The sequence below is a fragment of the Pseudomonas sp. IT-P258 genome (genome assembly GCF_949767825.1).
GTDB lineage: Bacteria > Pseudomonadota > Gammaproteobacteria > Pseudomonadales > Pseudomonadaceae > Aquipseudomonas > Aquipseudomonas monachiensis.
In genome coordinates this window covers 112108-225070 of sequence record NZ_CATKPU010000032.1, presented here as the reverse complement: position 1 = coordinate 225070, position 112963 = coordinate 112108, and the positions used below count along the sequence as shown (strand labels likewise).

The window sequence follows — 112963 nt, the reverse complement described above, 5'->3', positions numbered from 1 at the left end:
CTGGCACCGCAACCGCCTGCCCAACGTGACCGTTCGCGCCGACATCTATGGCAAAGAACAACCGGCGACGCTGGTGCAGCAGATCATGCCGACCCTCGATCCGATCCGCGCTGAATTGCCCGATGGCTACTTGCTGGATGTCGGCGGTACGGTAGAGGACTCGGCGCGCGGACAGAACTCGGTGAAGGCCGGGGTGCCGCTGTTCATCGTGGTGGTGTTGACCTTGCTGATGCTGCAGCTGCGAAGTTTTTCGCGCACGGCGATGGTGTTCCTGACGGCGCCGCTGGGGTTGATCGGGGTGACGCTGTTTTTGTTGGTGTTCCGTCAGCCGTTCGGTTTCGTGGCCATGCTGGGGACTATCGCGTTGTCGGGGATGATCATGCGTAACTCGGTGATTCTGGTGGATCAGATCGAGCAGGATATCGCGGCGGGGCTCAAGCCTTGGGAGGCGATCATCGAGGCGACGGTGCGGCGGTTCCGGCCGATTGTGCTGACGGCGCTGGCGGCGGTATTGGCGATGATTCCGTTGTCGCGCAGTGTGTTTTTCGGGCCGATGGCAGTGGCGATCATGGGGGGGTTGATTGTGGCCACGGCGTTGACTTTGTTGTTTTTGCCTGCCCTTTATGCCGCCTGGTTTCGGGTTCGCAAAGAGTCGGTTTGAGGGTTTGATCTTGGCGGCCTTCGGGCCGACCAGGTTCATGGTTTTTTGTTGGTTGAGAGGGTAATACGGTTGTCGTTGGCACCCGGGGACAGGCGGCGCCAACGACAACTTCAGCAAAACTGCCGGTTATGCGCCTGGCGAAACACTAACGATGCTCACCACCACATCTTTGACCCACATCATATCCGCGCTCAAATCCACTGGTACAGGTTTCGTGGAGGTGAAGACCACTTGGTCTTCATAGAGGATGTTTGCACTGATGGAGTAGGTGTTCCCGTACTGCAGTTTTGCAAGGTCGTAACTCAATGTGTATTCCATGATGTCGTTATTCACATTGGAATAGATCTCTGTAGCCAGCGTTTTCAGAGCATTTGACTGAGTGGTATCCACTAAGCTGACATGGAGGGACGAGCCAGGTCGAAGGTCAACTTTTTCGAAATAAACCACGTTGCCGGTAACTTCTTTTTCCCTATTCATTTTGATTTCCCTTTCAAAGAATCGTCGGTATTGACGAGTGCTAACCATAGAGTCGACACCACGAATTTTATGTAGGGCAATTCCTGCAATCTGTGACGAAGAGTGTGTCTGATATAGCAGAAACGTTCTCACTTCTACTAAGTCCTCGAGGGGCGGTCACGGTCCGCGGTAATAGAAAACAACGGAAGACGAAAAAGCCCGCTGACCTTCACAGATTCAGGGGGCTTCTTTGGTGTTGCGGACAGATAATAATTACAAGGTTCCAAACACCTATTTCGCCAAACTGGTTGCCGCAGCCGCCGGGTTCTGGCGGATGGTTTCTTCCTGTTTGCCGATCATCTCGAACAAGCCATTCAACGCCTGCTCGGTGACGTAGTTTTCGACGTTGGCATTCGTCGTATCCACTACGCCTGTGGCATGAAATAAGTGGATCTTGCGTCAAGTGTCGATCCGCAGGCTTTCAGGTAGAGGCACCGAAATCTGCAAGATGAACAACATCATTAGGCTTCAGTATCAGTTTCGCTGGATGAAGCCCCAGCGACAGTCGGCGCTGGCCATAGGTCTCAAATGAGCCGACCAGCGTGTAAAGTCGGCCCGGTTTGATCATGGACGGGTCATATTTCAGATAGAAATTAGGCTCCCCGGTCAAGCCGACCCCTTCACACACGAGGGTCTCGTCGTTCTCATCGCTAACGGGTTCAATCAGCTTTACATACAGTTTCGAGTCGGCAGGGTAACCGATTCTCGGCATCCAGGTCTTTTCCACGGCGATGTAGCCCACGGGGCTCAAATAAATGTCTGCGTCGTGATCCCCTCCTGCCCAGTGGAATTCTCGCTCTATATCCAGCAAGAGCGCGGTGTTCTGGTGGGAAATTTTTACGTTGATGACATAGCGACTTCCGACGGCATTCAGGTTTGAATCGACACTGACACCGAAATTGATGGGACGTGCCGAGGGTAGTGTGTTACTGCCCCATATGCCGTGAAGGATCGGCACAGTTCTGTTGGTAATGTTTTGTACTCTGATATTGATGTCGCAGCCTTCCGGTACTTCGTAGTCCGGAGGAAAGTGCAGGAGCGCGTTGATTCTATGTTGCGTCATAATGATTTCCTTATCCGTTGGTTCGTCGAAATGACGAGCGCTGAGCGTATCCCCAAAGCAATCAAGCCTTGCGTAGGAAAAACTCTCTGTGAGAAGGCGAATCGCAGACGGATTTGATCAGAAACGTCCTTGTTTCCGGGAAAGGTGAAGGTCAGTTGCGCTCGACAAACCCCGCCTCATCTTCACTGCTATGCAGCGCACCAGTTCAGGCTTGCTACCACAGCGGTTTCTCGGGGCTTAGAGCGTGCCAAACACCTTCTTCGCCAAACTGGTTGCCGCAGCCGCCGGGTTCTGGCGGATGGTTTCTTCCTGTTTGCCGATCATCTCGAACAAGCCATTCAACGCCTGCTCGGTGACGTAGTTTTCGACGTTGGCATTCTTCGCATCCACAACGCCCATTGTCGCTGCTTGCCCGGCGAACGAGTTGTACTGCTGGGCCAGGCCAACCTTGTCGGTGGCTTGCTTGACGATGGGCAGGAACTTGGTGCGGATTTGTTCGCGGCTGGTTTTGCTCAGGTATTGGGTGGCTGAATCGTTGCCGCCGCTGAGGATGCCCTTGGCGTCTTCCACGGTCATTTTCTTCACGGCATCCACAAGGATCGGCTGGGCCTGGATCACGGCGCTTTCCGCCGCTTTGTTCATGCTGGCTTCCAGTTCGTCGACCTGGTCACCCATGCCGAACTGTTTCATCTTGCTCGCGACTTTGCCCAGCTTGCCCGGCAGTTCGATTTTTACGTCGGGGTTGTTGCTGAAGCCACCCGGGGTGCCGAGTTGTTTGACGGCCAGTTGCGCACCTTGGGTCAGTGCGTCCTTTAGCCCGCCGGTGGCGTCTTTCTGTGACAGGTCGGTGAGGGACAGCGCCAGGGCGTTGGCACAGATCATCAAGCCAGCGCACAGGCCGGCGAAGCGAAGGGTAGGGCGGAGCATGGCAGCTTCCTTGTTCAAAAAAGAGAATTAGCGAACGGCGTCGACGCGGATTTTCAGCGGTTGCGGGTCCTTGCCATCAAGCTGCACGGCATGGTTTTCGGTGGTGATGAACATCAGCTTGCCGTCGACTTCGATGTGCGCGCTGACCGAGTAGCGATGACCTGGTTTGACCTGTGCCGGATCGTAACTCAGATGAAACGGTAGTGGCACCTGGCCTTTGACCTGACCTTTCTGTTCGTCGAGGACAATGGCCGGTGCGTCGGCCAGGGACACGTCCTGCAAGCTCACGCTCAGCGTGGCGGTGGGCGGCAGGGCGCTGCGTTGCAGGTAAAAGATTTCGCCGTCGAGGCTGGCTTTCGGGGCAGATTGCATGGATTGGCAGGCGCCGAGCAAAACCGTAAGCCCGAGGAGAGAGAGCGTTTTCATGAAGCGGATCCTTGTCATTGGCACCCGAAGTAGACCGGCGCCAATGACAATTTAACGGATTTTACCGGGGATATCGCCCAACTTGCCTCGGGAGTGTTCTCAGACGCGGTTGACCAGCACTTCCTGCCCCTTCACATAATCGACACCCAATTCCACCCGGTGCTGTTGAGTGGTGGTGAAGATCAGACGGTCTTCGTGGGAGATGCTCGCGTTGATTGCATAGGTATGGCCGGGCAGGACATCGGCAAGCTTGTACGTCAGGTTGAAGTTCAGCCCGACATTTTCTGCATTGGGAGTGATCTGTACGGCCAGTTCCTTGGCGGCGACATCTTGCAGGCTGACATCCAGCAGGCGGACATGAAGAGTCGAGTTAAGTGGCAGCCCAATCTTTTCGAGATAATTTACTTTGCCATCAATGGTCTTTACGGGTTCGTCGCCCATATTGATTTCCTTATCGATTGATCGTCGGTATTGACGAGCGCCCAGCATAGGCTCGAGGCAGCGACTTCTGTGTAGGGTAATTCCTGCAAGCAGGGCGAAGAGGGCGCGGCATGAGTCAGAAGCGTCCTTGCTTTCAGCCATAAAACCCACGCACGGTGATCCGGGTGATTCAGGCTGGCGTTACCAACTCCGCCGCATCTTCACTGCGATGCAACGCCACCTGCCGAATCGACAAACGAATCTCCGCCGGCAACACCCGTTTGGCCGCGCCTTCGGCCAGTTCACCGAGCAGTTCGTGATAGCTCAGTTTGCCTGCCTCATCGCGCTTGAGCACGTCGAGGTCGAGCATGGTCTGGATGAAGTGGCGGAACAGGCTCTTGTCGAAGAACTCCGGGGCGTTCAGGCCATGCAGGATCGACAGGCGCTGGGCCATGACCGTGCACAGGTCTTCCAGTTCTTCGGCGCTGATGCTGTTCTGGCCGCTGTTGAGCAGCAGGGACACGGTCATGTAGAAGCGTTGCAAGGTCTGGGCGATGCTTTTCGACAGCAGCGTCAGCAGCACGAAATGCCGCGAGCTTGGCGCCGGGCGCAGGTACAGGTCATTCTCGAAGCGCAGCAGGCCTTGTTCGACGAAGGCCGCCAGCCATTGATCGATTACGGTATCCAGTTCGTCCAGCGACCAGCGAATGAACAACTCCGCTTGCAGGTAGGGATACAGCGCGCGGGTGTAGCGCAGGATCTGTTCACGGCTCATGCGCGAAGCGCTCTGGAAAAAGCTCGCCAGTAGCGCAGGCAGGGCGAAGATGTGCAAAACGTTGTTGCGGTAGTAGGTCATCAGGACGGCGTTCTGCTCGTCCAGATAGAGAATCTTGCCCAGGGCATCGCTCTGCTCGGACAGCAGGTCCATGTCCTTCACATGCTCGATCAGCGCCCGGCCATCGCCTTCCGGCAAGGTGGTGTGCGGCGAGTACGGGACCTTGCGCAGCAGCGCCAGGTACAGGTCCAGCACTCGCGCCATGGCCCGGTCATCCAGCGCCAGCCGGGTGGTCGACAGCAGCGCCAGTGCCACCAGATTGACCGGGTTGATCGCCGCCGCTTCGTTCAAGTGCCGGGCGACTTTTTCGCCGAGGCGGTTGGTGGTTTCGTTGAGCCAGGCGGGTCTGAACTGCGGGCCGAGCTCCTGTTGGCGCCAGTCCGGCTGTTCGCCGTCGAGGAATTCCGCCAGCTTGATCGGCTCGCCGAAGTTCACCGCCACCTGGCCGAAGCGCTGCTTGAGCGCACCAATCACTTTGAAGATATCGAAGATCGACTCTTTCTTCTTGGCCGCACCGCGCAACTCGCCAAGATAGGTTCGACCTTCCAGTACGCGCTCGTAGCCGATGTACACCGGCACGAAGACGATGGGCATGCGCGACGAACGCAGGAAGCTGCGCAGCGTGATCGCCAGCATCCCGGTCTTCGGTTGCAGCATGCGCCCGGTGCGCGAACGGCCGCCCTCGACGAAGTACTCCACCGGGAAGCCCTTGGTGAACAGAGTGTGCAGGTATTCGTTGAACACCGAGGTGTACAGCGGGTTGCCCTTGAACGTGCGGCGCATGAAAAACGCGCCGCCGCGACGCAGCAGGCCGCCGATCACCGGCATGTTCAGGTTGATGCCGGCGGCAATGTGCGGCGGGGTCAGGCCGTTGCGAAACAGCAGATAGGACAGCAGCAGATAGTCGATGTGGCTGCGGTGGCACGGCACATAGATCACTTCGTGACCCGGGGCGACCTTCTGCACACCTTCGATGTGATTGACCTTGATGCCGTCGTAGATCTTGTTCCAGAACCAGCTCAGCACCACTTCCATAAAACGGATCGCCGTGTAGGTGTAGTCCGAGGCGATTTCGTTGCCGTAGCGCAGCGCCTGGGCTTTGGCTTTCTCAGGCGAGATGTTCTCGCGCTCGGCTTCGTCGAGGATCGCTTGTTTGACCTGTGGCTGGTTCAGCAGGCCTTTGACCAGGTTGCGGCGGTGGGAAATGTCCGGGCCGATCACCGCGGCCTTCAGGTTGCGAAAGTGCACCCGCAGGATGCGCTGGACCATGCGCACGGTGCGCTCGTGGCCCTTGTCGTGCTCGATCAGTTCGCGCAGGTGAATCGGCGCGGAGAATTGCACGCGGGTCTTGCGTCCCAGCACGATGACGCTCAGCAAGCGACGCAGGCGCCCGGTAACGGCCCAGCTGTCGGCGAACAGGAGTTTCCAAGGGCTGTTTTCGCTGTCTGGCGACTGGCCCCAGAACACACTGACCGGAATGATCTGCGCATCTTCTGCGGCGTTCTGGCTCAGGGCGCTGACCAGGCGGGTCAGTGTCGGCGGCGCGCCGCGCTTGTCCTGACGGCCGAGCCAGTCGGGGTCCGGTGTCAGGTAGAAGAACGCGGCAGGTTCCAGCAGGTTGCCCACCGATACCGGCAATACCGGACGTGGCAGGCCGGCCTTGCTGCATTCGGTGTCGACCACGGCGAGGTCGGTCAGCGAAGGGTTTTGCAGGACGTAGAACACCGGACGACTGCGGTCGAGGTTGAGGGTGAACGACGACTGGTTGATCGTCTCGGAGCGAACCCAGAGGTACAACAGTCGGCGCAGGGTGCCAAACACAAGACGGCGGAACGGGGAGCGGGTCATACGGCTTCTGCGTGAGTGAATAAAACCAAGCGTTTGCTCGGGAGGGCGATAGTGTGCCGGATTCGCTTAAAATCGGCAAAAAAGCGGCGAAGTAAACTCCTGTTGAGAGTTTTAACGTCTGTCATATACTCGACGCTCTGTCGCCGTTGCCCTCATGGGACCGGTATGCGCAGGCTGACGTTCCCGAGGCTTTCCTGCGAAAAGCCCGATCAATAATAAAAAGGGAGTATGAACAAATGGCAATACGCGAAACCGGCAATGTGAAGTGGTTCAACGACGCCAAGGGCTACGGCTTCATTCAGCGCGAGGACGGGGTGGACGTGTTCGTGCACTACCGCGCGATTCGCGGTGAAGGCCACCGTTCGCTGACCGAAGGCCAGCAGGTTGAATACGCGGTGGTGGAAGGGCAGAAGGGGTTGCAGGCTGAGGATGTGGTGGGGTTGTAACTTTCAAGATCAAAAGATCGCAGCCTGCGGCAGCTCCTACAGGTGTACACATAACCTTGTAGGAGCTGCCGCAGGCTGCGATCTTTTTGCTTTTATGCGGTTTTCCAGGTGATTTCTTCTTCACCATCGACACTGATGCGAATCCAGCGGTCCGCTGTCTCTTCACCTTCTTCCTCGACCCAGGTGCCCGGTGCGCAACGCACTTCCACGTTCAGCGCGGCAAACGCAGCGCGAGCGCAGGCGATGTCGTCGTCCCACGGGGTCTGGTCGCTTTCCAGGTACAGGCTGTTCCACTTGCCGACGGCTTTTGGCAGCCAGGTCACTGGCACGTTGCCAGCCGTGCACTTGTAGGTCTGGCCCTTCTGGACCCAATCGGTGCACGGGCCCAATGCCGCACCCAGCCAGGCGGAAATGGCCTTGTGGTCGACGTCGGCGTCTTTCAGGTAAATCTCGATATCGGGTTGGCGCATGGATGTCCTCACTGCGGGTCTGAAAAATCCATTCGCGGATTTAGCCGGTCTTGAGCATTTGCCCGAGACCAAAAGATAGAAAGTTATTGAAGAACGAAATAATCGTAGCGCATCGACACGGTGACCTCGAACGGCTCGGCCTGTTCGATAACGGCAGCACGACGCTCGGCACTGGCGCGCCAGCCGTGGGGCGTCATGGCCAGCAGGTTGGCGCGGTCCTGACTGCTGACCAGCGTCAGCTTGAACGTCAGCGTCTCGCTGTGCGCCAATGCCATGCCTTCCGGCACCAGGTCCAGGTGCTTGTCGTCAATGTACTCGCGCACTTCGTCGTACAGCCGCTCACGCAGTTCCATCAGGTGGCCGCTGGTTGGCCCGACTTTCATCAGGCCGCCGCCAACACTGAGCAGGCGCTTGGCTTCTTCCCAGTCCAGCGGGCTGAAGACACTGGCCAGGAACTGGCAACTGCCGGAAGCCAGCGGCACCCGCGCCATGCTGGCGATCAACCAGGTCAGCTTCGGGTTGCGTTTGCAGGCGCGTTTGACCGCTTCCCGGGAGATGTCCAGGGCATAACCTTCGGCATATGGCAGTGCCTCGGCGATTTGCGCGGTGTAGTAACCCTCGCCACAACCGATGTCCAGCCAGTGCTGCGGTGCATAACCAGCAGCCAGTTCCGCCAGACGCTTGGCCACCGGGGCGTAGTGCCCGGCGTTCAGGAAGTCGCGGCGGGCTTCGACCATCGCCTGGTTATCCCCAGGGTCGCGGCTGTTTTTGTGCTGCACCGGCAACAGGTTCAAGTAACCCTGGCGAGCGCGGTCGAAACGATGCCCGGCGGGGCAGGCCACGCCGTTGTCCACCGCATTGAGCGGCTCACTGCAGATCGGGCACGCAAGCATCAGGCGAGCAACTTGATCAGGGTCTGGTAGTAGATCTCGGTCAGCACGTCGAGATCGGCGGCCAGTACGCGCTCGTTGACCTGGTGGATGGTCGCGTTGACCGGGCCCAGTTCAACCACTTGGGTGCCCATGGTCGCGATGAAGCGGCCATCGGAGGTACCACCGCTGGTGGACGCCTTGGTTTCACGACCGGTGATGTCCTTGATGCTCGCCGACACCGCGTCGAGCAGCGCGCCCGGTTCGGTGAGGAACGGCAGGCCAGACAGCGCCCAGTCGATGTGCCAGTCCAGGCCATGCTTGTCGAGGATGTCGGCGACGCGCTTTTGCAGGCCTTCGACTGTCGACTCGGTAGAAAAGCGGAAGTTGAACACCGCCACCAGGTCACCCGGGATCACGTTGGTCGCGCCGGTACCGGCGTTGACGTTGGAGATCTGGAAACTGGTTGGCGGGAAGAAGTCGTTGCCGTGGTCCCAATGCTCGGCAGCCAGTTCCGCCAGGGCCGGGGCTGCGAGGTGGATCGGGTTCTTCGCCAGGTGCGGGTAGGCCACGTGGCCCTGCACACCGCGCACGGTCAGCTTGGCGCCGAGGGAGCCGCGACGGCCGTTCTTGACCACGTCACCCACCAGGGTGGTGCTCGACGGTTCGCCGACGATGCACCAGTCCAGGCGTTCCTTGCGCGCGGCCAGGCGCTCAACAACGGCCTTGGTGCCGTGGTGCGCCGGGCCTTCTTCGTCGCTGGTGATCAGGAAGGCGACTTTGCCCTTGTGATTCGGGTAGTCGGTGACAAAGCGCTCGGAGGCGACGGTCATGGCGGCGAGGCTGCCTTTCATGTCGGCGGCGCCACGGCCACAGAGCATGCCGTGTTCGTCGATCAGCGCGTTGAACGGCTCGATCTGCCAGGCCGCCACCGGGCCGGTCGGGACCACGTCGGTGTGGCCGGCGAAGCACAGCACCGGACCGTCGTCCTGGCCGTGGGTGGCCCAGAAGTTATCCACATCTTCGATGCGCATCGGTTCCAGGGTGAAACCGGCATCGCCCAGGCGCTGCATCATCTGCTTCTGGCAATCGGCGTCGATCGGCGTCACGGACGGACGGCGGATCAGGTCGATGGCGAGTTGGAGGGTCGGCGAAAGGTCGGCGTGGGCCGTCATGGAAAACTCCGGAAATCATTAGATATGGGCTTTGGCTTTTAATATGGGGGCGGCGGTTCGACGCTTCGACTTGCTCGCGAATGCGGTGTGTCAGTCAACATACTCCTGGACTGTTACAACGCATTCGCGAGCAAGCCCGCTCCCACAGGAATTGTGTGCGGTCAGTACGACCTGTATCACGCCAAGCCCCGCAAAATGGCGCTTATCTTAAAGCAAAACGGCGACCATTGGCCGCCGTTTAGTGCATCCGCAGAGATTTAGACGACGGGTGCCGTTTCAGGTTCGGCGGTCGGTTTCGGCAGCGACGACAGGAACGCCATGATCAGCGCCGCGACGTACGGCAGCGACTGCACCAGCAGCATGGTGACCCAGAAGCGCATGTCGTTGCTCGGCAGGCCCTGCACCAGGAAGATCCCCAGCGCCGCGCCCCACAACAACAGCATGATGAACATCTCTTCCCGTGCTTCGGAAATCGCCACCCAGAAGCCGTGGTTGTCGGCATTCTTCGGCGTACGGAAGAACGGAATGCTGCTGGTGAAGAAGCCGTACAGCACCGCTTTGGCGATGGTGTGGGACAACGCCAGACCGGCCAGCGCCGCGCAGAAGGCATCCTTCAAATTCACTCCGACCGCACGACGGTAGAGGAAGATGATTTTGGCGACTTTGAACACGAACAGCGCCAATGGCGGGATTGCGAAGATCAGCAGCGGCGGATCGACCCGTTGCGGCACGATGATCATCGCCGCCGACCACAACAGCGCGCCGACGGTGAAGAAGATGTTCATGCCGTCCGCCACCCACGGCAACCAGCCTGCGAGGAAGTGGTAGCGTTGGCCACGGGTCAGCTCGGTGTCTTTGCCGCGCAGCAGGCTGGCGGTGTGACGCTTGATGATCTGGATCGCTCCGTAGGCCCAGCGGAAACGCTGTTTCTTGAAGTCGATGAAGGTATCGGGCATCAGGCCCTTGCCGTAGCTGGTGTGGTAATACGCCGCCGACAGGCCTTTTTCGAATACCCGCAGGCCCAGTTCGGCGTCTTCACAGATGCACCAGTCGGCCCAGCCCAGTTCTTCGAGCACCGAGCGACGGGTCATGGTCATGGTGCCGTGCTGGATGATCGCGTCACGGTCGTTGCGGGTGACCATGCCGATGTGGAAGAAGCCTTTGTATTCCGCGTAGCAGAGCTTCTTGAAGGTGCTTTCGTTCTGGTCGCGGTAATCCTGCGGCGACTGCACCACGGCGATTTTCGGGTCGGCGAAGTGCGGCACCATGTGCTTGAGCCAGTTCGGGTGCACGCAGTAATCGGAGTCGATCACCGCGATCACTTCGGCATCCTTGGCGGTGTGCGGGATCAGGTAGTTCAGCGCGCCGCCCTTGAAGCCGGCCAGCGGTGCGACGTGGAAGAACTTGAAGCGCGGGCCGAGGGTTTCGCAGTAATCGCGCACCGGTTCCCAGACCGCCGGGTCCTTGGTGTTGTTGTCGATGATCAGGACTTCGAAGTCCGGATAGTCGAGGTTGGCCAGGGCGTTGAGGGTCTGTTTGACCATCTCCGGCGGTTCGTTGTAGCAGGGCACGTGAATCGACACTTTCGGGCGGTAGCTGGAGTCGCCTTCCACCGGCAGGAACTCGCGCCGGCGCTTGTGCACCCACACCGCTTCGGCCAGTTCATGGGCTTCGGTCAGCAGCACGATAAACACCCCGAGCGCACCGAGGGCGAGCAAGAAGCCCACGGTCAGGCTGAACCAGGTGCTGTATTGCTGGCTGTAGTCGTAACCGATCCACACCAGCACCGAACCGCACAGGAACGCAATGAAGGTCAGGAACGTGCGACCGCGCTGGCGCAAGGCCGATCCGTCGATCATCAGCAGGGTCAGCGACAACAGCGCCAATACCACCGAGCCAATGGCCAATACGCGCCATTGCGGAATCGCTACCACCGGGCCTTCGAAGTTGAATTTCTGCTGGCGCGCGGCGTTGAACACGCCCCAGTAGGCGCCGACGGAACCTTCGTCGCTGACTTTCCACGGCTGGTCAAACGCTTCGATCACGAAGTAGTTGAAGCCCTGGCGGTTGAGCTTGTTGACCAGGGTTCTCAGGTAGATCGCCTGGTCCGCCGGTGAGGCATCGGCGCCGCCGCGCATGCGGCCGTTGCTCGGCCAGCCCACCTCGGACAGCAGCAGTGGTTTTTTCGGGAACATCTTTTTCAAGTCGCGGGCGCGATCCAGGACGAACTGCCCGGCCTTGTCCATCGGGACGAACTCCCAGTAAGGCAGGATGTGCGCGGCGATCAGGTCGACGTGCCTGGCCAGTTCCGGATGTTCTTCCCACACGTGCCACTGTTCGGACGTGGTCACCGGCACTTTCACGGCAGCGCGCACGCGATCGAGCATGACGCTGAGTGCCTGGGCGGTGATTTCCTTGCGGTAAATGGCCTCGTTGCCGACCACCACGCGAACCACGCTGCGCGAGGAATTGGCGATTTCAATGGCGCGGGTGATTTCCCGTTCGTTGCGTTCCTGGTCCGGGCTGATCCAGATCCCCAAGGTCACCCGCAAGCCGAACTCTTCCGCCAGTTTCGGGATGTTTTGCAGGGTGCCATCGACCGAGTAGATGCGGATGTTGTCCGTCAGCTTGCTCATGATCTCCAGGTCGCGACGCATTTGATCGTCGGTCGGGAACTGGTCCTTCTGCGGGAACTGGCCCTGCTGGAAGGGCGAGTACGAGAAACCGGAGATCTGTTCAGGCCAGTTGGGGGCGGTGACCGGGCGATTGATCAGCGCCCAGAAGCCGGTAAACAAGGCAGCGATGGCGAGCACCACGACCAGGTTGAGTCCAAATTTACGCGATGACATAGTTATTTCGGGTTCCAAAGACTGTGGAACGAAGGAACGGTTGGCGGTCGCCAAGGGGCGCGCATCCTACACCGGGCATTCTCTAGTCGTACAGCGGACACGGAATTGCCGGACATTGGGCAATCCAAGTCGGTTTAAGTTCTTTCGTTAGAGCGTGTAGGGCGAATCTTTGTTCGATGTAGTTTTCGTGGATGTTGCCCGTTCATAGCGCAATGATGCTCTTGGGCGCCGACGGCCCTATAATGCGCGCCGGTTTTTGGGGTAATGGTCATGAGTACAGAAGATCCGCGGTTTGCTGGCATCGCCCGTTTGTATGGCATCGAAGGCCTTGAGCGCCTGCGCGCGGCCCATGTGGCGATCGTCGGCGTCGGTGGTGTCGGTTCCTGGGCGGCGGAAGCCATGGCCCGTTGTGGCGTGGGCGAGATTTCGCTGTTCGACCTCGACGACGTCTGCGTCAGCAACGCCAATCGCCAGTTGCACGCGCTGGACAGCACTGTGGGCAAGCCCAAGGTCGAGGTGATGGCCGAGCGTCTGCGCGGGATCAACCCGGACTGCACGGTGCACGCGGTGCCTGACTTCGTGACCCGCGACACCATGGCCGAGTACATCACGCCGAACATCGACTGCGTAATCGACTGCATCGACAGCGTCAACGCCAAGGCCGCGCTGATCGCCTGGTGCAAGCGGCGCAAGATCCAGATCATCACCACCGGCGGCGCGGGCGGGCAGATTGACCCGACGTTGATCCAGGTCTGCGACCTCAATCGCACGTTCAATGATCCATTGGCTTCAAAAGTACGTTCCACGCTGCGCCGCGACTACGGCTTCTCACGCACGGTGACCCGCCATTACAGCGTGCCGTGCGTGTTTTCCACCGAGCAACTGCGCTACCCAAAACCGGACGGCAGCATTTGCCTGCAGAAAAGTTTTGTCGGTGATGGGGTCAAGCTCGACTGTGCCGGCGGGTTTGGCGCGGTGATGATGGTGACGGCGACGTTTGGCATGGTCGCGGCGACCAAGGCTGTGGACAAGATTGTCGCGGGTGTGCGGCGGCCGGCGGAGCGGGTCAAGCCGTAGGAGCTGCCGAAGGCTGCGATCTTTTGATCTTCAAGAGCTGTTGTGCCCAAAGGCGCCAAGGATCGCAGCCTTCGGCAGCTCCTACGCGTCGCTTAGGCTACGCATTCGCTGCAGCACCGCATTCAAACCATTGCTGCGGGACTCGGACAACTGCCGCCCCAGCCCCAACTGATTGAACCAGTCCGGCAAATCCACCTGCTGCAACTCGGCCGCCGACAAGCCGTTGACCCGCGCCAGCAGCAACGCCACCAACCCGCGAATCAACCGTGCATCGCTGTTGGCGCTGAATTGCCAGTGGCCATCGCGCAATTCGCCCACCAGCCACACCTGGCTTTCACAGCCGTGCACCCGGTTGGCATCACACATCTGCGCCTCACTCAACGCCGGCAGGCGCTCGCCCCATTGCATCAGCAGGCGTGCGCGTTGTTCCCAGCCGGCCGCTTTCTGAAAGGTGTCCAGTGCCGTCACGGCATCGGCGGGCAGGTTCATCGCAATAGCTCCAGTGCCTGATCCAGGGCTTCGAAGAACCGCTCCAGGTCTTCGGAATCGTTGTACAACGCCAGCGACACCCGAATCGCTCCGGCCAGTTCGAAGCGTTTGAGCAGCGGCATCGCACAGTGATGGCCAGCACGCACCGCGATCCCTTGTTCGGTCAGCAAATGCGCGAGATCGGAGTTATGCACACCCTCGACGGTGAAACTGGCCAGCGCCACTTGTGGCTTGCCCAGCAGGCGGATGCCGTTGCGCGCCTCCAGGCCCTTGAGCAGGCAGGCATGTAGCGCAGCTTCATGGGCGGACACGGCGTCCTGATCGAGTCCGGCGAGGTAATCCAGGGTCGCGCCAAGGCCGATCACGCTGGCAATCGGCGGCGTCCCGGCCTCGAAACCCAGCGGTGCCGGGCGAAAGCGTGCGTCTTGATAATTGGCATCGAGCACCATTTCACCGCCGAACTGCCAGGGACGCAGTTGTTGCAGCGCCGTATTGCGCCCGAACAGCACACCCAACCCATCGGGGCCGTAGAGCTTGTGGCTGGAGAACACATAAAAGTCGCAGCCCAGCGCTTGCACGTCGTGGCGACCATGAACCACGCCCTGGGCGCCGTCGATCACGGTCAGGACGTTGTGCGCCTTGGCCAGTGCCAGTAATTCAGGCAGCGGCTGCCACGCGCCAATCACGTTGGAAAGTTGACTGACCGCCAGCAGACGCGTGCGTGGACCGATCAAACCGGCCGCGGCTTCAAGGTCGATCACGCCCTCGGCATCCAGCGGCAGGATCACCAGTTTCAGCTCGCGACGGTGCGCCAGTTGCTGCCACGGCAGCAGGTTGGCGTGATGCTCCAGGGCGCTGATGACAATCTCGTCGCCCGGATTGAAAAGATGTTCCAGGCCATAGGCCAGTAGATTCAGCGCGGACGTCGCGCCGTGGGTAAAAATGATCTGCCCGCAATCGCCAGTATTGAGCCATTGCGCAACCTTGCGGCGGCTGTCCTCGAACGCCTGGGTGGCGTGGGCGCCGGGCAAATGCTGCGCCCGATGCACGTTGGCCGCGCCATTGGCGTAGTAGTGCGCCAGGGCATCGAGCAGGGCTTGAGGTTTTTGCGTGGTGGCGGCGTTGTCCAGATAGGTCTGGTCTTGCCGTTGCAGGGCGGCGATAGCCGGAAAATCGGCACGCCAGGGAGAGAGAATCATCATGTGTTCAGCCCTGTGAACTTGGGCGGATGTACACCGGACCTTGTGGGAGCGACGCACCGTCGTTCCCACAGGTGCCTGCGGCACTTAGTTGTGAGCGTGCAGCGCTTCGTTCAGTTCGATGGCCGATTTGTGGGTTTTGCATTCCACGGCACCGGTCTCCGAATTGCGACGGAACAGCAGGTCCGGCTGGCCAGCCAGTTCACGGGCCTTGACCACTTTGACCAGTTGATTGTTCTCGTCCAGCAGCGCCACCTTGGTGCCGGCGGTCACATACAGGCCCGATTCGACGGTGTTGCGGTCGCCCAACGGGATACCGATACCGGCGTTGGCGCCAATCAGGCAGCCTTCGCCGACCTTGATCACGATGTTGCCGCCGCCCGACAGGGTGCCCATGGTCGAGCAACCGCCGCCCAGGTCCGAACCCTTGCCGACGAATACGCCAGCGGATACGCGGCCTTCGATCATGCCCGGGCCTTCGGTGCCGGCGTTGAAGTTGATGAAGCCTTCGTGCATCACGGTGGTGCCTTCGCCCACGTAAGCGCCCAGGCGCAGACGCGCCGCGTCAGCGATACGCACGCCGGCCGGAACCACGTAGTCGGTCATTTTCGGGAACTTGTCCACCGAGAACACTTCCAGCAGCTCGCCGCGCAGGCGGGCTTCGAGTTGCAGTTCGGCCAGCTCGCTCAGGTCGACCGCGCCCTGGCTGGTCCAGGCCACGTTTGGCAGCAACGGGAAAATCCCGGTCAGGTTCAGGCCGTGCGGCTTGACCAGGCGATGGCTCAGCAGGTGCAGCTTGAGGTAGGCCTCGGGGGTGGACGACAGCTGGGCGTCTTCAGCCAGCAGGGTGGCAACCAGCGGCTTGTGGCTCTCGGCCAGGCGGGTCAGCAGGGCCGCCTGGGCAGCGTCGACGCTTTTCAGGGCTTCAGCCAGTTGCGAGGCCTGTGCGGTACTGAACGCGATGGCCTGATTGCCTTCGGTGTAGCCCAGGATCGGTGCGATAGCGGCGAGGACTTCAGCCGATGGCTTGAGTACCGGGGCGGCGTAGAACACTTCCAGCCATGCGCCTTGACGGTTTTGAGTGCCGACGCCGAAGGCCAGGCTGAACAGGGTAGTGGACATGTGTATACCTCTAACAAAATTGAACGGGCTGCTTACTTGAGCGCGGCCGCGTAGATATCTGGCTTGAAGCCAATCAGGGTTCGGTCACCGAGATCGAGCACCGGGCGCTTGATCATCGAGGGTTGTGCGAGCATCAGTTCGATGGCTTTCGTCTGGTCGAGATCGGCTTTGCGTTCGTCGTCGAGCTTGCGAAAGGTCGTGCCTGCACGGTTCAACACCACTTCCCAACCGTGCTCGCTGCACCATTGGGTCAGGTGTTCACGGTCGATACCGACCGCCTTGTAATCATGAAAGTCATAGCTGACAGCGTGTTCATCGAGCCAGGTGCGCGCCTTTTTCATGGTGTCGCAGGCTTTGATGCCGAAAAGGTGCAACGTTTTGCTTGAAACGGTCAAGGAATTGCCCCCTTTGCAGGTGCTGGAAATAATTGGTCCGGGATTATGCCATGGCCTTTCAGTTAAAACGCAAAACCTGTGGGAGCGAACCTGCTCGCGATTGGGCCATGACATCCAGCATCATGGTTGGCTGATGCGCAGCCATCGCGAGCAGGCTCGCTCCCACAGGGGTTGCGGTGTTTCAGGGCACTCTGTACCTGTGCGACGTAGGTGCAAGGGACACCCGTAGTCTAAGCGGCCAATATGGCACTTCAATGCTGTCGATTTTCCGGGAACCACTGTTTATGCAAACCGCCGCCGGGGCCTTACTCGCCTGGCGACGCTGGGTTTGCATGTGGCAATCGACCCTGAACTGTTTCTGTTTCTGCCGCCGCTGTTGTTCTTCGACGGCCGCAGAGCTCAAGGCGCGAATGATGTCCGAGTATCGCCATCAATTGGAGTTGTACAGCCTCAGCCGTCATCACCAGATGGGTGATGACGTGTTGCGCGAGGTGTTGGGGGGAATTGGACCGAAGTGAGGCCAGGCTTGGAGCGGTAAAGTGAGTTGGTAGGTAATGTCTTGAATCCGGCTGCATTATTGTTTTGGGTAAATCTTGCGCATCAGACGACGATCATTTTGACTAAGTATCGTATTTTTTTGTACCGACCAATCGCCCGTCGTAAGTTCGTTGGATATGGGGTAGTGCATGATTGAAGTTGGATCGTAGACCGTCGTGCGGGTGAGTTTGTCTTCAAGTAATTTGAATAAGTTGTGATCGACCTCTTCTTTGCTCCACTGATAGGCGGATAAGTAAAAATCATAGACGGCGGGTTTGTTCCATGGAATATCGGCTTTTGGATGTTGATGTTCATGTTGCATCCCCAGCGCATGGCCAAATTCATGTAGAACAGTGGCTTCGAATCCGGGGTGCTCTGGATCCGTGCCGATGTTCATTGTGTTTTCATCAGGACCGCGCAACATGGCATCAGTGCCAATGGCGGAGTAGTTAAGGGGCGGCTCCATGGTGATACGGATATCGCCCTCTGTGCCGTTGACAAAATCCAGTTTGAGATTGATGGAGGGTTGCCATACTTTGATGGCCTTTATCGCTGCCTCACGGTGTGTGCTGGATGGCGGGTTGAGGAAAGCAATTTTCAGCGTTCTGTGGCTAGCCCAGAACTTGGAATGAATGGCGACGCCGCGTTTGTTTCGACCACCTGGTGATGCGGTGGGGGCATTGCTGGGGTTTTCATTGATGGCCGTCTCGTATGAATCTTGCTCATTTAATGGGCCGATAATTTTGCAGGGCTGTTCATTCAGCATTGACTATCTCCTTGTCGATAACTTCCTAAGGTTAAAAAAACGCTTGGGTTCGGCGTGGAGATTAGTTTTTTGGTTATTCGAAGGTAAAGTTTCTGACTATTAGAGAGTGTTGCGCTAGTTGAAGGTCGCCCGCACTGCATTGCACAGTGCGGGTGGTTTTTGGATTATCGATTACGAGTGACAAAATCACGAATGCGCTCGGCAGCCTCGACACACTCCGCCAACGGCGCAACCAGCGCCATGCGCACGCGTCCGGCCCCCGGGTTGACGCCATCGACATCCCGCGACAGATAAGATCCCGGTACCACCGTCACGTGCTCCTCCTCGAACAGGTCGCGGCAGAACGCTGAGTCGTCACCGGCCACATTCGGCCACAGATAGAAGCTGCCATCCGGCCGCTGTACGTCCATGACCGGGCTGAGGATTTCCAGCACCGCATCGAACTTCTCGCGATACAGCGCCCGGTTGGCACGCACGTGCACTTCGTCATTCCATGCGGCAACGCTGGCCAGTTGGGTTTGAACCGGCATCGCGCAGCCGTGGTAGGTGCGGTAGAGCAGGAATCCCTTGAGGACGTCGGCATCACCGGCCACAAAACCCGAACGCAGGCCTGGCAGGTTTGAACGCTTGGACAGGCTGTGGAACACCACGCAGCGTTTGAAGTCCTTGCGGCCCAATTCCGCGCAAGCGCTGAGCAGGCCTGGTGGTGGAGTCTGTTCGTCGAAATACAGTTCGCTGTAGCACTCGTCCGCGGCGATTACGAAATCGTGTTCATCGGCCAGGGCGATCAGTTTTTTCAGGGTGTCGACCGGGATCAAGGCGCCGGTCGGGTTGCCTGGCGAGCACAGGAACAGGATCTGGCAGCGCTTCCAGATGTCCGGCGACACGGCGTCGAAATCCGGGTTGAAGCCGTTTTCGTCCAGGCACGGCAGGTAATGCGGCTTGGCCCCGGCGAGGAACGCCGCGCCTTCGTAGATCTGGTAGAAGGGGTTCGGGCTGACTACCAGCGCGTCATCGCCACGGTTGACTACGGTCTGGGTGAAGGCAAACAAGGCCTCGCGGGTACCGTTGACCGGCAGCACGTTGCGCGCCGGGTCGATCCAGCCTTTGGGGACATCGAAGCGCCGCTCGCACCATGCAGCGATGGCTTCACGCAGCTCCGGGATACCGAGTGTGGTCGGGTACACGGCCATTTTTTCAAGATTGCTGGCCAAAGCCTCTGCGACAAAGCTTGGCGAACGGTGTTTCGGCTCGCCGATGGACAGCGCGATCGGACGCTTGTCCGGGTTTGGCGTCACGCTGCCGAGCAGTGCGCGGAGTTTCTCGAACGGGTAGGGCTGGAGCTGGGACAGAGCGTTGTTCATCGGGGGCCTCTTTCAGTGTGGGAGCGAGCTTGTGGCGAGGGGGCTCCCACAGGGGAAATGTGTTGATTCAGATGCTGATGCGCGACAGTTTGATATCAGGTTCCTGGTTGACGCTCAGTTGTTCGACGATCGCATCCTGCAGGCGGCTGCACAGCAGCGGGTCGGACAGCGGCTGATTGTTGGCGTCGGTGATGAAGAACACGTCTTCCACGCGCTCGCCGAGGGTGGCGATCTTGGCGTTCTGCAACGACAGGTCGAACTCCAGGAAGATCGTGCCAATGCGCGCCAGCAGGCCCGGGCGGTCGGGCGCCGTGAGTTCCAGCACTGTCACCGGGCGCTGGGCGTCGTTGTGGATCGTCACCTGTGGCGCAAAGGCGAAATGCTTGAGCTGGCGCGGTACCCGGCGCTGGATGATGGTCGGGTAGTTGTCCGGGTTGCGCAGGGCTTCGGTCAGGCCCTCGCGGATCTGTTTGACCCGCGCCGGGTTATCGCCAATCGAGTCGCCGTCGGTGTCGAGCACGATATAGGTGTCGAGGGTGAACTGGCTGCTGGAGGTGATGACCCGGGCGTCGTGGATGTTCAGGTTGAGCTGGTCCATCGCGGCCACGGTCACGGCAAAGAAGTCGTGCTGGTCAGGGGCGTAGATGAAGATCTGCGTGCCACCTTCGAACTCGCGCTGGGTGGTTTCCTTGATCAGCACCAGTGGTCCGCCGTCGGCCGGTTGCTGGAGGATCGCGTCACTGTGCCAGGCGACGTCGCCGGCGGTGTGGCGCAGGAAATAGTCGTCACCCAGCTGCGCCCACAACTGCTCGACGTCGTCCGGGTCGGTGCCGCCGCGCACCAGGATATCCAGGGCGGCGCTCTGGGTCTGGCGGATCTGCTCTTCGCGATCCACCGGGTTCTCCAGGCCGCGACGCAGGGCGCGCTTGGTCTCGGTGTAGAGCTGGCGCAGCAGGCTGGCGCGCCAGGAGTTCCACAGGGTCGGGTTGGTGGCGTTGATGTCGGAGACGGTGAGCACATACAGGTAGTCGAGGCGGGTTTCGTCGCCGACGATCTGGGCGAAATCGTGGATCACCTGCGGGTCGGACAAGTCCTTGCGCTGGGCGGTGGTCGACATCACCAGGTGGTTCTGCACCAGCCACACGATCAGGCGGCTGTCCCACACTGGCAGCTGATGGCGCTGGCAAAACGCCTCGGCATCGACCGCTCCGATGTCCGAGTGGTCGCCATGTCGGCCTTTGCCGATGTCGTGGTACAGGCCGGCCATGTAGATCAGCTCGGGTTTGGGCAGTTTTCCCATGAGCTTGCTGGCCAGCGGGAATTTTTCCGACACCTGGGTGTACTGCAACTTACGCAGGTGCTTGATCAGGTTCAGGGTGTGGGCATCGACTGTATAGATGTGAAACAGGTCGTGTTGCATCTGCCCGACGATGAAACCGAATTCGGGCAGGTAACGCCCCAGGATGCCGTAACGATTCATGCGCCGCAGGTTGCGGTGGATGCCGATCTTGCATTTGAACAATTCGATAAACAGGCTGGTGTTGCGAATATCGTTGCGGAAGTCGTCGTCGATCAGGTGGCGGTGTTCCCGCAGCAGGCGAATGGTGTCGGCGCGCACGCCCTTGATTTCCGGCTGCTGGGCCATCAGCACGAAGATTTCGAGCATGGCGAACGGCGTGCGGCGGAAAACGTTGTCGTTGCGTGCCTCGATGTAGCCGTCATGCAACTGGAACCGCGAGTTGATCGGCTGCGGTGGTGATTCGTCTTCCGGTGCGAGGATGACTTCCTCGAAGTGCTGGATGATCAGGTCGCTGAGCTGGGCGATGCTCATGACCACCCGGTAATACTGCTGCATGAAGTTTTCGATGGCTTGCTTGGCGTCGTCGCCTTTGAAGCCCAGCAGCCCGGCAATGGTGCGCTGGTGATCGAACAGCAGGCGGTCTTCGGAGCGGCCAGCCAACATGTGCAGGGCATAGCGAACCTTCCACAGGAACTCCTGGGAGGAGGCGAGCAGGGCGTTTTCACTCTCCACCAGGAACCCTTCCCCAGCCAGTGCCCGCAGGTTCAGGGTGCCGTACTCGCGACGGGCTACCCACAGAATCGTCTGGATATCCCGCAGGCCGCCGGGTGAGCCTTTGACGTTGGGTTCCAGGTTGTATTCGGTGTCGTTGTACTTGTGGTGGCGAGCCTTTTGTTCGGCACGCTTGGCCAGGAAGAAGTCCTTGCTCGGCCACATGTGCCCGGTACCGGTGACGTCCAGCATGCGCTGGCGCAAATGCTCGGGGCCGGCGATGGTGCGGCTTTCCATCAGGTTGGTGACGACCGTCAGGTCGGCGCGGGCCTCGACGGCGCACTCGTCGACCGAACGAACGCTCTGACCGACTTCCAGGCCGATGTCCCACAACAGCGTCAGAAAACGCTCGATGGAATCGCGGAAAACCTCGTGGTCGGCGCTGTCCAGCAGGATCAGCAAATCGATGTCGGAATAGGGGTGCAATTCGCCACGGCCGTAGCCGCCGACCGCGACCAGTGCGATGTCGGCGTCCTCGCTCCAGCTGAACTGCTCCCAGGCCTTTTGCAGGATGTTGTCGACGAACCAGGCGCGATCCTCGATCAGCCGGCGAATGTCCCGGCCGTTGCGAAAGCGCGTGTCGAGCACTTCGCGGGCCTGGCGGATCGCCTTCTTGAAGGCCGAGATCGGGCTTGCCTTCAGGGCCAGTTCAGCCTGGAACTGGCCGCGGTCGAAGAGTTCGGGATCCACCTGCGGCATCGATTGGCTTTCCTTTCTATAGGCGATGTACGGTAACGGGATCAGGCCGAAACGCGAGGGATGGTGTCATCGCTGCGCAAGGTGAAGATCTCGTAACCGGTTTCGGTCACCAGCAGGGTGTGTTCCCACTGTGCCGAGAGCTTGCGGTCCTTGGTGATTGCGGTCCAGCCATCGCCCAGTACCTTGGTGTCGGCACGGCCCTGGTTGATCATCGGCTCGATGGTGAAAGTCATGCCAGCCTTGAGTTCCATTCCGGTGCCGGCTCGGCCGTAGTGCAGGATCTGCGGCTCTTCGTGGAACACCTTGCCGATACCATGGCCGCAGAATTCACGAACCACCGAGAAGCCGTTCTTTTCCGCGTGCTTCTGGATGATTTCGCCGATGTCGCCCAGGCGGCAGCCGGGCTTGACGATCTCGATCGCCTTGTACATGCATTCCTGGGTCACCTGGGACAGGCGCTCGGCCCAGACCGGCACGGTGCCGACGTGGAACATGCGGCTGGTATCGCCGTGGTAACCGTCCTTGATGACGGTGACGTCGATGTTCAGGGTGTCGCCATCCTTGAGCGGCTTGTCGTTCGGGATGCCATGGCAGACCACATGGTTGATCGACGTGCAGATCGACTTTGGATAGCCCTTGTAGTTGAGCGGGGCAGGGATGGCTTTCTGCTCATTGACGATGTAGTCGTGGCAGATCTGGTTCAGTTGGTCGGTGGTAACGCCCGGCTTGACGTATTCGGCAATCATTTCCAGCACATCGGCGGCCAGTTTGCCGGCGATACGCATTTTGGCGATATCCTCGGGGGTTTTGAGGGTGACGGTCATACAGGCTCTCTCTGCGCCAGGCGGCGCTTTCTAAACGGAAAGGGCATTGCGCGATCGAACTTCGCGGCCCTGAAAAATGCGATTCTACCAGACGAGCAGCGCAAATCTGCGCCTGTGTGCATCGCTTCTCTCTATAGAATGGTGCATTCTTGGCGGATTCCAAGGGATTGAGCAAAACGCTCGCCAGGATTTCAGAATCCGGGTTCCGTTTTGCCCTGCCTTATGGTATAAAATGCGCCGCTTTCCGGGGATGTCCCGTAAAGCCTAAATCCACACACGTGTCGACACGATGACCTGGGTGCCTTCAGCTGATGCTGCTGGTTGGTCATTGGGATACGTGGAGGCCAAACCCGACTTATTAAGGAACTATCATGTCCCAAGTCAACATGCGCGATATGCTGAAGGCCGGTGTGCACTTCGGTCACCAGACCCGTTACTGGAACCCGAAAATGGGCAAGTACATTTTCGGCGCGCGTAACAAGATCCACATCATCAACCTTGAAAAAACCCTGCCAATGTTCAACGAAGCTCTGACTTTCGTAGAGCGTCTGGCCCAGGGCAAAAACAAGATTCTGTTCGTCGGCACCAAGCGTTCCGCTGGCAAGATCGTTGCTGAAGAAGCAGCACGTTGCGGTTCGCCGTACGTCGATCACCGCTGGTTGGGCGGCATGCTGACCAACTTCAAGACCATCCGTGCTTCCATCAAGCGTCTGCGTGACCTTGAAGTTCAAGCCGAAGACGGTACTTTCGCCAAGCTGACCAAGAAAGAAGCGCTGATGCGCACTCGTGACCTGGAAAAGCTGGATCGTTCCCTGGGTGGTATCAAGGACATGGGCGGTCTGCCAGACGCTCTGTTCGTTATCGACGTTGATCACGAGCGCATCGCTATCACCGAAGCCAACAAGCTGGGCATCCCGGTTATCGGCGTAGTCGATACCAACAGCAGCCCGGAAGGCGTTGACTACATCATCCCAGGCAACGATGACGCAATCCGCGCTATCCAGCTGTACATGGGTTCGATGGCTGACGCTGTCATCCGCGGTCGCAACAATGTTGCCGGCGGCACCGTTGAGTTCGCAGCTGAAGAAACTCAGGCTGCAGCTGAGTAATTGACGCCCTGGCGTTGACTCAGTAAGCAAAAAGGGGGCTTGGCCCCCTTTTTGCCACCTCGAAAACCATTTGTCGGCGCCCACTGCTCTATCTGTAACGTGCGGCAGCTAACAAGGGTGGTTCGGGAAGAATTGATCGCCCGTTCGATCGGGTGGAATGGTTGAAAACCTATCCAAGAGGATTTTGAAATGGCAGAGATTACTGCAGCGTTGGTCAAAGAACTGCGCGAGCGTACTGGCGAAGGCATGATGGACTGCAAAAAGGCCTTGACCAAGGCTGGCGGCGACATCGAGAAAGCCATTGATGACATGCGCGCTTCGGGCGCCATCAAGGCTGCCAAGAAAGCCGGCAACGTTGCCGCTGAAGGCGCTATCGCTCTGAAGGAAGACGGTAAATCCGCCGTTCTGCTGGAAGTGAACTCGCAGACCGACTTCCTGGCCCTGCAGGACGACTTCAAGGAATTTGTTGCAGCAAGCGTTGAAAAAGCGTTCGCCGACAAGCTGACTGATGTTGCTCCGCTGATCGAAGCTCAAGAAACTGCTCGCCTGGTACTGGTCGGCAAGGTTGGCGAAAACGTCAACATCCGTCGTCTGACACGCGTTGAAGGTGACGTTGTCGGTGGCTACCTGCACGGCAACAAGATCGGTGTTGCAGTTGTCCTGAAAGGCGGCAGTGTTGAGCTGGCCAAGGACATCGCTATGCACGTAGCGGCTACCAATCCTGAATTCCTGCTGCCATCGGAAGTTTCCGCTGAAGCGATCGAGCGCGAGAAAGGCGTGTTCCTGACGCTGAACGCTGACAAGATCGCCGGCAAGCCGGAAAACATCGTTGAAAACATGGTCAAAGGCCGTATCAGCAAGTTCCTGGCCGAAGCCAGCCTGGTTGAGCAGGCTTTCGTCAAGAACCCTGAAATCAAGGTCGGCGAACTGGCCAAGAAAGCTGGCGCTGAAATCGTTTCCTTCACTTACTTCAAAGTAGGCGAAGGCATCGAGAAGCCAGTGGACAACTTCGCAGAAGAAGTTGCTGCCCAGCTGGCTGCCGCCAAGCAATAAGACGGTTTTTTAACTGTCGCCCAGAAGAGGCTGCCCGCTCACGCGCGCAGCCTCTTTTCAGATGGGGTATCAATTTTTATTTGGTTTCCCTTTGGAACTGGCTTACAAAGCCATGTTCCGATGGCGCTGAAGCAGCGCCAAGCTAGATTGAACGCCAGCTGTAAACAGCTCGCAAAGAATTTTTAAAATACGCCGCAGGAGAGATTCGCAATGGCTCAGCAGGGCAGTGGTTATCAGGCTCGCTATAAACGCATTCTACTCAAGCTTAGCGGCGAGGCCCTGATGGGCTCGGAAGAGTTCGGGATCGATCCGAAAGTTCTGGATCGCATGGCATTGGAAGTTGGCCAACTGGTCGGCATCGGTGTTCAGGTCGGTCTGGTTATCGGTGGTGGCAACCTGTTCCGCGGTGAAGCGCTGAGCAAGGCTGGCATGGACCGTGTCACCGGCGACCACATGGGCATGCTGGCCACTGTGATGAACGCCCTGGCCATGCGCGACGCTCTCGAGCGCGCCAACATCTCGGCCATCGTGATGTCCGCTATTTCCATGGTTGGCGTGACCGATCACTACGATCGTCGCAAGGCCATGCGCCACCTGAACTCCAAGGACGTGGTGATTTTCGCGGCCGGTACCGGCAACCCGTTCTTTACGACGGATTCGGCAGCCTGTCTGCGTGCAATCGAAATCGATGCCGACGTCGTGCTCAAGGCGACCAAGGTCGATGGCGTCTACACCGCTGACCCGTTCAAAGACCCGCATGCCGAGAAGTTCGATCATCTGACTTATGATGAAGTGCTGGATCGCAAGCTGGGTGTGATGGATCTGACGGCCATTTGCTTGTGCCGCGACCACAAGATGCCACTACGCGTATTTAACATGAACAAGCCCGGCGCCCTGCTGAATATCGTACACGGCGGCGCTGAAGGGACCCTGATCGAGGAAGGCGCACAATGATCAACGAAATCAAGAAAGACGCTCAAGAGCGCATGCAGAAATCCGTGGAGTCGCTGGCGCACAACTTCGGCCGCATTCGTACCGGCCAGGCGCACCCGAGCATCCTGGAAGGCGTGATGGTGCCGTACTACGGCTCCGACACCCCGATCAAGCAAGTGGCCAACATCACCGTCAAGGACGCCCGTACCCTGCAAGTCGTTGCTTTCGAGCGCAACATGCTGGGTGCCGTCGACAAGGCGATCGGTAGCGCGGGTCTGAACCTGAACCCGACCAACCTCGGCGAACTGCTGCTGATCTCCATGCCTGCCCTGACCGAAGAAACCCGCAAGGGCTTCACCAAGCAGGCTCGTGACGTCGCTGAAGATGCCCGTGTTGCCGTGCGCAACATCCGTCGCGATGCCAACAGCCAGCTCAAGGATCTGGTCAAGGAAAAAGAGATCAGCGAAGACGAGGAGCGTCGTGCGACTGGCGAGATCGATGATCTGACCAAGAAGTTCGTGGCTAAAATCGACGCGGACCTGGCGCAGAAAGAAAAAGACCTGATGGCCGTATAAGGGTCGCGTTTTCATGGAAAAGACCAAGCAGTCTGCACCGTCCGCGGTGCCGCGCCATGTCGCGATCATCATGGATGGTAACAATCGCTGGGCGAAAAAACGCTTTATGCCGGGTGTCGCCGGGCATAAAGCGGGCGTGGATGCGGTGCGTGCCGTCATTGAAGTTTGTGCCGAGGCCAAGGTCGAAGTGCTGACCCTGTTCGCCTTTTCCAGCGAGAACTGGCAGCGTCCGGCCGATGAGGTCAGCGCTTTGATGGATCTGTTCTTCAAGGCGCTGCGTCGAGAGGCCAAGCGCCTCAACGACAACAACATCAGCCTGCGCATCATTGGCGATCGCTCGCGTTTTCATCCAGAGCTGCAGGCTGCCATGCGTGAAGCCGAGGCAATGACGGCCGGCGCCAATCGATTTGTCCTGCAGATAGCCGCCAATTACGGCGGTCAGTGGGATATCGCGCAAGCAGCGCAACGACTGGCGCGAGAGGTCCAGGCCGGACACCTGCGTCCGGAAGACATCACGCCCGATCTGCTGCAGACCTGCCTGGCCACGGGCGACCTGCCGCTGCCGGACCTGTGTATCCGTACCGGCGGCGAGCACCGCATCAGCAACTTCCTGCTCTGGCAGCTGGCCTATGCCGAGCTGTATTTCTCCGACCTGTTCTGGCCGGACTTCAAACACGATGCCATGCGCAATGCGCTGGCCGATTACGCTTCCCGCCAGCGCCGCTTCGGTAAAACGAGCGAGCAGGTCGAGGCTGGAGCCCGGGTTTAATGCTTAAACAACGAATCATCACCGCGCTGATCCTGCTACCGATTGCCCTGTGCGGGTTTTTCCTGCTTGAAGGTTCCGGTTTTGCACTGTTCATCGGGCTGGTCGTGACCCTTGGTGCCTGGGAATGGGCGCGTCTGGCGGGTTTTGCCGCTCAAGCGTTCCGCGTCGGCTATGCCGCTGTGGTCGCTTTGGCGCTGTTCCTCATGTACATCCTGCCCGGTCTTGCGCCTTGGGTATTGGGCGCTTCGGTGCTGTGGTGGGCAGTGGCGACGTATCTGGTGCTGACCTATCCGCGTTCGAGCGAGCATTGGTCCAATGCGGCGACCAAGTTGGTGATCGGCCTGCTGATTCTCCTGCCGGCCTGGCAAGGCCTGGTGCAGATCAAGCAATACCCGCTGGGTAACTGGCTGATCATGGCAGTGATGGTGTTGGTTTGGGGGGCCGATATTGGCGCCTACTTCTCCGGTCGTGCTTTCGGCAAGCGCAAGCTCGCACCGCAGGTCAGTCCGGGCAAAAGCTGGGAAGGCGTGTACGGTGGTCTGGCGTTGAGCCTGGTGATTACCACAATCGTTGCTTTGGTGCGCGACTGGACGGTGGCCGAACTGTTCAAGGGGTTGATCGGTGCCGCGCTGATCGTGTTCATTTCGGTGGTGGGTGATCTCACTGAAAGCATGTTCAAGCGTCAATCCGGGATCAAGGACAGCAGCAATCTGCTTCCGGGTCACGGCGGCGTGCTGGATCGTATCGATAGCCTGACGGCAGCGATTCCGCTGTTTGCGGTGCTGCTGTGGATGGCCGCCCCGTGAGCCGCCCGCAACAGATTACCGTTCTGGGCGCGACCGGCTCGATTGGCCTGAGTACGCTCGACGTCATCGCTCGTCACCCGGATCGATATCAGGTCTTTGCCTTGACTGGCTTCACCCGCTTGAGTGAGCTGCTGGCGCTTTGCGTGCGCCATGTCCCGCGATTTGCCGTGGTACCTGAAGTCGCAGCTGCCCGTACCCTGCAGGATGATTTGCGCGCGGCGGGTCTTTCGACCCGTGTCCTGGTGGGCGAGGAGGGTTTGTGCCAGGTCGCTTCCGATCCGGAAGTCGATACGGTCATGGCGGCCATCGTCGGCGCGGCGGGATTGCGTCCGACACTGGCGGCGGTCGAGGCTGGCAAGAAGATCCTCCTGGCTAATAAAGAAGCGCTGGTCATGTCCGGCGCGCTGTTCATGCAGGCCGTGCGCAAGAGCGGTTCGGTGTTGCTGCCGATCGATAGCGAGCACAACGCCATTTTCCAGTGCATGCCGCTGGATTATGCCCGTGGCCTTGAGTCGGTCGGTGTGCGCCGGATTTTGCTGACGGCTTCAGGCGGTCCGTTCCGGCAGACGCCAATGGCTGAGCTGGCGCATGTTTCTCCCGATCAGGCGTGTGCTCATCCGAACTGGTCCATGGGGCGAAAAATCTCCGTGGACTCGGCCAGCATGATGAACAAGGGGCTTGAGTTGATCGAAGCCTGCTGGCTGTTCGATGCCAGGCCATCCCAGGTCGAGGTGGTGATTCACCCACAAAGTGTGATCCATTCGCTGGTCGACTACGTCGATGGTTCCGTTCTGGCACAGCTGGGTAATCCGGACATGCGCACGCCTATCGCCAATGCCCTGGCCTGGCCGGAGCGGATCGATTCGGGTGTGGCGCCGCTGGATCTGTTTGCCATTGCGCGGCTGGACTTCCAGGCGCCCGATGAAGAGCGTTTCCCTTGCCTGCGTCTGGCCCGTCAGGCGGCCGAAGCGGGTAACAGCGCGCCGGCCATGCTCAATGCGGCGAACGAAGTGGCGGTGGCGGCATTTCTCGACGAACGGGTTCGTTACCCGGAAATCGCGAGTATCATCGAGGAAGTACTGAATCTGGAGCCCGTAGTGGCTGTGGATGATCTCGATGCAGTGTTCACGGCAGACGCGAAGGCGCGATTGCTGGCCGGACAATGGTTGAGCCGTCACGGGCGGTAAATGCTGTGGATAGTTGGCCCACGCAGCAGCGGATAGGAATGCGGAGAAAGTAGATGAGCGCGCTCTATATGATTGTCGGCACCCTGGTCGCTCTGGGTGTGCTGGTTACCTTCCACGAGTTCGGCCATTTTTGGGTCGCGCGTCGCTGTGGGGTCAAGGTGCTGCGCTTCTCCGTAGGTTTCGGCATGCCTTTGCTGCGCTGGCATGACAAGCAGGGCACCGAATTTGTCGTCGCCGCCATCCCGTTGGGTGGCTACGTCAAGATGCTCGACGAGCGCGAGGGTGAAGTGCCGCTCGACCAGATCGACCAGTCCTTCAATCGCAAATCCGTTCGTCAGCGCATAGCCATCGTAGCGGCGGGGCCGATAGCCAACTTCCTGTTGGCATTGGTGTTCTTCTGGGCGTTGGCGATGCTCGGCAGCGAGCAGGTGCGTCCGGTCATCGGCGCTGTCGAGTCCGGCAGTATTGCAGCCAAGGCGGGTTTGAGCCCCGGCCAGGAAATCGTGGCCATTGATGGCGAGGCGACTTCCGGCTGGGCGGCGGTGAATCTGCAACTGGTGCGTCGCCTGGGCGAGAGCGGTTCATTGCAGGTATTGGTGCGCGAACAAGGCTCCACGACCGATTCTCCTCGTGAACTTGCGCTGGACAAATGGCTCAAAGGGGCTGATGAGCCCGATCCTATCCATTCATTGGGGATTCGTCCGTGGCGTCCGGCATTGCCGCCTGTCCTGGCCGAATTCGATCCAAAGGGGCCGGCTCAGGCTGCCGGCCTGAAGACCGGTGATCGGTTGCTGGCGCTTGATGGCCGTGCTCTGGATGACTGGCAGCAGGTTGTCGATACCGTCCGTAAGCATCCCGATACCAAAATCATGCTGCGGGTTGAGCGCGACGGTGCTCAAATCGACGTCCCTGTGACGCTTGCCGCTCGCGGCGAGAGCAAATCGCCCAGCGGTTATTTGGGGGCAGGGGTGAAAGCGATCGACTGGCCGCCGGAGATGATCCGCGAGGTCAGCTACGGGCCATTGGCAGCAATTGGCGAAGGGGCACGACGCACCTGGACCATGAGCGTGCTGACCCTCGATTCACTGAAGAAAATGTTGTTCGGTGAGCTCTCGGTAAAAAACTTGAGTGGACCGATAACCATTGCTAAAGTGGCGGGCGCTTCGGCCCAGTCGGGTGTTGCTGATTTCCTGAATTTCCTTGCTTATCTGAGTATTAGCTTGGGCGTTCTGAATTTGTTGCCCATTCCGGTACTGGATGGGGGGCATTTGTTGTTTTATCTGATCGAGTGGGTGCGTGGTCGTCCCTTGTCAGATCGGGTGCAAGGTTGGGGGATACAGATCGGCATCAGTTTGGTGATTGGGGTGATGTTGCTTGCTCTTGTCAATGATCTGGGTCGACTGTAACGCTTCGCTGAATTGCGAATCTGCCGCATTTTGCGGCAGTTTGTTTATTGCCAGTTGGAATAAGAAAGGACTTCATGAAACGTCTGCTGCTAACTGCGGTTCTCACCGTATTGATGATCGCCGAAGTTCACGCCGAGTCCTTCACTATCTCTGATATTCGCGTCAATGGCCTCCAGCGGGTCTCCGCGGGTAGCGTCTTTGGTGCTTTGCCGTTGAACGTCGGTGAACAGGCGGATGATCGTCGCCTGGTGGAATCCACTCGTGCGTTGTTCAAAACCGGTTTCTTTCAAGATATCCAGCTGGGCCGCGATGGCAACGTCCTGGTCATCACGGTAGTCGAGCGTCCGTCGGTCGCCAGTATCGAGATCGAAGGTAACAAGGCGATCTCTACCGAAGACTTGATGAAAGGCCTCAAACAATCCGGTCTGGCCGAAGGCGAGATCTTCCAGCGTGCCACCCTTGAAGGTGTGCGTAACGAACTGCAACGCCAGTACGTCGCCCAGGGTCGCTACTCGGCTACCGTCGACACCGAAGTGGTGCCACAGCCGCGTAACCGCGTCGGCCTGAAGGTCAACATCAACGAAGGCACCGTTGCGGCTATCCAGCACATCAACGTTGTGGGCAACACGGTTTTCCCTGATGAAGACCTGATCGACCTGTTCGAACTCAAGACCACCAACTGGTTGTCGTTCTTCAAGAACGACGACAAGTACGCCCGTGAGAAACTGTCCGGTGACCTGGAGCGCCTGCGTTCCTACTACCTGGACCGTGGCTATATCAACATGGATATCGCTTCGACCCAGGTCTCCATTACGCCGGACAAGAAGCACGTCTACATCACCGTCAACGTCAACGAAGGTGACAAGTACACCGTTCGTGACGTCAAGCTCAGCGGTGACCTGAAAGTCCCTGAAGACCAGGTCAAGTCCCTGCTGCTGGTGCAAAAAGGCCAGGTGTTCTCGCGCAAGCTGATGACCACCACCTCCGAACTGATCACCCGTCGCCTGGGGAACGAGGGTTACACCTTCGCCAACGTCAACGGCGTGCCTCAACCGCACGAAGAAGATCACACCGTAGACATCCTGTTCGCGGTCGATCCGGGCAAGCGTGCCTACGTGAACCGCATCAACTTCCGTGGCAACACCAAGTCCGAAGACGAAGTGCTGCGTCGTGAAATGCGCCAGATGGAAGGCGGCTGGGCTTCGACCTACCTGATCGATCAGTCCAAGACCCGTCTGGAACGTCTGGGCTTCTTCAAGGAAGTCAACGTTGAGACTCCGGCCGTGCCGGGTGTCGATGACCAGGTGGACGTCAACTACAGCGTTGAAGAACAAGCCTCCGGTTCGATTACCGCCAGCGTCGGTTTCGCCCAGAGCGCCGGTTTGATCCTCGGTGGTTCGATCACCCAGAACAACTTCCTGGGTACCGGTAACAAGGTCAGCGTCGGCTTGACCAAAAGCGAATACCAGACCCGCTATAACTTCGGTTTTGTCGACCCCTACTGGACCGCCGACGGCGTGAGCCTGGGTTACAACGCGTTCTACCGCACCACTGACTATGACGAACTCGATACCGACGTCGCCAGCTACGCCGTGGACAGCCTGGGTGCCGGTGTGAGTGTCGGTTATCCAATCAGCGAGACTTCGCGTCTGACCTTCGGCCTGAATGCGCAACAGGACACGATCAAGACTGGCGTTTACACCGTCGACGAGATCTTCGACTTCGTTAACCAGGAAGGCGACAAGTACCTGAACTTCAAGGCTTCGGCCGGTTGGTCCGAGTCCACCCTGAACAAAGGCGTTTTGGCGACTCGTGGTCACTCCCAAAGCTTGACGGCGGAAGTCACTGTGCCGGGTAGTGACTTGTCGTTCTTCAAACTCGACTACCGTGGTCAGTTGTTCCAGCCGCTGAGTGAAAACTACACCATGCGCCTGCACACCGAATTGGGTTATGGCGACGGCTACGGTTCGACCGAAGGCTTGCCATTCTATGAAAACTACTATGCTGGTGGTTTCAACTCGGTTCGTGGCTTCAAGGACAGTACACTGGGGCCGCGTAGTACTCCGAGCCGCGGCGCACTCGAAACGGGCAACCCGGGTACTCTTGCTGACCCGGACCAGGATCCACTGCCGTTCGGTGGTAACGTCCTGATCCAGGGTGGTGCAGAGATTCTGTTCCCGCTGCCGTTCGTCAAGGATCAACGATCCCTGCGTACCTCGGTATTCTGGGATGTGGGTAACGTATTCGACTCCAAATGCGAGCAGACGACCAACACCAACCCTGCGTCGAAGTCCAATACGCAGTGTAACGATGTCAGTCTGAGCAACATGGCCAGTTCTGTCGGTGTGGGAGTGACCTGGGTCACCGCACTGGGGCCTCTGAGTTTCGCCCTGGCCATGCCAGTCAAGAAACCGGATGACGCTGAAACTCAAGTGTTCCAATTCTCTCTCGGCCAGACGTTCTAAGCGTCTGACCCAAGATAACGACAATGAATTTTGTAGGAGTGCATCGTGCGTAAGTTGACTCAATTGGTTCTCCTGGCCAGCGTACTGGTCGCTGGTCCGGCGTTCGCCGACATGAAAATTGCTGTTCTGAACTATCAGATGGCTCTGCTGGAGTCCGACGCGGCCAAGAAATACGCCGTGGATGCCGAGAAGAAGTTCGGTCCTCAACTGACCAAGCTCAAGTCGCTGGAAACCAGCGCCAAGGGCATTCAGGATCGTCTGATGGCCGGTGGCGACAAAATGCAGCAGGGCGAGCGTGAGCGTCTGGAGCTTGAATTCAAGCAAAAGGCCCGTGACTTCCAGTTCCAGTCCAAGGAGCTGAACGAAGCCAAAGCCGTTGCCGACCGTGAAATGCTGAAGCAGCTCAAGCCGAAACTGGACAGCGCTGTGGAAGAAGTCATCAAGAAAGGTGCTTTTGACCTGGTCTTCGAGCGTGGCGCAGTGATTGATGTCAAACCTCAGTACGACATCACTCGCCAGGTTATCGAGCGCATGAATCAGCTGAAGTAACCCATGACCGTGACCATTAAGCTCGGCCAACTGGCCGAGTTCCTCGGCGCCACGCTACGTGGCGACCCCGAGAAAGCAATTACTGGGCTAGCCACCTTGCAGGAGGCTGGCCCAGCTCAGTTGAGCTTTCTTGCAAACCCCCAATACCGCAAGTACCTGGCAGGCAGTCAGGCAGCAGCCCTGTTGCTCAAGGCCGCTGACGCCGAAGGTCATGGCGGGGATGTGCTGGTGGTGCCGGATCCGTATGCAGCCTACGCGCGTGTTTCTCACCTGTTCGATCCCAAGCCCAAGGCGGCGGCCGGGATTCATCCGACGGCGGTGATCGCGGCGGATGCGGTTGTCGACCCGGCGGCGAGTATCGGCGCTTTTGTGGTGATCGAAAGCGGTGCGCAGGTGGCAGCCGGTACGACTGTCGGCGCGCATTGCTTCATTGGCGCTCGCAGCGTGGTGGGCGAGGGTGGCTGGCTCGCGCCGCGAGTGACCTTGTATCACGACGTGCGCGTCGGCAAGCGTGTCGTCATTCAGTCCGGTGCGGTGCTCGGCGGCGAAGGCTTCGGTTTTGCCAATGAAAAAGGTATCTGGCAGAAAATCGCCCAGATCGGTGGTGTGCTGATCGGCGATGATGTTGAAATCGGCGTGAACACGGCTATAGATCGCGGTGCGTTGGCCGATACCGTCATCGGTAACGGCGTGAAGCTCGATAACCAGATTCAGATTGCCCACAACGTTCAGGTGGGCGATCACACCGCCATGGCGGCGTGCGTCGGGATCTCCGGCAGCACCAGAATCGGCAAGCATTGCATGCTCGCCGGTGGCGTAGGCCTGGTGGGACACATCGACATTTGCGACAACGTTTTCATTACCGGGATGACCATGGTGACCCACTCGATTACCGAGCCAGGCGCCTATTCTTCCGGTACGGCCATGCAGCCGGCAGCCGAGTGGCGCAAAAGCGCGGCACGTATCCGTCAGCTCGATGACATCGCGCGACGTCTGCGACAGCTGGAAAAGCAGGCAGGGGAAGTGACCCCTGACGGTAATGCTTCATCAGAAGGCTGATACCATTTCCATATCAAGTGCGCGCAGCCGCTAGACTGCGTCCCTGATTTGCTAGTGGGGCGTGCGCCCGTCGCGCGCCCCCAATCTTTACATAGGCTTCCCCCCGAAATGATGGACATCAACGAGATTCGCGAATACCTGCCTCACCGTTACCCGTTCCTGCTGGTGGACCGGGTAGTGGAGCTGGATGTTGAAGGCAAGCGCATTCGTGCCTACAAGAATGTCAGCATCAACGAACCGTTCTTCAATGGTCACTTCCCTGCGCATCCAATCATGCCGGGCGTATTGATCATCGAGGCAATGGCTCAGGCTGCCGGAATCCTTGGTTTCAAAATGCTTGACGTGAAACCGGCCGACGGCACGCTCTATTACTTCGTCGGTTCCGACAAGCTGCGCTTCCGCCAGCCGGTATTGCCGGGTGATCAGTTGATCCTTGAAGCCAAGTTCATCAGCTGCAAGCGTCAGATCTGGAAGTTCGAATGCCAGGCTTCGGTCGATGGCAAGCCTGTCTGCTCGGCTGAGATCATCTGTGCGGAACGCAAGCTATGAGTTTGATTGACCCTCGTGCAATCATCGATCCGACAGCCGTTCTGGCTGACGGCGTCGAGGTCGGCCCGTGGTCGATCGTCGGCGCAGGTGTGGAAATCGGCGAGGGGACAGTCATCGGGCCGCACGTGATTCTCAAGGGCCCGACCCGAATCGGTAAGCACAATCGCATCTACCAGTTTTCCTCGGTGGGCGAAGATACACCTGACCTTAAGTACAAGGGCGAGGAAACCCGCCTGGTGATCGGTGATCACAACGTCATCCGTGAAGGCGTGACGATTCACCGTGGCACCATCCAGGACCGCTCGGAAACGACCCTGGGCGATCACAACCTGATCATGGCCTATGCCCACATCGGCCACGACAGCGTTATCGGCAACCACTGCATCCTGGTCAACAACACCGCACTGGCGGGCCATGTGCATGTGGAAGACTGGGCGATCCTCTCCGGTTTTACCCTGGTTCACCAGTATTGCCACATCGGCGCCCACAGCTTTTCAGGCATGGGTACGGCGATCGGCAAGGATGTTCCTGCCTATGTCACGGTGTTCGGCAACCCGGCTGAAGCCCGGAGCATGAACTTCGAGGGCATGCGCCGTCGGGGCTTCAGCGAAGATGCGATCCACGCGCTGCGTCGTGCCTACAAGATTGTCTACCGCCAGGGCCTGACCGTGGAGCAGGCGCTTGCCGAACTCGCCGAGCCTTCTGCGCAATTCCCGGAAGTAGCGGTGTTCCGCGACTCCATCCAGTCTTCGACTCGCGGCATCACTCGCTAACCATGGCCAATCTGCGTATTGCGCTGGTAGCGGGTGAAGCTTCCGGTGACATTCTGGGTGCGGGCCTCATGCGTGCGCTCAAGGCTCGTCACACTGCCGTCGAATTCATTGGTGTTGGCGGTCCGTTGATGCAGGCAGAAGGCCTGACCTCGTATTTTCCGATGGAACGTCTGTCCGTCATGGGCCTGGTGGAAGTGCTGGGCCGGTTGCGCGAGCTGCTTGCAAGGCGCAAGAAGCTGGTCGCCGACCTGATCGACGCGAAACCCGATGTGTTCATCGGTATCGACGCGCCCGACTTCAACCTCAATATCGAACTCAAGTTGCGCCAGGCCGGGATCAAGACCGTGCATTACGTCAGCCCGTCGGTCTGGGCCTGGCGGCAGAAACGCGTGCTGAAGATTCGCGAAGGCTGCGACCTGATGCTCACGCTGTTCCCGTTTGAAGCCAGATTCTACGAAGAGAAAGGCGTGCCGGTGCGGTTCGTCGGCCATACCCTGGCCGACGCCATTCCACTCCAGGCCGATCGCGCTGCTGCGCGATCCGAACTTGGCTTGCCCGACGGGCCGCTGGTGGCGTTGATGCCCGGCAGCCGCGGCGGTGAAGTTGGCCGGCTCGGTGCGTTGTTTCTCGATACGGCCCAGCGCTTGCGTGCGCTGCGCCCGGGGGTGCGGTTTGTCATGCCTTGCGCCAGTGCGCAACGTCGTGCACAGCTGGAAGAACTGTTGGCCGGTCGCGATCTGCCGCTGACCCTGCTCGATGGCCAGTCTCATCTGGCCCTGGCAGCGTGCGATGCGGTGTTGATTGCCTCCGGCACTGCAACGCTTGAAGCGCTGCTGTACAAGCGGCCGATGGTGGTCGCCTATCGCCTGGCGCCGCTGACGTTCTGGATTCTCAAGCGCATGGTGAAAAGCCCCTATATTTCGTTGCCGAACCTGTTGGCCCAGCGTCTGCTGGTGCCCGAGTTGTTGCAGGACGATGCCACGGTCGAAGCGCTGGCCCAGACCTTGTCGCCGCTGATCGAGGGTGGCGAAGAGCAGACCCGCGGTTTTGACGAGATACACCGGACCCTGCGTCTGGATGCCTCCAACCAGGCTGCGGACGCAGTGCTGAACCTGATCGGCCAAGTAAAATGAGTAAACCGAATATGCAGATGGGGCTGGATTTCACCTTGGTCGCTGAAATCGAAGAGTTGGTTGCCGGTGTCGATGAAGTGGGTCGCGGCCCGCTCTGTGGCGCGGTGGTGACGGCGGCAGTGATCCTTGATCCGAATCGCCCGATCCTTGGCCTGAACGACTCGAAGAAACTCACCGAAGCCCGTCGCGAAAAGCTCTACGACGAAATCTGCGAAAAAGCCCTGAGCTGGTGCATCGCTCGCGCCGAGGTCGAAGAAATCGATGAGCTGAATATCCTGCACGCCACCATGCTGGCCATGCAGCGCGCGGTCGCCGGGCTGCACGTTCAGCCGAAGCTGGCGATGATCGACGGCAACCGTTGCCCGAAACTGCCGATGCGTTCCGAAGCCGTGGTCAAGGGCGATAGCAAGGTCCCCGCTATCGCCGCCGCATCGATCCTGGCGAAGGTCAGCCGTGATCGTGAAATGGCCGCATTCGAATTGATCTACCCGGGCTACGGCATTGGTGGGCACAAAGGCTACCCGACCCCCGTTCATCTGGAAGCGCTGGCACGGCTCGGGCCGACCCCGATTCATCGGCGTTCGTTTGCCCCGGTGCGTCTGGCGTATGAGGCGCTAGAGAGCGTCGTAGAGAGTTAGTCGCAAGGCTGATTTTTTTTACCAAGGCCCGGTACAATCCGGGCCTTGTTGTCTTCATGTTTACAGACAGGATCACTATGCCGGCTTCATTCGTTCACCTACGCCTGCACACTGAATACTCCCTGGTCGACGGTCTGGTGCGGATCAAACCGCTGGTCAAGACCCTGGTTGGCATGAACATGCCTGCCGTAGCGGTCACCGACCAGAACAACATGTGTTCCCTGGTCAAATTCTATAAAAACGCCATGGGTGCCGGGATCAAGCCGATCTGCGGCGCTGACCTGTGGCTGTCGAACAAGGATCCGGACAACCCGCTGAGCCGGATCAGCCTGCTGGTGATGAACGCCGAAGGCTATCGCAACCTTACCGAGCTGATTTCCCGCGGTTTCATCGATGGTCAGCGCAATGGCGCGGTCATCATCGAGCGCGAATGGGTTGCTGAAGCCAACTCGGGCTTGATCATGCTGTCGGCGGCCAAAGAAGGCGAGATCGGCCAGGCCATGCTCAGCGGCAACCCCGCCGAGGCCGAAACCCTGGCGCGGGAATGGATGGAAGTGTTTCCGGATCGTTTCTATCTGGAAATCCAGCGCACCAATCGCCCCAACGATGAAGAGCAGCTGCACGGCGCCGTGGCCCTGGCCGAGAAGCTCGGTGCGCCGCTGGTGGCGACCAACGATGTGCGCTTCATCAAGCAGGAAGACTTCGCCGCCCACGAAACCCGTGTGTGCATCGGTGAGGGCCGTGCCCTGGACGACCCGCGGCGTTCGAAGAACTACAGCGATCAGCAGTACCTCAAAAGCGCCGAGGAAATGGCCGAGCTGTTCAGCGACATTCCCGAGGCGCTGGAAAACACCGTCGAGATCGCCAAGCGCTGCAACATCGAAGTGAAGCTGGGGACGCACTTCCTGCCCAACTTCCCGATCCCCGATGGCATGACCATCGACGAGTACTTCCGCAAGGTGTCCTTCGACGGCCTGGAAGAGCGCCTTAGTGTTCTGCTGCCCAAAGACACCACCGAAGACTACGAAGCCAAGCGTCAGGTCTATGTCGACCGACTGAATTTCGAACTGGATATCATCATCCAGATGGGGTTCCCCGGTTACTTCCTGATCGTGATGGACTTTATCCAGTGGGCCAAGAACAACGGCGTACCGGTAGGTCCTGGCCGGGGGTCGGGTGCCGGATCGCTGGTGGCCTACGTACAGAAGATCACCGACCTCGATCCGCTGGAATACGACCTGCTGTTCGAACGCTTCCTCAACCCGGAACGGGTATCGATGCCCGACTTCGACGTCGACTTCTGCATGGACGGTCGTGACCGGGTAATCGACTACGTAGCCGAGAAGTACGGCCGCAATGCCGTAAGCCAGATCATCACCTTCGGTTCCATGGCGGCGAAGGCTGTGGTCCGCGACGTGGCACGGGTGCAAGGCAAGTCCTATGGCCTGGCGGATCGTCTGTCGAAGATGATTCCGTTCGAAGTCGGCATGACCCTGGAAAAAGCCTATGAGCAGGAAGAGATCCTGCGCGACTTCATCAAGGTCGATGAAGAGGCCGCGGAAATCTGGGAGATGGCCCGCAAGCTCGAAGGCGTTGTGCGTAACGTCGGCAAGCACGCCGGTGGTGTGGTTATCGCGCCGACCAAGCTGACCGACTTCTCGCCGATCTATTGCGACGAAGCCGGTGACGGCCTGGTAACCCAGTTCGACAAGGATGACGTCGAGGCGGCTGGCCTGGTGAAGTTCGACTTCCTCGGCCTGCGAACGCTGACGATCATCGACTGGGCGCTGAAAACCATCAACCGCGACCGCGCCAAGGTCAACGAGCCGCCGCTCGACATCGCGTTCATCCCGCTGGACGACAAGCCGACTTACACACTGCTGCAAAAAGCCGAAACCACGGCGGTGTTCCAGCTTGAATCCCGCGGCATGAAAGAGCTGATCAAAAAGCTCAAGCCCGACTGCCTGGAAGACTTGATCGCACTGGTGGCGCTGTTCCGTCCGGGCCCGCTGCAATCGGGCATGGTGGACGACTTCATCAACCGTAAGCACGGTCGCGCCGAGTTGGCGTATCCGCACTCGGACTACCAGTACGAAGGCCTCAAGCCGGTACTGGCACCGACTTACGGCATCATCCTGTATCAAGAACAGGTGATGCAGATTGCCCAGGTCATGGCCGGTTACACCCTCGGTGGTGCGGACATGCTGCGTCGAGCCATGGGTAAGAAAAAACCCGAGGAAATGGCCAAGCAGCGCGGTGGCTTCATTGAAGGTTGCGCCACCAACAATATCGACGCGGACCTCGCCGGTAACATCTTCGACCTGGTGGAAAAGTTCGCCGGTTACGGCTTCAACAAATCCCACTCCGCCGCCTATGGCCTGGTGTCGTACCAGACCGCATGGCTGAAGGCGCACTACCCGGCGCCGTTCATGGCCGCGGTACTCTCGGCGGATATGCACAACACCGACAAGGTCGTGACCTTGATCGAAGAAGTGCGGACCATGAAGCTGCGTCTCGACGCGCCGGACGTGAACACGTCCGAATTCAAGTTCACGGTGAACGACGAAGGCCGGATCATTTACGGCCTGGGCGCCATCAAGGGCGTGGGTGAAGGCCCGGTCGAGGCGATCACCGAAGCGCGTCTGGCCGGTCCGTTCAAGGATCTGTTCGATTTCTGCGCACGGGTCGACCTCAAGCGTATCAACAAGCGCACCCTCGACGGTTTGATCCGCAGCGGTGCACTGGATCGCCTCGGGCCGTATTTCCACGACGAGCAGAAAGCCTACCAGGCCAACATCGACCGCAATCGGGCGGTGCTGCTGACCGCCATGGAAGAGGCGATCAAGGCGGCCGAACAGACCGCGCGTACGCAGGACAGCGGTCACTCCGACCTGTTTGGCGGTCTGTTTGTCGAAGAAGACGCCGACGTCTACGCGAACCACCGCAAGGCCAAGGAACTGACCCTCAAGGAGCGCCTGAAAGGGGAGAAAGATACCCTCGGCCTGTACCTGACCGGTCACCCGATCGACGAATACGAAGGTGAAATCCGTCGCTTCGCCCGCCAGCGCATCATCGACCTGAAACCGGCGCGTGATACCCAGACTGTTGCCGGGATGATCATCGCCTTGCGGGTGATGAAGAACAAAAAGGGCGACAAGATGGGGTTCATCACCCTCGACGACCGCTCCGGAAGGATCGAGGCCTCGCTGTTTTCCGAAGCGTTCCATTCCGCGCAGTCGCTGTTGCAGACCGACGCGATGGTGGTGGTCGAAGGCGAAGTCAGCAACGACGACTTCTCCGGTGGCCTGAAGTTGCGGGTCAAGCGGGTGATGAGCATGGAGGATGCGCGTACCAATCTGGCCGAAAGCTTGCGCCTGAAGTTGCATGCCAAGGACCTCAAGGGCGATCAGCTACGCTGGCTGGGTGAACTGTTGAAGCGTCACCGCGGCGCGTGCCCGGTCACCATGGACTACACCAGCCCCGATGCGAAGGCCATGTTGCAGTTCGGCGAAGGCTGGCGAATCGATCCGGCGGATGCGTTGATTCAAGCCCTGCGTGACCAGTTCGGGCGAGACAACGTCTTCCTCCAATACCGTTGACGGTCAGTGCTATCAGATTGCCCTGACCTCGACCTGAATTTTTAATCTCGACCTCAACGCGCCTGTCCCTTAAGGTAGGGCGCGAATAGACAACCGGCCGGCCCAAGAACCCTTGGGACTCGACCCAAGACGGACGCCTATGAACCCGAATTTTCTAGATTTCGAACAGCCGATCGCCGACCTGCAAGCCAAGATCGAAGAGTTGCGCTTGGTCGGTAATGACAATTCGCTGAATATCGGCGATGAGATCTCCCGCCTGCAGGACAAGAGCAAAACGCTGACCGAAGACATCTTCGGCAAGCTGACCAGCTGGCAGATCGCACGTCTGGCGCGTCACCCGAAACGTCCGTATACCCTGGACTACATCGAACACATCTTCACCGAGTTCGACGAACTGCACGGTGACCGTCACTTCTCGGACGACGCTGCCATCGTTGGCGGCATTGCCCGTCTGGACGACAAGCCGGTGATGATCATCGGCCACCAGAAAGGCCGTGAAGTGCGCGAGAAAGTTCGCCGCAACTTCGGCATGCCGCGTCCGGAAGGCTACCGCAAGGCGTGCCGCCTGATGGAAATGGCCGAACGTTTCAAAATGCCGATCCTGACCTTCATCGACACCCCGGGCGCTTACCCTGGCATCGACGCTGAAGAGCGCAACCAGAGCGAAGCGATTGCCTGGAACCTGCGTGTCATGGCTCGCCTGAAAACCCCAATCATCGCCACCGTGATCGGTGAGGGTGGTTCCGGTGGTGCACTGGCGATCGGTGTCTGCGACCAGCTGAACATGCTGCAATACTCGACCTACGCTGTGATCTCGCCGGAAGGTTGCGCTTCGATTCTGTGGAAAACCGCCGAGAAAGCGCCGGATGCCGCAGAAGCGATGGGCATTACCGCCGAGCGCCTCAAGGGCCTGGGCATCGTGGACAAGGTGATTGGCGAGCCATTGGGCGGCGCGCACCGTGACCCGGCTGCCGCAGCCGCATCGATCCGCGCCGAACTGAGCTCGCAACTGGCGATGCTCAAGAAGTTCGATAACAATGCGCTGTTGAAGCGTCGTTATGATCGACTGATGAGCTACGGTCTCTAAGCCGAACACGCAGTGCCCATGTGTGGGAGCGGGCTTGCTCGCGAAAGCGGTATGACAGTCAACGGGTACGTTGAATGTTGATCCGCCTTCGCGAGCAAGCCCGCTCCCACATTTGATTTGTGCAAGGTGATGGATATGAGTCGGTCCAATATTGATCTGCCTGCCAGACTCTTGTTGAATCTTGCCTCGTGGCGCAATGCTGCGACCTGGCGCATCGCCTTCTCCGGCGGCCTTGACTCCACTGTCCTGCTGCACCTTCTGGCAACTCTCTCCAAAACCGAATCCCTGCCGGCGCTGAGCGCCATCCATGTCCATCATGGCCTTCAAGCCGTGGCCGGTGCGTGGCCGGAACATTGTCGTGCCGTGTGCGCTGCGCTGGGTGTGCCGCTGCAAGTGGTTCGCGTGCAGGTGCAACCGGGTGCCAGCCTTGAACGTGCAGCCCGGGATGCGCGTTATCAGGCCTTCACTGAAACCGTTCAGGACAACGAAGTGCTACTGACGGCCCAGCACCGCGACGATCAGGCGGAAACCCTGCTGTTTCGCTTGTTGCGCGGAGCCGGGGTGCGCGGATTGTCCGGGATGCCGCGTCAGCGCCCGTTGGGCAAGGGGCATCTGCTGCGGCCATTGCTGGAAGTCACGCGGGCTGAACTGGAGGCTTATGCCAATGTGCATGGCTTGAGCTGGATCGAAGATCCCTCGAACCAGGATCGGCAGTACTCGCGCAATTACCTTAGGCATCAAGTCTTGCCCGTGCTGATCCAGCGCTGGCCGCAAGCGGTGGCGACCATGGCCCGCAGCGCGGCGCATTTGACTGAAGCGCAGGGGCTGCTCGAAGAACTGGCGGACTTGGATCTGCATAAGGCCAGTTCTGCCAGTGAGTTCGCTTGGCTGGGATTGCGATCCCTTGAACTGGCGCCCCTTGCGCAATTGTCTGATGCCCGGCAGCGCAACGCCTTGAGTCATTGGCTCGGACCGTTGAGCCGCTTGCCGGATACTGACCATTGGTCGGGTTGGGAGGATTTGCGCGATGCCACCGGCGATGCCTGCCCGGTGTGGCGGCTGGCCGATGGCGAACTGCATCGGTCGGGCGGGCGGATCTGGTGGCTGTCCGGCCACTGGCTGCGGCCTCTGCCCGTCGCCGGGGCGTGGCTGGATCCGGCGTCACCGCTGGCTATCCCGGGCAATGGAATGCTTTGGCTCACCGGCCAAATCCCCGATGGCCCGCTGCATATCCGCTATCGTGAAGGGGGAGAGATCATGGCATTGCCAGGCCGCGGCCATCGGGACTTGAAACGTTTGCTCAATGAAAGCGCTGTACCGTCCTTCGTACGCGGCAGATTGCCGCTGCTCTACAAAGACGGGCAACTGCTGGCGGTAGCGAACCTCAAGGGGCTCGATGGTGGTGCACTCGGCGACTGGCATTTGCATTGGCGGCCACTGAACGAAGATCAAGGTTTGAGCTGAAAGGGGCTTTCCGGTAGACTACGCTCCCTTCTTGATACAACTTCTGTGGATTCGCTTGAATTGCAGGAGTTGCCGATTACCAAGCAGTCTTTGCTGGGCGATTCCAAAAAATGTGTAGCGAGCAACGAACCGGTGTTTCATTTTCCGGTCTGTCCCAACGCGGCGGTTTTTTTGAAAGGTGCACTGTGATTAATGCAGGTGATCGGGGGCTTCGGCCTTCCTTCGCTTTCCCCGGCGGCTCGGACCGCTTTAACGCAGACTTCTAGGGTTTTTCATGACGCGCTACATATTCGTCACGGGCGGTGTTGTTTCTTCATTGGGGAAAGGCATTGCATCGGCATCATTGGCGGCCATCCTGGAGGCGCGGGGACTTAAGGTCACCATGCTGAAGCTGGACCCGTACATCAACGTCGACCCGGGCACCATGAGCCCGTTCCAGCACGGTGAAGTGTTCGTCACCCACGACGGCGCCGAGACCGACCTGGACCTGGGCCACTACGAGCGGTTCATCCGCACGACCATGACCCAGAACAACAACTTCACCACCGGCCGTGTCTACGAACACGTCCTGCGCAAGGAGCGCCGTGGTGACTACCTGGGCGCAACCATCCAGGTGATCCCGCACATCACCGACGAAATCAAGCGCCGCATCATCAAGGGCGCGGGCGATGCTGACGTGGCAATGGTCGAGATCGGTGGCACCGTGGGTGACATCGAGTCGCAACCGTTCCTCGAAGCCATCCGCCAGCTGCGTTTCGAAGTCGGCGCCAAGCGCGCGATGCTGATGCACCTGACTCTGGTGCCGTACATCGCCACTGCCGGCGAAACCAAGACCAAGCCTACCCAGCACTCGGTGAAGGAACTGCGTTCCATCGGTCTGCAGCCAGATGTGCTGGTGTGCCGCTCCGATCACCCGATCGATATTTCCTCGCGTCGCAAGATTGCGCAGTTCACCAACGTTGAAGAACGTGCGGTGATCGCGCTGGAAGACGCCGACACCATCTACAAGATCCCGGGCATCCTGCACTCCCAGGGCCTGGATGATTTCGTCGTCGAGCGTTTCGGCCTGCAATGCGGCGGTGCCGATCTGTCCGAGTGGGAAGCCGTGGTCGACGCCAAGCTCAACCCTGAGCACGAAGTCACCATTGCCATGGTCGGCAAGTACATGGAGCTGCTGGACGCCTACAAGTCGCTGATCGAAGCGATGAGTCATGCCGGCATCAGCAACCGCACCAAGGTCAACCTGCGCTACATCGATTCCGAAGACATCGAAAACCAGGGCACCGCGCTGCTCGAAGGCGTCGACGCCATCCTGGTACCGGGCGGCTTCGGTCTGCGTGGCGTTGAAGGCAAGATCACTGCCGTTCAATACGCTCGCGAAAACAAGGTTCCGTACCTGGGTATCTGCCTGGGCATGCAAGTGGCCGTTATCGAGTTCGCACGTAACGTGATGGGCTGGAAAGACGCCAACTCCACCGAGTTCGATCGTGCAAGCGGTCACCCGGTCGTGGGCCTGATCACCGAGTGGGAAGATGCCACCGGCGCTGTCGAAACCCGCACCGAAACCTCCGATCTGGGCGGCACCATGCGTCTGGGCGCGCAGGATTGCCTGCTGGAGCCGGGTTCCCTGGTCCACGGTTGCTACGGCAAGGACGTGATTGTCGAGCGTCATCGTCATCGCTATGAAGTGAACAACAACCTGCTGCCACAAATCATGGAGGCTGGCTTGAAAATCTCCGGTCGTTCCGGTGATGGCGCACTGGTCGAAGTGGTTGAAGCACCGGATCATCCATGGTTCGTGGCTTGCCAGTTCCACCCTGAGTTCACCTCGACGCCACGCGACGGTCACCCGCTGTTCAGCGGTTTCGTCAAGGCAGCGTTGGCTCAACACCAGAAGAAGGCGTAACCCCGATGGCACAGAAGATCATCCGCGTCGGCGACATCGAGATTGCCAACGACAAGCCCATGGTGCTGTTCGGCGGCATGAACGTGCTGGAAAGCCGTGACATGGCCATGCAGGTTTGCGAAGAGTATGTGAAGGTCACCGAAAAGCTCGGTATCCCTTACGTGTTCAAGGCCAGTTTCGACAAGGCCAACCGGTCTTCTGTGACCTCCTATCGTGGTCCTGGCCTGGAAGAAGGCATGCGCATCTTCCAGGACATCAAGCAAGCCTTCGGCGTGCCGATCATCACCGACGTCCACGAACCGGACCAGGCCGCGGTCGTCGCTGAAGTCTGCGACATCATCCAGTTGCCGGCCTTCCTGTCGCGCCAGACCGACCTCGTGGTCGCGATGGCCAAGACCGGCGCTGTGATCAACATCAAGAAAGCCCAGTTCCTCGCGCCTCAGGAAATGAAACACATCCTGAACAAATGCGTGGAAGCGGGTAACGATCAGTTGATCCTCTGCGAGCGTGGTTCGAGCTTCGGCTACAACAACCTGGTCGTCGACATGCTTGGCTTTGGCATCATGAAGCAGTTCGAATACCCGGTGTTCTTCGACGTGACCCACGCGCTGCAAATGCCTGGTGGTCGCTCCGATTCGGCCGGCGGTCGTCGCGCCCAGGTCCTCGACCTGGCAAAAGCCGGTATGAGCCAGTCCCTGGCTGGCCTGTTCCTGGAAGCCCACCCGGATCCGGACAACGCCAAATGCGACGGTCCTTGCGCCTTGCGCCTGGACAAACTGGAGCCATTCCTGGCCCAGCTCAAGGCTTTGGACGAACTGGTGAAGAGTTTTCCGACGGTAGAAACCGCGTAATCTTCAATTCTCCGGTAAAGTACCGCACGATTTAATGCCCAGGCCCTCGGGCCTGAGCCTTGTCGTCTGCAAGACTGCCCGCTGCACCTCACTTGCCGACGATCAAAGATTTCCTACAGCTGCGTCGTTTTCGTCAACTTTGGAGTGTTTACAACAATGGCTAAAATCGTCGACATCAAAGGTCGTGAAGTTCTCGACTCCCGTGGCAATCCCACCGTGGAAGCGGACGTGCTTCTCGACAACGGCATCATCGGCAGTGCCTGCGCGCCGTCCGGTGCTTCCACTGGCTCGCGTGAAGCGCTCGAGCTGCGTGATGGCGACAAGAGCCGTTACCTGGGCAAGGGCGTTCTGAAGGCCGTAGCCAACATCAATGGTCCGATCCGCGACCTGTTGAAAGGCATGGATCCAAGCGACCAGAAAGCGCTCGATCTGGCAATGATCAAGCTCGACGGTACTGAAAACAAAGGTTCCCTGGGCGCCAACGCGATCCTCGCCGTTTCCCTGGCCGCGGCCAAGGCAGCAGCACAGGACCAGGACCTGCCGCTGTACGCTCACATCGCCAACCTGAACGGCACCCCGGGTGTCTACTCGATGCCGGTTCCGATGATGAACATCATCAACGGTGGCGAGCACGCCGATAACAACGTCGACATCCAGGAGTTCATGGTTCAGCCGGTTGGTGCCAAGTCTTTCTCGGAAGGCCTGCGCATGGGCACCGAGATTTTCCACCACCTCAAGGCTGTACTGAAGGCCCGTGGCCTGAGCACTGCCGTGGGTGACGAAGGTGGTTTCGCACCGAACCTGGCTTCCAACGAAGACGCTTTGAAAGTGATCTCCGAAGCCGTGGCCAACGCCGGTTACAAACTGGGCACCGACGTGACCCTGGCTCTGGACTGCGCAGCCAGCGAATTCTACGAAGACGGCAAGTACAACCTGTCCGGCGAAGGCCAGGTGTTCACCGCCGAAGGTTTCGCTGATTACCTGAAAGGTCTGACCGAGCGTTACCCGATCATCTCCATCGAAGATGGCCTGGACGAGTCCGACTGGGCTGGCTGGAAGATCCTCACCGACAAGATCGGCGAGAAGACCCAACTGGTAGGCGACGACCTGTTCGTCACCAACACCAAGATCCTGAAAGAAGGCATCGACAAAAAGATCGCCAACTCGATCCTGATCAAGTTCAACCAGATCGGTACCCTGACCGAAACCCTGGAAGCCATCCAGATGGCCAAGGCTGCCGGTTACACTGCCGTGATCTCGCACCGCTCCGGCGAAACCGAAGATTCGACCATTGCCGACCTGGCCGTGGGCACCTCGGCTGGCCAGATCAAGACCGGCTCCCTGTGCCGTTCCGACCGCGTTTCCAAGTACAACCAACTGCTGCGTATCGAAGAACAGTTGAACGGCAAAGCCAAGTACAACGGTCGCAGCGAGTTCCGCGGCTGATTGTTAAATGGTAAATAGTCAGCGGATTGTGTCGAAAAAATCGCAACGGCGACGTTTTTTGCCACTAATCTGATGCCTTATATGCACAAGCCTGGTTCTTCCAGGCTTCGTGCTATCAGAAGCTTCACGTTTTGGCATGGCTGTCTTTTTTCACTGGATACCTGATATTCGATGCGCAGTCCCAATTGGTTGTTCCTCGTCTTGCTCCTGCTGCTGGCTGGCCTGCAGTACCGTCTGTGGGTGGGTAATGGCAGCCTGGCGCAAGTGGCCGAGTTGACTCAGCAGATTGCCGATCAGCAAGCTGAGAACCAGGCGTTGCTGGAGCGCAACCGGGTGATGGACGCCGAAGTCAGTGAGTTGAAAAAGGGCATGGAGACCGTCGAAGAGCGGGCTCGCCATGAGTTGGGCATGGTCAAGGATGGTGAAACCCTTTACCAGCTGGCCCAATGATTAATTCGTTACCGGCCTTCTGGGCCGTGATTCCTGCCGCGGGCATCGGTGCCCGTATGGCCGCGGACCGTCCCAAGCAATACCTGCAACTGGGCGGGCGCACTATTCTCGAACACAGCCTTGGCTGTTTCCTTGATCACCCATGCCTGAAAGGCCTGGTGGTCAGTGTTGCTGTTGACGATCCTTATTGGCCGAACCTGGCGTGTGCGAATGATCCACGTATTGCCCGGGTCGAGGGCGGCGCCGAACGTTCCGGCTCGGTGCTCAATGCCTTGCTGCATTTGCATGCGCAGGGTGCCGACGATGAGGATTGGGTACTGGTTCACGATGCCGCGCGGCCTAACCTCAGTCGTGACGATCTGGACAAGTTGCTGGCTGAACTGGCTGACGATCCTGTCGGCGGACTGCTGGCGGTTCCGGCGCGGGATACGCTCAAGCGGGTCGACAAACACGGTCGTGTGGTCGAAACCGTGGACCGCAGTGTGATCTGGCAGGCCTACACGCCGCAGATGTTTCGCCTTGGGGCGTTGCATCGCGCACTGGCTGACAGTCTGGTGGCCGATGCCGTTATTACCGACGAAGCCTCGGCGATGGAGTGGGCAGGTTTGGCACCGCGGCTGATCGAAGGGCGGTCCGATAACCTCAAGGTTACGCGTCCTGAGGATCTTGAATGGTTGAGACAGCGTTGGGCTAATCGTCGCTAGTAGATCGCAGCCTGCGGCAGTTCCTACAAAGATCGATTACGTATCACCTGAAGTCCTGTAGGAGCTGCCGCAGGCTGCGATCTTTTGATCTTAAATCCTGTACTCCGGCCTTTGAGCCAACCCCTCCTTCAAAAAGTCCACCAACTTGCGCACTTTCGGCGACAAATGCCGCTGCTGCGGATACAGCGCCCAAACCGCCGTATTCGGTGGTTGATGTGCTTCCAGCAATGAAATCAACGCGCCGCTATTCAAATGCTCCAGCACGTAATAGTCCGGCAACTGACAAAGCCCTACGCCTTGCAGTGCGGCATCCAGTACCGCTTGCCCACTGTTGCAACGCCAGTTTCCCTGGACCCTTTGCGAAAATTCCCGTCCGTTCTGTTCCAGTTGCCACAGGTCCGAACTGCCGATTAGGCAGTTGTGGCGGCTCAGTTCCGACAGGCTGTGCGGGCGACCGTAGCGCTCAAGGTAGGAGGGCGATGCACAGAGAAACATGCGACGCGGTGCGAGGCGGGTGGCGACCAGCCGTGAATCCTGTAAGCGCCCGAGGCGAATCGCCAGGTCGAGGCCTTCGTGCACCAGGTCAAGCTGGCGATTGGTCAGTTCGATGTCGATACGCAGTTGCGGATACAGTCCCATGAAGCGGGTCACCAGCGGCACGATGAAACGCTCGCCGTAAGCCACGGCGCAGGTCATGCGCAGCATGCCCTTGGGTTCGCTGGTCAGGTCACCGACCGCGCGCAACGCCTCTTCGCGGCCGTCCTGTAAACGCTGGCAATGTTGCAGGAAGGTTTGCCCGGCTTCGGTCAGCGTGACCCGACGGGTACTGCGGTAGAGCAGACGGGTTTGCAGGCGTTCTTCAAGGCGTACGATTTGTCGACTGACGTGGGAGGAGGAAACCCCCAGGCGCTGCGCCGCAGCGGTGAACTGGCTGCATTCGGCAACGGCGACAAACTCGTCGATCCCTTCCCAGCGATTTTCGGACATCGAAGATTATCCCTGTACAGCAATAATATTTTGCATTTACATCGATTATTCATCGTTGAGCCATGTATTACACTCCCTGTCTCGTTTTTATTCACTGGAGAGTCATCATGATCAAGTCGCGCGCCGCCGTTGCCTTCGAGGCCAAGAAGCCCCTTGAAATCGTTGAAGTCGATGTCGCCATGCCCAAGGCCGGCGAAGTCTTGCTGCGCGTGGTGGCCTCCGGTGTTTGCCATACCGATGCCTACACATTGTCAGGCGCAGATCCGGAAGGCATTTTTCCGTCAATTCTCGGCCACGAAGGTGGTGCGATCGTGGAGGCGATTGGCGAGGGCGTGACCTCCGTTGCGGTCGGCGATCATGTGATCCCGCTGTACACCCCGGAATGCCGTCAGTGCAAATTCTGCCTGTCGGGTAAAACCAACCTCTGCCAGGCGATTCGCGCGACCCAGGGCAAAGGCCTGATGCCGGACGGCACTTCGCGTTTTTCCTACAAGGGCCAGCCGATTTTCCATTACATGGGCACTTCCACTTTTTCGGAGTACACCGTGCTGCCGGAAATTTCCGTGGCGAAAATTGCCAAGCAAGCACCGCTGGAAAAAGTCTGCCTGCTGGGCTGCGGCGTCACCACCGGCATTGGTGCAGTGCTCAACACCGCCAAGGTGAAACCGGGTGATACCGTGGCCATTTTCGGCCTCGGCGGCATCGGTCTGTCGGCTGTCATCGGCGCCGTAAAAGCCAAGGCTGCCCGCATCATCGCCATCGACATAAACCCGGCCAAATTCGAGATCGCCAAACAGCTGGGCGCAACCGACTGCGTGAACCCGAAAGACTTCGATCGTCCGATCCAGGAAGTCATCGTCGACATGACTGATGGCGGGGTCGATTTTTCCTTCGAGTGCATCGGCAATGTGCAGCTGATGCGCGCGGCACTGGAGTGCTGCCACAAGGGCTGGGGCGAGTCGGTCATCATCGGCGTTGCCGGTGCCGGCCAGGAAATCTCGACCCGTCCGTTCCAGTTGGTCACCGGTCGCGTCTGGCGGGGTTCGGCGTTCGGCGGTGTGCGCGGCCGTACCGAGTTGCCAAGCTATGTGGAGATGGCCGAGACCGGTGAGATTCCGCTGGATACCTTCATCACCCACACCATGGGCCTGGAAGATATCAACAAGGCGTTTGACCTGATGCACGAAGGAAAAAGCATCCGCTCCGTCATCCATTTCTGAGGTCCGCCATGAGCCTGGAAAACATCTCCTGCCAGAAAAGCTTCGGCGGCTGGCACAAGCGCTATCGCCATCGCTCGGAAGTGCTCGGCTGCGACATGGTGTTTGCCGTGTACCTGCCGCCGCAGGCGGAGCAGGGCGGCAAGCTGCCGGTGCTGTACTGGTTGTCCGGCCTGACCTGTACCGATGAGAACTTCATGCAAAAGGCCGGCGCCATGCGCATGGCCGCCGAGCTGGGGCTGATCATCGTCGCACCGGATACCAGCCCTCGCGGTCCTGAAGTGCCGGGCGATCCGGATGGCGCCTGGGACTTTGGCCTCGGCGCCGGTTTTTACCTGAATGCCACCCAGGAACCGTGGTCGCGGCATTATCGGATGCATGACTATGTCGTGCAGGAATTGCCGACATTGGTCGAAGCCCATTTCCCTGCGTCGGACAAGCGCGGTATCAGCGGACATTCCATGGGCGGCCACGGTGCGCTGGTCTGTGCCTTGCGCAATCCGGGGAGTTATCAGTCGGTGTCGGCGTTCTCGCCGATCAACAATCCGATGGATTGCCCGTGGGGGCAGAAGGCCTTCTCCCGCTATCTGGGAGAGGACCGTTCGAAATGGCGCGAATGGGATGCCTGCGCGTTGATTGCCGAGGTCGATGAAAAGCTGCCGCTGTTGGTCGACCAGGGTGATCGCGACGATTTCCTCGCCAACCAGCTCAAGCCGGAAGCCTTGCAGCAGGCGGCCAAACAGGCGGGTCACCCATTGACGTTGCGTCTGCAACCGGGCTACGACCACAGCTATTTCTTCATTGCCAGTTTCATCGATGAGCACTTGCGGCATCACGCGCATGCTCTGGTTGGCTAATGCAGGTAGAATCACGCCCTGACAAAAATCGGGGCGTTTTTTTATGCGTATTGGCCACGGCTATGATGTGCACCGTTTCGCTGAAGGCGATTTCATCACTCTGGGCGGCGTGCGCATTGCACACAGCTTCGGACTGCTCGCTCACTCTGACGGTGACGTCCTCCTGCACGCCTTGAGCGATGCCTTGCTTGGCGCCGCGGCACTGGGCGACATCGGCAAGCATTTCCCGGATACCGACCCGAAATTCAAGGGTGCCGACAGCCGTGCGCTGTTGCGTCACGTCGTCGCACTGGTCCATGCCAAAGGCTGGAAAGTCGGTAACGTCGATAACACCATCGTCGCCCAGGCGCCGAAAATGGCCCCGCATATCGAATCGATGCGCGCGCTGATTGCCGCGGATCTTCAAGTAGAGTTGGATCAAGTGAACGTGAAAGCTACCACCACCGAAAAGCTCGGCTTTGTCGGTCGCGAAGAAGGCATTGCCGTGCACTCCGTTGCCTTGTTGCTGCGCGCATGAACGAACTGCAATTGCTCGGCCCGCGGGCTTACGGTGAGGCCCTCGGCACGGCGGTCCTGAAAGCGATCGCGGAAGATTTCCAGGTCGACGAAGTCCTCGACATTCCCCTCAGCGGCGAAGGCGAACACCTGTGGATCTGGGTGGAAAAGCGCGGCCTCAATACTGAAGAAGCGGCGCGACGGATTGCCAAGGCTGCCGGCGTGCCATTGCGCACCGTCAGTTATGCCGGGCTCAAGGACCGTCAGGCGTTGACTCGCCAGTGGTTCAGCGTGCAACTGCCAGGCAAGGCCGACCCTGATCTGTCAGCGGCAGAAAACGATACGCTGAAGATCCTCAAGACCGCCCGCCACAAGCGCAAACTGCAACGCGGTGCCCACTCGGCCAATGGTTTTACGTTGCGCCTGACGCAATTTTCCGGCGACAAGGTCGCGCTTGAAGAGCGTCTGCAATTGATCGCCAAACAAGGCATCCCCAATTATTTCGGCGCCCAGCGTTTCGGTCATGACGGCGGCAACGTCATCGATGCTCGCGCCTGGGCCGCGCGCAAGGCCTTGCCGGAGCAGCGCAACGTGCGCTCGCGTCTGCTCTCCACGGCGCGCAGTTTTCTGTTCAATCAGGTGCTGGCCGCACGAGTGGCCGATGGCACCTGGCAGCGTGCCCAGGTGGGCGATCTGCTGGCGTTCACCGACAGCCGCAGCTTTTTCCCGGCAGGCGAAGCCGAGTGCAGCGACCCGCGCCTGGCGATTCTCGATCTGCATCCGACCGGTCCGCAGTGGGGCGAAGGTGACTCGCCGGCCACGGGCGTTGTCCATGAACTGGAGCAGGCCATCGCCGCACGCGAAGCGGATTTGCGTGACTGGTTGATCAACGCCGGAATGAGCCACGAACGTCGCATCCTGCGGCTGCCCATTGGCGGGTTGACGTGGCATTATCCCTCGCTGGACATTCTGCAACTGGAATTCGTCCTGCCGGCCGGATGCTTCGCCACCGTATTGGTGCGCGAGCTTGTTGATCTGGTGCCGGTGGGGCAGACGGACAGCCCATGCGTATTCTGATTTCTAACGACGATGGGGTAACAGCACCCGGTCTCGCCGCGCTTTATGCTGCGCTGGCGGATTACACCGAGTGCGTGGTTATCGCCCCGGACCAGGACAAGAGCGGCGCCAGCAGTTCGCTGACGCTCGACCGTCCGTTGCACCCGCAAATCCTGGCCAACGGCTTTATCAGCCTCAATGGCACGCCAACCGATTGTGTGCACCTGGGCCTCAACGGCCTGCTGGAGCGCGAAGCGGACATGGTGGTTTCCGGTATCAACCTGGGCGCGAACCTGGGGGACGATGTCCTGTATTCCGGTACAGTGGCGGCGGCCCTTGAGGGGCGTTTCCTGAAACACCCTTCCTTTGCCTTTTCGCTGGTCTCACGCCAGGTAGATAACCTTCCCACGGCTGCCCATTTCGCGCGCAAACTGGTTGAAGCCCATGCTGATCTGGATCTGCCACCGCGTACGGTACTGAACGTGAACATTCCCAATTTGCCGCTGGACCGTATCCGCGGTATCCAGCTGACTCGCCTGGGCCATCGCGCCCGAGCCGCGGCACCGATGAAAGTGGTGGATCCGCGGGGCAAGTCCGGTTATTGGATCGCCGCGGCCGGGGATGCCGAAGATGGCGGCCCGGGTACCGATTTCCATGCAGTGATGCAGGGTTATGTTTCGATCACGCCGCTGCAACTGGATCGCACCTTCAATGATGCCTTCAGAAGTCTGGACGGCTGGCTGGAGGGGTTGCGCTGATGGGTCGCGAACAAGACGATATGCTGCGCCGCGGCATCGGCATGACCTCCCAGCGAACCCGGGAGCGGCTGATCCAGCGCCTGTACGAAGAAGGCATCTCCAACGCCAGGGTGCTGGAGGTCATTCGCCGGACCCCGCGCCATCTGTTCGTCGACGAAGCGCTGGCGCACCGTGCCTATGAAGACACCGCGCTGCCGATTGGCAACAACCAGACCATCTCCCAGCCTTATATGGTGGCGCGCATGAGCGAGCTGCTGCTGGAGGCCGGTCCCCTCGACAAGGTGCTGGAGATCGGTACCGGGTCGGGTTATCAGACGGCGGTGCTGTCGCAACTGGTCGAGCGTGTGTTCTCGGTCGAGCGTATCAAGGTTCTGCAGGATCGGGCAAAGGAACGTCTGGTCGAACTGAACCTGCGCAACGTGGTGTTCCGCTGGGGCGATGGCTGGGAGGGCTGGCCGGCACTGGCACCGTACAACGGGATTATCGTCACCGCAGTGGCGACCGATGTGCCCCAGGCACTGCTTGACCAGTTGGCACCGGGAGGCCGGATGGTGATCCCGGTCGGGGCCGGCGAAGTCCAGCAATTGATGCTGATCATCCGCGAGGAACAAGGTTTTTCCAGGCATGTCCTGGGGGCTGTGCGCTTCGTGCCATTGCTCAATGGGCCACTGGCCTGAGCATTTGTTTCGGCACGCTGAATTCTCTTCGATTGCCTTTGTCTTACAGCGGCATCGTTGTGTTAAACGGGATTCATCGTCAGGCAGCAAACGTGTGCGCGACACCGATTCGCCACATTAAAGGTAAAGCGGGCACGGCCCGTTATACTTGCGACAGTTCATTACCGGACTCCGGTATTTCACATTTTCAGCCACCACAGAGGGAGCGGCGGGTGAGTCTCACAGTCATTGCGCAGCGTATGAGTAAAACGAGCTTTCAGCGCCTGGTGACTGGCCTTGTCTTGAGCACGTTGCTGGTCGGTTGTTCCAGCAACAAGTCCAGCGATGTTCGTGTCGTCGACCGCAACAACGCCGCAACCCAGCGTCCGGCCGTGACCACCGGACAATACGTGGTTCGGCCCAAGGACACCCTGTTTTCCATTGCCTTCCGTTACGGCTGGGACTACAAGGCCCTGGCGGCACGCAACAACATTCCCGCGCCTTACACCATCCGCCCGGGTCAGACGATTCGCTTTGATGGTCGTACCGATTCAACGTCGACGGCGGTGGTCAGTTCGTCCAGCTCAACACCTTCGTCGTCGAGTAAAACCACGGTCATCCGTCGTTCGGCAAACGGTACGACCACCAGCACCACGACGGTTGTACCGTCCGTCGCGAGCAAGCCTGCACCCGCTCCGTTGCCCCCTCCCGGGCCAGCCCCGACCGGCTGGGGATGGCCATCTAATGGCATTCTGATTGGAAAATTCTCTTCAAACGGTAGTTTGAATAAAGGAATTGATATCGCCGGAGATTTGGGACAGCCTGTTTTAGCTGCGTCTGATGGGACGGTGGTATACGCCGGGAGTGGCTTAAGGGGCTACGGCGAATTAGTAATCATCAAACACAGTGAAACCTACGTCAGTGCCTACGGACATAACCGCAGGTTGTTGGTTCGGGAGGGGCAGCAGGTCAAGGTCGGACAGACAATTGCCGAAATGGGGTCAACGGGTACAGACCGGGTGAAACTGCATTTTGAGATTCGCCGCCAAGGTAAACCTGTAGATCCGCTGCAATTCCTGCCACGTCGTTGATCGCTTACCAGCCTGTTCCGTCGCGTAGAGGGGACAGGCTCCAGCGTTGCCAGGGATAAAGGCGCCGCTTGAGCTTGAGGTCGAACTCACCAAAGGACTATAACAATGGCTCTCAGTAAAGAAGTGCCGGAGTTTGACATCGACGATGAGGTTCTCCTGATGGAGAGCAGCATCGATACGGATTCGATGTCGAATGATGAAGGGGCGGCTCCACCTTCCGTTCGTGCCAAATCCAAACACTCCGCATCCTTGAAACAACACAAGTACATTGACTACACGCGGGCACTTGATGCCACGCAGCTGTATCTCAATGAAATTGGTTTCTCTCCCCTGCTATCACCCGAAGAAGAAGTTCATTTTGCGCGCCTGTCGCAAAGTGGCGATCCGGCCGGGCGCAAACGCATGATTGAAAGTAACCTGCGGCTGGTGGTGAAAATCGCCCGGCGTTACGTCAATCGTGGGCTGTCGCTGCTGGACCTGATCGAAGAGGGCAACCTCGGCTTGATCCGGGCGGTGGAGAAGTTCGATCCGGAACGCGGTTTCCGCTTCTCGACCTACGCGACCTGGTGGATTCGCCAGACCATCGAACGCGCAATCATGAATCAGACCCGGACCATCCGGCTGCCGATCCATGTGGTCAAGGAGCTGAATGTGTACCTGCGGGCCGCGCGGGAGCTGACGCAAAAACTCGACCATGAACCCTCACCCGAAGAAATCGCCAACCTGCTGGAAAAACCGGTGGGAGAGGTCAAGCGCATGCTCGGCCTTAACGAACGGGTTTCTTCGGTCGACGTCTCGCTGGGTCCGGATTCGGATAAAACCCTGCTCGATACCCTGACTGACGACCGTCCAACCGATCCATGCGAACTGTTGCAGGACGATGACCTGTCCCAGAGCATCGATCAATGGCTCTCGGAACTGACCGACAAGCAACGCGAAGTGGTCATACGCCGCTTTGGCCTGCGCGGTCATGAAAGCAGCACCCTTGAAGACGTAGGCCTGGAAATCGGCCTGACCCGCGAGCGGGTCAGACAGATTCAGGTGGAAGGCTTGAAGCGGCTACGCGAGATCCTGGAAAAAAATGGTCTGTCGAGCGAGTCGCTGTTCCAATAAGGCACTCACTGCTCAGGCAATGAAACCCCCGACTGGTTCGGGGGTTTTTATTGCCTGAGCAGAAGACCGAATCCTCTCGGAATTTTGGTTTCGTGCTGTAAGCCCAGGCTTACACTTGCGTAAGTGTTCGTTATTTTTACACCCTGGCAATCGTCCATGTTGAACGTTTTGTGTGTTCATCTTTTTGATTTATATAACTATTTTTTATTATTAATGACGTGTGACAGTTGGGATTCGCGCCAAGGGGCCATTGATCCCGCAGGGGAACACTCTAGTATTGAGGTTGTGTCGACGGACAGACACGGCCTTCAAGGATGAGGGATATGGATATCGCAGGACGCGATTCATCAGGACGATGAAAAGGAACACAGGGAATAGGGAAAAAATGTGGGCGGGTCAAACCGCCCCTTTTTTTTGCCTGCAGAAAAGCAAAAAGGCCCTTGTGGGGCCTTTTTCGCGAACGCGGGGGTAATCAGCGTTCGAGGTCTGCGATCTTGCCTGGCTTGCCGTCCCACTCTTCAGCATCAGGCATCGACTCTTTCTTCTCGGTGATGTTCGGCCAGATATCGGCCAACTCAGCGTTCAGCTCGATGAAGTTTTCCATGCCGGCCGGAACCTCATCTTCGGAGAAGATAGCCACGGCAGGGCATTCAGGTTCGCACAGCGCGCAATCGATGCACTCATCCGGGTGAATCACCAGGAAATTCGGGCCTTCGTAAAAGCAGTCCACCGGACAGACTTCTACGCAGTCGGTGTACTTGCACTTGATGCAGTTGTCGGTGACGACGAAGGTCATTTCTAATTTTCTCCTCAGGCGCGGCTTGCTGCGCCCCTTCTCGTAGGGGTCGCCAGGTTCGGGAGCGATAGTCTGCTGGCCAGGCTATTAGCCAGCAGCATCCCAAACCGCGCGAGATTCTAACAGCTTGCAAGCCGCTGCGTTAGATCCGTGTCTTTAGTGTATAGAGCATTTCGAGAGCACGACGTGGCGTCATGTTGTCCAGGTCGAGCTTGGCCAGGTCATCCAGCACCGGGTGCGGCAGGCTGGCAAACAGATCGCTTTGCTGCGGAGCCGCTGGTTTGCCCTTGGCCGGTGCCGGTGTTTCATGGGGCAGGGCGGTGTCTTCCAGGCGGCTCAAATGCTCGCGAGCACGGGTGATGACCTCGCTCGGTACGCCTGCCAGTTGCGCAACGGCCAGGCCATAACTCTGGCTGGCCGGCCCGGGCAGCACGTGGTGCAGGAACACGATGCGTTCGTTGTGCTCGGTGGCATTGAGGTGCACGTTGGCCACCAGCGGCTGGGCTTCCGGCAGGACGGTCAGTTCAAAGTAGTGGGTGGCGAACAGCGTGTAGGCACGCAGGTGCGCCAGGCGCTCGGCCGCCGCCCATGCCAGGGACAGACCGTCGAAGGTGCTGGTGCCGCGTCCGACTTCGTCCATCAGCACCAGGCTGCGCTCGGTGGCGTTGTGCAGGATGTTCGCGGTTTCGCTCATTTCCACCATGAAGGTCGAACGCCCGCCGGCCAGGTCATCGCTGGAACCGATCCGGGTGAAGATGCGGTCGACCAGCGACAATTCGCAACTGGCTGCCGGCACGAAGCTGCCGATGTGCGCCAGGAGCACGATCAAGGCGGTCTGGCGCATGTAGGTGGATTTACCGCCCATGTTCGGACCGGTGATCACCAGCATGCGGGTGTTGTCGTCCAGGCTCAGATCGTTGGCCACGAATGGCGTGGTCAGCACTTGTTCGACCACCGGGTGACGACCCTGGGTGATGCGCATGCACGGCTCGCTGACGAAGCGCGGGCAGTTCAGGTCGAGGTTCAGTGCTCGTTCGGCCAGGTTGCTCAAGACATCCAGCTCGGCCAGGGCGCCGGCGGTGTCCTGCAACGGTGGCAGCTGGCTGATCAGGTCTTCGAGCAACGCTTCGTAGAGCATCTTCTCGCGGGCCAGGGCGCGGCTCTTGGCTGATAGTGCCTTGTCTTCGAACGCCTTGAGTTCCGGCGTAATGAAACGCTCGGCGCCTTTGAGCGTCTGGCGGCGAATGTAGTCGGCCGGTGCCGATTCCGCCTGCTTGCTTGGCAGCTCGATGAAGTAACCGTGGATGCGGTTATAGCCGACCTTCAGGTGCGACAGGCCGGTGCGAGCCTTTTCCCGTGCCTCGAGGTCGATCAGGAATTGCCCGGCGTTTTCGCTCAGCGACTGCAAATCGTCGAGTTCGCTGTCGTAGCCGGTTTTCAACACGCCGCCATCACGAATGACGGCGGGCGGGTTGTCGATGATGGCTTTTTCCAGCAGTGCCGCCAGTTCCGGGTAGGTGCTGGTGATGGTGGCGAGTTGCTGGAGGTGCGGGGCTTCGAGCTCCGTCATTGCCACTTGCAGTTCTGGCAGGGCGCCGAGGGCGTCACGCAAGCGGGCGAGGTCGCGGGGGCGGGCATTGCGCAGGCCGATCCGCGCAAGAATCCGCTCGATGTCACCGATTTCCTTGAGCTGCGGTTGCAGCCTTTCGAAGCGGTAACTGTCGAGCAGGCAAGTGATCGAGCTCTGACGCGCCAACAGCACCGTCAAGTCGCGCAACGGGCGATTCAGCCAGCGGGTCAGCAGGCGACTGCCCATGGCGGTCTGGCAGCGGTCCACCACCGATTGCAGGGTGTTGTCGCGGCCGCCGGCCAGGTTGGTGTCGAGCTCCAGGTTGCGACGGCTGGCGCCATCGAGCACCACGGTGTCGTCCAGGCGCTCATGACGCAGGCTGCGCAAATGGGGCAGGGCGGTGCGTTGGGTTTCCTTGGCGTAGGCCAGCAGGCAACCGGCGGCGCCGATGGCCAGGGTCAGGTTTTCGCAGCCGAAGCCCTTGAGATCCTGAGTCGAGAATTGCTGGCACAGGCTTTTGAGCGCCGAGTCGCGTTCGAAATCCCACGGCGCGCGGCGACGCACACCGCGACGTTTTTCCGCCGGCAAGTCCTTGGGCCAGTCATCCGGGATCAGCAGCTCCACCGGGTTGACCCGCTCCAGTTCCGCCAGCAGGTTTTCCCAGCCCTTGATTTCCAGCACGCTGAAGTTACCGCTGGTGATGTCCAGCACCGCCAGGCCGAACAGGCGCTCATCGCCCAGGACTGCAGCGATCAGGTTGTCCCGACGCTCGTCGAGCAGCGCCTCGTCACTCACCGTCCCCGGTGTGATGATGCGCACGACCTGCCGCTCCACCGGCCCTTTGCTGGTGGCCGGGTCGCCGACCTGCTCGCAGATCACCACCGATTCGCCAAGCTTCACCAGTTTTGCCAGGTAACCCTCGGCGGCGTGGTAAGGAATCCCGCACATCGGAATCGCCTGGCCAGCCGACTGTCCACGGGCGGTCAGGGTGATGTCCAGCAACTTGGCGGCTTTCTTCGCGTCTTCATAGAAGATCTCGTAGAAGTCGCCCATGCGGTAGAACATCAGCTGGTCCGGGTGCTGGTTTTTCAGGCGCCAGTACTGCTGCATCATGGGGGTGTGGGAGGACAGGTCGGAGACGGCTTTATTCATCGGATTGTCAGGAAGCTCGTTGAAAGAGGTGGGGCAAAAGCGGGGCAATGGCCGGGCTTTTCCGCGATGGGCGCAAGGTTACCATGGGCGGTCTGCCCGACGCAGGCGCCACGGCCGGGTGACATCTTTTACGATGCAAAAAACGTGATATGTATCGATTATGCAAATCGGCATTGTCTTCATCGAGAAGAGCAAGCACTATGCGAGATATGCAAAAACGCAACGTGTCTACCGTATTAAGAGCATTGCTCGATCAGCACGGGATCTCCCCCACGGAGCTCCACCGTCGCACCGGCGTGCCTCAATCCACGCTCTCGCGCATTCTCAGCGGGAAGATCGTCGATCCTTCGGATAAACATATTTCGAAGATCGCCGAGTATTTCTCCTTGAGCACCGACCAGTTGCGTGGCCGCGCGGACGTCTCGTTTGCCGCTAATGCCGGGCGCGCTCCAGTGCATTCGGAACTCAAGGATATAAGTCTGTGGGATGACGATACCCCTGTCGATGACGACGAGGTGTCGGTCCCCTTTCTTCGCGAGGTTGAATTGGCCGCGGGATCAGGAAGATTCGTCATCGAAGAAAGCGAGCGCTCTAGCCTGCGCTTTGGCAAGCGAAGCCTGCGCCATAACGGTGTGCAGTTCGACCAGGCCAAATGCGTGACAGTGCGGGGCAACAGCATGTTGCCGGTACTGCGCGACGGCGCCACGGTCGGGGTCAATGCCGGCAAGTGCGGCATTGGCGATATCGTTGACGGCGACCTTTATGCAATCAATCACAACGGCCAATTGCGGGTGAAGCAGCTGTATCGCCTGCCGACCGGTATTCGCTTGCGCAGCTTCAATCGTGACGAGCATCCGGACGAGGACTACACCTTTCAGGAAGTCCAGGAGGAGCCGATTGTTATCCTCGGCCATGTCTTCTGGTGGGGCATGTACGCTCGCTAACGCCCTTGCGCTCAAATAAAAACCGCTTCCCGAGCGGTTTTTTTTCGCGTGCTGAAAACATCGGATCATTTTTCAATGCGTTAATGCATTGACTGATTATGCATCAATGCATAATCTGCTTGCCTGTCTATTCAAGAACGCGGAGTGACCGTTCACTCAAGGAGGCATGAAATGACCGTTGAGCAATATGCATTGCTGGACATGCCTCTGTGGCTGCTCATCAGTCTGCCAATACTTGGTGGCGTTACCGGTGAAATGTGGCGTGCCGATAAAGAGGGCGTTCGTGGCTGGCCCCTTGTCCGACGCCTGGGCCTGCGGTCTGGCTCCAGCATGATCTGCGGCGCCTCGGTCATCATGCTGCTGCATGCCGCCAATGTTTCCATCTGGGCTGCCTGTGCGGGTGGTTGTTTAGCGGCGATGGCCGGTACAGACGTGGTTCTAGGGTTGTATGAGCGCTGGATGGCCAAGCGTATGGGGATCGGACATCTTCCGTCCGGTGACGTCGAAGATTGATTCCCCGACAGGCCTTTTCCAGAGCCTCTGGTTCTTTACATTTTGATCGGTCCTGTCGCTTGCAAGTGCGGTCTGCTCGTGTACGGTTAACCTCATCCCGCCCGATCAGGAGATGACCGTGAACGAAATCACCCAGCTCGCCGCCGAACTCGGCAGACGCCTGCAGGTTCTCAATGCCCACGTCACCACGGCGGAGTCCTGCACCGGCGGCGGCATCGCCGAGGCAATCACCCGTATCCCCGGGAGTTCGGCCTGGTTCGAGGCCGGTTATGTCACCTACTCCAACCGGCAGAAAACCCTGCAACTGGATGTCCCGGTAGAGTTGTTCACCACCGTGGGCGCGGTCAGTCGCGAGGTGGTCGAGGCCATGGTCCGGGGGGCGCAGAAAAAAAACAGCGCGTATTTCTCCGTGGCGGTCAGTGGCATCGCCGGTCCCGATGGTGGAACGGCGAACAAGCCGGTTGGCACGGTGTGGCTGGCCTGGGGCGTCGGAGACCAGGTGTTCTGTGAACGGCAGCACTTCCCGGGTAATCGTGACGACGTCCGCCGACAAACGGTGAAGGCCGCGCTAGAGGGGCTGCTGCGGTATGCCGCGGCAGAAATCTCAAATCAGGGGTAGGCGATCCGGAATCGCTGTGGAATAATACTGGCTACTTATACAGGTGTTGGCCGTCAGGCCTTATTGATTACGTGAGGACTTTAATGGACGACAACAAGAAGAAAGCCTTGGCTGCGGCCCTGGGTCAGATCGAACGTCAATTCGGCAAGGGTGCCGTAATGCGTATGGGCGATCAGGACCGTCAGGCGATCCCGGCCATCTCCACTGGCTCTCTGGGTCTGGACATCGCTCTCGGCATCGGCGGCCTGCCAAAAGGCCGCATTGTTGAAATCTACGGTCCTGAATCTTCCGGTAAAACCACGCTGACCTTGTCCGTGATCGCCCAGGCTCAAAAAGCCGGCGCGACCTGCGCATTCGTCGACGCCGAACACGCCCTCGACCCTGAGTACGCCGGCAAGCTGGGCGTCAACGTCGACGACCTGCTGGTTTCCCAGCCGGACACCGGCGAGCAGGCCCTGGAAATCACCGACATGCTGGTGCGTTCCAACGCGGTTGACGTGATCATCGTCGACTCCGTGGCTGCCCTGGTGCCAAAGGCTGAAATCGAAGGCGAAATGGGTGACATGCACGTGGGCCTGCAAGCCCGTCTGATGTCCCAGGCGCTGCGTAAAATCACCGGTAACATCAAGAACGCCAATTGCCTGGTGATTTTCATCAACCAGATCCGTATGAAAATCGGCGTGATGTTCGGTAGCCCGGAAACCACCACCGGTGGTAACGCACTGAAGTTCTACGCATCGGTTCGTCTGGACATCCGTCGTACCGGCGCGGTGAAGGAAGGTGATGAGGTCGTCGGTAGCGAAACCCGCGTCAAGGTTGTGAAGAACAAAGTGGCTTCGCCGTTCCGTCAGGCCGAGTTCCAGATTCTTTACGGCAAGGGCATCTACCTCAACGGCGAGATGATCGACCTGGGTGTTCTGCACGGTTTCGTCGAGAAGTCCGGTGCCTGGTATGCCTATGAAGGCACCAAGATCGGTCAGGGCAAGGCCAACTCGGCCAAGTTCCTGGCGGATAACCCGGAAGTCGCGGCAAAGCTGGAGAAGCAACTACGTGACAAGCTGCTGTCCCCTTCGTCGGTAGCAGACGCCAAAGCTTCTGCGGTCAAAGAGACCGAAGACGACCTGGCTGACGCTGATATCTGATCGAAGCGATGACCGCCGTACTCGATACACTCGTCGCGGTGCGGCGAACCGCAATGGACCTGCTCGCACGGCGCGAGCACGGTCGTGTCGAGCTGACGCGTAAGCTGCGTCAGCGCGGCGCCCTCCCTGAGATGATCGAAACAGCACTCGACCGGTTGACGGAAGAGGGGTTGTTGTCCGAAACCCGTTACCTCGAAAGTTTCGTTTCCTACCGCGCCCGTTCCGGTTATGGCCCTTTACGCATTCGTGAAGAGTTGGGCCAACGTGGCCTGCAGCGCACCGATATTGAACTCGCCCTGCGTGAGAGCGGTATCGACTGGCAGGAGCAATTGATCGATACCTGGCGACGCAAGTTCTCAGGGCAATTGCCGGCAGACGCCCGGGAGCGAGCCAAGCAAGGCAGGTTCCTGGCGTACCGTGGATACTCCATGGAAATGATCAATCGCCTGTTCAGCGGTCGAGGGATGGACGATTGAACTGAAACGGCCCGCTATCTCGATAGCGGGCCGTTTTTTTTATGCCTCACGAAACCTTTGACGGCTCCCGGGTGCGTTGTTGTACCTGGGGTTTTGATTGTGCCCAGTTTTCCGGCAGGTTGATGTAGTCCACAAGCTCGCGCAGGCGGCCATGATTGCGGGCGTTGAAGTTGAAGACCAGCCGCACCAGATGGCTGAACTCGGCTTCGTCATGTTCCTCACTACTGTAAACGTGTTGATGGAAATGATCGCTCAGGCACAGGTCGGCGAAAGCCTGCTGCATGTGTTCGAGCGCGTGGTCGCTGAGTGTGTGATTCATGCGAATCAGGAACTGATGCTTTAGCCAGCGACTGGAGTGGAAGTTGCTGTAGAACTGGTTGATGTGCTCTACCGCTTCATCGACGTTGTAGACCAGTTTCACCAGCTTCATGTCAGTGGGCAGGATGTAGTGGTTTGCCTCCAGTTGCTGGTGGATGAAGTCCAGTGCGCCTTGCCAGAATTTGCCGCCCGGCGCGTCGAGCAGTACCACGGGCACCAATGGGCTCTTGCCGGTCTGGATCAACGTCAGCACTTCCAGCGCCTCATCCAGCGTACCGAAGCCACCAGGGCACAGCACCAGGGCGTCAGCTTCCTTGACGAAGAACAGCTTGCGGGTGAAAAAGAAGTGGAAAGGCAGCAGGTTGGTCGTGCCGTCGACAGTGGGGTTGGCATGCTGCTCGAAGGGCAGGGTGATGTTGAAGCCCAGGCTGTGTGTCAGGCCGGCGCCCTCATGGGCGGCGGCCATGATGCCGCCACCGGCACCGGTAATGACCATCATGTCCGAGCGCACCAGCGCAGCACCGAGCTCTCGGGCCATGCTATAGAGCGGATGTTCCATGGGCGTGCGGGCCGAGCCGAAAACAGTGACCTTGCGTCGCCCCTTGAATTGTTCGAGCACGCGGAAAGCCTGTTCCAGTTCGCGCAGGGCTTGCAGGGTGATTTTGGCATTCCAGCGGTTGTGGTCTTCCTGGGCCATGCGCAGCACGGTCAGGATCATGTCGCGGTAGATCGGGATGTTCGGGCTGTTGGGTGAAATCAGCTTGAGTTGTTCTTCGACCTTGCTGATGAGGTCGTGGCCGCTTTCTTCAAAATGACGGCTCAGGAGGTCATTCGGTTGGTAAGGCATTCAACTTCTCCTTCTGCACAGAACCCTCGGCCCGACAATGTAAGTCGGTGCCACGACACTTCATGTGTCGCTGTCTGCCCAGGCCCATGCCTGGGCGATCTACTTGACCCGAAAGGCATCGGATCATCCAAACAGGCTCTGTTTTCCCTTGAATGAAAAAAACGTTCGCACTACACGACAAGCAACGGCCAGCCCCTTTCCAGCCTTGAAGAAGTATAGGTGGATACCCTGAAATCCAGGTCTTCACAGTTATTTGCGCTGCCTTGATCATTGCGCCACAAAGTCTTTCCTGGCAACCGCTTATTGACGATTTGCAAGGTGCTTTCACCGCTCGTCTGAACGCACGTCGCATGTGCTGCACTCTGATTTACTAAGTTACAGGTGCAACACAACAACTTTGCGTCAACGGCAAGGCGCACGGTACAAGCGATTCAAGGATTTATCACTCAAACATGAGTGAGGTGCAGGGAGGCGGGAAACCATGGCCAGAGTCGTTCTGGAGATCGATACGCAACTGTATCGATTGCTGAAGTCATCAGCCGAGACCCATCATTTGAGTCTCGAGGATGAGTGCTGCCGTCGTTTGCGCGGTGGCGAACGCCGTTCGCATTACTTGCAGGCGCTGCTGGCGGAACTGCGCGCCGAAGATGAACAGCGGCGCGCCAAATCCAGGTGATTACTTTTTCTTCTTCGCCGGTTGCAGGCAATCCGATTCCTGGAAGCTTGCGGAGCCGACCGGGCGGTTGGTCTTCACCTCGGTGAAGTCGTAACGCATGATCGCGCCCTTGGCCATCAGCTTGCGAAACCCTTCGTTTCGGCAGACAGAAGCTCCCAACTGGAAGTACACGGCTTTCGGGTCTGCACGCATCTTGTCGGCGTGGCTGCTCTGCACGCTCAGGTGGTTGATCAGCTGTTTGCCGTCAACGGTATAGCCTTGATCGAGAATGTCTTCGTTGATCGCTCGAGGAGTGCCGACGCTGCTCTGGGCGGCGACGTTTTGCAGCATTTTGTTCAGTTCCGTGTCTTTCAAGGACGCAGCCTGGGCGTTGAAGGATGACGCCAGCAAAATGGCCGCGGTAGGAACGATAAGGCGCAGCATGAAACTCTCCTGGTTCAGTGATGCGGGTTGGACCCGTCACGTGACTGTGCGTTCAGTGGCGGCGAATTATAGGGGAGGCGGGCTGGACGGTACAGGCTTGCGCCGGGCGCTCTGGTAAACTGCTGGCACTTTTTACCCTGTCGAGTGTTTTTCGTGTCGATTTCCCTTCTGTGTGGGCGTTGCCCTCCATGAGTCATACCCCCGCGCGCTTTGCCTTGAATGCCGTAGCCCGCTTGCGCGATCAGCGTGAGGAGGAGGGCATCAAGCCGATTCAGGCCCGCGGCTGGCGCGCGACGCGCTGCCGTGACTGCCGGGTGATCGAGAGCCACTGCCTGTGCGCATGGCGCCCGCAGGTCGCTACCCGTTCCGGCGTGTGCCTGATCATGACCAATAAGGAAGTGTTCAAACCGAGCAACACCGGTTGGCTGATCGCCGACGTGGTGCCTGACAACCATGCCTTCATCTGGTCCCGTACCGAGACCGATCCGAAGTTGCTGGCGCTGTTGTCCGACCCGCAATGGCAGCCTTACCTGGTGTTTCCGGGGGAGTACGTCGAACCTGAACGCGTGACAAACACTGTGGACGTCGATGGCACGAAGCGCCCGTTGTTCATTCTGTTGGATGCGACCTGGACCGAAGCGCGGAAGATCTTTCGCAAGAGCCCCTATTTCGATCGATTGCCGATCCTCAGCCTTCTGCCGGAGAAACTCTCCCGCTACCGGTTGCGCCGCTCGACCCGCAGCGAACATCTGTGCACGGCGGAAGTGGCGGCGCTGTGCCTCGACCTCGCAGGCGATATCGCCGCGGCATCGGCGCTGGACGCCTACTTCGATGTGTTCAGCCAGCATTACCTCGACGCCAAACACCAGTTGGACATGAACGTTTCGACCCCGGCGCACGCCGAGTTGATGCCCTATGTCCGGTCGGTCACCCCATTGATGGACTGATTGTCGCGCATACTGCAATAAAGTGTACCGGCCATGCTGCTTGACCACCCCGGCTTCGCTGGGCATGCTTGGCGCCGATTAGGGTGCTGCCGGAATTTTCGACGCCGTTTTTTGCGTTGAGCGTGCCTTGTCAGTGCAGCTGCGTGGCTGTGTCTTGACTTGCTTTGGCGAGGTCCGAATGCATCGGGCGTCCCATGAAAAACAGGATCATTTGAAAAATGGCCACATACGAAATCCTGATTGCCGATGACCACCCACTTTTTCGTAGTGCCTTGCATCAAGCGCTGACCCTGGGCCTCGGCCCGGACGTGCGTCTGGTGGAAGTGGCGAGCATCGCCGAACTGGAAGTGCGCCTGACGGAAAAGTCCGACTGGGATCTGGTACTGCTGGACCTGAACATGCCGGGGGCCTACGGTTTTTCCGGGCTGGTCCTGCTGCGCGGGCAGTACCCGCAGATTCCGGTGGTCATGGTCTCGGCCCAGGAAGAGCCAACCATCATGGTCAAGTCTCGCGAGTTCGGCGCCAGTGGCTTCATTCCCAAATCCAGTGACTTGAGTGTGATCCAGAAAGCCGTGCGCGCCGTTCTCGATGGCGACGTGTTCTGGCCGCCGCAGGCATTTGAAGCGGTCAGCGTCTCGGATGAGGCCAAGGCGGCCAGCGAAGGTCTTGCCAGCCTCACCCCGCAACAATTTCGCGTGTTGACCATGGTCTGCGAAGGCCTGCTGAACAAGCAGATCGCCTACGAGCTGAGCGTTTCCGAGGCGACTATCAAGGCGCACGTGACCGCGATTTTCCGTAAACTGAATGTACGGACCCGGACTCAGGCCGCGCTGCTCTTGCAACAACTTGAGTCAATTTCCAGCCATTAAAGGCTGGCAAATTCACGCTTTTTTGACTTTGGTTGAACTAGCTTTCCCACTTCTTTTTTGCCAGTTGCCCACTCTATGTCACCTTTCAAAGGCCAGACCGGCCTGAAACGTATTCTCAATGCTTCCGGTTATTCGCTGGACGGCCTGCGCGCAGCCTTCACCGGTGAAGCCGCCTTTCGGCAATTGGTGTTGCTCAACGTCATCCTGATCCCTTTGTCGTTCTTCCTGAATGTCAACCGGGTCGAACAGGCGTTGTTGATCGCGGTATGCCTGTTGGCGTTGATCGTCGAGTTGCTCAACTCGGCGGTGGAAGCGGCCATCGACCGCATTTCCCTTGAACGGCACCCGCTGTCCAAGAATGCCAAGGACATGGGCAGTGCCGCCCAGTTCGTGGCGTTGAGCATGATTGCCCTGGTGTGGGCGGTGATTCTGCTTTAAGCGATCGTCGGCAGCACGATCTCGTCGCTGCGCTGGACCCCGGCGGTGAAGGCGCGGCACAGTTCGAGGAACTCGCGCATCGCCGAGGTCTGATACTTCTGTTTATGCCAGATGAAATAAAACTGTCGCGCCAGATCCAGATCCGGCGTCTCGACAGGCACCAGGCTGCCGCGGCGGAATGCGTCGCGCAAAGCCAGCCTGGAAATGCAGCCAATCCCCAAACCTGATTCCACTGCGCGCTTGATCGCTTCGGTGTGCTCAAGCTCGAGGCGAATGTTTAACGAAGTGCGGTGATGGCGCATGGCTTGATCGAAGGTCAACCGCGTGCCCGAGCCCTGTTCGCGCAAGATCCAGGCTTCGTGGCTCAACTCGTCCATGGTGGCCGTGCCACGCTTGGCCAACGGATGCTGGGGGGCGCAGAACACCACCAGTTCGTCCTCGACCCAGCTTTGTACTTCGATGTCCGGGTGACTGCAGTCGCCTTCGATTAGACCCAGATCAATTTCATAGTGGGCCACTTGTTGCACGATATTGGCAGTGTTCTGCACATGCAGTTTCACCTGGCTTTCCGGGTGGCGTTGCATGAAGCTGCCGATCAACAATGTGGCCAGGTAATTGCCGATGGTCAGGGTCGCGCCCACCGCCAGAGAGCCGAAACCGGACTTGCCATTGAGCAGGTCTTCGATTTCCTTGGCCTGGTCCAGCAGCGCCACCGCTTGCGGCAACAGTTGTTTTCCGAGGGCGTTGAGGCTCAACCGTTTGCCGGCGCGGTCGAACAACTGGCAGCTGCACTGGCGCTCCAGTTCGGTGATCGAGGTGCTCGCCGCCGATTGCGAGAGGTTGAGCAGGCCCGCGGCACGGGACACACTTTCCTGCTGGGCGACGGCGACGAATACTTGAAGTTGACGGAGAGTAAATCGCATATCGATATAACCGATAACCCTTATCTTAATAATCCATTTAACAGATATTGTCTCTGCCTTTAGAATGCGATGCAATTGCGCATATCACTGGCGCAGGCAAAATCTCCAGGAGTCCCACGTACATGAGCAACATGAACCACGAGCGTGTCCTCAGTGTTCACCACTGGAACGACACTCTGTTCAGCTTCAAGTGCACCCGTGATCCGGGCCTGCGCTTCGAGAACGGTCAGTTCGTGATGATCGGCCTGCAACAGCCCAACGGCCGCCCGCTTATGCGCGCTTACTCGATTGCCAGCCCGAACTGGGAAGAGCATCTCGAGTTCTTCAGCATCAAGGTGCCTGATGGTCCGCTGACTTCGCAGTTGCAGCATCTGAAGGAAGGCGACGAGATCATCATCAGCAAGAAGCCTACCGGCACGCTGGTACTGGATGACTTGAAGCCTGGCAAACATTTGTACCTGCTCAGCACCGGTACCGGCCTGGCGCCGTTCATGAGCGTTATCCAGGACCCGGAAACCTACGAGCGTTTCGAAAAAGTGATCCTGTGCCACGGCGTGCGTTACGTCAACGAAGTCGCATACCGCGAGTTCATCACCGAGCACCTGCCGCAGAACGAATTCTTCGGCGATGCGCTGCGTGACAAGTTGATCTACTACCCGACCGTGACCCGCGAGCCGTTCGAGAACGAAGGTCGCCTGACCGACCTGATGCGCAGTGGCAAGCTGTTCAGCGACATCGGTCTGCCACCGATCAACCCGCAGGACGACCGCGCCATGCTGTGCGGCAGCCCGAGCATGCTCGACGAGACCAGCGAAGTGCTCAACAGCTTCGGCCTGAAGGTTTCGCCGCGGATGCGCGAGCCGGGTGATTACCTGATCGAGCGTGCATTCGTCGAGAAGTAAGCACCAGTAACAACTTTGTTTTACCTGTGGGAGCGAGCCTGCTCGCGATAGCGGTGTGTCAGTCGACGTCAATGTCGACTGTTACCCCTTCGCGAACAGGCTCGCTCCCACAGTTGTTTCTGTTGTTCAGCTTATTGCAGGAATGACTTCCAGGACGCGGATCAGCTCCGGTGTCGGGTAGTGCCAACGCACATCGACATCCCAGAACTGCGCGCCGTATTCCCGCTCGGGTGCAGGCGTCTGATAGGCCGGGCGTGGATCTTGCGCCAGGCATTGCTCGATCAACTCGACCAAGGGCTCTGCAAGGCGCTGGGCATGCTCCTGGGCCTGTTGCAGCGCTGTGTCCGTCCACTGCACGGGAATCAGTTGCGGCGCAGCGCTGGCGATGCTGTTGGCGGCGGTATCGATGATGTCGGCGTAGGGCACGTAGGGTTTGATGTCGAGAATCGGCGTGCCGTCCAGCAGATCGATGCCCGAGATCCACAGCCGACCGGCTTCGACCTTGTCCAGTTTCACCACCGACTGCCCGATGCCATTGGGGCGGTGGGTGGCACGGGTGGCGAACACGCCCATGGACTTGTTGCCGCCGAGGCGAGGAGGGCGAACCTTCAGGCGAGGCTTTTCCTCCAGGGCCTGGTGGAACAGGAACAGCAGCCACACGTGGCTGACCTGCTCCAGGCCCTGCACCGCGTCCCCTTGATCGAACGGCGCCACCAGTTCAAGCACCCCACGGGCGGCCGGGGCCAGTTGCGGCTGGCGCGGAATGGCGAACTTCTCCTTGAAGCAGGAGCGCACGAAGCCGATGGGGGAAACGCTGTAGGTCATGGTTTGGGATCGAGGCGGAATCAGGTAGGGCATGATGCCGTAAAGATCAAAAGATCGCAGCCTTCGGCAGCTCCTACAGAGGAATTCGTACGGCGTAGGAGCTGCCGCAGGCTGCGATCTTTTAAAGGCTGAACCCGCCATCCAGCGGAATGATATTTCCGGTCATGTAGGCCCCGGCGGTGCTCGCCAGACTGATCGCCAGCGCCGCCATCTCTTCCTCGCGCCCCCAGCGCTTCATTGGAATCAGGGCCGTATCCTGCGCCAGCGCCTGTTCATCATTGCCAATGTGCCGGGTCATCTTGCTCGGAAAGCGCCCCGGGGCGATCACGTTGACGTTGATGTGCTGGCTCACCAGTTCGCGCGCCAGAATCCTCGACAGTTGGTGCAACGCGGCCTTGCTCGGCCCGTAGGCATACGCCTGCTCGCCGAAGGAGGAAATCCCGGCCACCGACCCGATGTTAATGATCCGCGCCGGATTCGCTTCGGAACCGGCCTTGCGCAGCAGGGGCAGGAACTGCTGGATGCAGTTGAACACCGAGGTCACGTTGAGCTGCATGACCTTCTCCCAGCCCTTGATCGGGTAGCTCTCCAGTGGTGCGCCCCAGGTGGTGCCGGCATTGTTCACCAGAATGTCCAGATGGGTGATCTGCTCGCCCAGGCGCGAGGCCAGTTGCAGGACGCCCTCTTCGGTGGCGAGGTTGGCCGCGATGGCGCGGCAGCGGCCAAGTGCACCGAGTTCGTCAGCGGTTTGCTGGCAGGCTTCGACGTCGCGGGCGCAGACGTACACGGTGGCGCCGGCCTCGACGTAGGCCTTGGCGATCATCTTGCCGATACCACGGGTGCCGCCGGTCACCAGGGCGGTGCGGCCTTGCAGGGAAAAGTAGGGATGCATGGCGAATCCTGAGAACTGAGGTCTTAATACCCTAGTCGTCAGCCGCCAGAAGCGGAGCCACTATTTTTACGCGGAATGAGGGGCCATATGGCCCGGCCTTGAACTGCATGCGTGCAGTTCAAGGCCGGCGGGCGTTTACTGCGGGCGAACGCGCAGGGTCAGGCCCTTGAGGAAATTGCGCAGCAGCTGGTCGCCACACGGGCGATAGTTGGTGTGGCCGAACTTGCGGAACAGTGCGCTCAACTCTGGCTTGGACACCGGGAATTCGGCGGCCTTGAGGATTGCGTGCATGTCGTCTTCTTTGAGTTCGAACGCCACCCGCAGCTTTTTCAGGATGATGTTGTTGGTCACCGGCACTTCGATCGGCTGAGGCGGACGGCTTTCGTCCTTGCCACGCTTGAAGATCACCAGGCCATCGAGGAAATGCGCCATGACTTCGTCCGGGCAACGTACGAAGCCTTCCTCGTCTTCCTCTTTTTTGTCGAGGTAGGTCAGCAGGTCTGGCAGGGTCACGTCCATGCCGCCGAGCTTGATGATCTCGATGACTTTCTTGTCGCTGATGTCGAGCATGTAGCGCACGCTGCGCAGTACGTCGTTATGAATCATGTGTGCAGTCCTGATATTCGGCTGTGGGCGTCGCGGCCAGGCGCGGCGCCGAAATGTGTGGCGGCGAGAAAAGCCTTAGAACTTCTCTTTGCCGGACAGGTAGCGCCATTGCCCCACAGGCACTTTGCCGATGGACACGCCGCCGATGCGAATGCGACGGATGGCGACGACCTTGAGGCCGACTGCCTGGCAAAGCAGGGCGATGATGCCCGGCTGCGGGTTCTTCATGGCAAAGCGCAGGCGGTTCTCGTTCTGCCAGCTGGCCTTGACCGCCGGCAACTCCTTGCCCTTGTAGGTCAGGCCGTGGTTCAGGCGGTTCAGGCCGTGGGCCACCATCTCGCCTTCGACCTCGACCACATACTCTTGCTCGATCTTGCTGGAGTCAGCGGTGAGTTTGCGCAGGATTTTCCAGTCTTGGGTGAACACCAGCAGGCCGCTGGCGTTGGCCTGCAGGTCGGTGCTGGCGGTCAGGCGCAGGAAGTGCCCGCGCAACGGGCGCTTGCCGTAGCGGTGCTCTTCGCTCAGGGTCTCGGCGCCGAGGGTGGCCATGGCAGTGTCTGTGTCCATGCCGGCGGGCACGTTGAGCAGCAGGGTCACCGGTTCCGGCGCGGTGGCCTTGGCTTCTGGATCAAGCTCGACTTTCTGGGTGTCGACCTTGAATTGCGGCTCGTCGATGACCACACCGTCGACGGTGACCCAGCCGCCCTCGATGAACAGCTCAGCCTCCCGACGGGAACAGCCGACGAGTTCGATGAGGCGTTTGGAGAGACGAATCGGGTCAGTCATGTCATGGCCGTAACAAAAAGGGGGTGGGCATTGTACCTGCCTGGCGCCGGTTAATCCCGGTTCCATTTGTAGGAGCTGCCGAAGGCTGCGATCTTTTGATCTTAAAAGCAAAGATCGCAGCCTTCGGTAGCTCCTACACGGGTATCGGTGTTGTGTCAGCCATGGTGTGAATTTTGTTGATCCTGACGCATACGCATGTGCAACAACGGATACGGCTGCCCCATGCCATCGACCTCCGAGCGACCGATGACCTCGAAGCCCTGCTTGAAGTAGAAGCCGAGGGCTTGGGGGTTCTGTTCGTTGACGTCCAGTTCGCAGGCATTCAGGTGTTCCAGGGCATAGCGCAACAATTTCTTGCCCAGGCCCTGGCCGCGATGGTCAGGGTTGATGAAGAGCATTTCGATCTTGCCGGCCGCGACGCCGGCGAACCCGGTGATGCGCTGGTTCGAATCCTTGGTGCAGATCAGCATCACCGAGTCGAGGTAGCGGGTCAGCACCAGGTTCTTCAGCAGTTCGATGTAGCTGTCCGGCAGAAAGTCGTGAGTGGCGCGTACCGAGGCCTCCCAGACCCGGGTCAATTCTTCGTAGTCGCCGAGTTTTGGCGTGTGGATGACCGAATGCTGACGCATGCCCGTCTGCCTCTTGTGCAGTGGTTGATAGGAATCCTTTCAACCTCAAACAATAGCCGTAAAAAAGCCCCGCATCTCGTCAAGAGAGCGGGGCTTTGCGTATTTTTTGCGTTTAGATCTGTTCAGCCCACAGATCGTATTCGTCGGCGTCGGTCACTTTGCACCAGACCTTGTCGCCCGGCTTGAGGTTGCTGCCGTTGTCGATGAATACGTTGCCGTCGATTTCCGGGGCATCGAAGAAGCAGCGGCCCACCGCGCCTTGCTCGTCGACTTCATCGACCAGCACTTCGATCTCGCGGCCGATGCGCATTTGCAGGCGCGCCGAGCTGATGGCCTGCTGGTGCGCCATGAAGCGCTCCCAACGGTCCTGCTTGATGTCGTCCGGCACGACTTCCAGGTCCAGGTCATTGGCCGGTGCGCCTTCTACCGGCGAGTACTGGAAGCAGCCGACGCGGTCGAGCTGGGCTTCGGTCAGCCAGTTCAGCAGGTACTGGAAGTCTTCTTCGGTTTCGCCCGGGAAGCCGACGATGAAGGTCGAACGGATGATCAGGTCCGGGCAGATTTCGCGCCAGTTCTTGATCCGCGCCAGGGTCTTGTCTTCGAAGGCCGGGCGTTTCATCGACTTCAGCACTTTCGGGCTGGCGTGCTGGAACGGGATGTCCAGGTACGGCAGGATCTTGCCGGCGGCCATCAGCGGGATCAGCTCGTCAACGTGCGGGTACGGGTAAACGTAGTGCAGGCGAACCCAGACGCCGAGGGTGCTCAGGGCTTCGCAGAGTTCGGTCATGCGGGTTTTCACCGGAGCGCCGTTCCAGAAACCGGTGCGGTATTTCACGTCGACGCCGTAGGCGCTGGTGTCCTGGGAAATCACCAACAGCTCTTTGACGCCGGACTTGACCAGGCGCTGGGCCTCGTCGAGTACGTCGCCCACCGGACGGCTGACCAGTTTGCCGCGCATCGAAGGGATGATGCAGAAGCTGCAGCTGTGGTTGCAGCCTTCGGAAATCTTCAGGTAGGCGTAGTGGCGCGGGGTCAGCTTGATGCCTTGTGGTGGCACCAGGTCGATCAGCGGGTTGTGGTCCTGGCGTGGCGGCACGACTTCGTGCACGGCGTTGACCACTTGCTCGTACTGCTGCGGACCGGTCACGGCCAGCACGCTCGGGTGTACGTTGCGAATGTTGCCTTCTTCGACGCCCATGCAGCCGGTCACGATGACCTTGCCGTTTTCCTTGATGGCTTCGCCGATCACTTCCAGGGACTCGGCCTTGGCCGAATCGATGAAGCCGCAAGTGTTGACGACCACGACGTCGGCGTCCTGGTAGGTGGACACCACGTCATAGCCTTCCATGCGCAGCTGGGTCAGGATGCGCTCGGAGTCGACCAGTGCTTTTGGGCAACCCAGGGATACGAAGCCAACCTTTGGATTGGCCGGCGCAGGAGTGGTGGACATGTCTAACCTCGGTATTTTGTGACGTCGTTTGCCGCATAGGGCAAAACCGACGGACGGGCGCTTGAACTGCGCCTCTGATCAAAAAGTGCGCAATTCTAGCGATGAGTCGCTCACTTGACCAGCTTTATGCAGGGAAATACGACGAGTGCTGCGCTATGCTTCGCGCCGTTACGCTTTACTGATTTTTTACTGTCAACAAAACGTCTGTAACGTGAAGTAAAACAGCGCATGCTGCACGACAAAGCATAGTGCTTCTTTCAAAGAGGCCAGGGTCTGAGAAGTAGGAGTGGTGGATGGGTCAGGCAAGTAGTCAGGCTGCGGGTGCCGAGCATTCGGCGGTCAAGCCGATCGGCATGCTGGTCGCGGCAGTCGGGGTGGTTTATGGCGATATCGGCACCAGTCCGTTGTACACCCTCAAGGAAGTGTTTTCCGGAGGCTACGGCGTACCGGTCAACCATGACGGGGTGCTGGGGATTCTGGCACTGATCTTCTGGTCGCTGATCTGGGTCGTGTCGATCAAGTACATGATGTTCGTGCTGCGCGCCGACAACCAGGGCGAAGGCGGCATCATGGCCTTGACCGCACTGGCCCGGCGGGCGGCGGCGGGGCACGCCAAATTGCGTACGTTGCTGGTGGTCTGCGGGCTGATCGGCGCGGCGTTGTTCTATGGCGACAGCATGATCACCCCGGCGATCTCCGTACTGTCGGCGATTGAAGGCCTGGGGTTGGCGTTCGACGGGATCGACCATTGGGTGGTGCCGCTGTCGCTGGTGGTGCTGGTCGCGCTGTTTTTGATCCAGCGTCACGGTACGGCGCGCATCGGCATTTTGTTCGGGCCGATCATGGTCACCTGGTTTCTTGTGCTGGGTGCATTGGGCGTCTATGGCATCAGCCAGCATCCAGAGGTCCTGGAAGCGTTGAACCCGGTGTGGGGTGTGCGCTTCTTCATCGACCACCCGGGAATGGGCGTGACAATTCTTGGCGCTGTAGTACTGGCATTGACCGGTGCCGAAGCGCTGTACGCGGACATGGGCCACTTCGGTCGCAAGCCGATTGCTCGCGCCTGGTTTCTCCTGGTGCTGCCGGCGCTGGTGCTCAATTATTTTGGTCAAGGTGCCTTGTTGCTGGGTGACCCGGAAGCGGCTCGTAACCCGTTCTACTTGCTGGCACCCAGTTGGGCATTGATCCCGCTGGTCGGCTTGTCGACACTGGCCACGGTGATCGCCTCGCAAGCGGTGATTTCCGGTGCGTTTTCCCTGACCCGTCAGGCGATCCAGCTCGGTTACATTCCGCGCATGCACATCCGGCACACCTCCAGTGCCGAACAGGGCCAGATCTACATTGGCGCGGTGAACTGGGCGCTGATGGTCGGCGTGGTATTGCTGGTGCTGGGGTTCGAATCTTCCGGAGCCCTGGCCTCGGCCTATGGTGTGGCGGTGACCGGGACCATGCTGATGACCACCATCCTGGTGTCAGCCGTGATATTGCTGTTGTGGAAATGGCCACCGCTTTTCGCCGTTCCGGTGCTGCTCGGTTTTCTGCTGGTGGACGGCCTGTACTTTGCCGCCAACGTGCCGAAAATCGTCCAGGGCGGGGCTTTCCCGGTGATCGCCGGTATTGTGCTGTTTGTGTTGATGACTACCTGGAAGCGCGGCAAGCAATTGCTTGTCGAGCGCATCGATGAGGGTGGATTGCCGCTGCCGATCTTCATCAGCAGCATTGCCGTACAACCGCCCCATCGAGTTCAGGGCACCGCCGTGTTCCTGACAGCGCGGGCGGATGCTGTGCCCCATGCGTTGCTGCACAACCTGCTGCATAACCAAGTGTTGCACGAGCAAGTAGTGTTGCTGACGGTGGTGTACGAAGACATCCCGCGGGTGCCACTACAACGGCGCTTCGAGGTCGATTCCTACGGCGAAGGTTTCTTCCGCGTCATCCTGCATTTCGGATTCACCGATGAGCCGGACGTACCGCAGGCGCTGAAACTGTGCCACCTCGATGAACTGGATTTCAGCCCGATGCGTACCACCTACTTCCTCAGCCGCGAGACGGTCATTGCCTCCAAGCTCGAAGGCATGGCCCGTTGGCGCGAGGGGTTGTTTGCGTTCATGTTGCAGAACGCCAACGGCAACTTGCGGTTCTTCAATCTGCCGCTGAACCGGGTGATTGAGTTGGGGACGCAGGTGGAAATGTAAGCCTCATCAAAAAGCCCCCGTTGCCATTGCGGCAGCGGGGGCTTTTGTGTTCTAGGGCAAGAGTAAGTTCAAAAGATCGCAGCCTTCGGCAGCTCCTACATTGGAATGTGTACACCCTGTAGGAGCTGCCGAAGGCTGCGATCTTTTTGGGAGGCTCTATCAGATCACTCCTGAGCGGTCGTTTCGGCTTCCTTCACCTGCCGCTTCTCAATCACATCCACCAGGCGCTTGGCCAGCGCCGGATAGTTCTCGTCGAAGTGATGACCGCCAGGCAGTTTGATGGCTTCGCCCACCGCCGTCTTGTCGGTGCAGCCACTCTCGTCGGTTTCTTCCTCACCGTAGATGCACACTACTTTGGCGGCTGGCAGCTTGGCCATTTCCGGGCCGGTGGCGGCTTCCTTGCCGGCGTTGCCGAGCCAGCCTTCGACTTCAATTTCGAAGCTGCCGGTACGGGCGAAGGCCAGCAGGATGATCGCGTCGACGCGTTGCTGTTCCGATTCGGCCAGGCGGTTGTAGATCGCCGGCAGTACGTCGGCACCGAACGAGTAACCGGTCAGGATGAAGCGTTTGGTGCCCCATTTCTGCCGGTAGTGTTGCATCAGTTCAGCCAGGTCCAGCGCGCTTTGCTCCGGGCTCTTGTGCTGCCAGTAGTAGCGCAGGGTGTCGATGCCGACCACCGGGTAGCCGATCTTGGCCATCTCGCCCGCCACGTCGCGGTCGAGGTCGCGCCAGCCACCGTCACCGGACAGGAACAGGGTCACGGTGTCCCTGGCCTGGCCTGCTGGCACTTCGACCACCGGGATCTGCAGGCCGCCAGCGGCTTTGTCGCCGCCGACGAGGATCTTGCGCAGTTCGTTGTTCAGCACCTGCGGCAGGTTGATGTCGTAGTCGCTGATGCTGGTTTCGGCGTTCGGTTGATCACGCACAAAGCCGGCGCTGGTGTCGTCCGGGTTGTCGTTCCACGCCGCCAGCCAGTGGCCGTGGGCGGCGCTTTTGGGCAACAGGTGCGTGCAGCCACCCTTTTCCAGGGCCAGGTCGACCGAGACGGCTTGGGCCTTGTCGTCCTTTTGCTCGGACAACCAGCGCCAGGCCAGCACGGCGCCAGGGCCGATGCCGCTGACCAGGGTCGCCGGGCCTTTGAGTTCCCGCAGCCCCGATTGCAGGGCACGGCTTTGCAGCAGGCAGTCCTTGGGCAGGATCACCTGGACAATTTGCGCCGAACCGCTACGGCTCAGGGTCATCAATTGCTTGTCGCTGAGTTTCTGGTCTTCATTGACCGCCACCAGCACCTGGGCGCGTGGCGTGGTGCCGGGGATGACACGGGTCATCACCGCACCATCGGCCGGGGTCAGCAATTGGAGGGTCGGTTCCGGTGCCGGGCGTTTCAGGTACCAGAAACCGCCTCCGAGAATCAGGGTCACTATCACCAGCGTGCCCAATACATACCGCAAGGAGCGTTGAATCATCAGCGTTTCACCAATCCGGTCAAGCCGCCCGCGATCAGGGCGGCAGTGTCGGCCAGCGCAACCAGCGGATCGAGTCCGGCGGGCACGGCCATATAACGGGGTTCCCAATCAGGCTGGAACTTGTCTTTGAAGCGGCGCAAGCCCTGGAAGTTGTACAGCTGCTCACCACGGCGGAATACCATCGAGCCCAGGCGCTGGGTCAATGGCGCGCCGCGACGGGGTTGCAACCCCGACAACGGCACCATGCCCAGGCTGAAACGCGCGTATCCATGGTTTTTATAATGTTGAATCAGGCCGACCATCATGAACTCCATGGTCAGCTTCGGGGCATCCGGATGCGCACGCATCAGGTCGAGGCTGGCCAGGTCATGGCCGTAGGTCTCGAGCAGGTTGGCGAACGCCACCGGGCGCCCTTCGAAACGAATCACCGCGATGCGGAAATGCTTGAGGTAGTCATCGCTGAAGCGGCCCAGCGAAAAACCTTTCTCGCGGACGTTCTTGCCGGTCAGCCAGGCATCGGAAATCACCTTGAGTTCTTCCATCGGCGCCAGGCCCGGCTCATGGATTTCCAGGGACAGGCCGTCACGGGTGCCACGGTTCCAGGTGTAGCGCAGGTCCTTCATCTCCTTGCCCTTGGCTTCGAGATCAAAACGCTTGAGGTCGACCCGGGCTTCTTCGCCGAGCTTGATCGCGGTCAGGCCGATGTCCATGTAGTACGGCAGGTTCTCTGCACGCACTTGATAGAACACGGGACGGGCGTGGTGGATGTCGCACAGGTCGCGGAACTGCCAGATCATTTCCGCCCGTTGCTGGCCCGGGCCGATCGGGTCATACAGCGCCACCAGGCTGCGGCCGCGACGGGCGTACATCAGGAAGGCTTCGTCATTGGGGTGAAACAGCAGCGCCTTGTCACCGGTCAGGGCCAGGCCGCCATCCGGTTGGGCCGATGCCATGAGGATCTTGCTGGCGCGCTCCAGTTCGTCGGGCGTGGGCAGGTGAATAACCGGGCGCGCGGTGCGCAGCAGCCAGGTCAGGGACACCACCACCAGCAGCACAGCGGCGCCGAGCAGCGAACGCAGGCCGCGAGGGGCGTCGGCGTCCAGGGTGAACTGCCACCAGAGTTGGTGGCTGTAGGGAACGTCCTGGTAAGCGAACAGCAGCAGCCACATCGACGCACCGAGTACGCAGAGGCTGGCCACCAGATACAAGGGCGAGAAGGGCAGTTCGGTCAGGCGGCTCGGGCGATAGAACGAGCGGCGGAATACCCCGAGCAGGCTCGCCGTCAGCACCATCAGGCTGGCTTCTTCCCAGTCGAAGCCTTTGAGCAGCGAGAGCAGGGCACCCACCAGCAACAGAATGGTGGTCAGCATCCACGCGGCCGACAGCCGGCGACGCAGCCCCTGGGCCAGCAACAGGCAAAGTACGCCGACCAGGCTGGCACCGAAGTGCGAGGCATCGACCAGTCGATGGGGGATCAGAAAACCGATGTGTTCCAGGCGGGTATCGATTTCCGGGGTGGCGCCGGAGAACAGCAGGACAACACCGGACAGGAACACCAGCACCGCCAGTATCGGAGCCGCCAGGCCCGAGGCCGCGCGCAACGTCTGGCGTGTCTGGAACAGGCGCTGGCCTTCGTTGATCAGCAACAACAGGCAGGCCACCAGCAAGGGCAAGACCACATAGATCAAACGATAGAGCAGCAGGGCAGCCGCCAGTGGCGCAGCGCCCAGGGTGTCGGAAAAGGCCGCCAGCAAAATGGCCTCGAACACCCCGACGCCGCCCGGCACATGGCTGAGCACGCCCGCGGCCAGGGCCAGCAGGTAAACCAGAAGGAAAGCACCGAAGGGCGGTGTTTCCGGCAGCAGCAGATAGAGCACCGTGGCAGCGGCGGCGACGTCCAGGGCGGTGATGATCAATTGCAGGAATGTCAGGCGACGCCCGGGCAGGCGCAAGGTGCGGCGTCCGACCCTGACCAGCAGGTTGTCCGGGTAAGGCTGTTCCGGCAGCCGACGACGGTAGATACCGATGGCCAGCACCGAAAACAGCACGAGCACGGCGCTCGCCACCACACCCAGCAACGTCTCGGAGAGACCCAGGGCGGTGGACGCGGCTGGCAGGTCACTGAGCGTTGCCAGGGCGGCCAGGGGTGGCAGGGCGCAACCCAGTGAGAGGCTGGCGAACAACGTCATGCGCGCGACTTCAGCCGCCCCCAGGCCATGACGGGCATAGAGGCGATAGCGAACCGAACCGCCAGACAACATTGAAAGACCAATGGCGTTGCCGATGGCAAAGGCCGTGAAACCACCTAGCGCCAATTCACGCGGTGCCAGGCTCACTCCGGCATAGCGGCTGGCCGACCATTCGTAGCCGAGCAGAATGATGAAGCCCGCCACGGTAGCGCCCAGTGCGCCCATCAAGGCAGGTTTTGGAACATCGAGGATCGAATCGTGCAGCGCGTAAAGGTCGAGTTCGCTCAACAGGTGGCGACAGGCAATCAGCGCGATCGCGAACAGCAGCAGGGTGACCGCCAGGCCAATGGGTTGACGGTACTTGCTCAATCGATCAAGCAGGCGCAGGCGCTCGGCATTGATCGGTTGTTCCGCTGTGACAGTGTCTTGTGAATCAGACGAGTTGGCGCGCATCAATCACCTCTTGGATTGTGCGCGACAGGATGGAGGTATCCAGCCAAGTTACCAATCCCTGTAGAAAAAAATAATCACAAATATTAACGCCTATCACCGGAAGCGGGGACGGCGCGTCATCAGTCGTGAAGGCTTCAGCCTGCGATAGAGCATAGTTCGAACCCGGCGCATGGGGGCTTCCAAAACGGCTTGCTACACAGTGACAGGTCATTGTTGCGAAAGGACTTTTTCAACAGATACAAAAAAGGCCACTCTTTCGAGTAGCCTTTTTTGATGTTTGGTTGCGGGAGCCGGATTTGAACCGACGACCTTCGGGTTATGAGCCCGACGAGCTACCAGACTGCTCCATCCCGCGTCTGTGTGGCGGCATTCTATAGAGATACGCCGGGGTGTCAACCGTTAATCCTGAAGCAGGTCAAATAAACGTTGAATCGCGGCAAACGGTCGCAGGGATGGCCTAAGTTTCGGAATCAGAACGATTTCCGGTTTCGGTCCCGTTGAGCTCCAGGCCTTGTTCCGGCATTCGGCGCTACAAAACGAGCGCGCACAAAAAAGGCCACTCTTTCGAGTAGCCTTTCTTGATGTTTGGTTGCGGGAGCCGGATTTGAACCGACGACCTTCGGGTTATGAGCCCGACGAGCTACCAGACTGCTCCATCCCGCGTCTGTGTGGCTCATTCTATAGAGATGCGCTCGGGTGTCAACCTCCAATTCCGATAAAACCTCTTCCTGTTCAATCGGTTAGCATTCAAAAGGGGCGATCGACAGGTCTGTGAGGCAGGCAGGACAAGGCCTGCGCGTCTATTGAAAGTAATTTTTCGATTGAAAAAATAAATTCACAATCGACTCTTCCTACGAATGGAAAAGAACATTCAGACTACTGGTGCTATATACAGGTGTCGGTGAGATACTGTTTATCCGGCACGCCATGACGCCTTTTCTTTGCCATGAACACGGCTTTGCTATGACTCAACGCAAGATCATCCACGTCGATTGTGACTGCTTCTATGCAGCCATCGAAATGCGCGACGACCCACGCCTCGCCGGTAAACCACTGGCGGTGGGCGGGTCGGCGGACCGGCGCGGGGTGATCGCCACCTGCAATTATGAGGCGCGAGCGTACGGGGTGCGTTCGGCGATGTCCTCCGGGCATGCCTTGAAGCTGTGCCCGGACCTGACCATCGTCAAGCCACGCATGGATGCCTATAGAGAAGCGTCCAGGGAAATCCACACGATTTTTCGCGATTACACCGAGATCATCGAGCCGCTCTCGCTTGATGAGGCGTACCTCGATGTGTCGGACAGCGCGCATTTCGCAGGCAGTGCGACGCGAATCGCCCAGGACATCCGGCGCCGGGTTTCCAACCAGTTGCATATCACCGTGTCGGCGGGTGTGGCGCCGAACAAGTTTCTGGCCAAGATCGCCAGTGACTGGAAAAAGCCCAACGGCCTGTTTGTCATCACCCCGGATCAGGTCGAGGACTTTGTCAGCGGTTTACCCGTGAACAAGTTGCACGGTGTCGGCAAAGTCACCGCCGACAAGCTCGGCAAGCTGGGGATCATCGATTGCCTGCAATTGCGCGAGTGGGACAAGTTGGCGCTGGTGCGTGAATTCGGCAGCTTTGGCGAGCGACTCTGGAGCCTGGCCCGTGGGATCGATGACCGTGTGGTACACAACGATAGTCGTCGTCAGTCGATCAGTGTTGAAAATACCTACGACGTTGACCTGCCGGACCTGAAGAGTTGCCTGGACAAGTTGCCCGAACTGCTGGAGACCCTGGCGGGTCGCATGGCGCGAATCGACAGCAGCTATCGTCCGGGCAAGCCATTCGTCAAAGTGAAGTTTCACGACTTCACCCAGACGACATTGGAGCAGGCCGGGGCAGGGCGGGATCTGGGCAGTTATCAGTTAATGCTGACTCAGGCCTTCAATCGCGGTGGTAAACCGGTGCGGTTGTTGGGTGTCGGCGTGCGGCTGGAGGACTTGCGGGGCGGGTTCGAGCAGATGGAGTTGTTTGAGCGGTAAATTCTGAAAAAAAAGATCGCAGCCTGCGGCAGCTCCTACAGAAGAACGCGATCTGTTGTAGGAGCTGCCGCAGGCTGCGATCTTTTTTGGCGTTTAGTTCAGCCCCGGATTCGCCACCAGTCGCTCGCCATTGCGGGCCAGTGACTTGAGGAATTCGGCCTGCAATTCTGGATCATTGCGCGTCAGTTCGATCAGGCTCTGTTCCAGTTCGCTGGCTTCTTCTTCAAGACCCAGTTCCGACAGGCGCTTGACCCGGTGGACCCACTGATTGACTTCGTCGCCTTCGAGATCGTCATAAATCAGTCCGTGGGCCTCATAGAGCTTGCTGCGCAAGGTGCTGCTGACGGCTAGCGAGGAGTCAGTGTGTACGTCGTCCTGGGCATCCTCGACACGGATCAGCAGCCGGCTCAGATGATTGATGTCATGTTCGGCGAACGGGTTGTCCAACAGGTTCAGGCGCAACACGCCGTTTTTGTCGGTGGTCAGTTCGAACGTTTCCTTGCCGGCCTTGACCTCGACCGGGCGCTCGCTCCAGGGCAGGCTTGAATATTCCGTGCGTTTGTCGCGCTGGACTTCATCAATACCGGCCAGGTTCTGCTGCGCGCGACCGTGGGACTGTACGTTCATGAACGGGTTGAGCCCGGCAAAACCGTAGCTCAGCCAGTCCTTGGTCACGCTGTCCGGCAGATTGCCGAGGGCGAATACGTTGACCACGTTGGCACCGACACCCGCCACCACGGCCACCGCGCCCAGCGGGATTTCGTAAATCTCCCGCCAGGGTTGGTACGGCGTGTAGCGGTCGTAGTGACGCGTGACTTCGTACTCGGTGACTTCGAAAGTCTTCTGCTCGTGGATTTTCACCCGCCGTTGCGGAAGCTCAAGCACCTTGGGCTCACCGACATCGATCTGCAGGCTGTGATCGAGCAATTTGCGCTCGACCCGTTCCTCGTGCTCGCTGCGTTGTGACATGTGATTGGCACAGCCGCTGACCAGCAGGGCGCCGCACAAGGCGGCGCCACCGAGGCCTAAGGTGTTTCGCTTGAACATGACGTCTCTATATCTGCTATCAGCGGCGGATGCGGGCCTGAAGGAAGGACAGCACGTCGGCGACCGGCAGCGCTTGTGCCTCGGCCTCGGTACGGCTCTTGTATTCCAGGTTGCCTTCGGCCAGGCCGCGGTCGCTGACCACGATCCGGTGTGGAATGCCGATCAGTTCCATGTCTGCGAACTTGATGCCCGGGCTGGTTTTCTTGTCGCGGTCATCCAGCAGCACTTCGAAGCCGGCAGCGGTCAGTTCCGCGTACAGCTTGTCGGTGGCTTCGCGAACTTGCTCGGTCTCGTAGCGCAGCGGCACCAGGGCAATCTGGAATGGTGCGAGGGTGTCGCTCCAGATGATCCCTTTTTCGTCGTTGTTCTGCTCGATGGCAGCCGCCACCACACGGGACACGCCGATACCGTAGCAGCCCATTTCCAGGGTGACCGGCTTGCCGTTCTCGCCCAGCACTTCGCATTTCATCGCTTTGCTGTACTTGTTGCCCAGCTGGAAGATGTGCCCGACTTCGATGCCGCGCTTGATCTCCAGGGTGCCCTTGCCGTCCGGGCTCGGGTCGCCGGCCACGACGTTGCGCAGGTCGGCAACGGTCGGAACAGGCAGGTCGCGCTCCCAGTTCACGCCGAAGTAGTGTTTGTCATCGATGTTGGCACCGATGCCGAAGTCGCTCATCAGCTCGACCGAACGGTCGATGATGATCGGCAGCGGCAGGTTCAACGGGCCGAGGGAACCGGCACCGGCGCCAATGGCGTCGCGCAGTTCGCTTTCCGAAGCCATGACCAGCGGGCTGGCAACGCCTGGCTGGTTGCCGGCCTTGATTTCGTTCAGCTCATGGTCGCCACGGATGATCAGGGCAATCAGCTTGCCTTTCTCTTCTGCGTGCACCACGAGGGTCTTGATGGTTTTCTCGATCGGCAGGTTGAAGCCTTCGACCAGTTGCGCAATGGTCTTGGCGTTCGGAGTGTCGACCAGACGCAGTTCTTCGCTCGGTGCGGCGCGGGAAGTTTCGCGAGGCACGGCTTCGGCTTTCTCGATGTTCGCCGCGTAGTCAGAACCGTTGCTGAACACGATGTCGTCTTCACCGGACTCGGCCAGTACGTGGAATTCGTGGGAGCCGGCACCGCCAATGGAGCCGTTGTCGGCTTCTACAGGGCGGAACTTCAGGCCCAGACGGGTGAACACGTTGCAGTAGGCCTGGTGCATGCGGTCATAGGTGACCTGCAGCGAAGGCTGGTCGGCGTGGAACGAGTAGGCGTCCTTCATGATGAATTCGCGACCGCGCATCAAGCCGAAGCGTGGGCGGATTTCGTCACGGAATTTGGTCTGGATCTGGTACAGGTTGATCGGCAGCTGCTTGTAGCTGCTCAATTCGTTACGCATCAGATCGGTGATGACTTCTTCGTGGGTGGGACCGGCGCAGAAGTCGCGACCATGGCGATCCTTGAAGCGCAGCAATTCAGGGCCGTACTCTTCCCAGCGCCCGGATTCCTGCCACAGCTCAGCCGGTTGAGTGCTCGGCATCAACACTTCGAGAGAGCCGGCGGCGTTCATTTCTTCACGAACGACGGCTTCGACCTTGCGCATTACCCGCAAGCCCATCGGCAGCCAGGTGTACAGGCCCGAGGCAAGTTTGCGGATCATGCCGGCGCGCAGCATCAGCTGGTGGCTGATCACGACCGCATCGGAAGGCGTTTCTTTCTGTGTGGCGAGCAAAAATTGACTGGTGCGCATGGTTGGCCGTTATCGATTGCTGATGACGAGAAATGACGGAGCATTGTACGGGCGAGATCCGCTGGCGTACAGGCGTGCGGTCGGCGGTGTGGCAGGAGGGCGCGATTCACTCGGCCCTCCGCGATTTTTCCTGCGTAAGGGGCTACGACTCTTCGGCGACCGGGGTCTGCATCGGTTCCGGCGTCGGTGTCGGGCCTTCACGGCGGTTCTCCTGGAACCAGTGCAAGGCGATCAACAGCAGGGTCGGGACGCCTAGCAGGGCGGTGATCAGGAAGAAGTTGTGGTAACCGAATTTTTCCACCATGACCCCGGAGTAGCCGCCGATCAGGCGTGGCAGCAACAGCATGATCGAGCTGAGCAGGGCGTATTGGGTGGCGGAGAACTTGAGGTTGGTCAGGCTCGACAGGTAGGCGACGAACGCCGAGGTCGCCAGGCCCGAGCTGAAGTTGTCCAGGGAGATGGTCAGCACCAGCATGTTCAGGTTGGGGCCCATGTCGGCGAGCATCAGGAACAGGATGTTGGTCGCCGCGGATGCGACACCGCCGATGAACAGGATCGGCAGGATGCCGAAACGCACGATCAACAGGCCGCCCATGCCGGCACCGACCAGGGTCATGATCAGGCCGAAGATTTTACTGACGCTGGCGATCTGGTCCTTGGTGAAACCCTGGTCGATATAGAACACGTTGGCCATCACGCCCATGACCGTATCGGACATCCGATAGGTGGCGATCAAGCCGAGCAGCAGCAGCGCTTGCCAGCGGTATCGCAGGATGAAGTCGTTGACCGGTGTCAACACGGGCGCCAGGCCACGACGGCCCATGGCCGAGAGGCACAGGGCGGTGAGGGTGGTGTAGAGGATTGCGCGCAGGAAGGCGCGGTCCTCCAGCAACAGGTCGAGCAGGCTCACGCCCTGGAACAACACGCTGGCGAAGTCGGTGTTGTAAAGCTGGGTGAACATGGCTGGCACCGAAACCAGCAGCACGATCAGCACAAAGACCGATGCCAATTGATGCGCGAAGCTGTAACGACCGGCCTGCAGTTGTGTGCGCAATGGCACCGGCGGTTCGCGCATGAACAGGCTGGTCAGCAGTGCCGGAACCATCAGGGCACCGAACAGGATGTAAGTGCCGGCCCAGGCCGAGTGCTTGTAGTTGAAGCCGGTGGAGCCAAAGCCTTCGGCGAAGTAGAGCGCGCCTGCGGTAGCCAGCAGCGCAGCGACCCGGTAACCGGACATGTAGCTGGCGGCGAGTGCGGCCTGGCGGTTGTCTTCGGCGATTTCCAGGCGGTAGGCGTCGACCGCGATGTCCTGGGTCGCTGATGCGAAAGCGACGACGACGGCAATGGCGATCAGCCACGACAAATGCTTTTGCGGGTCGCAGAAACCCATCCCGATCAGGCCGAGGATGACCAGTGCCTGAGACAGCACGAGCCAGGATCGTCGTCGACCGAGTTTGCCGAGCAATGGCAGTCGCCATTGGTCGAGCAGGGGTGACCAGACCCATTTGAAGGCATACGCCAGGCCGATCAGGCTTGCATAGCCAATGGTTTCACGCGCCACGCCAGCTTCACGCAGCCAGACTGAAAGTGTCGAAAACACCAGCATGTAGGGCAAGCCGGCGGCGAAACCAAGCAGCAACAGCACGAGTGTCGAGGGGCTGGCATAAGCGGCGAGCGCGGCGCGCCAGGTTTTACGGGGCATGGGCTGGAGTCTGCCTCAAGAAATACGGAAACAAAGCGCGCACTCTAACCGCTGTGCTCTACCGGACGCCAGCCATGGCGCTGAATATCAACACGATTGTTCTGGATACTGATGCCCTCCATGCGTAATCGTGCGCGCTGCTCATCACCCGAAGGACTGCCCGCTGGCAGGCTGATACGCCCGTTTGCACCGAGAACACGGTGCCAGGGCAGCTTGCTGTCGCCGGGCAGTTGACTGAGGGTGCGACCGACCCAGCGGGCGGCGCGACCCAGTCCTGCAAGCTCGGCCAGTTGGCCATAGCTGACGACTTTGCCCTTGGGTACTTGGGCCAGTGTCAGATACAGCGCCGTGCGTCGGATTTGCGCTGCACTCTCGGGGTCTTCGGTTGGATCGGTCACGTCCGTCAGTCCTCGGGGAGATTGCTTTACCCTCTGTAGAGTAATTCCTGCGCAGGAAGTTGAGAAATGAACTCAACAGAAATAGTCGGGTCAGTCCTTGTCATAGCCTTGTTCCTACGGATAATGCCGACTTTTCTCGCAAGCCTGAGCCTGTATTTTGTTTATGTTGTCCAGATCCCTGCTGTGTCTCGCCGTCCTTGGCGCATCCTCTCCCTTGCTCGCCGATACCGTGTGGTTGAAGAACGGTGACAAGCTGAGCGGCAAGATCACGCTGTTCGATGGCGGCAAGCTGCTGATCCAGACCGAGTACGCCGGTGCGGTGACGATCGACTGGAAACAGGTCAAGACCCTGGACAGCGATCAGGAGTTGCTGGTCAAGCAGGATGCCTACACTGGCGAGAAGGCCAAGTCGCTGATAGCGGCGGACGCCGGCAAGGTCACGCTGGCCAACGGCGATACACCAAAGACGGTCGAACTGGCAAGCATTCAGCAGATTCTCAAGCCAAAACCGGTGGTCGAGGATCTGGTGTGGAAAGGCAACGTCGATGTCGCGCTGGATTATCAACGGGCGGAAAACGACACCGATGACTACGACATCGATTTCAAGACCAGTGCGCGACACGGTCGCTGGCGGCACACCGCTGAAGGTGAATACAACCGTGAGTTCCAGGACGACGTGGTGACCACGGACAACTGGCGGGCCGAGTACTCCATCGACCGATTCCTGACCGAGCAATGGTTCTGGCAGGGACGTCTGGTCTACAAGCGCGACAAGGTCGAGGATCTTTCCCGGCAGCGCACGGTCGGTACCGGTCCCGGCTATCAGTTCTGGGATAACGAACTCGGAGCATTCTCCCTGGGCTCGCTGGTCAACCGCACGGATTATGAATTTTCCGATGGCAGCAATGAAAATTTCTACGCCCTGGCCATGACGTGGGACTACAACCGCTATCTGGTTGGCAAGCGTGTCGAGTTCTTTACCAATGGCGAGGTTGGCAAACCGCTGTCGGATGTAGCCGACTACGCACTCGATGCCGAGATGGGGTTGCGCTACAAGGTGACTGACTGGGCTTCGCTGAACCTGAAGGCGGAGCGCGACATCATCAGCGGCACCGACGATTCGGATCTGGACAAGACACGCTACACCGCAGGGTTTGGCGTGACCTGGTAGGACGCTAAAAGATCGCAGCCTGCGGCAGCTCCTACAGGGGAGTTATGTTCACCCTGTAGGAGCTGCCGCAGGCTGCGATGTTTTTTACCTATGAAAAACACATAGGCACAAAAAAGCCCCGCTGTTGAGGGCGGGGCTTTTTACTAAAGCAAGTACAAGTTAGATAACTTGAACTTCTTCAGCTTGCATGCCTTTCTGACCGCGGGTAGCGATGAAAGAAACCTGTTGGCCTTCTTTCAGGCTTTTGAAGCCGTCGGATTGGATAGCTTTGAAGTGAACGAACAGGTCGTCACCGGATTGTGGAGTGATGAAGCCGAAGCCTTTTTCATCGTTGAACCACTTAACGGTACCGGTTTGGCGATTAGACATGGTGTAACTCCTTGAACAAAGATAACTGCGACTCAGGAAGAACCCTGGCCGAGACTGAGTGCAAAGAGCAGGAAAAATTCTTGTAGATGGTTGGATCGAAATTCAACATATCGTGTAGAGATTCTCAGTGACACAAGCAGCACAGTGACGCCACCTTAACCCTTTTTCCGGGACGTGCCAATGCTTCTTGCACAGGTTTCTCTGTTTTAAGGATCGGCGGTGTGACGGTTCGTCGCCAGAGCCCGTAATTCCTGCCTGTTCGGCGAGAATTGCACCGCGGACTTTGAACCCGGCGGCGCGCCCGGTAAGATGCCGGACAGAATTTTTCGACCTCGCTATTCAGGACACCCGCCATGAGCATCAAATCGGACAAGTGGATTCGCCGCATGGCGCAGGAACACGGCATGATCGAGCCTTTCGTCGAGCGCCAGATGCGCGGCAGCGACGATAGCCGTGTGATCTCCTACGGCGTGTCGAGCTACGGCTACGATGTGCGTTGCACCAATCATTTCAAGGTGTTCACCAACATCAATTCGGCCATCGTCGACCCGAAGAACTTCGACGCCGGCAGCTTCGTCGATATCCATAGCGACGTGTGCATCATTCCGCCCAACTCGTTCGCCCTGGCCAGCACCGTCGAATATTTCCGCATTCCGCGCAACGTTTTGACCATTTGCCTGGGTAAAAGCACCTACGCGCGCTGCGGCATCATCGTCAACGTCACGCCGCTCGAGCCTGAGTGGGAAGGCCATGTGACCCTGGAGTTCTCCAACACCACCAATCTGCCGGCGAAAATCTACGCGAACGAAGGCGTGGCGCAGATGCTGTTCCTTGAGTCTGACGAAGAGTGTGAAGTGTCCTACAAGGACCGTGGCGGCAAGTATCAGGGCCAGCGTGGCGTGACCCTGCCGCGCACCTGAGTCAACCGTCTGACAAATGTCGGGAATTCCTGAGCGGGCGTACACTCTATGGGGTGTACTGTTCCGATCCGCGCAAGGCGGGTCGGGCCATCGCTCAGGAGTGCCGAATGAAGATCGATCCGCGAATCAGTGCCGAACTGGCAAGGCTTGAACCCAATCAGGTTGGCGTTCTGGCCTGGTCCTTGTTGGCGCACCCGCCCGTCAGCATGGCAGGGGGTATTCCCGGCCAGCCTGATCCTGATACCCCGAATGAGCAGCCTAACGAACCGGGTGAACCTACGCTGCCGGATGAGCCGCCGCCTGCGCCTGTCGCCTGATTCTCAGTTATTACAGATCAAAAAAATGTGGGAGCGAGCCTGCTCGCGATAGCGGTCGATCAGTCAACTTCAATGCTGGCTGTACCGGCGCTATCGCGAGCAGGCTCGCTCCCACAGGTTTTGCTGTAGTCGTTACTTCAGGTTGCCACTCAGGAACTGCTTCAACCGCTCGCTTTTCGGATTGCCCAGCACGTCTTCCGGCGCGCCTTCTTCCTCCACCAGGCCCTGGTGCAGAAACAACACCTGGCTCGACACTTTGCGGGCGAAGCTCATTTCGTGGGTCACCATGATCATGGTCCGGCCTTCTTCGGCCAGGCCCTGGATCACCTTGAGCACTTCACCTACCAGTTCCGGGTCCAGCGCCGAAGTCGGCTCGTCGAACAACATGACCTCGGGCTCCATGGCCAGTGCGCGGGCAATCGCTACCCGTTGTTGCTGACCGCCGGACAGGAAGGCCGGGTATTGGTCAGCCACACGGGAAGCCAGCCCCACCTTGTCGAGGTAGCGCCGGGCGCGATCCTCGGCTTCTTTCCTGTCGCAGCCCAGCACCCGGCGCGGCGCCATGGTGATGTTTTCCAGCACCGTCATGTGGCTCCACAGGTTGAAATGCTGGAACACCATGGCCAGGCGGGTGCGAATCCGCTGCAGCTCATCGGCGTCGGCCACGTGCATGCCGTGGCGATCCTTGATCATGCGGATGTTCTGCCCGTCGAGGCTCATGGCGCCGTCATTGGGTTGTTCCAGGAAGTTGATGCAGCGCAGAAAGGTACTTTTACCCGAGCCGCTGGCGCCGATCAGGCTGATGACGTCGCCGGTCTTGGCCTTGAGCGAAACACCTTTGAGGACTTCATGGTCGCCGTAGCTTTTATGCAGGCCTTCGATGGTCAGTTTGTACATGGGGCGTGCATCCTCAAGGCGAAAGTAGATAGCCGCTGCGATAGGCTTCGGTGCCCGCGACGTGGGCGATCACCATGCCGGCAGTGGCCATGCGGCGCAGCGAACGGGCATACATCAGCCCGGCTGTGGCGCAATGAACGGGAGTGACCAGATCGTTGACCGGATCAATGATCTCGGCGATCAGTTGCCCGGCTTCCAGGTACTGGCCCGGTAGCGCGCTGAACACCAGCAGGCCGCCGACGGGCGTGGCCACCGGTTCTACACCGGCCAGCGGTGTCGCCGGATAGGGCAGGTCGGGCAGGGGCGCGGGTTCGCCGGCGATCGCGCCGAAATGGATCAGGTAGTCGATCAGTGCCTGGCAGTCGCGGTTGGCCAACGGGTGATTGACGTCGCCCTGGCCGCGCAGTTCGACGGTCACTGAAAAGCTGCCCGGCGGAATGTCGAAGTGCTCGCCGAAGCGTTCCTTCAACTGCCACCAGAGCAGGGTGAAGCATTCGTCGAACGACTGACCACCGGAATCGGTTGCCAGCAGGCTGGCTTGGGCGCCGATGTAGCGGGCCAGCGGCTCGACCCGCGGCCAGGCATCCGGCGTGGTGTAGAGGTGAGCGACCGCTTCGAAATCGCAATGCAGGTCGAGCACCATGTCGGCGTCGCAGGCCAGTCGTTGCAGGGTCAGGCGCTGGGATTGCAATTGGGTGCCGGCGGTCTGCCGGGCCAGCGCATCGCGCAGGTTGCTGCGGATCAGTTGCAGGTTGTGCTGCGGATCGTCACTGAGCTTGCCTTCGATCGCGTTGCCGACTTCCTCACTGAGGTCGACGAACCAGCGGTTGAAGTTCTGGCCGCTTTCCAGTTCGTAGCGACCCAGCGGCACATCCATCAGTACCTGTTCCAGGCCCACCGGGTTGGCGATGGGCACCAGCACGATTTCGCTGCGCAGGCGACCGGCGGCTTCCAGTTCCGCCAGGCGTTGCTTGAGGTGCCAGGCCACCAGCATGCCGGGCATTTCGTCGGCGTGCAGGGAGGCCTGGATGTAGATCTTGCCGTTGGCCGGTTGGGGGCCGAAGTGAAAACTGTGGATTTGTCGTGCGGTCCCGGGCAGCGGGGCCAGCAGGTCATGTTTCTGGTGGCGCATCTGTTTTTCCTGAAACTGGTTGAGTCCTAGTGGGTCGGCCCGAGGAAGGCCAGCCATCGGCGTTCGGCAAGGCGGAACAGGCCGACCAGCGCAAAAGTGACGGTCAGGTAGATCAGCGCGGCGATGCCGAACGACTGGAAGGTCAGGAAAGTCGCCGAGTTGGCGTCCCGCGCGACTTTCAGGATGTCCGGGATGGTCGCGGTGAAGGCCACGGTGGTCGAGTGCAGCATCAGGATCACTTCGTTGCTGTAGTACGGCAACGAGCGACGCAAGGCCGACGGCATGATCACGTAGGCATACAGCTTCCAGCCGGTCAGGCCGTAAGCCTTGGCCGCTTCGACTTCGCCGTGGTTCATGCTGCGAATGGCCCCGGCGAAAATCTCCGTGGTGTAGGCGCAGGTGTTCAGGGCGAACGCCAGGATCGTGCAGTTCATCGCATCGCGAAAGAATGCGTCCAGTACGGGCTGGGCCCGAATGGCGGCCAGGCTATAGATCCCCGTGTAGCAGATCAGCAACTGGATATAGAGCGGCGTGCCGCGGAACAGGTAGGTATAGAACTGCACCGGCCAACGGATGTAGATGCGCGGCGATACACGGGCGATGGACAGCGGGATCGACACGATAAAACCGAAGAAGATCGAAGCGCTGAGCAGCCACATCGTCATGGCCAGGCCGGTGATGTTGTTGCCGTCGCTATAGAGGAAGGGTTTCCAGTATTCCTGCAGAAGTTCGATCATCGTACGGCCTCCCGGGTACCGGCGGAGTAACGACGTTCGAGCCAGCGCAGAATGAAGTTGGATGCGCTGGTGATCAGCAGGTAGATCAGCGCGGCAAGCACCAGGAAGTAAAACAGCTGATAGGTGCTTTTACCGGCGTCCTGGGCAGCCTTGACCAGATCGGCGAGGCCGATGATCGACACCAGGGCCGTGGCCTTGAGCATCACCATCCAGTTATTGCCGATACCCGGCAGGGCATAACGCATCATCTGCGGGAACACCACGATCCAGAAACGCTGGCCGCGCTTGAGGCCATAGGCGGTGGCCGCTTCGACCTGACCCCGTGGGACGGCGAGAATCGCGCCACGGAAGGTTTCAGTGAAATACGCACCATAGATGAAGCCCAGGGTGATGACCCCGGCACTGAACGGATTGATCTCGATGTATTCCCATTCCATGTAATCGGTAAAAGAGGTCAGCCAGGTTTGCAGGCTGTAGAAGATCAACAGCATCAGGACCAGGTCCGGAACGCCGCGAATGAGTGTGGTGTAGAGTTGGGCAGGCACGCGCATCAGTTTGACTTTTGACAGCTTGGCACTGGCGCCGATCAGCCCGAGCAACACGGCTACCAACAGTGACAACGCCGACAACTTGATCGTCATCCAGGTGCCTTGCATCAGCAGCGGACCGAAGCCCTTGAGGCTGAAGGCAGAGAGCCCCAGATTTTCTAATAGGTTTTCGAACATAAATCAGCAACCTGATCGGATGAAAAAAGCGCCCATCGAAAGATGGGCGCCGGGCATTATTTGCCGCTGTACAGATTCAGATCGCCAAAGTGTTTCTTCTGAATGGTGGCGTAGGTGCCATCATCGTGTAACGCTTTGATACCTTTATCCAAAAGTGCTTTCAGCTCGGTGTTACCTTTCTTAATGCCGATGGCCGTTTTGGCTGGCAGCAAAGCGTTGTCGACCGGCTTGCTGACGTCGTAGTCGGCACCCTGTGGCGACTTCAGGAAGCCCAGTTCGGCTTGCAACATGTCCTGAATCCCTGCGTCGAGACGACCGGAAGTCAAGTCGGCGTAGACCTGGTCCTGATTGGCGTAGGCCTGGGTTTTCACGCCGGCCTTGTCCAGAACGGCTTTGGCATAGGCTTCCTGAATGGTGCCTTGTTCGTAGCCGACGGTCTTGCCCTTGAGCGAGGCGACGTCTTCGGTCACACCCGAACCTTTCTTGGACACGTAGGCGGTTGGGCCGGAGAACAGTTCGCTGGAGAAGTCGATGACTTTTTCACGGGCTTCGGTAACGGTCATCGACGAGATCACACCGTCGAATTTATTGGCTTTCAGGCCCGGGATCATACCGTCGAAGTCACTTTCGACCCATTTGCACTTGACCTTCAGCTCGGCGCAGATCGCGTTGCCCAGATCAATGTCAAAGCCTACCAGGCTGCCATCGGCCGCTTTCGATTCGAACGGTGCGTAGGAAGGGTCAACGCCGAAACGCAGTTCTTTGTACTCCTTCGCCATGGCGGAGCCGGCAGCCATGCACAACGCCAGTGCAGAAAGGGTCAGCAATGCTTTTTTCATTATTCAATCCCTAAAAACCAATATGAGCGCTTGTGGCGCAGAATTATTGTTACTGGAAAGCGTAAGACCTGTTGAAAGTAGCAATTTCCGAACCAGAGTGCCGAACAAGCGTTTTAAAAGGTGCTTGGAAATGGCCGGAGACAGATTTATGCACGAAAACGGGCGCAGGGAAATGGGTGCACCAAATCATCTCGCCACAAAAAACGGTTTGACTGAGCAGGGGCACCAGGCTCTCCACCGGGTGACACGACTCATCCTCGCGTCAGCGCAACGGCGATAGCGGTCTGACATTCAACCTCAATGTGAATGTCAGACCGCTATCGCGAGCAAGCTCGCACAACTAAAGGGCGCGGTTACTTTCCTGGGGTCAGCGTCAACCGCGCCTTGCCGTAGGCGTTGTCGAAGTTCTGCGGCTGCATCGGCAGGCTCATGTACTGGCCCTTGAGCCACGGCTCGATGCTGTTGAGGTAGTTCGGGCTGGCCGGGTTGCCGGACTGACCGGTGCCGTTCTGCGCCATCAGCGGTTCGGACTGGCCGAAGTCGACGATAAAGCGCATGGCTGGCGCTAGCGTGGTGTTGAAGTCCTGCCCCCAGGCGAAGGCGGCGGTGTTGAGCGTGGTGTGATCGCCACCGGCCGGCAGCGGTCCGCGTACGGTCTGGCCGCTGCTGTTTTTCCATTCATAGCGATGCAGTTTGCCCCACTGCCAGGCTCTGTGATCGCCGCCCAACTGGCTGTCGCCTGTGCTGATCGCGGCGGCGAGGCTGCGAGCGAGGATCGCCGGCTTGTCTTCTTTCTGCGCGGTGCGCACGTCATCCCAGAACGGGCTGTCCTCACGCCCGAGCAAGTGATCGGCCTGGGCCGCGAAGGACAACTTGCCGTCGGCGACAAAGGCTTTCCACGCCGAGCTGGTTTCCGGGCCCAGTTCGTCGAGGAAGATCTGCCGCGTGCTTTCCTGCAGGAACAATTCGTAGATCGCCGCATCGGTGGAGCTCGGGCTGAGCTTGCCATCGAACGCCATCAAGCGGCTGTAGGCTTCATGTGCCTTGGTGCGATCGGCCGGCGGCAAGGCGTCCATGGCTTGTTTGAGTGGCTGGGCCATGCCCGGCGCTTCGAACACTTTCTTCAGCTTGGCAGCGAAGGTAGTGGTCTGGTCGTATTGCATGGCGATCAGGCTGCGGCTGTCGTGCTTGCCGGCGCCGGCCAGTTCGGCCAGGCGCTCGCCGCGCTCCGGAGCGGCCCAGGAATTGGACAACTGCATGCCGTAGCCATGGGGAATGACTCGCTGATTGGCGGTGCCGAGCCAGCCCTGGGCCGGGTCCTGGTCGTACGGGTGCAGCATCGGGTCGGCATAACCGTCCCAATCGTATCGTCCTTCCCAGCCCGGCGAAGGCAGCAGGCCTTCGCCTTCGCGGCGGTTCGGGTAACGGCCAGTGACTTGCCAGCCGATGTGACTGGCGTCGGCGAACACCAGGTTCAGCGCAATGGCGCGGATTTCGCGGCTGGCATCCGAGGCTTTCTCGACACTCTGGGCGCGGGACAGGTCGAAGAACGCGTCCAGGGTTCTGTCGTCGGTGAAGTTCGGCGTCTGCAAGGCCAGGCCGAAACCATTGGCCAGCGTGGTGCCCTGGGCGCTGTTGAGCAGCGGGCCATGGCGGGTTTCGTACACCGCTTCGCGAATCGACCGCTGGCCTTTGACGAAATAGGTTTCGTTGCGCATGATCGCCGGCTGCCATTTCCCGGCGTTTTCGTAGGTAAGCCCGTTGCCCTGGCGCTTGATTTTCTCCAGGAACAGGTCCTGGTTGTCGCCCATCACGGACGTCATGCTCCACGCCACTTTACCGTTGAAACCGCCAAGCACCATCGGCAGCCCCGCGATGGTCACGCCGGACGCCTGATACTTCGGCGCGCGAATCTGCACGTAACTGAACAGCGAAGGCACGCCCAGCGGGCCGTGAGTGTCACTGGCCAGCAGGCTCTTGCCGCTGCGACTGCGTTGCGCGGCGATGGCCCAGTTGTTCGACGAGGTGGCGCCCAGCAGGTTGAGGTCCGATAGTTGTCCGGTGGCTTTGCTGAGTTCAGCCAGCCCCGGTACTTGCCCGTTGAGCTTGAGGCCTTGCAGTTTTTCGCTTTCGGCGACCGGCAGTTTTTCGTCGGGAGCCGACGGCGTCAGCCACGCCAGTTTGTCGGTGGTGACGGTCTGGGCCAGTACCAGCGAGGAAACTTCTTCCGGCAGGTTGGTCGACTGGCTGAAGTTCAGCAGGCAGAAAATCAGCGCCGAATCCTCCGGCTGCCAGTATTCAGGCTTGTAGCCGGTGGCCGCCAGATCCGCCGGCAGTTTGTCGCGGTAGCGGAACAGGTAGGCGTTGACCCCGCGCGCATAGACTTCGAAGAAACGCTTGAGGCGCGGCGAAGAAGCCTTGTACAGCTCGCCAGCACTTTTCTTCAGGTTGACCGCCCGCATGTAGCGGTCGGCATCCAGCAGGTCGGCGCCGTGCATCTCGGCCAAACGGCCCTGGGCCAGCAGGCGCAGGGTGACCATCTGGGTGATGCGGTCGCTGGCATGCACGTAACCGAGAGTGAACAGCGCGTCGTGGAAGCTGTTGCTTTCGATCAGCGGCATGCCCATGGCATTGCGGCGCACCGAAACGCTCTGCGCCAGGCCTTTGAGTGGTTGTACGCCGGAGGTTGGCGGGAGGGTGTCCTGGGCGTTGAAGTTCTGACAACCGGTCAGGCTCAACACACCGGCCACTGCAGCGGCAACGCCGAACCGGGGTAGAAAATGAGTAAGGGCTGGCGAGGCCATGGCAAAGCTCCTGCGGGGGTGGTGGCGCAATAAAGGCGCTACGTTAGTGAGCAGGCGATGGCCGCGCAAGCGGGGTAAGAGGTTATTTCAGGATTTGTCAAAGATCGCAGCCTCAACAGTGGCTTGCCAGCCGTAACTGGTGATATTGAAGTGCGACACGCTCAACAATCCAGGAAGACAGTCGGCATGGAGCTCAAGGCAAACGCGGCACTGATCATCATCGATCAACAAAAAGGCATCCTGCATCCAAGGCTCGGTCGCAGGAATAATCCGGAGGCCGAAGCGCGCATGCTGGAAATGCTCGGCCATTGGCGGCGTACCGCCCGGCCGGTGATCCATGTGCAACACCTGTCCCGCTCGGAGGACTCGGTATTCTGGCCACTGCAGTCGGGGGTGGAGTTTCAGCAACGGTTTGAGCCAATGGCCGGTGAACGCTTGATCCAGAAGCAGGTGCCGGATGCGTTCTGTTCGACCGGGCTGGAGGCGCAGTTGCGCGAGGCGGGGATCGGGCAGTTGATCATCGTCGGTGTCGCAACCCACAACTCGGTGGAGTCCACGGCGCGTACCGCGGGCAACCTGGGGTTTGATACTTGGGTGGCCGAGGATGCGTGCTTTACCTTCGACAAGGCTGATTTCTTCGGCCATGCCCATAGCGCCGAAGAGGTGCATGGGATGTCGCTGGGGAATTTGCACGGTGAGTATGCGACGGTGGTCAGCAGTGCACAGATTCTGTCAGCCGACTAAGCACCTGTAGGAGCAAGCTCGCTCCCACAGGAGAGGATGGCGATTCAACAGGCGAAGCAAGTCTTCGCCAGAAGCATCAAGCGCCGTGGCACTTCTTGAATTTCTTGCCGTTGCCGCATGGGCACGGATCGTTGCGGCCGACGTCTTTCAATGCGTTGCGCACCGGTTCCTGGTGAGCGTGGCCGCAGTTCGGACCGTGGACATGGCCGTGGTCGTGATCATGGTGGTGATGGTCATGATCATGATCATGATCGTGGTTGCAGTCAGGGCCGTGGACATGGGGTTGCTGGGTCATCGGTGTTGCTCCGGAATTAAATCGGCGGCGATTATCACGCCATTGCGCGCCAGGTGCACGTAGTGGGCGATGAATATACCGGTTTCCAGTTCACCTTCCAGACGATAGGGAATGGGCTGATCGGATTTTTTCAGCAGTTTGGCCATTTCACGGACCTTGGACCACAGGTTGGTGCGGATCGGCACCTTGAAGTAAGCGCTGTGCCTGGGGCTGATGGTGAACCAGTGTTCGTACTCGCCATCGGCCAGCAGTATGTCACCCAGATGAACGCGGTACTCCAGGCTGCGCACCGTCAGGTCGCTGTCGTTGGGGTTGTCGATGCGAAAATGCAGGAGGAATTTCTGTTCCAGCATTTTGGCGCTGACCACCTCGATCTTCACCAGATGGACCTCGGGGTCCGGCAAGTCGTCGGCGAACCACGATGCACAGCCGCCGAGTCCCAGTGTCAGGAACAGCGTAAGCAGACAGCGTGCGCCGCGGCGGATGATCATCGTGGTGTTTCTCCCTTGAGCCCAGTCTAGACCCAAAAGATCGCAGCCTTCGGCCGCACTTGCGCGGTGGACAGTCATTGCTTGTCCTAGCTGCTGAAATACCCCGCACAACACTTCTTGAACTTCTGCCCACTCGTGCACGGGCAGGGGTCATTGCGCCCGAGTTTGAGTTGCACGGTGGGGTCGATGAAATACCAGCGCCCGGTGTTCTGTACGAACGATGAGCGCTCTCGATGACTGTGCTCGCCATTACTGTCGTGCCAGCGCGCGGTGAAGGTCACGAACGCGTGTTCAGGCTGGCCGCCCAGCACTTCGGAGCTTTCGACCTCAAGGCCCAGCCATGTGCTTTGCGCACTCCAGTCGCTGATCGATTGACGGTCCAGGCCGGCCTGTTGGGCGGGCAGGGTGGTGGCTACCAGATAGTCGACCAACCCCAGCACATAGGCGCTGTAGCGCGAGCGCATCAATGCTTCTGCGCACGGTGCCGGGTGTCCGGCATGATAGTGACCGCAGCAGGCGTCGAGCAGGGTGCCGCTGCCGCATGGGCAAATGGATGTACTCATTGCATTACCACCAGTATTTCCCGAAGTTTTCCGGATTGGCCCAGAAGCGCGAGTTGAGCCAGTCGGGGACTTGTTTGTATTCAAGCAGATCGTAGGTGAACAGGGTCAGCACCTGTTCGTCCCGTTGGAAGCGTTCGCTGGCTTGCAGGGCCAGGGAGAAAAAGTCCGTTTCCTGCCAGCCACAGGCCGGCAGGTCCGCCAGTACTGCGATGCGGCTGGCGTTGAGGTTGCGGATGCCGCCCAGCAGGTTCAGGCCGTCGCGCTTGGGCAAATGCTCCAGGCAATCGACTACCAGGGCCAGGTCGAAACGGCGGGCCGCCAGCTCGGCCGGCAGTGGCCCGGGGGCCGCGGAAGCGACACAGCTGTCCGGGTGAGCGAGTTTGAAAGCCTCCAGTGCCGGGAATTCGCTGGCGCCGATCAACAACAGGCGTGCGGGGGCATATCGGTCAAGTAACGCGGCCAGTGCCTGTTGTGGCGTGCGTGAAGAAATACCTGCAGTCATCGAAGATCCTCAATCAGATCTGCCAAGACTAGCCTGCCCTAACGTTCGGGCCTAGAGCACCCTGGCGACAAAAGCGCCAACCTGCCGTTAATACGCGAATAAACAGCATGGCCTATTGCTGGCGGAGTTTAAAACTCGGGTCTTTACTACCTGAATCGGTTCTAAGCCGATCCCTCAGGAGAAAACTAGATGAGCATAGTTCGGACAGCATTACCCTTGGTTCTGCTAACCAGTGTCTTGACTGGTTGCGCAGGTTTGCAGAAAACCGACTGGCCGACCTGTGCGGCAGTTGGTGGTGTCGTGGGGGCGGGCATCGGTGCGACCGAAAGCTCGGCATGGGCAGGGTATGGTGCTCTGCTCGTCGGCGGTACGGCAGCGGCTTATTGCTGGGTGCACGGTGATGGCGATGAAGACGGCGATGGCGTACCGGATAGTCGCGACAAGTGCCCAGGCACGCCAAAAGGCGTTCAGGTCGATGCCAACGGTTGCCCACCACCAGCGCCTGTGGTCGAAGAAGCGGTTGTGGTTCAGGAAGAAACCATCGTCATCCGCGATGTTCACTTCCAGTTTGACAAAGCCACGCTTACCTCGTCCGACAAACAGGTACTCGACAAGATTGCCACTCGCCTGAAAGCCGAAGCCCCTACCGCTCAACTGACCGTGACCGGCCATACCGACAGCGTGGGCAGTGACACCTACAACCAGAAACTGTCGGAAAAACGCGCCCACTCGGTGGTTGAATACCTCATCGAGCAAGGCGTACCTCGCAGCAACTTCGTGTCGGTTGTCGGTGCCGGTGAAAGCCAGCCGGTTGCTGACAACAAAACCGCTGACGGTCGTGCACAGAACCGTCGTACCGAAATCAAAATCCAGCGTTAAGTCCCCCTCGCATCCGCGCCTTGTGCAGTCGCGGATGCGGGTCTTTACTCCTGTGTAACCGGTATTGGCCGGACACAGGAGCTTTCAATATGATCGTTCTCACAAGGACCGTCTTGCCGGTTCTGCTACTTGGCAGCCTCTTGACCGGCTGCGCGACCCACAGCGATGGCACTGCCCCCCTCAATCAACGCACCTGGCCAATTTGCAGCCTCATCGGCGGCCTGGTCGGTGGTGGTCTGGGCGCAATCGAGAGCGGTGCCTGGGCCGCGGGCGGGGCAGCGCTGGGTATCTTGTCCGGCGGCTTGATCTGCTATGCCCAGGATGGCGACGAAGATGGAGACGGCGTTTTCGACCGACGCGACCGTTGCGCTGATACCCCTGCCAATACCCCGGTCGACCATCGGGGCTGCCCGGTGCCGCAATACCCGGACAGCGTCCAGGTCGAGCCTGCGCAATCCGAAGTCATTACTCTGAGCGATGTACTGTTTGTCTTCAATCAATCCGAGCTGACCCCGACAGCGAAGAGTCAACTGGATGCGTTGATGAGCAAGTTCGAGGATGCCGATGTGGTCAGCATCAAGGTGGTCGGCCATACCGACAGCGTCGGTTCGGATGCCTATAACCAGGCCTTGTCGGAGCGGCGTGCCAGCAGCGTGGCGGAATACCTGTTGAGCCAGGGCGTGGCGCCGAACAAAGTCACCAGCGAAGGCCGGGGTGAGAGCCAACCGATTGCCAGCAACGAAACCGAAGAAGGTCGTGCGAAAAACCGTCGCGTGGAACTGCATATAAACCGCTGAGCCAAGAGATAGAGCCGTCGGGCGACGGGTATGATCGCTACGACGGCCGTTTGGCGGCCTTCATGAAGATTTTTCCGTTGCCCTCTGGCTTATCCCGCGTGGAAGCCGTTACTGTGCGCGCAAACAATAATTCTCATCGGGGGCGCGTATGAACGTCATATGGGGACTGGGGCGGTTACTGACCTTGCTGTTCTGGGCGGTAGTGCTGGTCAATCTGCTCACACCGTTTGTCTTTCCGCTGCACCCGTTGGTCAACCTGGCCGGCGGCCTGTTGGGGTTCATCCATCTTCTGGAAGCGTTGCTGTGCTATCGCAGCCTTCGAGGTCGCGCCCATCCCTGGCTTGACCGCCTGAAGATCGTCATTTTCGGCGTATTCCACCTGCAAACCATTCCAGCTCCCAGCGCTTCGAAGGCTTCCCATGCGTAAACTCTGTCTGCTCGTCGCACTCATCAGCCCATTGGCCAGCGCACAGGTGGTGAGTGTCGAAACCAACTCGCTGATGCGCTTGCCCAACACCGCCAGCACCCTGCAACTGGAACGCCTGGTGGTGGCCGATTACGGCACCTTGCTGATTCCTTCGAACGTCACGGAAGTCACCGTGGGTGAATTGCATCTGGGGCGTGAAGCGCGCATTGCCATCGTGCCGGGGGAACAGGCGCTGGCGCTGAAGGTTCGTCGCGCTGATTTGTCCGAAGGCAGCCAGATCACCTCCCGTGGCTCACCCGGGACTTACCAGAAGGCCGCTCGATCCGGACGCAGCCTTGATTTGCAGATCAAGACACTGAACGCAGCGCAATTGAACGTTGATGCTCGCGGTGGTGCGGGCGCACCGGGGTTCATTGGCCTTGACGGGGCCAACGGCCAGGAACCGGGCTGCACCTGGGGGCAGGCGGGGCGCGGTGCCGATGGCAGTGATGGTAGCAATGGCCAGCCGGGAGCACCGGGGGCGCTGGTCGAGCTGGCAGTGCCGCACGACTTCCCGGCGGACCGGATCAAGGTCCAGGTGGCGGGCGGTGCCGGTGGCCTGGCCGGCCCTGGCGGCAAACCGGGCGCGGGTGGCAAGGCCAAGGGTTGCCTGATCTACAAGGCCGATGGCGGCAAGAGCGGTAAACCCGGGGCTGACGGGCAGCCCGGGCCGGAAGGGGCTGCGGGTTCGGTGACGGTTCAGCGCTTGTAAAACTTACCAGGCCCTCTGTGGCGAGAGGGCAATCCCCCCCCCTGCCACAACCGCCCGGCAGATTCAGAACATCGGCCGAGCCGCAGCAATCGCTACCAAGGCCAATCCCACCAACAGATTGATCCCCACCAACTTGCGGATCCGCCCCAGCACCGCTGCACCAACGGGCCAATCCTGCTCGGCCACGGCAGTGCGCAGCTCCGGCAGCATCAGCGCCTGAATCCGGATAAACAGCGCGGTCATCACCACATACAAGCCCATCATCACCTGCACATAACGTGGCGCAGTTTCAAAGCCACCGAAGTGCATGTGCAGCATGCCCACGCCGCTGACCGGCAACAGCACCACCGCCACCCAGACCCAGCGGAAAAATCCTTGAAACACTTCTACCCACAGCTTCAGCCGGGCAGGGCCTTCCAGTGCCGTCACCGCGGCGGGGCGCAGGACCATCCAGGCGAAAAACATGCCGCCGACCCAGACCAGGGCGGCCAGTACATGCAGGCTATAAATGAGGCTAAAAGGTGTCATTGGGTTACTCCGTTCTGCGCGGGATTCATTAGCGGGGTATGATAGCGACCAAACCGAACCACTGAAAATTTATCCAGCGTTTTTGCGCCCGACAATCCATGATCAGCACTGAACTCAAAACCACGATCCAGGGCGCCTACTCGCGTTTTCTCGAAGCCAAGAGCCTCAAGCCGCGTTATGGCCAACGCCTGATGATCGCCGAAGTCGCCAAGGTCCTGGGTGATATCGACACTGACGACGAAGGCCGGCGCAGTGGCGACCCCGCGATTGTCGCGGTGGAAGCCGGCACCGGCACCGGCAAGACCGTGGCCTACAGCCTGGCGGCGATTCCCACGGCGAAGGCCGCCGGCAAGCGCCTGGTGATCGCCACGGCCACCGTGGCCCTGCAGGAGCAGATCGTCTACAAGGACTTGCCTGACCTGATGCGCAACAGCGGGCTGAACTTCAGCTTCGCCCTGGCCAAGGGGCGCGGGCGCTACATGTGCCTGTCCAAGCTCGACATGTTGCTCCAGGAAGGCCACGCGCAGACCGCCACTGCTCAGTTGTTCGAAGAAGAAGGCTTCAAGATCGAGGTCGACGAGGCCAGCCAGAAGCTGTTCACCAGCATGATCGAGAAACTCGCCGGCAATAAGTGGGACGGCGACCGCGACAGTTGGTCCACCGCCCTGGAAGACGCCGACTGGGCGCGCCTGACCACCGACCACAGCCAGTGCACCAACCGTCATTGCCCGAACTTCGGCCAGTGCGCCTTCTACAAGGCCCGCGAAGGCATGGGCAAGGTCGACGTGATCGTCACCAACCACGACATGGTGCTGGCCGACCTCGCCCTGGGCGGCGGTGCCGTGCTGCCGGACCCGCGCGACACCATCTACGTGTTCGACGAAGGCCATCACCTGCCGGACAAGGCCATCGGCCACTTCGCCCATTACACGCGCCTGCGCTCCACCGCCGACTGGCTGGAGACCACCGCCAAGAACCTCACCAAGCTTCTGGCCCAGCACCCGCTGCCGGGGGACCTGGGCAAGTTGATCGAGCAGGTGCCGGAGCTGGCGCGGGAGATCAAGACCCAGCAGCAGTTCATGTTCACCGCCTGCGAGCAGATCGCCGACTTCAAGCCCGGCGAAGACGTCGAAGGCCGCGAGCGCCCGCGTCACCGATTCGTCGGCGGGGTGATCCCCGAGCACATGCGTGAAATGGGCATCGAACTGAAGAAGGGTTTCGCGCGGCTGACCGATCTGTTCACCCGCCTGACCGAGTTGCTCAAAGAAGGCATGGATGGCGAGGTCAACATTGGCATCGCCAGCAACCAGGCCGAGGAGTGGTATCCGCTATTCGGTAGTCTGTTGTCGCGTTCTTCCGGCAACTGGGAATTGTGGACTGCCTTCACCGTCGAGGACCCGGAAGACAACCCGCCGATGGCCCGCTGGCTGACCCTGGCCGAAAGCGGTTCGCTGTTCGACATCGAGGTCAACGCAAGCCCCATCCTCGCGGCGGAAATGCTTCGCCGCAACCTGTGGAACGTGGCGTATGGCTGCCTGGTGACGTCGGCGACCCTGACGGCCCTCGGCACCTTCGACCGCTTCCGCATGCGCGCCGGCCTGCCGAAAAAAGCCGTGACGGCCGTGGTGCCAAGCCCCTTCCATCACGCTGACGCCGGTGTGCTACGGGTGCCGAACCTGAACGCCGATCCCCGTGATGCAGCGGCGCATACCGCCGCGATCATTCGTGACCTGCCTGAATTGGTCGAAGGCTCGCGGGGCACGCTGGTGCTGTTTTCCTCGCGTAAACAGATGCAGGACGTGTTCGACGGCCTCGACCGCGACTGGCGCAAGCAAGTGTTCATCCAGGGCAACCTGTCGAAACAGGAAACCCTCAACAAGCACAAGGCGCGGGTCGATGGTGGGGATTCCAGCGTGTTGTTCGGCCTGGCGAGCTTCGCCGAAGGGGTCGACTTGCCCGGTGCCTATTGCGAGCACGTGGTCATTGCCAAGATTCCATTCTCGGTACCCGATGATCCGGTCGAAGCAGCGCTGGCCGAGTGGATCGAAGCCCGGGGCGGCAATCCGTTCATGGAAATCTCCGTGCCGGATGCCTCGCTGAAGCTGGTCCAGGCCTGCGGTCGCTTGCTGCGCACCGAAGAAGACCGCGGCACTATCACCTTGCTCGACCGGCGCCTGGTGACCCAGCGCTATGGCAAAGCCATCCTCAATGCGTTGCCGCCGTTCCGTCGAGAAATTTCCTGAAGCACCGGTGGGCAGTTTTGCCCGCCGCGTTGTCTATCTCTCTGCCATCGCTTTTCCACTGGCCCATTGAAGGTCGTTAGGGAGAATTTCGTTCTCATGATTTGCCGTTCGTTGCCTGCTGTTTTTGCCCTGATGTTCGCAACGCCGCTGTTGGCCGCCCCCGCCGGCCAGCAGACGCTGTTCAACTTCGTGCGCCCCGCCGACGTGGTCCAGGTGGCGACTCAGGACGCCAGCCTGCCGCAATCCAACGCCGAGCAAACCCCCGAAGGCGAAGTGCTGCGCCGGGTGACGTTCAACCCGGTCGCCCGCCCGACGTTGCGCCTGACCCCGCAAACCGGCGCCTGGGACTGGTCGCAGTCGGGCGTCATGAGCCTGCGGATCCAGAGCGCGATGGACTGGGCCTTGACCCTGTACGTGACCATCCAGAGCAACGACGGCAAGACACTGGTCAGTCGCGTCGATCTGCCGGCGGGGCCTGCGCAAACCCTGTTGGTGCCTTTGCAAGCGACATCACCGCTGAGCCTGGGCATGAAGGCTGGCCCGCCGATGCCGATGACCGTTGAGGGGCAGCGAGTGTTGCTGGCCAGCAGCGCCGGTGAGCTGGATCGCAGCCAGGTGGTGTCGGTGAGCCTGTCGATGGACCAGCCCAAAGCCGCGCAAAGCATCCTGCTGGAACGCTTTGGTGTGCAGGACGGCGAGTCGGTCACCCAGGCCGTTTATGGCGGTTTGGTGGATGCTTACGGCCAGTCGACCCGGGCCAGATGGCCGGAAAAAGTCAGCAGCGACGAACAGCTGAAAAGCGCCGCCAGCAAGGAGCAGCAGCAACTGAAAACCTGGCTGGCCGAGCGTCAGAAGTCTTCTCTGGATAAGTTCGGTGGGTTAGCCAAAGGCCCGTCGTTCAAGGCCAGCGGTTTTTTCCGAACCGAAAAACGTGACGGTCGCTGGTATCTGGTGACGCCCGAGGGGCACCCGTTTTATTCCCTGGGGGTCAATACCGTGGCTCCGGATGTCAACCAGACCTACGTTGCCGGTCGCGAATGGATGTTCGAATCCCTGCCCAAAGCAGATGACGCACTCGCCAGCCACTATGGCGAAGGCGACAACCGTGGCGGCAACGGCGCCGATCAGGGTCGTGGGTACAGTGCAGGTCGCTGGTACGATTTCTACGGCGCCAACTTGCAGCGCCTTCATGGCAACCCTTGTGACTCGAGCAGCGACAGTAAGGCCGGCGTAGCGGCCGCCGCCAAGGCCGATGCGGTTGAAGCAACGGCGGAAAAAGCTGCCGAGCAACCGGTCGTGCCTGCGGCTGCCGAATCCGGTGTCGCCGAAGCGGCCAAAACTGAGGCAAAAGCAGCAACGCCAACACCTGTAGAACCCTGCAAAGCCGCGTTCGACGAGCAGCGCTGGGCCAGTCACACCCTTGATCGCTTGCAGGCCTGGGGCTTCAACACCATCGGCAACTGGAGCGCACCCGCACTGGGCGACGCTGATCGTGTGCCCTACACCATGCCGCTGTCGATCGTTGGCGACTACGCCAGCATCAGCACCGGCACCGACTGGTGGGGGGGCATGCCCGATCCGTTCGACCCGCGTTTCGCCATGGCCACCGAGCGTGCAGTGGCGATTGCTGCCCGCGACCATCGTGACGATCCTTGGCTGATCGGTTACTACGCCGATAACGAACTGGCCTGGGCCGGTCCCGGCGATGACCCGAAAGCCCGTTATGCCTTGGCCTACGGCACCTTGAAAATGACCACCGACGTGCCGGCCAAGCGCGCATTCCTCAAGCAACTGCGTGACAAGTACCGCAATCAGGCGGGCCTGTCGAAGGCCTGGGGCATTGAGCTGCCAGCCTGGGAACTGATGGAGGATCCGGGGTTCGTACCGCCGCTCCCGAGCGCCGAGCACCCGGAAATCGAAGCCGACTTCAAATACTTCCAGAAGGTCTTTGCCGACACTTACTTCAAGACCATCTCCGACTCACTCAAGTGGCACGCGCCGAACCAGTTGCTGCTCGGCGGCCGCTTCGCGATCAGCACACCGCAAGCCCTGGAGTCCTGCGCCCAGTACTGCGACGTGTTGAGTTTCAACATGTACACCCTGCAACCCCAGGATGGTTACGACTTCGCCAAGCTGCGCAGTCTCGACAAACCGGTGCTGATCACCGAGTTCAATTTCGGTTCGGCCGATCGTGGCCCGTTCTGGGGCGGCGTTACGCCGTTGGCGAAGGAGGAAGACCGCGGTCCGGCGTACACCAACTTCCTCAAGCAGGCATTGAGCGAGCCGTCGATTGTCGGCGTGCATTGGTTCCAGTACCTCGATCAACCTGTAACCGGACGCCTGCTTGACGGTGAAAACGGTCACTTCGGGTTGGTGGGCATCACTGATCTACCGTTCCAGGGTTTTGTCGACAGTGTTCGCAAGAGCAACCTGGCGACAGTCGAGCAACTGGGCAAAGAGGCCGAGAAGGCTGCAACCGCCGCCGACAAAGCCAGCCACGACGCCGAGGGCGGCCGCAAGGCCGAGGCCGGCAAGGGGCCGGGGAAAGGCGCGGGTGGGCACTCCGGCAAAGGCCATTAATCGCTGAAACCGTGTCATCGTTCTTCGCGAGCAGGCTCGCTCTCACTTTGGAATGCATTCTCCTGTGGGAGCGAGCCTGCTCGCGAAGGCGTCATTGGCATCACCACTGCATTTCAAGTTGATGGCAGAGCGACCGCCCGGCCCAACCCTGTTCCCAAAACCCTCAAGGGCTGGAACAATGCCGACCACTTTGTAGAGCGTTAATCCGGGGAGTTGCGGGTGCAGATTCAGGGTCATTACGAGCTTAAGTTCGAAGCGGTGCGAGAGGCGTTCGCGGCGCTGTTCGACGATCCCCAGGAGCGTGGCGCCGCGTTGTGCATCCAGGTCGGTGGCGAAACCGTTGTCGATCTGTGGGCCGGCACTGCCGACAAGGACGGGGCCGAGGCCTGGCATAGCGACACCATCGCCAACCTGTTCTCCTGCACCAAGACCTTTACCGCCGTCACCGCGCTGCAGCTGGTGGCCGAAGGCAAGCTGCAACTGGATGCCCCGGTTGCGCGCTACTGGCCTGAATTTGCCGCTGCCGGCAAAGCGTCCGTCACCCTGCGTCAACTGCTCTGCCATCAGGCCGGTCTACCGGCATTGCGCGAGTTGTTGGCCCCCGAAGCCCTTTACGACTGGCAAACCATGGTCGACGCCCTGGCCGCCGAAACGCCGTGGTGGACGCCGGGCGAAGGCCACGGTTACGCGGCGATCACCTATGGCTGGCTGATCGGCGAATTGCTGCGCCGTGCCGACGGTCGCGGGCCGGGTGAATCCATCGTCGCGCGGGTCGCCAAACCGTTGGGCCTGGACTTCCATGTGGGCCTGGCCGACGAAGAGTTCCATCGCGTGGCCCACATTGCGCGGGGCAAGGGCAATGTCGGCGATGCCGCGGCCCAGCGCCTGCTGCAAGTGACCATGCGTGAGCCAACGGCCATGACGACCCGGGCATTCACTAACCCGCCGTCGATCATGACCAGCACCAACAAACCCGAGTGGCGACGCATGCAACAGCCGGCCGCCAATGGTCATGGCAATGCCCGCAGCCTGGCCGGATTCTACGCCGGCCTGCTGGACGGCAGCCTGCTGGAAAGCGAAATGCTCGATGAATTGACTCGCGAGCACAGCCTCGGCGAGGACAAGACTTTACTGACCCGGACCCGTTTCGGCCTGGGTTGCATGCTTGATCAACCGGATGTTGCCAATGCCACGTTCGGCCTTGGCCCGCGGGCGTTTGGTCATCCGGGTGCCGGCGGCTCCATCGGTTTTGCCGATCCGGAGCACGATGTGGCTTTCGGATTTGTGACAAATACCCTGGGGCCGTACGTCTTGATGGACCCGCGCGCGCAAAAGCTGGTGCGGGTTCTGGCCACTTGTCTGTAAAAGCGGCTATCGGGTTCCAGGGCTGGAACCCGATAACCTTTTCAGTTTCAAACCGTCTGCTTCTACCGGCCAATGTGGCCTGATTTTTTTGACTTCATTTTTGTGGATATCCAATGTCATCCAATAAAACCCTCGCTTTGGCCCTGTGCTTCGCTATTACCGGTTGCGCACAGACTCCACAGAAAGACGTGACGGCATCTGTCGCCAAGACTGAAAGCGGCAGCCACTGGTACTGGCCGTTCGGTTCCGACGACAGCGCCGGCAAGCCCGTGGCCAAGCCGGAGGTGAAGCCCGCAGTCAAACCCGTTGCGGCGGCCAAGGCTGAAACCGATAGCGGTAGCAAGTGGTGGTGGCCGTTCGGCGGTAGCGAGCAGAGCACCGCCAAAGTTGTGCCGATGCCTGACCCGAAAGTCACCCAGGCCTGGCTTGACGACTACGAACCGCGACTGCGCGAGGCGGTCAAGGGCAGCAACATGCAACTCGAGCGCCGCGAAAACGTGCTGGTAGTGACTGCACCGGTCGAAGGCTCGTTCAACCCGGATCGTCCGGCCATGCTGCTGCCGGTCACACTCGGTCCGTTCACCCGCGTTGCCAAGATCCTTGAAGCCGATCCAAAGACCGCTGTGTTGATCCTCGGCCACAGCGATACGTCCGGCGCGGCGCCGGCCAACGTCAAGCTGAGCCAGGAGCGTGCCCAGTCCGTTGCGGCGATTTTCCGTCTCAGTGGTTTGCAGCGTGATCGCCTGATGCTGCGTGGCCTGGGCGGTGACGCGCCGCGTGCCGCCAATGACAGCGTGCAAGGGCGTGCGTTGAACCGTCGCGTGGAACTGCTGGTGACCCCGCAAAACACCATGGTCGCGCTGCTGAGCAAGTACAACATGCCGGCTCCGGCACCTGTGACCATGGTCGCTGCCGCGGACGCCAAACCGGTCGTCAAGCCTGTGACACCGGCCCCTGCGACTAAAAAGGCTGCTGTTCCAGCGACGAAAAAAGCGCCCGCGAAAAAAGCGTCGGCCAAGAAAGCACCTGCGAAAACCGCAACGCCGGCAAAAAAGACCACACCAGCCAAAGCCTCCACGGCTGACAAGAAAGTCGTCGCCACTGATACTGCAAAGCAGTGATTCGTTAACCAAAAGGAATGCGCC

General features: G+C 59.6%; 106 protein-coding genes, 2 tRNA genes and 1 pseudogene (1 of these 109 cut by a window edge). 58 read left to right on the top strand and 51 right to left on the bottom strand.

The features are described 5' to 3' along the window. Positions 1–661, top strand: the end of a protein-coding gene (locus ACM6G4_RS13640) for an efflux RND transporter permease subunit (RefSeq protein WP_414913880.1). 2405 nt of this gene lie to the left of the window's left edge; the window shows 661 of its 3066 coding nt (coding positions 2406–3066); the start codon falls outside the window, past its left edge; its stop codon occupies positions 659–661. A gap of 126 nt (positions 662–787) precedes the next feature. On the opposite strand, the gene ACM6G4_RS13635 is transcribed toward ACM6G4_RS13640, so the two are convergent. The 7 genes and pseudogenes from ACM6G4_RS13635 to plsB form a co-directional block, all read right to left on the bottom strand. After that, positions 788–1138: a YbaY family lipoprotein gene (locus ACM6G4_RS13635; RefSeq protein ID WP_414913879.1), complete on the bottom strand. Its 351-nt coding sequence runs from the start codon at positions 1136–1138 to the stop codon at positions 788–790. Between the two features lie 270 nt (positions 1139–1408). Further along, positions 1409–1549 (bottom strand): annotated as a pseudogene (locus ACM6G4_RS13630) (DUF4197 family protein); the annotation flags it as partial. A 49-nt stretch (positions 1550–1598) separates the two neighbouring features. Continuing rightward, positions 1599–2240 carry a hypothetical protein gene (locus ACM6G4_RS13625; RefSeq protein WP_056721008.1) on the bottom strand — a complete coding sequence of 214 codons (642 nt, stop codon included), beginning with the start codon at positions 2238–2240 and terminating at the stop codon, positions 1599–1601. Positions 2241–2477: 237 nt separating this feature from the next. Next, complete coding sequence (locus tag ACM6G4_RS13620; RefSeq protein ID WP_414913878.1) at positions 2478–3167, bottom strand: DUF4197 domain-containing protein; 690 nt, start codon at positions 3165–3167, stop codon at positions 2478–2480. Positions 3168–3194: 27 nt separating this feature from the next. Beyond that, positions 3195–3593 (bottom strand): YbaY family lipoprotein, encoded by a 399-nt coding sequence (locus ACM6G4_RS13615; protein ID WP_414913877.1) that lies wholly within the window; start codon positions 3591–3593, stop codon positions 3195–3197. 99 nt (positions 3594–3692) lie between these two features. Beyond that, positions 3693–4034 (bottom strand): YbaY family lipoprotein, encoded by a 342-nt coding sequence (locus ACM6G4_RS13610; protein ID WP_414913876.1) that lies wholly within the window; start codon positions 4032–4034, stop codon positions 3693–3695. 169 nt (positions 4035–4203) lie between these two features. Next, on the bottom strand, positions 4204–6696 hold the full coding sequence (plsB, locus tag ACM6G4_RS13605; protein WP_414913875.1) for a glycerol-3-phosphate 1-O-acyltransferase PlsB: 2493 nt from the start codon (positions 6694–6696) through the stop codon (positions 4204–4206). Positions 6697–6932: 236 nt separating this feature from the next. On the opposite strand from plsB, the gene ACM6G4_RS13600 reads away from it, so the two are divergent. Next, positions 6933–7142: a cold shock domain-containing protein gene (locus tag ACM6G4_RS13600; RefSeq protein WP_414913874.1), complete on the top strand. Its 210-nt coding sequence runs from the start codon at positions 6933–6935 to the stop codon at positions 7140–7142. Positions 7143–7234: 92 nt separating this feature from the next. On the opposite strand, the gene ACM6G4_RS13595 is transcribed toward ACM6G4_RS13600, so the two are convergent. The 4 genes from ACM6G4_RS13595 to ACM6G4_RS13580 all read right to left on the bottom strand — a co-directional run bounded on the left by ACM6G4_RS13595 (position 7235) and on the right by ACM6G4_RS13580 (position 12505). After that, entirely contained in the window at positions 7235–7612 is a 378-nt protein-coding gene (locus tag ACM6G4_RS13595) for a hypothetical protein (protein ID WP_056721000.1), read from the bottom strand. A gap of 83 nt (positions 7613–7695) precedes the next feature. After that, on the bottom strand, positions 7696–8505 hold the full coding sequence (locus tag ACM6G4_RS13590) for a putative RNA methyltransferase (RefSeq protein ID WP_414913873.1): 810 nt from the start codon (positions 8503–8505) through the stop codon (positions 7696–7698). Then, positions 8505–9656, bottom strand: coding sequence for a succinyl-diaminopimelate desuccinylase (dapE, locus tag ACM6G4_RS13585; RefSeq protein ID WP_414913872.1), 1152 nt, complete (start codon positions 9654–9656; stop codon positions 8505–8507). The genes ACM6G4_RS13590 and dapE overlap by 1 nt, the downstream gene beginning before the upstream one ends. 257 nt (positions 9657–9913) lie before the next feature. Then, positions 9914–12505, bottom strand: coding sequence for a glycosyltransferase (locus ACM6G4_RS13580; RefSeq protein WP_223542167.1), 2592 nt, complete (start codon positions 12503–12505; stop codon positions 9914–9916). Positions 12506–12769: 264 nt separating this feature from the next. On the opposite strand from ACM6G4_RS13580, the gene tcdA reads away from it, so the two are divergent. After that, on the top strand, positions 12770–13582 hold the full coding sequence (tcdA, locus tag ACM6G4_RS13575) for a tRNA cyclic N6-threonylcarbamoyladenosine(37) synthase TcdA (protein WP_056720994.1): 813 nt from the start codon (positions 12770–12772) through the stop codon (positions 13580–13582). Positions 13583–13663: 81 nt separating this feature from the next. Here the strand turns inward: tcdA and ACM6G4_RS13570 are convergent, their stop codons facing one another. The 8 genes from ACM6G4_RS13570 to map form a co-directional block, all read right to left on the bottom strand. Beyond that, complete coding sequence (locus ACM6G4_RS13570) at positions 13664–14071, bottom strand: SufE family protein (RefSeq protein ID WP_056720991.1); 408 nt, start codon at positions 14069–14071, stop codon at positions 13664–13666. Continuing rightward, entirely contained in the window at positions 14068–15273 is a 1206-nt protein-coding gene (locus ACM6G4_RS13565) for an aminotransferase class V-fold PLP-dependent enzyme (RefSeq protein ID WP_414913871.1), read from the bottom strand. Before ACM6G4_RS13565 ends, ACM6G4_RS13570 begins: the two co-directional genes overlap by 4 nt. A gap of 84 nt (positions 15274–15357) precedes the next feature. Further along, positions 15358–16392: a 2,3,4,5-tetrahydropyridine-2,6-dicarboxylate N-succinyltransferase gene (gene dapD, locus ACM6G4_RS13560; protein WP_056720988.1), complete on the bottom strand. Its 1035-nt coding sequence runs from the start codon at positions 16390–16392 to the stop codon at positions 15358–15360. 32 nt (positions 16393–16424) lie between these two features. Beyond that, positions 16425–16787, bottom strand: coding sequence for an ArsC family reductase (locus ACM6G4_RS13555; RefSeq protein ID WP_007978403.1), 363 nt, complete (start codon positions 16785–16787; stop codon positions 16425–16427). A gap of 574 nt (positions 16788–17361) precedes the next feature. After that, a complete protein-coding gene (locus ACM6G4_RS13550) occupies positions 17362–18090 on the bottom strand; it encodes a M12 family metallopeptidase (protein WP_056720987.1) in 729 nt (242 codons plus the stop codon). A 164-nt stretch (positions 18091–18254) separates the two neighbouring features. After that, positions 18255–19454: a succinyldiaminopimelate transaminase gene (gene dapC, locus ACM6G4_RS13545; protein WP_414913870.1), complete on the bottom strand. Its 1200-nt coding sequence runs from the start codon at positions 19452–19454 to the stop codon at positions 18255–18257. 67 nt (positions 19455–19521) lie between these two features. Beyond that, complete coding sequence (locus ACM6G4_RS13540; protein ID WP_056720984.1) at positions 19522–22224, bottom strand: [protein-PII] uridylyltransferase; 2703 nt, start codon at positions 22222–22224, stop codon at positions 19522–19524. A gap of 41 nt (positions 22225–22265) precedes the next feature. Next, positions 22266–23048, bottom strand: a complete 783-nt coding sequence (map, locus tag ACM6G4_RS13535; RefSeq protein WP_008057306.1) for a type I methionyl aminopeptidase — start codon at positions 23046–23048, stop codon at positions 22266–22268. Positions 23049–23419: 371 nt separating this feature from the next. Here map and rpsB point away from each other — a divergent pair, with 371 nt between their 5' ends. The 23 genes from rpsB (at position 23420) to ispD (ending at position 49559) form a co-directional block, all read left to right on the top strand. Continuing rightward, complete coding sequence (gene rpsB / locus ACM6G4_RS13530; RefSeq protein WP_008052780.1) at positions 23420–24157, top strand: 30S ribosomal protein S2; 738 nt, start codon at positions 23420–23422, stop codon at positions 24155–24157. A gap of 189 nt (positions 24158–24346) precedes the next feature. Then, entirely contained in the window at positions 24347–25210 is an 864-nt protein-coding gene (tsf, locus tag ACM6G4_RS13525) for a translation elongation factor Ts (RefSeq protein ID WP_414913869.1), read from the top strand. A gap of 210 nt (positions 25211–25420) precedes the next feature. After that, positions 25421–26164, top strand: coding sequence for a UMP kinase (gene pyrH, locus ACM6G4_RS13520; RefSeq protein ID WP_056720982.1), 744 nt, complete (start codon positions 25421–25423; stop codon positions 26162–26164). Further along, complete coding sequence (frr, locus tag ACM6G4_RS13515) at positions 26161–26718, top strand: ribosome recycling factor (RefSeq protein ID WP_008000041.1); 558 nt, start codon at positions 26161–26163, stop codon at positions 26716–26718. Before pyrH ends, frr begins: the two co-directional genes overlap by 4 nt. A gap of 13 nt (positions 26719–26731) precedes the next feature. Next, entirely contained in the window at positions 26732–27487 is a 756-nt protein-coding gene (uppS, locus tag ACM6G4_RS13510) for a polyprenyl diphosphate synthase (protein WP_046041127.1), read from the top strand. Further along, positions 27487–28293: a phosphatidate cytidylyltransferase gene (locus ACM6G4_RS13505; RefSeq protein ID WP_056720980.1), complete on the top strand. Its 807-nt coding sequence runs from the start codon at positions 27487–27489 to the stop codon at positions 28291–28293. Before uppS ends, ACM6G4_RS13505 begins: the two co-directional genes overlap by 1 nt. Next, positions 28290–29480, top strand: a complete 1191-nt coding sequence (gene ispC, locus ACM6G4_RS13500; RefSeq protein WP_056720978.1) for a 1-deoxy-D-xylulose-5-phosphate reductoisomerase — start codon at positions 28290–28292, stop codon at positions 29478–29480. Before ACM6G4_RS13505 ends, ispC begins: the two co-directional genes overlap by 4 nt. Before the next feature lie 53 nt (positions 29481–29533). Further along, positions 29534–30886 (top strand): sigma E protease regulator RseP, encoded by a 1353-nt coding sequence (gene rseP / locus ACM6G4_RS13495; protein ID WP_414913868.1) that lies wholly within the window; start codon positions 29534–29536, stop codon positions 30884–30886. Positions 30887–30960: 74 nt separating this feature from the next. After that, positions 30961–33351 carry an outer membrane protein assembly factor BamA gene (gene bamA, locus ACM6G4_RS13490; protein WP_056720974.1) on the top strand — a complete coding sequence of 797 codons (2391 nt, stop codon included), beginning with the start codon at positions 30961–30963 and terminating at the stop codon, positions 33349–33351. 45 nt (positions 33352–33396) lie between these two features. Continuing rightward, entirely contained in the window at positions 33397–33900 is a 504-nt protein-coding gene (locus tag ACM6G4_RS13485; RefSeq protein ID WP_056720972.1) for an OmpH family outer membrane protein, read from the top strand. Between the two features lie 3 nt (positions 33901–33903). Continuing rightward, the gene (gene lpxD, locus ACM6G4_RS13480) at positions 33904–34959 is read left to right on the top strand and encodes a UDP-3-O-(3-hydroxymyristoyl)glucosamine N-acyltransferase (protein ID WP_414913867.1); all 1056 of its coding nucleotides are present in this window, start codon (positions 33904–33906) and stop codon (positions 34957–34959) included. Between the two features lie 108 nt (positions 34960–35067). Then, positions 35068–35508 (top strand): 3-hydroxyacyl-ACP dehydratase FabZ, encoded by a 441-nt coding sequence (gene fabZ, locus ACM6G4_RS13475; RefSeq protein ID WP_007978374.1) that lies wholly within the window; start codon positions 35068–35070, stop codon positions 35506–35508. After that, the gene (lpxA, locus tag ACM6G4_RS13470) at positions 35505–36281 is read left to right on the top strand and encodes an acyl-ACP--UDP-N-acetylglucosamine O-acyltransferase (protein ID WP_056720968.1); all 777 of its coding nucleotides are present in this window, start codon (positions 35505–35507) and stop codon (positions 36279–36281) included. The genes fabZ and lpxA overlap by 4 nt, the downstream gene beginning before the upstream one ends. A 2-nt stretch (positions 36282–36283) precedes the next feature. Further along, a complete protein-coding gene (gene lpxB, locus ACM6G4_RS13465) occupies positions 36284–37414 on the top strand; it encodes a lipid-A-disaccharide synthase (protein ID WP_414913866.1) in 1131 nt (376 codons plus the stop codon). An 11-nt stretch (positions 37415–37425) separates the two neighbouring features. After that, positions 37426–38052, top strand: a complete 627-nt coding sequence (gene rnhB, locus ACM6G4_RS13460; protein WP_056720962.1) for a ribonuclease HII — start codon at positions 37426–37428, stop codon at positions 38050–38052. A gap of 77 nt (positions 38053–38129) precedes the next feature. Then, on the top strand, positions 38130–41651 hold the full coding sequence (dnaE, locus tag ACM6G4_RS13455; RefSeq protein WP_414913865.1) for a DNA polymerase III subunit alpha: 3522 nt from the start codon (positions 38130–38132) through the stop codon (positions 41649–41651). A gap of 139 nt (positions 41652–41790) precedes the next feature. Continuing rightward, entirely contained in the window at positions 41791–42738 is a 948-nt protein-coding gene (locus tag ACM6G4_RS13450) for an acetyl-CoA carboxylase carboxyltransferase subunit alpha (protein ID WP_008052761.1), read from the top strand. Between the two features lie 135 nt (positions 42739–42873). Then, on the top strand, positions 42874–44202 hold the full coding sequence (gene tilS, locus ACM6G4_RS13445) for a tRNA lysidine(34) synthetase TilS (protein WP_414913864.1): 1329 nt from the start codon (positions 42874–42876) through the stop codon (positions 44200–44202). 274 nt (positions 44203–44476) lie between these two features. Further along, on the top strand, positions 44477–46108 hold the full coding sequence (locus ACM6G4_RS13440) for a CTP synthase (RefSeq protein WP_056720956.1): 1632 nt from the start codon (positions 44477–44479) through the stop codon (positions 46106–46108). Between the two features lie 5 nt (positions 46109–46113). Next, on the top strand, positions 46114–46959 hold the full coding sequence (gene kdsA, locus ACM6G4_RS13435; RefSeq protein ID WP_056720954.1) for a 3-deoxy-8-phosphooctulonate synthase: 846 nt from the start codon (positions 46114–46116) through the stop codon (positions 46957–46959). A gap of 156 nt (positions 46960–47115) precedes the next feature. Continuing rightward, the gene (gene eno, locus ACM6G4_RS13430; RefSeq protein ID WP_056720952.1) at positions 47116–48405 is read left to right on the top strand and encodes a phosphopyruvate hydratase; all 1290 of its coding nucleotides are present in this window, start codon (positions 47116–47118) and stop codon (positions 48403–48405) included. Between the two features lie 171 nt (positions 48406–48576). Beyond that, positions 48577–48855 carry a cell division protein FtsB gene (ftsB, locus tag ACM6G4_RS13425; RefSeq protein ID WP_007996937.1) on the top strand — a complete coding sequence of 93 codons (279 nt, stop codon included), beginning with the start codon at positions 48577–48579 and terminating at the stop codon, positions 48853–48855. Continuing rightward, entirely contained in the window at positions 48852–49559 is a 708-nt protein-coding gene (gene ispD / locus ACM6G4_RS13420; protein WP_409078240.1) for a 2-C-methyl-D-erythritol 4-phosphate cytidylyltransferase, read from the top strand. Before ftsB ends, ispD begins: the two co-directional genes overlap by 4 nt. A 90-nt stretch (positions 49560–49649) precedes the next feature. Here the strand turns inward: ispD and ACM6G4_RS13415 are convergent, their stop codons facing one another. Continuing rightward, positions 49650–50546, bottom strand: coding sequence for a LysR substrate-binding domain-containing protein (locus ACM6G4_RS13415; RefSeq protein ID WP_414913863.1), 897 nt, complete (start codon positions 50544–50546; stop codon positions 49650–49652). Positions 50547–50653: 107 nt separating this feature from the next. Between ACM6G4_RS13415 and ACM6G4_RS13410 the strand changes: the two genes are divergently transcribed. The 8 genes from ACM6G4_RS13410 to rpoS all read left to right on the top strand — a co-directional run bounded on the left by ACM6G4_RS13410 (position 50654) and on the right by rpoS (position 57789). Next, entirely contained in the window at positions 50654–51766 is a 1113-nt protein-coding gene (locus tag ACM6G4_RS13410) for an S-(hydroxymethyl)glutathione dehydrogenase/class III alcohol dehydrogenase (RefSeq protein WP_056720945.1), read from the top strand. 8 nt (positions 51767–51774) lie between these two features. Further along, positions 51775–52620, top strand: coding sequence for an S-formylglutathione hydrolase (gene fghA / locus ACM6G4_RS13405; protein WP_414913862.1), 846 nt, complete (start codon positions 51775–51777; stop codon positions 52618–52620). A 43-nt stretch (positions 52621–52663) separates the two neighbouring features. Beyond that, positions 52664–53137, top strand: a complete 474-nt coding sequence (gene ispF / locus ACM6G4_RS13400) for a 2-C-methyl-D-erythritol 2,4-cyclodiphosphate synthase (RefSeq protein WP_056720941.1) — start codon at positions 52664–52666, stop codon at positions 53135–53137. Next, the gene (gene truD / locus ACM6G4_RS13395; protein WP_056720940.1) at positions 53134–54192 is read left to right on the top strand and encodes a tRNA pseudouridine(13) synthase TruD; all 1059 of its coding nucleotides are present in this window, start codon (positions 53134–53136) and stop codon (positions 54190–54192) included. Before ispF ends, truD begins: the two co-directional genes overlap by 4 nt. After that, positions 54180–54929 carry a 5'/3'-nucleotidase SurE gene (surE, locus tag ACM6G4_RS13390; RefSeq protein ID WP_056720938.1) on the top strand — a complete coding sequence of 250 codons (750 nt, stop codon included), beginning with the start codon at positions 54180–54182 and terminating at the stop codon, positions 54927–54929. Before truD ends, surE begins: the two co-directional genes overlap by 13 nt. A 41-nt stretch (positions 54930–54970) precedes the next feature. Continuing rightward, positions 54971–55606, top strand: a complete 636-nt coding sequence (locus ACM6G4_RS13385; RefSeq protein ID WP_172435346.1) for a protein-L-isoaspartate(D-aspartate) O-methyltransferase — start codon at positions 54971–54973, stop codon at positions 55604–55606. A gap of 212 nt (positions 55607–55818) precedes the next feature. Beyond that, positions 55819–56676 carry a peptidoglycan DD-metalloendopeptidase family protein gene (locus tag ACM6G4_RS13380; RefSeq protein ID WP_082562880.1) on the top strand — a complete coding sequence of 286 codons (858 nt, stop codon included), beginning with the start codon at positions 55819–55821 and terminating at the stop codon, positions 56674–56676. A gap of 105 nt (positions 56677–56781) precedes the next feature. Continuing rightward, entirely contained in the window at positions 56782–57789 is a 1008-nt protein-coding gene (gene rpoS / locus ACM6G4_RS13375) for an RNA polymerase sigma factor RpoS (RefSeq protein WP_056720931.1), read from the top strand. Between the two features lie 472 nt (positions 57790–58261). Here rpoS and fdxA read toward each other — a convergent pair whose 3' ends face one another. Both fdxA and mutS read right to left on the bottom strand, forming a co-directional pair. Further along, positions 58262–58585 carry a ferredoxin FdxA gene (gene fdxA, locus ACM6G4_RS13370; protein WP_414913861.1) on the bottom strand — a complete coding sequence of 108 codons (324 nt, stop codon included), beginning with the start codon at positions 58583–58585 and terminating at the stop codon, positions 58262–58264. Positions 58586–58727: 142 nt separating this feature from the next. Next, entirely contained in the window at positions 58728–61307 is a 2580-nt protein-coding gene (mutS, locus tag ACM6G4_RS13365; RefSeq protein ID WP_056720925.1) for a DNA mismatch repair protein MutS, read from the bottom strand. Between the two features lie 209 nt (positions 61308–61516). On the opposite strand from mutS, the gene ACM6G4_RS13360 reads away from it, so the two are divergent. From ACM6G4_RS13360 to recX, 5 genes are all read left to right on the top strand, one after another. Beyond that, the gene (locus ACM6G4_RS13360; RefSeq protein ID WP_414914030.1) at positions 61517–62251 is read left to right on the top strand and encodes a LexA family transcriptional regulator; all 735 of its coding nucleotides are present in this window, start codon (positions 61517–61519) and stop codon (positions 62249–62251) included. A 171-nt stretch (positions 62252–62422) separates the two neighbouring features. After that, positions 62423–62764, top strand: a complete 342-nt coding sequence (locus ACM6G4_RS13355) for a phage holin family protein (protein ID WP_056720923.1) — start codon at positions 62423–62425, stop codon at positions 62762–62764. A gap of 118 nt (positions 62765–62882) precedes the next feature. Continuing rightward, entirely contained in the window at positions 62883–63383 is a 501-nt protein-coding gene (locus tag ACM6G4_RS13350) for a CinA family protein (protein ID WP_056722269.1), read from the top strand. Positions 63384–63466: 83 nt separating this feature from the next. Next, a complete protein-coding gene (gene recA, locus ACM6G4_RS13345) occupies positions 63467–64525 on the top strand; it encodes a recombinase RecA (protein ID WP_046041172.1) in 1059 nt (352 codons plus the stop codon). A gap of 8 nt (positions 64526–64533) precedes the next feature. After that, positions 64534–65001 carry a recombination regulator RecX gene (gene recX / locus ACM6G4_RS13340; protein WP_056720921.1) on the top strand — a complete coding sequence of 156 codons (468 nt, stop codon included), beginning with the start codon at positions 64534–64536 and terminating at the stop codon, positions 64999–65001. 46 nt (positions 65002–65047) lie between these two features. Here the strand turns inward: recX and ACM6G4_RS13335 are convergent, their stop codons facing one another. Next, positions 65048–66166 (bottom strand): TIGR00730 family Rossman fold protein, encoded by a 1119-nt coding sequence (locus ACM6G4_RS13335; RefSeq protein WP_056720919.1) that lies wholly within the window; start codon positions 66164–66166, stop codon positions 65048–65050. Between the two features lie 481 nt (positions 66167–66647). Between ACM6G4_RS13335 and ACM6G4_RS13330 the strand changes: the two genes are divergently transcribed. Then, positions 66648–66842 (top strand): hypothetical protein, encoded by a 195-nt coding sequence (locus ACM6G4_RS13330; RefSeq protein WP_056720917.1) that lies wholly within the window; start codon positions 66648–66650, stop codon positions 66840–66842. On the opposite strand, the gene ACM6G4_RS13325 is transcribed toward ACM6G4_RS13330, so the two are convergent. Next, positions 66843–67265 (bottom strand): PA3611 family quorum-sensing-regulated virulence factor, encoded by a 423-nt coding sequence (locus tag ACM6G4_RS13325; RefSeq protein ID WP_056720915.1) that lies wholly within the window; start codon positions 67263–67265, stop codon positions 66843–66845. A gap of 188 nt (positions 67266–67453) precedes the next feature. Here ACM6G4_RS13325 and ACM6G4_RS13320 point away from each other — a divergent pair, with 188 nt between their 5' ends. The 3 genes from ACM6G4_RS13320 (at position 67454) to ACM6G4_RS13310 (ending at position 69519) form a co-directional block, all read left to right on the top strand. After that, the gene (locus ACM6G4_RS13320; RefSeq protein ID WP_056720913.1) at positions 67454–68212 is read left to right on the top strand and encodes a tRNA-uridine aminocarboxypropyltransferase; all 759 of its coding nucleotides are present in this window, start codon (positions 67454–67456) and stop codon (positions 68210–68212) included. A 218-nt stretch (positions 68213–68430) separates the two neighbouring features. Further along, positions 68431–69081 (top strand): response regulator transcription factor ErdR, encoded by a 651-nt coding sequence (gene erdR, locus ACM6G4_RS13315; RefSeq protein WP_008054094.1) that lies wholly within the window; start codon positions 68431–68433, stop codon positions 69079–69081. 75 nt (positions 69082–69156) lie between these two features. Next, complete coding sequence (locus ACM6G4_RS13310) at positions 69157–69519, top strand: diacylglycerol kinase (protein WP_414913860.1); 363 nt, start codon at positions 69157–69159, stop codon at positions 69517–69519. Here the strand turns inward: ACM6G4_RS13310 and ACM6G4_RS13305 are convergent. After that, a complete protein-coding gene (locus ACM6G4_RS13305; protein ID WP_056720912.1) occupies positions 69516–70442 on the bottom strand; it encodes a LysR family transcriptional regulator in 927 nt (308 codons plus the stop codon). The genes ACM6G4_RS13310 and ACM6G4_RS13305 overlap by 4 nt on opposite strands. Before the next feature lie 122 nt (positions 70443–70564). Here ACM6G4_RS13305 and fpr point away from each other — a divergent pair, with 122 nt between their 5' ends. Further along, a complete protein-coding gene (fpr, locus tag ACM6G4_RS13300) occupies positions 70565–71344 on the top strand; it encodes a ferredoxin-NADP reductase (protein ID WP_008054100.1) in 780 nt (259 codons plus the stop codon). Between the two features lie 126 nt (positions 71345–71470). Here fpr and tsaA read toward each other — a convergent pair whose 3' ends face one another. The 6 genes from tsaA to rimO form a co-directional block, all read right to left on the bottom strand. Next, positions 71471–72169 carry a tRNA (N6-threonylcarbamoyladenosine(37)-N6)-methyltransferase TrmO gene (gene tsaA / locus ACM6G4_RS13295; protein WP_056720910.1) on the bottom strand — a complete coding sequence of 233 codons (699 nt, stop codon included), beginning with the start codon at positions 72167–72169 and terminating at the stop codon, positions 71471–71473. Between the two features lie 121 nt (positions 72170–72290). After that, on the bottom strand, positions 72291–73061 hold the full coding sequence (locus ACM6G4_RS13290; protein ID WP_414913859.1) for an SDR family oxidoreductase: 771 nt from the start codon (positions 73059–73061) through the stop codon (positions 72291–72293). Between the two features lie 135 nt (positions 73062–73196). Continuing rightward, on the bottom strand, positions 73197–73667 hold the full coding sequence (locus ACM6G4_RS13285; RefSeq protein WP_046816549.1) for a DUF1456 family protein: 471 nt from the start codon (positions 73665–73667) through the stop codon (positions 73197–73199). A 75-nt stretch (positions 73668–73742) separates the two neighbouring features. Next, on the bottom strand, positions 73743–74453 hold the full coding sequence (locus tag ACM6G4_RS13280) for an rRNA pseudouridine synthase (RefSeq protein WP_056720907.1): 711 nt from the start codon (positions 74451–74453) through the stop codon (positions 73743–73745). A gap of 155 nt (positions 74454–74608) precedes the next feature. Continuing rightward, positions 74609–75082, bottom strand: coding sequence for a GNAT family N-acetyltransferase (locus tag ACM6G4_RS13275; protein ID WP_414913858.1), 474 nt, complete (start codon positions 75080–75082; stop codon positions 74609–74611). A 112-nt stretch (positions 75083–75194) separates the two neighbouring features. Next, the gene (gene rimO, locus ACM6G4_RS13270; RefSeq protein WP_057716142.1) at positions 75195–76532 is read right to left on the bottom strand and encodes a 30S ribosomal protein S12 methylthiotransferase RimO; all 1338 of its coding nucleotides are present in this window, start codon (positions 76530–76532) and stop codon (positions 75195–75197) included. A gap of 293 nt (positions 76533–76825) precedes the next feature. Between rimO and ACM6G4_RS13265 the strand changes: the two genes are divergently transcribed. Continuing rightward, positions 76826–78727, top strand: coding sequence for a potassium transporter Kup (locus tag ACM6G4_RS13265; RefSeq protein WP_414913857.1), 1902 nt, complete (start codon positions 76826–76828; stop codon positions 78725–78727). 164 nt (positions 78728–78891) lie between these two features. Here ACM6G4_RS13265 and ACM6G4_RS13260 read toward each other — a convergent pair whose 3' ends face one another. The 4 genes from ACM6G4_RS13260 to ACM6G4_RS13245 form a co-directional block, all read right to left on the bottom strand. After that, the gene (locus ACM6G4_RS13260; RefSeq protein ID WP_223542159.1) at positions 78892–80193 is read right to left on the bottom strand and encodes a virulence factor family protein; all 1302 of its coding nucleotides are present in this window, start codon (positions 80191–80193) and stop codon (positions 78892–78894) included. Beyond that, positions 80193–82835, bottom strand: a complete 2643-nt coding sequence (mprF, locus tag ACM6G4_RS13255) for a bifunctional lysylphosphatidylglycerol flippase/synthetase MprF (protein WP_056720896.1) — start codon at positions 82833–82835, stop codon at positions 80193–80195. The genes ACM6G4_RS13260 and mprF overlap by 1 nt, the downstream gene beginning before the upstream one ends. Before the next feature lie 278 nt (positions 82836–83113). Continuing rightward, a tRNA-Met gene (locus ACM6G4_RS13250) sits at positions 83114–83190 on the bottom strand. A 231-nt stretch (positions 83191–83421) separates the two neighbouring features. Then, positions 83422–83498: transfer RNA gene (locus tag ACM6G4_RS13245), tRNA-Met, on the bottom strand. Positions 83499–83798: 300 nt separating this feature from the next. Between ACM6G4_RS13245 and dinB the strand changes: the two genes are divergently transcribed. Further along, positions 83799–84860, top strand: coding sequence for a DNA polymerase IV (gene dinB, locus ACM6G4_RS13240; RefSeq protein ID WP_056720894.1), 1062 nt, complete (start codon positions 83799–83801; stop codon positions 84858–84860). A gap of 93 nt (positions 84861–84953) precedes the next feature. On the opposite strand, the gene ACM6G4_RS13235 is transcribed toward dinB, so the two are convergent. From ACM6G4_RS13235 to ACM6G4_RS13220, 4 genes are all read right to left on the bottom strand, one after another. Further along, on the bottom strand, positions 84954–85907 hold the full coding sequence (locus tag ACM6G4_RS13235; protein WP_056720892.1) for a hypothetical protein: 954 nt from the start codon (positions 85905–85907) through the stop codon (positions 84954–84956). Positions 85908–85926: 19 nt separating this feature from the next. Further along, on the bottom strand, positions 85927–87642 hold the full coding sequence (locus ACM6G4_RS13230) for a proline--tRNA ligase (protein WP_056720889.1): 1716 nt from the start codon (positions 87640–87642) through the stop codon (positions 85927–85929). Positions 87643–87784: 142 nt separating this feature from the next. Further along, positions 87785–89344, bottom strand: coding sequence for an AmpG family muropeptide MFS transporter (locus ACM6G4_RS13225; protein ID WP_056720887.1), 1560 nt, complete (start codon positions 89342–89344; stop codon positions 87785–87787). 44 nt (positions 89345–89388) lie between these two features. Further along, on the bottom strand, positions 89389–89742 hold the full coding sequence (locus ACM6G4_RS13220) for an MGMT family protein (protein WP_056720885.1): 354 nt from the start codon (positions 89740–89742) through the stop codon (positions 89389–89391). A gap of 163 nt (positions 89743–89905) precedes the next feature. Between ACM6G4_RS13220 and ACM6G4_RS13215 the strand changes: the two genes are divergently transcribed. Beyond that, positions 89906–90913 (top strand): DUF481 domain-containing protein, encoded by a 1008-nt coding sequence (locus tag ACM6G4_RS13215; RefSeq protein WP_414913856.1) that lies wholly within the window; start codon positions 89906–89908, stop codon positions 90911–90913. Between the two features lie 159 nt (positions 90914–91072). On the opposite strand, the gene ACM6G4_RS13210 is transcribed toward ACM6G4_RS13215, so the two are convergent. Then, positions 91073–91282 carry a cold-shock protein gene (locus ACM6G4_RS13210; RefSeq protein ID WP_002554837.1) on the bottom strand — a complete coding sequence of 70 codons (210 nt, stop codon included), beginning with the start codon at positions 91280–91282 and terminating at the stop codon, positions 91073–91075. A gap of 353 nt (positions 91283–91635) precedes the next feature. Here ACM6G4_RS13210 and dcd point away from each other — a divergent pair, with 353 nt between their 5' ends. Further along, on the top strand, positions 91636–92202 hold the full coding sequence (gene dcd / locus ACM6G4_RS13205) for a dCTP deaminase (protein WP_007940589.1): 567 nt from the start codon (positions 91636–91638) through the stop codon (positions 92200–92202). Positions 92203–92309: 107 nt separating this feature from the next. Continuing rightward, on the top strand, positions 92310–92519 hold the full coding sequence (locus ACM6G4_RS13200; protein WP_033047523.1) for a hypothetical protein: 210 nt from the start codon (positions 92310–92312) through the stop codon (positions 92517–92519). Positions 92520–92651: 132 nt separating this feature from the next. Here ACM6G4_RS13200 and ACM6G4_RS13195 read toward each other — a convergent pair whose 3' ends face one another. The 6 genes from ACM6G4_RS13195 to ACM6G4_RS13170 all read right to left on the bottom strand — a co-directional run bounded on the left by ACM6G4_RS13195 (position 92652) and on the right by ACM6G4_RS13170 (position 99653). Then, positions 92652–93416 carry an ABC transporter ATP-binding protein gene (locus tag ACM6G4_RS13195; RefSeq protein ID WP_095965070.1) on the bottom strand — a complete coding sequence of 255 codons (765 nt, stop codon included), beginning with the start codon at positions 93414–93416 and terminating at the stop codon, positions 92652–92654. Positions 93417–93429: 13 nt separating this feature from the next. Continuing rightward, entirely contained in the window at positions 93430–94548 is a 1119-nt protein-coding gene (locus tag ACM6G4_RS13190; RefSeq protein ID WP_414913855.1) for a succinylglutamate desuccinylase/aspartoacylase family protein, read from the bottom strand. A gap of 26 nt (positions 94549–94574) precedes the next feature. After that, positions 94575–95285 carry an ABC transporter permease gene (locus tag ACM6G4_RS13185; protein WP_056720877.1) on the bottom strand — a complete coding sequence of 237 codons (711 nt, stop codon included), beginning with the start codon at positions 95283–95285 and terminating at the stop codon, positions 94575–94577. Continuing rightward, positions 95282–96010, bottom strand: a complete 729-nt coding sequence (locus tag ACM6G4_RS13180; RefSeq protein ID WP_056720874.1) for an ABC transporter permease — start codon at positions 96008–96010, stop codon at positions 95282–95284. Before ACM6G4_RS13180 ends, ACM6G4_RS13185 begins: the two co-directional genes overlap by 4 nt. Before the next feature lie 56 nt (positions 96011–96066). Further along, a complete protein-coding gene (locus ACM6G4_RS13175) occupies positions 96067–96849 on the bottom strand; it encodes a transporter substrate-binding domain-containing protein (protein ID WP_056720873.1) in 783 nt (260 codons plus the stop codon). A gap of 353 nt (positions 96850–97202) precedes the next feature. After that, the gene (locus ACM6G4_RS13170; protein ID WP_414913854.1) at positions 97203–99653 is read right to left on the bottom strand and encodes a penicillin acylase family protein; all 2451 of its coding nucleotides are present in this window, start codon (positions 99651–99653) and stop codon (positions 97203–97205) included. A 186-nt stretch (positions 99654–99839) separates the two neighbouring features. On the opposite strand from ACM6G4_RS13170, the gene ACM6G4_RS13165 reads away from it, so the two are divergent. Then, entirely contained in the window at positions 99840–100397 is a 558-nt protein-coding gene (locus ACM6G4_RS13165) for a cysteine hydrolase family protein (RefSeq protein WP_056720869.1), read from the top strand. 76 nt (positions 100398–100473) lie between these two features. On the opposite strand, the gene ACM6G4_RS13160 is transcribed toward ACM6G4_RS13165, so the two are convergent. The 4 genes from ACM6G4_RS13160 to ACM6G4_RS13145 all read right to left on the bottom strand — a co-directional run bounded on the left by ACM6G4_RS13160 (position 100474) and on the right by ACM6G4_RS13145 (position 102248). Then, positions 100474–100692: an SEC-C metal-binding domain-containing protein gene (locus tag ACM6G4_RS13160; protein ID WP_159389530.1), complete on the bottom strand. Its 219-nt coding sequence runs from the start codon at positions 100690–100692 to the stop codon at positions 100474–100476. Further along, entirely contained in the window at positions 100689–101183 is a 495-nt protein-coding gene (locus tag ACM6G4_RS13155) for an LEA type 2 family protein (RefSeq protein ID WP_056720865.1), read from the bottom strand. Before ACM6G4_RS13155 ends, ACM6G4_RS13160 begins: the two co-directional genes overlap by 4 nt. Before the next feature lie 86 nt (positions 101184–101269). Further along, complete coding sequence (locus ACM6G4_RS13150) at positions 101270–101746, bottom strand: YchJ family protein (protein WP_056720863.1); 477 nt, start codon at positions 101744–101746, stop codon at positions 101270–101272. 4 nt (positions 101747–101750) lie between these two features. Then, a complete protein-coding gene (locus ACM6G4_RS13145) occupies positions 101751–102248 on the bottom strand; it encodes a DUF6231 family protein (RefSeq protein WP_414913853.1) in 498 nt (165 codons plus the stop codon). A gap of 189 nt (positions 102249–102437) precedes the next feature. On the opposite strand from ACM6G4_RS13145, the gene ACM6G4_RS13140 reads away from it, so the two are divergent. The 4 genes from ACM6G4_RS13140 to ACM6G4_RS13125 all read left to right on the top strand — a co-directional run bounded on the left by ACM6G4_RS13140 (position 102438) and on the right by ACM6G4_RS13125 (position 105102). After that, on the top strand, positions 102438–103127 hold the full coding sequence (locus ACM6G4_RS13140) for an OmpA family protein (protein WP_056720858.1): 690 nt from the start codon (positions 102438–102440) through the stop codon (positions 103125–103127). 89 nt (positions 103128–103216) lie between these two features. Continuing rightward, complete coding sequence (locus ACM6G4_RS13135; protein ID WP_056720855.1) at positions 103217–103924, top strand: OmpA family protein; 708 nt, start codon at positions 103217–103219, stop codon at positions 103922–103924. 148 nt (positions 103925–104072) lie between these two features. Then, positions 104073–104351, top strand: coding sequence for a DUF1145 domain-containing protein (locus ACM6G4_RS13130; protein WP_056720853.1), 279 nt, complete (start codon positions 104073–104075; stop codon positions 104349–104351). Continuing rightward, positions 104344–105102 (top strand): collagen-like protein, encoded by a 759-nt coding sequence (locus ACM6G4_RS13125; RefSeq protein WP_414913852.1) that lies wholly within the window; start codon positions 104344–104346, stop codon positions 105100–105102. The genes ACM6G4_RS13130 and ACM6G4_RS13125 overlap by 8 nt, the downstream gene beginning before the upstream one ends. A 63-nt stretch (positions 105103–105165) precedes the next feature. Here ACM6G4_RS13125 and ACM6G4_RS13120 read toward each other — a convergent pair whose 3' ends face one another. Then, the gene (locus tag ACM6G4_RS13120) at positions 105166–105630 is read right to left on the bottom strand and encodes a CopD family protein (protein WP_056720849.1); all 465 of its coding nucleotides are present in this window, start codon (positions 105628–105630) and stop codon (positions 105166–105168) included. Between the two features lie 98 nt (positions 105631–105728). On the opposite strand from ACM6G4_RS13120, the gene dinG reads away from it, so the two are divergent. The 4 genes from dinG (at position 105729) to ACM6G4_RS13100 (ending at position 112939) form a co-directional block, all read left to right on the top strand. Beyond that, entirely contained in the window at positions 105729–107873 is a 2145-nt protein-coding gene (gene dinG, locus ACM6G4_RS13115; RefSeq protein WP_007992389.1) for an ATP-dependent DNA helicase DinG, read from the top strand. A gap of 96 nt (positions 107874–107969) precedes the next feature. Further along, positions 107970–110453: a beta-galactosidase gene (locus ACM6G4_RS13110; protein ID WP_414913851.1), complete on the top strand. Its 2484-nt coding sequence runs from the start codon at positions 107970–107972 to the stop codon at positions 110451–110453. 219 nt (positions 110454–110672) lie between these two features. Continuing rightward, the gene (locus ACM6G4_RS13105) at positions 110673–111818 is read left to right on the top strand and encodes a serine hydrolase domain-containing protein (RefSeq protein ID WP_414913850.1); all 1146 of its coding nucleotides are present in this window, start codon (positions 110673–110675) and stop codon (positions 111816–111818) included. A 113-nt stretch (positions 111819–111931) separates the two neighbouring features. Then, entirely contained in the window at positions 111932–112939 is a 1008-nt protein-coding gene (locus ACM6G4_RS13100; RefSeq protein ID WP_414913849.1) for an OmpA family protein, read from the top strand. Positions 112940–112963: the final 24 nt, after the last annotated feature.

Bases quoted from the DNA above. Each gene is read 5' to 3' on its own strand.
- plsB (WP_414913875.1), bottom strand. From the start codon at position 6,696: ATGACCCGCTCCCCGTTCCGCCGTCTTGTGTTTGGCACCCTGCGCCGA.
- dinG (WP_007992389.1), top strand. From the start codon at position 105,729: ATGATCAGCACTGAACTCAAAACCACGATCCAGGGCGCCTACTCGCGT.
- fabZ (WP_007978374.1), top strand. From the start codon at position 35,068: ATGATGGACATCAACGAGATTCGCGAATACCTGCCTCACCGTTACCCG.
- recX (WP_056720921.1), top strand. From the start codon at position 64,534: ATGACCGCCGTACTCGATACACTCGTCGCGGTGCGGCGAACCGCAATG.
- dapC (WP_414913870.1), bottom strand. From the start codon at position 19,454: ATGAACAACGCTCTGTCCCAGCTCCAGCCCTACCCGTTCGAGAAACTC.
- eno (WP_056720952.1), top strand. From the start codon at position 47,116: ATGGCTAAAATCGTCGACATCAAAGGTCGTGAAGTTCTCGACTCCCGT.
- fghA (WP_414913862.1), top strand. From the start codon at position 51,775: ATGAGCCTGGAAAACATCTCCTGCCAGAAAAGCTTCGGCGGCTGGCAC.
- ACM6G4_RS13175 (WP_056720873.1), bottom strand. From the start codon at position 96,849: ATGAAAAAAGCATTGCTGACCCTTTCTGCACTGGCGTTGTGCATGGCT.
- rnhB (WP_056720962.1), top strand. From the start codon at position 37,426: ATGCAGATGGGGCTGGATTTCACCTTGGTCGCTGAAATCGAAGAGTTG.
- ACM6G4_RS13385 (WP_172435346.1), top strand. From the start codon at position 54,971: ATGACCTCCCAGCGAACCCGGGAGCGGCTGATCCAGCGCCTGTACGAA.
- erdR (WP_008054094.1), top strand. From the start codon at position 68,431: ATGGCCACATACGAAATCCTGATTGCCGATGACCACCCACTTTTTCGT.
- ACM6G4_RS13280 (WP_056720907.1), bottom strand. From the start codon at position 74,453: ATGACTGACCCGATTCGTCTCTCCAAACGCCTCATCGAACTCGTCGGC.
- ACM6G4_RS13600 (WP_414913874.1), top strand. From the start codon at position 6,933: ATGGCAATACGCGAAACCGGCAATGTGAAGTGGTTCAACGACGCCAAG.
- truD (WP_056720940.1), top strand. From the start codon at position 53,134: ATGAACGAACTGCAATTGCTCGGCCCGCGGGCTTACGGTGAGGCCCTC.
- ACM6G4_RS13620 (WP_414913878.1), bottom strand. From the start codon at position 3,167: ATGCTCCGCCCTACCCTTCGCTTCGCCGGCCTGTGCGCTGGCTTGATG.
- surE (WP_056720938.1), top strand. From the start codon at position 54,180: ATGCGTATTCTGATTTCTAACGACGATGGGGTAACAGCACCCGGTCTC.
- tilS (WP_414913864.1), top strand. From the start codon at position 42,874: ATGAGTCGGTCCAATATTGATCTGCCTGCCAGACTCTTGTTGAATCTT.
- ACM6G4_RS13155 (WP_056720865.1), bottom strand. From the start codon at position 101,183: ATGATCATCCGCCGCGGCGCACGCTGTCTGCTTACGCTGTTCCTGACA.
- ispD (WP_409078240.1), top strand. From the start codon at position 48,852: ATGATTAATTCGTTACCGGCCTTCTGGGCCGTGATTCCTGCCGCGGGC.
- ACM6G4_RS13505 (WP_056720980.1), top strand. From the start codon at position 27,487: ATGCTTAAACAACGAATCATCACCGCGCTGATCCTGCTACCGATTGCC.
- rimO (WP_057716142.1), bottom strand. From the start codon at position 76,532: ATGTCCACCACTCCTGCGCCGGCCAATCCAAAGGTTGGCTTCGTATCC.
- ACM6G4_RS13150 (WP_056720863.1), bottom strand. From the start codon at position 101,746: ATGAGTACATCCATTTGCCCATGCGGCAGCGGCACCCTGCTCGACGCC.
- ACM6G4_RS13230 (WP_056720889.1), bottom strand. From the start codon at position 87,642: ATGCGCACCAGTCAATTTTTGCTCGCCACACAGAAAGAAACGCCTTCC.
- dapD (WP_056720988.1), bottom strand. From the start codon at position 16,392: ATGTCCACTACCCTGTTCAGCCTGGCCTTCGGCGTCGGCACTCAAAAC.
- ACM6G4_RS13215 (WP_414913856.1), top strand. From the start codon at position 89,906: ATGTTGTCCAGATCCCTGCTGTGTCTCGCCGTCCTTGGCGCATCCTCT.
- ACM6G4_RS13625 (WP_056721008.1), bottom strand. From the start codon at position 2,240: ATGACGCAACATAGAATCAACGCGCTCCTGCACTTTCCTCCGGACTAC.
- ACM6G4_RS13565 (WP_414913871.1), bottom strand. From the start codon at position 15,273: ATGATGATTCTCTCTCCCTGGCGTGCCGATTTTCCGGCTATCGCCGCC.
- ACM6G4_RS13200 (WP_033047523.1), top strand. From the start codon at position 92,310: ATGAAGATCGATCCGCGAATCAGTGCCGAACTGGCAAGGCTTGAACCC.
- ACM6G4_RS13320 (WP_056720913.1), top strand. From the start codon at position 67,454: ATGAGTCATACCCCCGCGCGCTTTGCCTTGAATGCCGTAGCCCGCTTG.
- ACM6G4_RS13160 (WP_159389530.1), bottom strand. From the start codon at position 100,692: ATGACCCAGCAACCCCATGTCCACGGCCCTGACTGCAACCACGATCAT.
- fpr (WP_008054100.1), top strand. From the start codon at position 70,565: ATGAGCAACATGAACCACGAGCGTGTCCTCAGTGTTCACCACTGGAAC.
- lpxD (WP_414913867.1), top strand. From the start codon at position 33,904: ATGACCGTGACCATTAAGCTCGGCCAACTGGCCGAGTTCCTCGGCGCC.
- ACM6G4_RS13305 (WP_056720912.1), bottom strand. From the start codon at position 70,442: ATGCGATTTACTCTCCGTCAACTTCAAGTATTCGTCGCCGTCGCCCAG.
- dcd (WP_007940589.1), top strand. From the start codon at position 91,636: ATGAGCATCAAATCGGACAAGTGGATTCGCCGCATGGCGCAGGAACAC.
- ACM6G4_RS13330 (WP_056720917.1), top strand. From the start codon at position 66,648: ATGGCCAGAGTCGTTCTGGAGATCGATACGCAACTGTATCGATTGCTG.
- bamA (WP_056720974.1), top strand. From the start codon at position 30,961: ATGAAACGTCTGCTGCTAACTGCGGTTCTCACCGTATTGATGATCGCC.
- ACM6G4_RS13550 (WP_056720987.1), bottom strand. From the start codon at position 18,090: ATGCTGAATGAACAGCCCTGCAAAATTATCGGCCCATTAAATGAGCAA.
- ACM6G4_RS13235 (WP_056720892.1), bottom strand. From the start codon at position 85,907: ATGTTCAAGCGAAACACCTTAGGCCTCGGTGGCGCCGCCTTGTGCGGC.
- tcdA (WP_056720994.1), top strand. From the start codon at position 12,770: ATGGTCATGAGTACAGAAGATCCGCGGTTTGCTGGCATCGCCCGTTTG.
- frr (WP_008000041.1), top strand. From the start codon at position 26,161: ATGATCAACGAAATCAAGAAAGACGCTCAAGAGCGCATGCAGAAATCC.
- ACM6G4_RS13130 (WP_056720853.1), top strand. From the start codon at position 104,073: ATGAACGTCATATGGGGACTGGGGCGGTTACTGACCTTGCTGTTCTGG.
- tsaA (WP_056720910.1), bottom strand. From the start codon at position 72,169: ATGACCTACAGCGTTTCCCCCATCGGCTTCGTGCGCTCCTGCTTCAAG.
- ACM6G4_RS13415 (WP_414913863.1), bottom strand. From the start codon at position 50,546: ATGTCCGAAAATCGCTGGGAAGGGATCGACGAGTTTGTCGCCGTTGCC.
- ACM6G4_RS13120 (WP_056720849.1), bottom strand. From the start codon at position 105,630: ATGACACCTTTTAGCCTCATTTATAGCCTGCATGTACTGGCCGCCCTG.
- ACM6G4_RS13290 (WP_414913859.1), bottom strand. From the start codon at position 73,061: ATGCATCCCTACTTTTCCCTGCAAGGCCGCACCGCCCTGGTGACCGGC.
- ACM6G4_RS13265 (WP_414913857.1), top strand. From the start codon at position 76,826: ATGGGTCAGGCAAGTAGTCAGGCTGCGGGTGCCGAGCATTCGGCGGTC.
- lpxA (WP_056720968.1), top strand. From the start codon at position 35,505: ATGAGTTTGATTGACCCTCGTGCAATCATCGATCCGACAGCCGTTCTG.
- ACM6G4_RS13285 (WP_046816549.1), bottom strand. From the start codon at position 73,667: ATGATTCATAACGACGTACTGCGCAGCGTGCGCTACATGCTCGACATC.
- ACM6G4_RS13580 (WP_223542167.1), bottom strand. From the start codon at position 12,505: ATGTCATCGCGTAAATTTGGACTCAACCTGGTCGTGGTGCTCGCCATC.
- mprF (WP_056720896.1), bottom strand. From the start codon at position 82,835: ATGCGCGCCAACTCGTCTGATTCACAAGACACTGTCACAGCGGAACAA.
- ACM6G4_RS13360 (WP_414914030.1), top strand. From the start codon at position 61,517: ATGCAAAAACGCAACGTGTCTACCGTATTAAGAGCATTGCTCGATCAG.
- ACM6G4_RS13635 (WP_414913879.1), bottom strand. From the start codon at position 1,138: ATGAATAGGGAAAAAGAAGTTACCGGCAACGTGGTTTATTTCGAAAAA.
- ACM6G4_RS13450 (WP_008052761.1), top strand. From the start codon at position 41,791: ATGAACCCGAATTTTCTAGATTTCGAACAGCCGATCGCCGACCTGCAA.
- ACM6G4_RS13145 (WP_414913853.1), bottom strand. From the start codon at position 102,248: ATGACTGCAGGTATTTCTTCACGCACGCCACAACAGGCACTGGCCGCG.
- ACM6G4_RS13165 (WP_056720869.1), top strand. From the start codon at position 99,840: ATGGAGCTCAAGGCAAACGCGGCACTGATCATCATCGATCAACAAAAA.
- ACM6G4_RS13335 (WP_056720919.1), bottom strand. From the start codon at position 66,166: ATGCCTTACCAACCGAATGACCTCCTGAGCCGTCATTTTGAAGAAAGC.
- map (WP_008057306.1), bottom strand. From the start codon at position 23,048: ATGACCGTCACCCTCAAAACCCCCGAGGATATCGCCAAAATGCGTATC.
- recA (WP_046041172.1), top strand. From the start codon at position 63,467: ATGGACGACAACAAGAAGAAAGCCTTGGCTGCGGCCCTGGGTCAGATC.
- ACM6G4_RS13595 (WP_056721000.1), bottom strand. From the start codon at position 7,612: ATGCGCCAACCCGATATCGAGATTTACCTGAAAGACGCCGACGTCGAC.
- fdxA (WP_414913861.1), bottom strand. From the start codon at position 58,585: ATGACCTTCGTCGTCACCGACAACTGCATCAAGTGCAAGTACACCGAC.
- ACM6G4_RS13355 (WP_056720923.1), top strand. From the start codon at position 62,423: ATGACCGTTGAGCAATATGCATTGCTGGACATGCCTCTGTGGCTGCTC.
- rpoS (WP_056720931.1), top strand. From the start codon at position 56,782: ATGGCTCTCAGTAAAGAAGTGCCGGAGTTTGACATCGACGATGAGGTT.
- ispF (WP_056720941.1), top strand. From the start codon at position 52,664: ATGCGTATTGGCCACGGCTATGATGTGCACCGTTTCGCTGAAGGCGAT.
- ACM6G4_RS13180 (WP_056720874.1), bottom strand. From the start codon at position 96,010: ATGTTCGAAAACCTATTAGAAAATCTGGGGCTCTCTGCCTTCAGCCTC.
- ACM6G4_RS13275 (WP_414913858.1), bottom strand. From the start codon at position 75,082: ATGCGTCAGCATTCGGTCATCCACACGCCAAAACTCGGCGACTACGAA.
- ACM6G4_RS13170 (WP_414913854.1), bottom strand. From the start codon at position 99,653: ATGGCCTCGCCAGCCCTTACTCATTTTCTACCCCGGTTCGGCGTTGCC.
- ACM6G4_RS13210 (WP_002554837.1), bottom strand. From the start codon at position 91,282: ATGTCTAATCGCCAAACCGGTACCGTTAAGTGGTTCAACGATGAAAAA.
- ACM6G4_RS13135 (WP_056720855.1), top strand. From the start codon at position 103,217: ATGATCGTTCTCACAAGGACCGTCTTGCCGGTTCTGCTACTTGGCAGC.
- ACM6G4_RS13190 (WP_414913855.1), bottom strand. From the start codon at position 94,548: ATGCGCCACCAGAAACATGACCTGCTGGCCCCGCTGCCCGGGACCGCA.
- uppS (WP_046041127.1), top strand. From the start codon at position 26,732: ATGGAAAAGACCAAGCAGTCTGCACCGTCCGCGGTGCCGCGCCATGTC.
- ACM6G4_RS13590 (WP_414913873.1), bottom strand. From the start codon at position 8,505: ATGCTTGCGTGCCCGATCTGCAGTGAGCCGCTCAATGCGGTGGACAAC.
- ACM6G4_RS13195 (WP_095965070.1), bottom strand. From the start codon at position 93,416: ATGTACAAACTGACCATCGAAGGCCTGCATAAAAGCTACGGCGACCAT.
- mutS (WP_056720925.1), bottom strand. From the start codon at position 61,307: ATGAATAAAGCCGTCTCCGACCTGTCCTCCCACACCCCCATGATGCAG.
- ACM6G4_RS13110 (WP_414913851.1), top strand. From the start codon at position 107,970: ATGATTTGCCGTTCGTTGCCTGCTGTTTTTGCCCTGATGTTCGCAACG.
- dnaE (WP_414913865.1), top strand. From the start codon at position 38,130: ATGCCGGCTTCATTCGTTCACCTACGCCTGCACACTGAATACTCCCTG.
- ACM6G4_RS13615 (WP_414913877.1), bottom strand. From the start codon at position 3,593: ATGAAAACGCTCTCTCTCCTCGGGCTTACGGTTTTGCTCGGCGCCTGC.
- ACM6G4_RS13260 (WP_223542159.1), bottom strand. From the start codon at position 80,193: ATGATTCAACGCTCCTTGCGGTATGTATTGGGCACGCTGGTGATAGTG.
- ftsB (WP_007996937.1), top strand. From the start codon at position 48,577: ATGCGCAGTCCCAATTGGTTGTTCCTCGTCTTGCTCCTGCTGCTGGCT.
- dapE (WP_414913872.1), bottom strand. From the start codon at position 9,656: ATGACGGCCCACGCCGACCTTTCGCCGACCCTCCAACTCGCCATCGAC.
- rpsB (WP_008052780.1), top strand. From the start codon at position 23,420: ATGTCCCAAGTCAACATGCGCGATATGCTGAAGGCCGGTGTGCACTTC.
- ACM6G4_RS13310 (WP_414913860.1), top strand. From the start codon at position 69,157: ATGTCACCTTTCAAAGGCCAGACCGGCCTGAAACGTATTCTCAATGCT.
- lpxB (WP_414913866.1), top strand. From the start codon at position 36,284: ATGGCCAATCTGCGTATTGCGCTGGTAGCGGGTGAAGCTTCCGGTGAC.
- dinB (WP_056720894.1), top strand. From the start codon at position 83,799: ATGACTCAACGCAAGATCATCCACGTCGATTGTGACTGCTTCTATGCA.
- ACM6G4_RS13570 (WP_056720991.1), bottom strand. From the start codon at position 14,071: ATGAACCTGCCCGCCGATGCCGTGACGGCACTGGACACCTTTCAGAAA.
- tsf (WP_414913869.1), top strand. From the start codon at position 24,347: ATGGCAGAGATTACTGCAGCGTTGGTCAAAGAACTGCGCGAGCGTACT.
- ACM6G4_RS13410 (WP_056720945.1), top strand. From the start codon at position 50,654: ATGATCAAGTCGCGCGCCGCCGTTGCCTTCGAGGCCAAGAAGCCCCTT.
- kdsA (WP_056720954.1), top strand. From the start codon at position 46,114: ATGGCACAGAAGATCATCCGCGTCGGCGACATCGAGATTGCCAACGAC.
- ACM6G4_RS13185 (WP_056720877.1), bottom strand. From the start codon at position 95,285: ATGATCGAACTTCTGCAGGAATACTGGAAACCCTTCCTCTATAGCGAC.
- ACM6G4_RS13100 (WP_414913849.1), top strand. From the start codon at position 111,932: ATGTCATCCAATAAAACCCTCGCTTTGGCCCTGTGCTTCGCTATTACC.
- ACM6G4_RS13225 (WP_056720887.1), bottom strand. From the start codon at position 89,344: ATGCCCCGTAAAACCTGGCGCGCCGCGCTCGCCGCTTATGCCAGCCCC.
- ACM6G4_RS13140 (WP_056720858.1), top strand. From the start codon at position 102,438: ATGAGCATAGTTCGGACAGCATTACCCTTGGTTCTGCTAACCAGTGTC.
- ACM6G4_RS13610 (WP_414913876.1), bottom strand. From the start codon at position 4,034: ATGGGCGACGAACCCGTAAAGACCATTGATGGCAAAGTAAATTATCTC.
- rseP (WP_414913868.1), top strand. From the start codon at position 29,534: ATGAGCGCGCTCTATATGATTGTCGGCACCCTGGTCGCTCTGGGTGTG.
- ACM6G4_RS13325 (WP_056720915.1), bottom strand. From the start codon at position 67,265: ATGCTGCGCCTTATCGTTCCTACCGCGGCCATTTTGCTGGCGTCATCC.
- ACM6G4_RS13125 (WP_414913852.1), top strand. From the start codon at position 104,344: ATGCGTAAACTCTGTCTGCTCGTCGCACTCATCAGCCCATTGGCCAGC.
- pyrH (WP_056720982.1), top strand. From the start codon at position 25,421: ATGGCTCAGCAGGGCAGTGGTTATCAGGCTCGCTATAAACGCATTCTA.
- ACM6G4_RS13540 (WP_056720984.1), bottom strand. From the start codon at position 22,224: ATGCCGCAGGTGGATCCCGAACTCTTCGACCGCGGCCAGTTCCAGGCT.
- ACM6G4_RS13440 (WP_056720956.1), top strand. From the start codon at position 44,477: ATGACGCGCTACATATTCGTCACGGGCGGTGTTGTTTCTTCATTGGGG.